Below are 115,343 nucleotides of genomic sequence, written 5' to 3'. Positions count from 1 at the left end.
CTTCAAAACTGACCAGCAGCCCCGGGCACAGAACGGCCTTGGCCTTGAGCACATGCTTGAGGCGGCTGATGGAGAATTTCGGTGAATCGAAGTACTTCGGGTCCGGCGCAAAGAACACGCTGGTGCCGGTGTTGCGCTTGCCGACGGTGCCGACCACTTCCAGCTCGGTTTTCTTGTAACCGTCGCCGAACGTCATCTGGTATTCGTTGCCGTCGCGCTTCACGCGCACCCGGACTTCGGTCGACAAGGCGTTGACCACGGAAATACCCACCCCGTGCAGACCGCCGGAGAACTGGTAGTTCTTGTTGGAAAACTTGCCGCCCGCGTGGAGTTTGGTGAGGATCAGCTCGACGCCGGACACACCCTCTTCCGGGTGGATATCCACCGGCATGCCTCGGCCGTCATCGCTGACTTCCAGGGAGTGGTCGGCGTGCAGGATGACCTGCACCGACGTCGCGTGCCCGGCCAAGGCTTCGTCGACGCTGTTGTCGATGACTTCCTGGGCGAGGTGGTTCGGCCGACTGGTGTCGGTGTACATGCCGGGGCGTTTACGCACCGGGTCGAGGCCCGAGAGGACTTCGATGGCGTCTGCGTTATAAGAGCTAGCGCTGGGAGTGGCCATGGGGTCTCGTCGTCCGCCTGTAAAAAGAGTGTTCGGTGAAATAGAGGTGAAGGATCACAGTGCTGTGAAATCGATCGCCTGATACAAATCTGCGCCGATGCCGGCAAAACTCAGCATTGCCGGCAATCGCCCGGCAAAACCCTGGAAACTATGGTCGCCGCCGGCCTGGATGCGCAAGGCACAGGCCCGGTAATACTGCTGGGCGAGGCGATAATCCAGCGTTTCGTCGCCGGTCTGCAACCACACCTGATACCGCTGCGGATCCCGGGGCGCCGGCACTTCCAGCTCGGCCAGGGCCGTCACGTGGTCGTGGGTCAATTCCCAGGCCTCATCGGTATACAGGTTTTTCTGCGTCCCCAGGAACCCGTCGAACATCCGGTGCGGACTGACGGCCGGGTTGATCAACAGGGCCTTGAGGCCATGGCGCTCGGCCAGGTGAGTCGCATAGTAGCCGCCGAGTGAGCTGCCGACCAGCAGTGGCCGCCCAAGCTCGGCAATCGCCTGTTCGAGCTGACCGATGGCCTCGCGCGGATGGTGATGCAAGGCCGGAACGCGCAGGTGATCGCTCAAGCCCAGACGCTCCATCACCTGCATCAACTGAGTGGCCTTTTTAGATGCAGGCGCGCTGTTGAAACCGTGGATATAAAGGATCGAACCGGACATTTGAACTCCCTGTGCGTCGGGTAAAGAAGGCGGAGTTTACAGGGAGTTGGGGTGTCTGTGCGGACGCCTTCGCGAGCAAGCCCGCTCCCACATTCGAATGAGTTCCTTCAGGGAGAATGCATTTGAATGCGGGAGCGGGCTTGCTCGCGAAAGTCGCGCCTCGGTCTTACTGAGTAACAATAAAGTCAGTAGCCGTTGGAACCGTAGTCGACTTTGAAGTCGAATCCAGTGACGCGCTCCACGCCGGTTTCAATCTGACCATCAGGCAACAGCCGCAACCACCGATACCCCGGCGCCTGCTCCCCCACCTTGAAATCCTCGCTCCCCGGTTCGAACTGAATGCAGGTCGATGGCGAGGCCATCAGGCGCACACCGTTGCGATGCTGATCAATTTCCTGATGCACGTGCCCCCACAAGACAGCGCGCACCTGCGGAAACCGATCCAGCACGGCAAACAGCGCGTCTGGATTGCGCAATCCGATCGGCTCCATCCACGCACACCCGATCGACACTGGATGATGGTGGAAACACACCAGATGATGCCGCTCCGGCGCTTCACTCAATGAGCGAGCCAGCAGCTGCAACTGCTCATCCAGCAAAAACCCCGGCACCGACCCCGGCACAGCCGAGTCGAGCAAGGTAATGCGCCAGTTCCCGACGTCCACCACTGGTTCCAGCAGCGCGCTCTGTACCGCGGCTTCGGCCATGACCTGTGGTTCATCGTGATTACCCGGAATCCAGCGCGCCGGTGCATCGAGCTGTCGCGTCAGGTCACGAAACTGCTGATACGACTCCAGCGTCCCGTCCTGGGAAAGATCGCCACTGGCAATGATCAGATCGATCTGCGGCTGTTGCAGCCTGACCAGCTCGATGACCTTTTGCAGGCTGTCGCGGGTATTCATGCCCAGCAAAGTACCGTCCGCTTCGGCAAACAGATGGCTGTCGGACAGTTGCACCAGCAACACCGGATCGGCGGCGGTCAATGTGGATACGCTCGGCAAGGCGTTCTCCCAAGGCTGAATCACGGGATGAGTGGAGTGCCACAATTATGCTGGGGGATGATCAAAAGAGGAAACGCGCGAACCTGACGCAGTTCACAACTGTGCCCTGTCTTCCCAATATGCTCTTTTTTTGGTGAGTGGTCGTTGTTGTCAGGCAAGGCGCCGCGACGACTCATAGCTCGCTATGGGGAGGAGCGGCAACGCAGCATGACGACAATGAACACCGCCAAAAATGAGCATATTGGGAAGACAGGGCACTCAGCGCACGACTTCGTACTCATGCCCCAACGCCAGGCAATGACTCAGCCACTCCCCCAGAAACATGTTCAGCTGGGCCTTTTCGTCCGGCTGATGCATCGCGGCATTCGGGTAAGGATAGATGCCGCGAAAGCGTCGCGCATGTTCGGCGCTGACCACTTCGGCCATGCAGGCGTCGTGATAGACCTGAACTTCCAGTTGCGGCACTGGCAGCCACGGCAGGCTGTGTTCCTGGCGCACTTGCAGGGTGGTGGTGTACGGACAGACCTGCAGCACTTCAAGGGCCAGCACGCCGAGCATCTGTTCACCGTGGGTCACGGCAATGCGCCGTGCCGCCGGTTCGTTGCGCATGTCCGGCAACAGTCGCATCAGGCGCGCGTAGTTGGCCTCGCAAGAGGCTTGCAGCCCTACGAGGTCGACCCTGTAACGATCGCGCAACTTGTTTACGACCATAACCCCCTCACTTCAACGCGGTTCAATGCCAGCCATTGCAAGGCAATGATACTGGCCGCGTTGGCAATTCGTCCGTCGCGTACGGCTTGCAGCGCGTCTTCGAACGCCCAGACCGTAACGCGGATATCTTCTGCTTCTTCCTCCAGCCCATGCAGGCCGCCGACCCCGGTTGTCTCGCAACGCCCCAGGTACAAATGCACGAATTCATTGCTGCCGCCCGGCGATGGAAAATATTTGGTCATCGGCCACAGCGCCCCGAATACAAGCCCAGCTTCCTCCTGCGCTTCGCGGTGAGCAACCTCTTCCGGCACTTCATCCTTGTCGATCAGACCGGCGACCAGTTCGATCAGCCACGGGTTATCGGTCTTGCCCATGGCGCCGACGCGAAACTGCTCGATCAGCACCACTTCGTCGCGCTGCGGATCGTAAGGCAGTACGCAGACGGCATCGTGGCGAACAAACACTTCACGATTGATTTCGCGGCTCATGCCACCGGCGAACAATTCGTGGCGCAAGTGCACACGATCAAGCTTGTAAAAGCCCTCGTAGCACTTTTCGCGCCGCACGATATCGACGGCGGTCGGAATGGCGTTGGCAAAATCAGTCATGACTATCCTCGTATGTGCAGCGAGGCTCCTGCCTCGACTTCGCGCCATCCTAACGCGCCCGTGACGTTTGATGCAGCCCCTTTCCGGTCAGCGGGATGGACGGTGAGGGCTAAACCAACTCTAATTAGCTTAGTGGCGAACTGACTGCTTCGTTGAGAGTCGAAGCGGTTAACTTTTCGCCTTTCCCTGTTTTATGAAGGACGCCCATGTCGCTTTTTAAAATCGCCTCCGTGACCGCAATCGCCCTGACCCTGGGCGCTTGCCAGAGTCTGTTCCAGCCCAACTACCGGGCGCCGCTGGAAACTACCCGCGACGCGACCGAAACGCTGAAACCAGGCTGCACCACACCCGAGTGCCCGCTGGTGAACATCGATACGCTGCGTTTTCCCGCCGAACCCCAGCTTGACGGCATCGTCGAAAAACGCCTGCTGCAAATGACCCGCACCTCGCCTGAGGCTCCTGCCGCGCCTACGCTGGCGGCGTATCGCGATGAATTCTTGCGCACCGCCGGCCCGCGCTACAGCAGTTACCTGCAAGCGAAAGTACGCGAGCAGCATGACGGCTTGGTGATCGTTGAATTTTCCAGCTACCTGGACACCGGCGGCGCGCATGGCACGCCGGGCCGCAGCTTCATCAACTATTCGCGCCAGCAGCATAAAGTGCTGACCTTGTCGGACATGTTGGTGCCGGGGCAGGAAGAGGCGTTCTGGAAAGCGGCGCAGGTTGCACACAACAGCTGGCTGATCAGCACCAAGCTCGATCAGGAACCGGAATTCGTGAAGCAGTGGCCGTTCCAGAAAACCCAGAACGTGGCGCTGACCTACGGCGGGGTGATCCTCAAGTACGAAGTGAGCACCATCGCGCCTTACGCGCTGGGCCACGTCGAACTGAAGATCCCCTACCCACGCCTGAACGGCATTCTCAAGCCCGAGCTGTTTCCCGGCCGTAACTGAAGGCCCGACCCAGCACCAGCTGAAGCAGCCCTGCCAGAATCAACGACGGCAGGGTTGCGCCGATGTCCGGATACAGATTGGCCAGCAAGTGATACGTGCTCACCCCGCCCAACCAGGCGAGCAACGCCGGCCAGCGCAATGCGGCTGACGCCACTTGAGCCGAGCGCTTGCGCAAGATGAAGTGATCCACCAGCACCACGCCGAACAGCGGCGCAAACACCGAGCCGATCAATAACAGGAAGTTCTGGTACTGAGCCAATGGTGCCAGCAAGGCGATCAGGGTGCAGACCACGCCGATGGCCAACGCCAGGTGCTCGACTTTCAAGCGCAACAGAATCCCGCTGGAAACGGCCGCCGAGTGAATGTCGGCAAAGGCATTTTCCGACTCATCGAGCAGAATCAGCAGCAGCGGAATCCCCAGGCCCGCGCCCGCCAAGGCCAGCAGCAAGGCATTCACTTCACCGCTCGGCGCGAACGCCAGGGTGTAGGCCACGCCCAGGCTCATCAGCCAGAAATTACCGATAAAGAAACCAATCGCCGTGCCGCCGAAGACATTCTTCGCACGCTTGCCGAAACGCGAGTAGTCGGCAATCAGCGGCAGCCACGACAACGGCATCGCGATAGCAATGTCGAAGCCCACGGCGAACGGCATCGAACCGTCACCGGCCTGCGCCCACAACACAGCCAGATCGGCTTTGGCGAACAGGTTCCAGGTCAGCCAGATGCACGCCGCCAGCAACAGCCAGATGCCCCACTTGCGCAGGATCTGCCGTACGAACGTCAGCGGACCGCTGACGGCCAGCAAGGTTGCCAATGCACCGAAGAACAGGGTCCAGAGCAGCGGACTGGAGAACAGACTGCCTTCGCTGAACGCACGGGCGCCGAGCAGGCTGGCCGCGTCGCGCATGACGATGATTTCGAACGAGCCCCACCCGATCAGTTGCAGCAGGTTCAGCACCGCCGGAAGGCTCGCGCCTTTCGCACCGAGGCTGAGCTTGAGTGCGGCCATCGATGACAGGCCGGTGTCGCTGCCAATCACGCCGACCGCGGCCAGCAGCAGAACGCCGACCAGCGTGCCGAGGAAGATCGCCAGCAAGGAGCCGGACAGGCCCAGGCCCGGTGCGAGCAATGCGCCGGTCTGCAAAACCATCAGGCCGATGCCGAGGGAGAACCACAGGGAAAACAGATCGCGGCCGCCGAAGACGCGTTTGTCGGTCGGCACCGCGATATCGGGGGAATAAGTGCTGGGTTGAATGCTCAAGGGTGTTATCTCAGAGGGATAAGTGTGTCATTGAGATTTTCGGTGCCTGGCCTGGCGTCTTCGCGAGCAAGCCCGCTCCCACAGTTGACCGAGTTGTCCGGGCGGACGCGGTCTAATGTGGGAGCGGGCTTGCTCGCGAAGACGCCAGCACAGGCGCCGTCAATCGCAGGTCAGATCAAACCTTCTTGTACAGCTGACTGCCTTCCTGCTTGAACCGCTCCGCCTGTTCCGCCAGTCCCTTGGCGACTTCGGCGTCGATCGTTTCGATCCGCTGGTTGGCCGCGTATTCACGCACTTCCTGGGTGATTTTCATCGAGCAGAATTTCGGCCCGCACATGGAGCAGAAATGCGCGACCTTGGCCGAATCCTTCGGCAGGGTTTCATCGTGATACGAACGCGCGGTGTCCGGATCAAGGCCGAGGTTGAACTGGTCTTCCCAACGGAATTCGAACCGCGCCTTGCTCAAGGCATTGTCGCGGATCTGTGCACCCGGATGCCCCTTCGCCAGATCGGCGGCATGCGCGGCGATCTTGTAGGTGATGATCCCGGTCTTCACGTCATCCTTGTTCGGCAGGCCCAAGTGTTCCTTCGGCGTCACGTAGCAAAGCATCGCGCAGCCGAACCAGCCGATCATCGCCGCCCCGATACCGGAGGTGATGTGGTCGTAGCCCGGCGCGATGTCGGTAGTCAGCGGGCCGAGGGTGTAGAACGGTGCCTCGTCGCAGCACTCGAGCTGCTTGTCCATGTTCTCTTTGATCAGCTGCATCGGCACGTGGCCAGGGCCTTCGATCATGGTTTGCACGTCGTGTTTCCAGGCGATCTTGGTCAGCTCGCCAAGCGTTTCCAGCTCACCGAACTGCGCGGCATCGTTGGCGTCGGCAATCGAACCCGGACGCAAGCCATCGCCCAGCGAGAAGCTGACGTCGTAGGCCTTCATGATTTCGCAGATCTCTTCGAAATGCGTGTAGGCGAAGTTTTCCTTGTGGTGCGCCAGGCACCACTTGGCCATGATCGAACCGCCACGGGAAACGATGCCGGTCACGCGCTTGGCGGTCAGCGGCACATAGCGCAGCAATACGCCGGCGTGGATGGTGAAGTAGTCGACGCCCTGCTCGGCCTGTTCGATCAGCGTGTCGCGGAACAGCTCCCAGGTCAGGTCTTCGGCGGCACCGCCGACTTTCTCCAGCGCCTGGTAAATCGGCACGGTACCGATCGGCACCGGCGAGTTGCGGATGATCCACTCGCGGGTTTCGTGAATGTGCTTGCCGGTGGACAAGTCCATGATGTTGTCCGCGCCCCAGCGAATGCCCCAGGTCAGTTTCGCCACTTCTTCTTCGATGGACGAACCCAAAGCGCTGTTGCCGATGTTGCCGTTGATCTTCACCAGGAAGTTACGGCCGATGATCATCGGTTCCAGTTCGGTGTGGTTGATGTTGGCCGGAATGATCGCGCGACCGCGGGCGATCTCTTCACGGACAAATTCAGGGGTGATGATTTTCGGCACGCTGGCGCCGAAGCTGTGCCCGGCGTGCTGCTGATCCAGCAGGCCGGCGGCGCGAGCCACTTCGAGCTTCATGTTTTCGCGGATGGCAACGAATTCCATCTCGGGCGTAATGATGCCCTGGCGCGCGTAGTGCATCTGGGTGACATTGCCGCCGGCCTTGGCGCGACGCGGGTTGTTCACATGGGCGAAGCGCAGCTTGGTCAGCTCCGGATCGGCAAGGCGCTCCTTGCCGAAGTTCGAGCTCAAGCCTGGCAGGCGCTCGGTGTCGCCACGGGCTTCGATCCACGGCGAACGCACATCAGCGAGGCCTTTGCGTACGTCAATGATGACGTTGGGATCGGTGTACGGGCCCGAGGTGTCGTACACGACGACCGGAGCGTTGATCTCGCCGCCAAAGTCGGTCGGCGTCACATCGAGGCTGATTTCGCGCATCGGCACGAGGATGTCCGGACGAGAGCCCTGGACATAGATTTTTTGCGAACGGGTAAACGGCTGAACCGATTGTTGATCGACTTGGGCCGAATCACTCAGGTTCGTAGTGTTTTTTAGTTTTATCGTCATCACGGGCTCTCCAGACAGCATCCAGGCAGTGGAATTTTGTCGGAGCGAACCTGTAACGAATGGACGCGACCAATCAGCCATGACAACGCTGTTGGTGCTGTGCTCAGTGCTCGAGGGGTGTTCGATTGTCGAACAACATCCCGGACGAAGCACAAGAGGACTCGCCGGGTGACGAGAAATCTTGTTCCCTACGCAGGCGCTAACCTGATCAGGTTCAACGGGATCCGAAATTATTCGATCTCAGCCTCATAGCAAGGCACCCCGACAAGAACCCGGCCAGTCTAGACACAACTGGCAAAGAACGCCAACACCGCGGTAAACACCATGATGAATGGCGCAATTACAGGATTGTTGCGGATCGAGCGTGCAACTACACTCGCATCGGCCATGCTGCACATTGACGCTACATGGCCTGCGCCGTACCTTTGGCGCTCAAATTATCAGCGTAATTTTTAGGGATGGCCGCATGCTGCGCAAACTTTCACTGGCCCTTGCCGTGTCTTGTGCTTCCAATGGAATGGCCTGGGCAGCAGAAGCGCCCTTATCGACCAAGACCGATCTGGTCAGCGTCTACCAGGAAGCGGTGGACAACAACGCCGACCTGGCCGCTGCCCGCGCCCAGTACGGCGCGCAGAAAGAAGTCGTGCCCCAGGCCCGCGCCGGCCTGCTGCCGAATATCTCGGGCGGCGCCCAGGTGGCCAATGTGCGCACCGACATCGATCAACCGGCGGCCATTGCCAACCGCAGCGCCAATTCCTATCAGGCAACATTGGCTCAGCCGCTGTTTCGCGCTGATCGCTGGTTCCAGTACCAGGCCGCCAAGGACGTCAATGAACAGGCCGCGCTGCAACTCTCCGCGACCGAGCAAAACCTGATTCTGCAAACCGCTGAAAACTACTTCAACGTTCTGCGCAGCCAGGACAACCTGGCCTCGACCAAGGCTGAGGAAGCGGCGTTCAAACGCCAACTCGATCAATCCAATGAACGCTTCGACGTCGGCCTGTCGGACAAGACCGACGTGCTGCAATCCCAGGCCAGTTACGACACGGCACGGGCCAACCGGATCGTTGCCCAGCGCCAGGTCGATGATGCGTTTGAAGCGTTGATCACCCTGACCAACCGTCAGTACAACTCGATTCAGGGCATCGTCCACACCTTGCCGATCCTGCCGCCGGCCCCCAACGATGCCAAGGCCTGGGTCGACACCGCCGCCAAACAGAACCTGAATCTGCTGGCCAGCAACTACGCGGTCAGCGCCGCCGAAGAAACGCTCAAGCAGCGCAAGGCCGGTCACGCGCCGACGGTGGATGCGGTGGCCAAGTATGAGAAAGGCGACAACGACGCTTTTGGTTTCAGTAACCCGAATGCCTTCGGTCAGTCTTATGGTGGCCCTGTCGAGCAAACGACGCTGGCCTTGCAGTTGAACATCCCGATCTACAGCGGTGGGCTGACCAGTTCGCAGGTCCGCCAGTCGTACTCGCAACTCGACCAGACCGAACAACAGCGTGAGAGCCTTCGTCGGCAAGTGGTGGAAAACACCCGCAACCTGCACCGCGCGGTGAACACCGATGTGGAACAGGTGCAGGCCCGCAAGCAGTCGATCATCTCCAACCAGAGCGCGGTGGAAGCCACCGAAATCGGTTATCAGGTCGGCACGCGCAACATCGTCGATGTGCTGGATGCCCAACGTCAGCTGTACACCTCGGTGCGCAACTACAACAACACCCGCTACGACTACATCCTCGACAACCTGCGCCTGAAGCAGGCCGCCGGCACGTTGAACCCGGGGGACTTGCAGGATCTGAAGCGCTACCTCAAGGCCGACTACAACCCGGACAAGGACTTCCTGCCGCCGGATCTGGCCAAGGCTGCGGCAGAGCAGCTCAAAGCCCGGCCTTGACGCAAAACCTGTAGGAGCACGGCTTGCCGGCGAAGGCGATCTCACTGACGCCTCCGCCGGCAAGCCTGGCTCCTACGGATTACAGGGACGTTCGAAATCAAAGGTCCCCACTGGTTACCGGTCGATCAACCGCCCCAACCCATCCAGCAACCGCTGCAACGCCCCCTGATTGCTGCGCATCACCTTCAACCCCGCCTCCGCCATCCGCTGTGCATCGCGCGGTAATTCGAACAGTCGCTGTACCGCCAGCGCCAGACCTTCGGCGTCCTCCACTTCCTGCAACGCTCCGGCACTGCGCAATTGCGCGGCGATTTCCAGAAAGTTGAACAGGTGCGGCCCACTCAGCACCGGTTTTGCCAGCGCTGCAGGTTCCAGCAGGTTATGGCCACCGTTCGGCACCAGGCTGCCGCCGACAAAAGCGCTGTCGGCCAGGGCGTACAGAAACAGCAGCTCGCCCATGGTGTCGCCGAACAACACCGAAGTCCCGGCGGTCACCGGCTCGCCGGTGGAACGACGGACCGTGGCGAAGCCCTGTTGCTTGCACAGGTCGAACACCGAATTGAAACGCTCCGGATGACGCGGCACCAGAATCAGCAACGCATCGGGATGACCGGCGAGCAACTGACGGTGCGCCGCCAACACCACTTCATCTTCACCGTCGTGCGTACTGGCGGCGATCCACACCGGACGCTCCTGAGCCTGCCATTGCCCGCGCAACTCGGCGGCACGCTGGAGCAGTTGCGGGTCGATGGTCAGGTCGAACTTGATCGAACCGGTCACCTCAACGGTTTCTGCACGGGCGCCCAAATCACGGAAGCGCTGGGCCTCGGCTTCGGTCTGCACCGCGAACAGACTCATCTCGGCGAGCATCGGCTGGGTCAGCTTGCCGAAACGGCCATAGCCTTTGGCCGAACGTTCGGACAGTCGCGCGTTGGCCAGTGCCACGGGAATCCCGCGTTTGGCGCATTGGTGGATATGGTTGGGCCAGAGTTCGGTTTCCATGATCACCGCCAGTGTCGGCTGGACCCGATCAAGAAACCGCGCTGCTGCGCACGGCAAGTCATAAGGCAGATAACAGTGCTGGATGCGCGGCTCGTTGGCGAACAAGGCCTGGATGCGTTCGGACCCGGTCGGGGTCATGCAAGTCACGGTGATCGGCAGCGCCGGATAGCGTTGCAGCAACGCGCGAATCATCGGCGCTGCCGCAATGCTTTCGCCCACGGACACCGCGTGCACCCAGATGCCGCCCGGCTTCATCACCGGCAGCCCGAAGGAGAAACGCTCGCCGATGCGTTTGGCATACGCCGGCGCCTTGCGCGAGCGCAGCCATAGCCTGATCGCTACCAGTGGCAGTCCGAGGTAAAACAGTGCGGTGTAGAGAGTTCTATTCATGGCGGCGGAGTTTATCGGCTTTTCTCGCCGATCGCCTGCAAGTGCACGGCAAAACGTTCCGCGAGCCAACGGGCGGCCGGGCCAAGGGGCTCGTCGCGGCGCCACACCAATTCCACTACTAGCGCCGGTGGCGTCCATTCGCTGACCAGTTCGATCATCTGCCCCTGATACGCCGGGTACTGCACCACGTGCCGTGGCAGCCAGGCCCAGCCGAGACCGCGGATTAGCCATTCGGCCATCACATAGAAACTGTCGGCCCGCCAGACCTGCGGGCTGGCCGGCTCGCTGCCAGGGTAGACGCTGGACTGCGTGGACATCAGCAGCTGTCGATGCTGCGCCAGTTCCTGACAGTTCACCGCCGCCTTCGTCGCCAACGGATGCCCGACGCCACAGACAGTGACCATTTCAACGCTGCCCAGCACGCGCCGCTCAAGCGCTTCGGGAATCTGATCGTGATAAAACAGCAAACCCAGATCGGCCCGACGCTCCACCAGTTTGCGCGCCACATCACCCTGGGCCGCGCTGGTCAATTGCACTTCGAGGCTGGGGAATTGCTCGGCAAGCGCTTCGAAACTTTCGATGATCGGCTGGTAGGGCATCGCCTCATCCTGAGCCACACGCAGTCGAGCCTCTTGCCCGCGCATCATCGCCAGCGCCCGGCCGTTGAGGCGCTCGCACTGGCGCAGCACCTCCCGCGCCTCCTCCAGCAAGGCGTTACCCGCCTCGGTGAGTTTCGGCTGACGGCCGCTGCTGCGGTCGAACAGGCTCACACCCAAGTCCTCCTCCAGCAACGCAATCGAGCTGCTGACCGCCGACTGCGCCTTGCGCTGATCCCGTGCGACGGCGGAAAACGAGCGCTGCTCCGCGACACTGACAAACAAGCGCAGCTGTTCCAGATTCCATTGCATGTTCATGGGCAAACCCATCTTCAGGACAGATAGGTAATGACTTTACCGCATCTGAGGAATCACTAGAATGCCGACCTCAGAAAGCAGCACTTCACACGAGGATGCAACCATGACCGCTTACTACTACCTGGCCATTGCCATCTGCGCCGAAGTGATCGCGACTGTTTCGATGAAAGCGGTCAAAGGCTTCAGCACGCCGCTGCCGCTGATTCTGGTGATCGTCGGCTACGGCATCGCCTTCTGGATGCTCACACTGGTAGTGCGCAGCGTGCCGGTGGGTGTGGCTTACGCGGTGTGGGCTGGCATGGGGATCGTAATGGTCAGCGTTGCCGCGCTGTTTATTTACGGGCAGAAGCTGGATGTGCCGGCGATGCTGGGGATGGCGCTGATTGTGCTGGGGGTTGTAGTGATCCAGCTTTTCTCGAAAACCGCCGGGCACTGAAGCCGAAACACGATTCATTGTGGGAGCGGGCTTGCTCGCGAAGAGGCCGTGTCAGTCGACATCTTTGTGGCCTGACACACCGCTTTCGCGAGCAAGCCCGCTCCCACAGGTTTTGCGTACACCCTGATTGATCCAACAAATCCCCTCTTCTTCGAGTCTGTATACTGCGCCCTCGTCTTGAACACTGAGGTCGCCGAATGCCATCCGTTATTTCCACCGACGTTCTGATTGTCGGCGCTGGTGTCGCCGGCCTCTGGCTGAATGCGCGCCTGCGCCGCCAGGGTTTTTCGACCGTGCTGGTGGAAAGCGCCACGCTCGGTGGCGGGCAGAGTGTGAAATCCCAGGGGATCATCCATGGCGGCGCCAAGTACGCGCTGCATGGCGCCCTGACCGGCGCTTCGGAAGCCATCGCCGACATGCCGCGGCGCTGGCGTGAAGCCCTGGCCGGCGACGGCGAGCTGGACCTGTCCGGCGTGCGCCTGTTGTCCGAAGCCCACTACCTCTGGTCGCCCGGCACGATCGCCGGCAACCTCACCAGTTTCTTCGCCAGCAAAGCCGTGCGTGGCCGCGTCGACCAGGTCAAGGGCGATCAATTACCGCCGGCCCTGCAAGACAAGCGCTTCAAGGGCAAGGTCTATCGCCTGGCGGAACTGGTGATCGACGTGCCGAGCCTGATCCAGCGCCTGGCCGATCTGGCGGGTGATGGCCTGCTCGCCGGTCAGAACATCGAACCGCTGCTCGACGGTGGCATTCTGGTGGGCCTGAAGGTCGACGGGCGCGAGATCCGCGCCCAGCGCATCGTCTTGAGCGCCGGCGGCGGCACGGCGGCGCTGCTTGAAGCGCTGGGCCTGAGCCAGCCTGCGATGCAACGCCGACCGCTGCACATGATCATCGCCAAGGGCCCGAGCCTCAAACCGCTGTACGCCCACTGCCTGGGCGGCGGCACCAAACCGCGCATCACCGTCACCACGCACCCGGCCGCCGATGGCCAATGGGTCTGGTACCTGGGTGGCGACATCGCCGAAGCCGAAGGGGTTGCCCGCGAACCCGCCGAGCAGATTGCCACCGCGCAGAAAGAACTCGGTCAGTTGCTGCCATGGATCGACCTGAGCACCGTGCAATGGGCGACTTTGCGCGTGGACCGCGCAGAGCCGCTGCAATCGGGCCTGACTCGTCCGGATAATGCCTTCCTTGCCGAAGAAGGCCGTTTGCTGGTCGGCTGGCCCACCAAACTGGCGCTGGCGCCGGACTTTGCCGACCGCGTGATCAATGCCCTGCAACGTGACGGCATCCAGCCGGGCCACCCGGCGCCATTGCCCGAATTGCCAAAACCGCCCATGGGCGTCCCGGCCTGGGAGCAACTGCTGCCATGAGCCAACCCACCCTGCACGATTTGCATCGCCCATTGGGCAGCACTGGCCTGATGGTTTCGCCGCTGGGCCTGGGCACGGTCAAGCTCGGCCGCGATCAAGGGGTGAAGTACCCCAATGGCTTCCAGATTCCCGGCGATGACGAAGCGCGCATGCTGCTCAAACTCGCGCGCGACCTGGGCATCAACCTGATCGACACCGCCCCGGCCTATGGCCGCAGTGAAGAACGCCTCGGCCCGTTGCTGAGGGGGCAGCGCCAGGATTGGGTGATCGTCAGCAAGGTCGGCGAAGAGTTTGCCGACGGGTTGTCTCGCCATGATTTCAGTGCCGCGCATACTCGCCTGTCAGTGGAACGCAGTCTGCAGCGTCTGGAAACGGATTTTATCGATCTGGTGCTGGTGCATTCCGACGGCAACGACCTGGCGATCCTCAACGACAGCGAGGTCTACGCGACCCTCGCCGCGCTCAAGGCCGAAGGCAAGATTCGCGGCTATGGTTTCTCCGGTAAAACCGTCGAAGGTGGCTTGAGGGCTCTGGAGCAAGGTGATTGCGCGATGGTCACCTACAATCTGAACGAGCAGAACGAGAAGCCGGTCATTGACTATGCTGCTGCTCACGGCAAAGCCATCCTGGTCAAGAAAGCCCTGGCCAGCGGTCATGTCTGCCTGAGCCCGGGTGTGGACCCGGTGCGCGCCAGCTTCGAGTTGTTGTTTGAACACCCGGGTGTGGCCAGTGCTATTGTCGGGACCATTAATCCGCTGCACCTCGCCCACAACGTCGCGACCGTTGCCCAGGTCCTACGTAGCAACTGATGCCGCCCCACGCGGCCTTAAGCAGGAGCCGACATGCCGCGTACGCTCATTAGAAAGAACCCGAGCAACTTCAAGACCCTGCCGTTATTCGTCGAAGCGACTCCCGAAGGCTTGAGTTATCAGAGCGTCGGGATGCCGCTCAATTTTTCCCAGACCCTGCAACGTCGCCGCCCGGTGGCGGTGGCTGACAACGAGCGGTTCGCGCTGGAGCTGGCCAACCTCGGGGTTTCGGTGCGCCTGACCCTGCATTGGCAGAATCGCGATTACTGGGTGCTGGTACGCCAGCGTCGCCAGGACCGTGGCGACGTGGTGCTCAAACTGATCTCCGGTTACGTGCCCGCCCACGAGCTCAACCTGCCGCTGCACACGGCGATTCAGGAGATAGCCGAAGAGTGCCTGCTGGAAACCCCTGAAGGCTGGCTCGGTGGACGTTTCAACGAGACCTGGCTGCCAGCGCCCTACTCGTCAGCGCTGCACTATCGCGAGGCCTTGCCGTTTCGCCTCTCCCCGCTTTCCGGTTCGGCGCGCCCGGTGCGTTGCGCCAACATGCAACTGATCGAGCGTCCGCGGGCGTACGTGCACCTGCCGACCGCGTCGCTGCAATTGATCTATGACTTGCGCCTGGACGTGCCCAAGGAAGCCAAGTCCCTGAGCCTGTTTCATGTCGACGAACGACTGGAAGGCGATCAACTGGTAGCCCGCCTAGATCGAAAACGCCCGGACCTGTACTTGATGCCTCTGCAAGACGGCGTCCCGCTCCCCGAGTTGTACACGCTCAAGCGCGACAAACTTCTACCCGCCAGCACCCGCGGCCTGTATCTGGCGGAGAGCTTTGCTATCCAGGAAGGCTGGACAGTGCGCGAGGAGCGTATTCGCTGGAAGGACTGGGTGGCACAACAAGGGCTGGAAGCGCCAAAAGCCCCGCGACGGGGACTGAAGAAACTGAGCGTCAAGGCCCTGCGGCTGGTCCGGTTGGTCAGTGGAAGTTTGCGCAAATAGGTCAGGGTCGACCTAACCTCCTCGCTGCTTGTCCATCAAGGTGCGTAGCCGCGCAAAAAAATGGAAATAGCGATTCTCGCGCTTGCCCATGCCGCGTTTGGGGGAGAACGACTCTTCGGCAAAGGCTCCGTTGATACGCACACGCGACGCCTGGGTTTCCAGGGTGCAGACCTTCGCCCCTGCCTGTTGCAGTGCAAACTTGAGCAGCCGCTCGGAGTGCAACTTCCTTCCCGTCACTTTACTGAAATCGAATATGCGCTCGATCCTTTTGCCGTACGCGACGTAGGTGTCGCGACCACAAATGGCAAAACGATCATTCAGCCCGCCCCACCACTGCCAGTCGGGAACGTAAGTATTACGTCGCCGGGCTTCGGCATGCTTGAACACATAAGTGGGTAGCGGTGTGTGAAAGAAAATGTCCGGCCGCACATAGATGACGAAATCGGGATTGAAAGACTCCATCATGGTCGTGACGGTGTGCAGCGAATTGAGTTGATAGATCAGGTTTCTGAGTGAGGCGTAATCATCAGCCCAGGTATCACCCAGCGCTTTCACTTGTTCAAAGTTCCACCGATCCAGCACACCCTCGGTCGAGGTCAGTTGCCCGGTCATGGTTTCGAAGGGCTCGTAGTTGTCAGCCTTCAACTCACCTTGTTCACCCGAGCGCGAATTCTGCACTTCGTCGATTTTATACAGATGGTAAAAGCACTTTACGTTGCTGTCGGAAGGAAGCCGCGCCAGGATGTTTTCTTCAATGGAAGGAAAGCAGATTTGCGAATTTCTCGGGATACCAAAAAAAGCCACCGCAATATTCAACACTACAGCACCCCTTAAAAATAATCGGGCTCATCAGGCGGCGCCCCGCTGGCAACCGCCGATAAGTCATTCGCGACGAAACAGCTTCTGCCACCAACGGCGACCACGCAGAGGTATCACGATGACGTCTGATTTTTGCAACCAGTCCCGCTCGTAATCCCAGGCATGCCCGCCCCAGCGTTTACCCGCCTCGTTGGAAAAGCCTAACGTCATGAGCTGATAGTCATACCCTGCCTGTCCGCGCAGCCAGTCGAACAGCACCAGCGCATTGAAACCGGTGGAGGGTCCGACATAGCGCTTGCCACCCGGGCGATCGACCGGGTAGTTCCACAATGCCGGCAACGGAATACGCTCCCAATAGAGCGCCATCTGCGGCAAGGGGCACATGGCCCCGGTGCATCCCACTAACATCGTGAAACACCGCGCGTCAGCCTGCCTGAAAAGCCGTTGCACTTCAGGTCCATGGGGAAGGCCAAAAAAGTAGGCATCCGGCGAATTGAAACCATGCACGAAGAGATTAACGCTTTGTGGGGAAAGCAGCGGCGCCAGGACACAGTTGTTGAAGCTGACGACGACATCGTCGGCGCCGATGTTCAGCGCCTGGAAATCGTCCCGGCTAATGGCCGGATTGTTGGCAACCAGTAGAACCCGGGCTGCTTTGCGCAGGCACTCCTTCAGCGCTGGCGGCAGCCCGCCCGGAACAGACTGATGACCACCTGGCAGCGCATCCAGTGCCATTGACTCATCGGCTAGAGGCGGTTGATTTTCCATGGCTACCCTGGAACCTGCATACCGTAACGCAACTTTACCCACAGGCGAGTCAACACTGAAGGCGGCTGCCAGGGACGCATTTCACGTTGAATCTCGGCAGCGAGTGTGCGGCCCACACGAGCAAAGGAATACTGGCTCTCGGCGAATGCCTGCCCGTTACTGGCGATACGAGCCGTCAGCACCGGGTCACTTTGCAGCAGCCGGAGTTTTTCCACGGCCTCATCTTCAGAGTGATAGAAAACCGTATTGTGCATATCCCGGAAGCCCAGCAACTGGTCTTCTTCGCCCTGACTCCAGGCCAGTAATACACAGCCACACGCCATCGCTTCAAAGTTCTTGATCATGAACTCATTCATGCCGATATCGGCACTCACGAAAATCTTGATGCGATTGAGCATTTCCAGATACTCAGTGCCCGACTTGGTGCGGCCCACCAACATCCCGGTACGCAGGGACAGGGATTCAAGAAGCGCCCTGCGCTGCGCGTACTCGGTACTTTTCAGACTGCCCAGAAAAGCCACCGGGATGTCCCGAACACTGTTGGTGTTGTGCAGCATTTGTTCGTCATATCCTTTCGAAACGAACACTGCATCAATGTTTTCAGCTCGCATCCGCCGCGCTACGAGAGCGCCGGAAACCAGAACGCGAGAACTTGGCAGACGACTGTATAGACGCGAGTAAACCCGCCGGTATTTACTCTCGGGCATGTAGTTCTGATAAGCGTCATGCTCAAGAAACACCAGGCCCGGAATACACTTCAGGACCCGTAGTTGAGGGACCAGGCGCTTGACCCTGGAGAAGATCACTACCCGATCGAAGTCCTGGTAATTGACGGAGGCGAGAAACGGACCCAGCTTCATTTGCTGCTTTTTGCTCAGGCGATAAACGACACACTCGTCGCAGTTCAGCTGCACGATTTCATACAGCCGATCCAGGATCACGCGTTGCTCGTCCATCACCAGGAGCATGACTTTCATAGATCATTTACCACGAGACAAAGCAGGCAAACGCACCGGGTCATACCCGCCAAAATCCTCGGGGACGCTGATATCCTCACAAAAAAAACCGTTCATACTCCGTATGAAACGGGAATCACTAATGCTCATCAATGGTTTCGAATCTTCTCGACTATTGCTGTTGTCGAGCTGTTTTCCACCAAACCCAGCACTTTCACGGTACCGCCGTACGCCGTCACGATGTCTGCACCGACCACTTGATCGATCCCGTAATCGCCGCCCTTGACCAGCACATCCGGCTTGACCTCGCGCAGCAGGTTTTCAGGAGTGCCTTCAGGGAAGCTGATCACCCAATCCACCGCACCCAGCCCCGCCAGCACGGCCATGCGACGGTCGACGCTGTTGATCGGACGTCCCGGCCCTTTCAGGCGGCTTACCGATGCATCGTCATTGACCGCGACGATCAAACGATCCCCTTGGGCCCGTGCCTGCTCGAGGTAGGTCACATGACCGGCGTGCAGGATGTCGAAACAACCGTTGGTGAAGACGATCTTCTCTTTGTGCGCACGCGCATCGTCGACGGCCAGCAGCAGTTGCTCCAGCCCGAGCACGCCCCGCTCCGAACCTTCTTCACGCTGAATGGCACGCCGCAGCTCCGGAGCGCTGATGGCCGCCGTACCGAGCTTGCCGACCACGATGCCGGCCGCCAGGTTGGCCAGTGCCACCGCGTGGGGCAACTCTTCGCCAGCCGCTATAGCGGCCGCCAGGGTGGAAATCACCGTGTCGCCGGCACCGGTCACGTCGAACACTTCGCGCGCGCGCGCGGGCAGGTGCAGCGCAGGATGATCCGGGCGCAACAGGGTCATGCCATGCTCGCCACGGGTCACCAGCAAAGCGCCCAGGTCCAGGTCGTGCATCAGTTGCGCGCCCTTGCTCACCAGTTCGTGCTCATCGGCGCAACCGCCGACGATGGTTTCGAATTCGCTGAGATTCGGGGTAATCAGGCTCGCGCCCCGGTAGATCGAGAAATCCTTGCCCTTGGGATCGGCCAGCACCGGAATACCACGGGCACGGGCAGCCTGGATCAGTACCTGATGATTTTTCAGCGCGCCTTTGCCGTAGTCGGACAGCACCAGCACTTTGATGCCTTCAAGCAACTCGTCAACTTGCTCGCCCAGCGCCAGGGCGTCGGTGGCGAAGGGTTCTTCAAAATCGATACGCAGCAACTGCTGGTGACGACTCATGACCCGCAACTTGACGATGGTCGGCTGGTGCGCAATACGCTGGAACAATGCGCGCACACCAGCACCCTTGAGGCTGTTGGCCAGGCTGTCGGCCGCTTCGTCGTCGCCGGTCACGCCCACCAGCGAGGCCGGTGCGCCGAGCGCGGCAATGTTCAGGGCAACGTTAGCGGCACCGCCTGGGCGGTCCTCGATTTGCTCGACCTTGACCACCGGCACCGGCGCCTCAGGGGAAATCCGTGAGGTACCACCATGCCAGTAACGGTCGAGCATGACATCGCCAACCACCAAGACAGGGGCTTGATCGAATCGCGGCATGGACAACTTCATGGAGCATCCCACATACAAAATGAACAAGGGCGGGATATTAGCACAGGGTTGGCGCAGGGCTTGCGCATGGCATTAATGAGGGCGCCAAAAGCAAAAAAAAACGCAGCCTGTACACGTTCGAAAACGACAGACTGCGATTTTTTTCAATCGTTCATGACAAATGAACGTCGACAGGAATCAGGCGATGTCTTCAGCCGGGGCATCGAGCCCCATGGCGTTCAGGCGGGCGTAATAGCCGTTTTGCGCCAGAAGCTCGGCATGCGTGCCGCGTTCGACGATCCGCCCCTGATCCATGACCAAAATCAGGTCGGCCTTCTCGATGGTCGACAGACGGTGAGCGATCACCAGGGTCGTCCGGCCCTTCATTACCTGGTCCAGAGCCGCCTGGATGTGCCGTTCCGATTCGGTGTCGAGGGCCGAGGTGGCTTCGTCGAGAATCAGCAAAGGTGCATTCTTCAACAGGGCCCGGGCTATCGCCAGACGCTGACGCTGTCCACCGGACAGCAATACGCCGTTCTCGCCGACCTGAGTGTCCAGGCCTTCGGGCAACTGGGCGATGAAGTCCATTGCATAGGCGTCTTTCGCCGCTTTCTCGATGTCTTCACGGGGTGCACCCGCCAGATCGCCATACGCAATGTTGTTGGCCACGGTATCGCTGAACAACGTCACGTGCTGGGTGACCTGGGCGATGTGCTTGCGCAGGTTCAGCAGTTTGTACTGTTCCACCTCGACGCCATCGATCAGGATTTCGCCCTTGTCGTGGTGATAGAAACGCGGAATCAGGTTGGCCAGTGTCGACTTGCCACTGCCCGAACGCCCTACCAGCGCCACCATTTGCCCGGGTTCGACCGAGAAACTGATGTCGTCGAGTACCTGACGCTCGGTGCCAGGGTAGGTGAAGCTCAGATGCCGCACGTCCAGGCGCCCGGTCACGGCATCGCGTTCGACGGTGCCGGTATCGACTTCAGGTTCAACGTCCAGTTGCTCGAAGATACTTTCGGCACCGGCCACGCCTTTTTGAATGGTCGAGCTGACTTCGGACAATTGACGGATCGGCTTGGGCAGCAGGCCTGCCAGGGTGATGTAGGCCACCATGTCACCGGCGGACGCGTCGCCACGCAGGAAAAGGACCAGGAACATCAGCACGGCCATGGCGCTGTAGATCACCAACTGCAGCAGCGGCGTGTAGATAGCGCCGGTACGGGTCATGCGCAATTGCTTGTCGGTGTTGCCCTGGCTGGCATTGAAGAAACGCTTCTCTTCGTAGACTTCGCCGCCGAAGCTGCGCACCACGCGATAACCCTGAATGGTTTCCGACGCCACGTGCGTCACGTCGCCCATGGCCGCCTGGATCTTCTTGCTCTGCTTGCGGAATTTCTTGCTCGCGGTACGGACCATCAACGCGATCAGCGGCAGGATCGCGACCATGACCAGGGTCAGGCGCCAGTTCATGAACAACAGCGAGGCAAACAGGAAGATCACCGTCATGCCTTCACGGATTACGACCTTGATCGCATCTGTGGCCGCCCCCGTGACCATGGTCACGTTAAAGGTGATACGGGAAATCAGGTGACCGGAGTTATGCTTGTCGAAATACCGGTTGGGCAGGACCAGCAGGTTATTGAACAACTGTACCCGCAGGTCGTGGACCAGCCCGAGAGAAACCTTGGCCAGGAAGTAGTTGCCCAGATAAGATCCCAATCCCTGCCAGGCCGCGATCAGGATGATCAGCAACGGTACGGCTTGCAGCAGTTGCAGGTCGCGCAAGTAGGGGACGTTGGGAAACAGCACCGCTTCGGGATTGGACAGGCCATCGACGAAGTACTTGAGGATGTAGCCGAGCATTGGCTGCGTCGAAGCGAAAATCAGAAAACCGACGATGCTGATCAGGAACAGGCCGATGTACGGCCGGACATAACCGAGCAGACGGAAGTAGATTTTCAAGCTCGAGGGGCTTGCGGAGAGACTGGAGTCGGTCATATCACGCGAATGTCGATAAAAAGGACGCTGACTTTAGCACAGCTTCCTCAGGGTTCTGGCAATCGCATAAAGGCTGTTATTGTTAGACGGCGCAAACGGTATCATATAGCCATCACCGGAATGGCCGATCAACTTTCAGGATTGAATTTCTCAGCATGCAACTCAGCGGTTTCAACAGTACGTCCAATCGAGTCTTCGATTTCATTTGCCTGTGGATGCTTCCACTTGGCTATCTATTGCTTCTGTGCTCGCTGTTTTTCCTGCCGGACCGCAGCCTGCTCCACAAGCTCTACTATGGTTTGTTCAGCATTCCAGCGCTGATAGCGCTATGCCTGCGACCGCGGGAGCTCAAAGAGTTGCTGCGCGAGCCCATCGTCATTGCTGTGCTGCTGTTCGCCGGTTGGGCGCTGTTGAGTCTGAGCTGGAGCCCGGGCGATGAAGGATTTTCCGGCAAATTCAAGCCACCGCTCCACACGCTGATGCTGTTCGTCGGTTGCTACCTGCTGGTGCGCTACCGCAGCGATATTGTCCAGCCCCTGCTGTTCAGTGCCGCGATAGTCGGACTGATTGCGTCGATCTACAACCTGTACGTGTTTGCCCACATCTATGAGCCCGGCCGGCGCCTGGTCGGTGGCGGCGCGTTCGACAATCCTTTGTTGAGCTCGCACTTGTTCGGTTTCTTCTGCGCCTATTGGCTGAGCCTGAGCATGACCTGCAAGCGCCCGCAGATACTCTGGTTGAGTATTCCGGCAATGGCGGTCATGTTCGTCGCGGTGATCGCCACGGGCTCCCGGACACCGCTGGTTGCGCTGACAATGGCCGCGTTATGGCTGGGCTTCATCTGCTGGAACCGCCGGTCCATCGTATTGCTGGGCATCCTGCTTGTCGGCGGGGCATCGGTGATTGCGCTGTTCTCCAACATGATTTTCGGACGAGGCGATTCCTATCGTTTCGAAATCTGGCAGATGGTCCTGCAAAAAATCGCCGAACGCCCCTGGATCGGTCATGGCTACGACGCCAGTCTGAACGTCGATCCGGGCGTGGGCTACATGCTGGCAGAACCCCACAGTTTCGCCTTGGGCGTTCTCTACTATGTCGGTATTTTCGGTTTTATCCCGTGGCTGTTTTTCCAGGCCTGGAGCCTGCTGAGCAGCTGGCGCCATCGCGTGCAACCGCTGTTCATCATCGCTTCGACCTGGCTGGTGTTCGGTATCGGTGCGGGCCTGACCGAAGGCGGCGGAATCATTTCACGCCCCAAGGAACACTGGTTCCTGCTGTGGATTCCACTGGCACTGATCGCCGCGCTGAGCATCAACCAGCGCGCCGGTCGCCTGCTGGCCATGCCGATCAAGCAACTGGCGCAGGCAGCCCTGGAAAAACTGACGGCCAACGCCCAGGTGATCGAGGAAGATGGTCTGGGTCCCAAGGTCCTGCGCCTGGTCGATGGCAGTTTCCTCAAGCTGTTCCGCCGTCGCCGCTGGTACACCTCGGGCAGCTTCGATCCGTATTCCGAACGCTTTGCCATCAACAGCGAGCGACTGCGCCGCATGGGCATCCCGACGCCGCCGATTCTGGATCTGTACCGCCTCAAGGACGGCAGCAGCGCCGTGCATTACACGCCTCTGCCAGGCAACACCCTGCGCCAGGTCCTGCAAGCGATCACGGCGCCGGACGTGCGAGAGGCGCTGGTCGAGCGATTCGGCAAATTCATGGCGCAACTGCACGAGCAGGGAGTGTATTTCCGGTCTCTGCATCTGGGTAACGTGCTGGTGCTGGAGGACGGCGAGTTCGGCCTGATCGACGTGGCAGACCTGCGCATCTACCCTTCGTCATTGAGCCTGTCACTGCGTCAGCGCAACCTGCGCCATATGCAGCGCTACACCGTCGATCATCGCTGGTTGTTCGAAGATCATTTCCAGGCACTGCTTCAGGGCTACGCCGTGACGGCATCGAAATCCGCGGTGGATAACCTGCACAGGCAAGTACTGGCGGCCAGCCAGCCCGAGCGGGCTCACGTATGACCGAAATCCTCGCCCGTACGGCTCGTCAACTTTGAGCGATCAGGCGGGCGAACGCTGACGGACATAGGCAAGGAAGCCTTCGATATCATCGCTGCAGAGTTTGTCAGCCAGACTGTGCAACTCGGCTTCCGGCCAGTTCCACCAGGCACTCTGAAGGAGCAGCAAGCGCTGCTCCTCGGGGAAACGCCAACGCAGGAAACGCGCCGGATTGCCACCAACTACCGCGTAGGGCTCGACATCACGAGTCACCAGCGAGCCCGCGGCAACGATTGCGCCATCCCCCACCGTCACACCCGAAAGTATCGTGCTGTTTGAACACAGCCACACATCGTTGCCGATGTTCACATCGCCGTGGGTGCCGCTGTAACCGCTGATATGTGCAGCCTGCGCAACCATGACCGGCAATGGAAATGTCGTGACCCAATCGGCACGATGGTGGCCGCCGAGGAAAATCTGCACGCCTTCAGCAATCGAGCAATACGCACCAATGCTCAGCGTCGAGCCTTCCTTCCAGTCATGGATCTGTGGCAAGCCATAGCTGCCACGGCCAAAGGCGTAGTCCGGATATTGCGCCTTGAAACGCGCCATGCCTCGCTCGAACTTCGGCAGTTTTCTGATCGCTCGTTTCGCGCGTTTTTCCCGAAAGCGTTGAATCCAGCCCATGGTTCAATCTTTCTCCAACGGCAAGAACAAGCGCCCCAGGCCACGCCAGGTCTTCTTGTTCCACGCCTTGAACGGAATCTGCGCCAGCAGCTCACGCGCCAATTTGCGGTCTCGATTGGCGGTCTTCAGGAACATTGAACTGAGAAACTTGTAGCGCACGTGCTCGTACAACGGGTGATCACTGAACAGCGCATAGGTACGCAGGATGTTATCGATCATGAAGCGGTGATTCTTGTAGGAGTTGGTGGCGTGCTTGCGATAGCGCGCCATCAGTACGTTCAGGCCATCGATGAAGTAACCGGCATGGGTCACTTTCAGCTCGATCAGCAGATCTTCCAGCCGAATGTTCGGATCGAACCCGCCGACCTTGTCCAGCGCTTCGCGGCGGATCATCAGCGTCGGTGCCGGCGGATAAGGCTTGCGCTCCAGGAACATGTCATCGAAGTCCAGGCGGCGGAACGGCACATCGCGGCGCTGACGCGACTCCGGGTACGGGTTGCCGTCGGCGTCGATCAGCTCGATGTTGCCGGCGCAGATGCCGACCTCGGGCTTGCCATCCAGGTACGCCACCTGCGTGGCGATGCGCTCGGGAAGCATGATGTCATCGGAACCGAAAGGCACGATCAGACTGCCCTTTGCGCGGGCAATGGCACCGTTGAGGGTATTGGTCAGCCCCTGGTTCTGCTGAACACGGAAGTCAAAGCCGTGTTGCGCCTGCAACGCGTTGATCCGCTCGACGCTGTCATCGCTGGAGCCATCATCGACCACCAGCAACTCGATGTTCGAATAAGTCTGGTTGAGGACGCTGAGAATGCTCTCCTCAATGTAACGACCGTGGTTATACGACGCGATGATGACCGTGACGATGGGTTGTGCGTCGCTCATGATTGTTCCTTGCGGGCCTTGCTCAAGCCGGAGTCGATCAGGTTCAGGTACTCCTGACGGAACACCTCGATGTCGTGTTGTTCCTGGAGATAACGGTAGGCCTGTTCGCCCTTGGCCTTGAGCGCGTCATCCGACAGTCCGAGGTAAGTGTCCAGTGCCGCGACCAGGCTCGGCACATCCTTTGGCGTGATCGCCAGACCGCGAGCACCCTCGATCAGCGGCAGCATCGCCGGCACGTTGGAGGCGATCACCGGAAGATGACCGCTCATGCCTTCGAGCAATGCCAGCCCGAGACCTTCGGCCAGCGAGGGCATGGTCCAGATGTCAAAAGCGCGAACGTACTGCAAGGCGTTTTCCTTGAAACCCAGCAGGTGCGCCCGCCCTTCCAGGCCCAGACGCTCGATCTCGGCGGCCAGGCGCGACTCTTCGCGGCCGGCACCGATGATCGCCAACTGGGTGTTCGGGTATTTGTCCTTGAGTGCCGCAAACGCCTGCAACAGGTAGGTATGCCCCTTGACCGGCACCAACCGGCCCAACGCGCCAATCAACCGCACCGACGGATCAATGCCGAGCAGTTCACGGGCGCGTTCGCGGCTGTGTTGCAAGCCTTCGGCCTGTTCGATGTCGATCGCATTGGTAATGGCATAGGTGTTTTGGTCGGTGAAACCGCAGTCACAGTCCAGCAGGTACTGTTTGACCGCCGGCGACACGCCGACGAAACGCCAGTGACTATCGATCAGGCGCTGGGTCTGGCGACGTCGGTAAAACCGGTCGTATTCACCAAAGCCGTGGGAGATACCGATGCACAATGGCACTTTCAACCAACGGTTGAGCGTCAGCATCATGTTGACCGGCTTGAAGCGGTTGCAGATCACCACGTCGAATTTTTCTTTGCGGCAAAACTGATACAGCCGCCACATGGCGCGCAGACGCATGCCCTTGAGCGACTTGTCGGAAAACTCGAAATAAACGGAACGCGCGGCACGGCTCACGGCCTCGCCCGGCCCGGGCTTGCCGCGCAGAAACGCCGCGGTCACCTCATAGCGATCGCCCGGCAAAGCCTTGACGATCTGCTCCGCCAGGTCGGCGAAATCGTGGGCTTTGACGTTGTAGTCAGGCTGCAATTGCAGAACCTTTGACCGTTGACTCATAACTCTCCCCGGTGAAAACCAGTCGCATCGATGACCCAGGCGGGTTCAGCGGCGAGGCGCAGGACCTCCGCCGGATCGGGTTGAGGCAGCTGTGGCCATTCGTTGCGCTTCCAGCAAACGAAATGAAAATACGGAAACCGGCGATCGCCATCGCGATCATTGGTCAGGTGGCCGTCGCGCCAATACCATTGGTGCGGGAAATTCTCGGTCCCGTCATGCCACTTGATGCAACCACCCGGCGTGCTGAATGCCTCGGTGAATTCGCTGCGGCGGCGCCACGGGTTGAACTTGCCCACCAGCTTGAACAAGGGCTCGGGAAAATTCTTGCGCCAGAGAAAGATGCGACTGAATGCACCTTCGTCGATCGCATGATGCTTCTGATCGGTGAAACGCGCTTCCCAATCCTTGATCTGCCTGAACAACTCACGCTTGCGGGCGGTGTTTCTGATCAGGCAAAGATGGCCTGCCACTCGCCGTTCGTGGGTGGAGTACAGGTCGTAGGAGGCGAGCCGATCCGCAGTGAAGTAGCTGCGCAGGTCGCCGTACACCAGATCGATATCGCCGAAGGCCCAGAAATCATAGCCCTCCAGGCGATCGGCATGAATCAGTCCGAACGCGGGCCTGATGTCGCACAGTTTGTAAGCCTGGGTCGGTGCAAAGTCGATACCCAGCCGCTGGGACACCAGTCCACAGTAATCGCTGAACATCATGCATTCGACGGTCACGTTGGGCGGCAGATTCTCGGGCACGCCGCAGTCGGTGAAGAACAACCAGTCGATGTCCGGATTACGACGGCAGCTCTCCAGAAAAAACGGCATCCAGAAAGGCCAGCGGCCGAAATAAGGCATCAGAAACAAAATACGCGGGCATGGATTAATCACGGATAACTCGCTGTCAATGCTGGGAACGCCGCCATGCTAGGCAGAGTTGTACGTCAGTTCTGCTTCACAGATGTTTCGTCATGCTTCAGAAGCCAGAACAGTTCCTGGCGTCTGACCGCCTTGCGAAAGAATTCATTCTCCCCATAGAGGGGCGGCACTCTACTGGCCAAGAGCCACTGTATCAACCGCCGCAGTCGCCGCTTGAACGGCATCCGAGGTTGCAGATCGTGCATCATTCCCAGCGCCATGGCTTTATCTCGCTGAAGTGCCACGGGAACCGGAAGGCAGTAAGGCTGCATTGGCACCGACGCATCGAAAGCGGGCGGCAGTGCGATGCCATGCCCGGCATCCCCCATGGGCCAGCGATCGTTGTCGTGCAAATGGTTGGCGTAACCGAGCAACGTGGTCGGCTGCCATTCCAGGCCTCGCAGTGCTTCAAAAATCGCTTGTTGGGCGCATATGTGATCCGGGTGCGGATCGAGCGTCGGGTGCGGCAACACGATGACTTCAGGCCGGGCCCGCAGCAGCAACTCGCGCAGATCGGCCAACAGGTTGTTCCAGGTCGGTGCACCATCGGCGTCGCCCGGCAGTGCAAAGGGATTCAACTGGCGGAACACGCGGGTGTCGTCCATCTCCGCTTCCCGCGAACCCACTGGCCGGGACGGTGCTGCCTGCATCGCCGCCAGCTGCAGGCAGAAATAACCCAACTGCACGCAATGGGCTTCGGGCACCCCGGCCCAGCGCGGCACCGCAATACTGTCCCAGGCCCGCAGCCGCCCTTTGAGGCGCGCGGCTTCGACCTTGTTCAGGCCGATCTGCTGATAATGTTCCGCTTCGATTTCGCCGGCGGTGAGGGTGACGATCCAGGCTGCTTCGGCCTGACTGTACAGACTGTAGGCCGCCAGTTCGGCATCGTCGGCATGAGGGGCGATGACCATCACCCGCTGACGGCGGTAATCCGGTTGTTCGAACGCCCAGAGCACGGGTTCGCCCAGCACTCGGCAAAAACGTCCGCGCAGACGCAACTCGCCTCGCGACAGCACTTGCGCCTGACCACTGAGATTGAGGTAGCGCAGCCCGTTGGCGCCACGCTCGAAGGTTTGCCGATCGGGATTATCGCCACCGATCAACTCGACAGCCGGGTCGATAAAGCGTCCCAGCCAGGTGCTTTTGATCCGCAGGGCCAACACCAGCGTAGCGTCGTCCACCAGCATGACGCCGTCATCCAGGCGCAAACGCTCACCGTCCAGGTGAATCTTGGGTTGCGGGGTGTAAGGCGGGAAGCTGTACGCGTAATCGTCCTTGGGCGAATAAAACAAATGGTCGGCGAACCAGGCTTCGTGAGCGATCCAGCCCAGCACCGCCAGCACCAGCGGTAGCCACCAGGCCACCAGCACGCCGATGACGATCAACAGCACCAGGGCGATCAACAGACTGATGCGTTTGTTGCGCCGGTGGCGCTTGAGCAATTGCTGTTTACGACTCATGGGTTCGCTCATACGGTGAAGACCGGCACAGGATTACACCAGCGGTCCTTGTATTCACGGTCGGCGCGACCGAAGGAGAAGCGCAGCGGCTTGTCCAGCGCACGTGCATGCTCCCACGCGCTTTGGGTATTGAGAAAACTCAAGACGCTGCCGGGGCTGAATTCGCGGGTTTCGGGATCGACACCGCCGTTGATGTATTCGACGCTGATCCATTGCGGCGCTTCGACGCGGTACACCAGTTGAATCGCGATCGGCGCATCGTTGAGAAAAATCACCGAGCCGATCAGCAGATCACGCAACAACTCGATGACCTCGGCCATGCGCTCGGCACCGGTCGCCGGAAAACCCCAGCGACGCTGGAACAAGTCGCAATAGATCGCCGCGAGCTCGCCGCTGGAAAACTCGCTGACCGGCCGCACCACGCCGCCCGCCTCTTCCAGCAAACGCAATTCGCGACGCTGGTTATAGCGGAACTTCTTCGACAGCTCTTCGGGGGTGCGGGCCATGGCCAGTTGTTCCGCTTGCAGCCGGATACCGCTGAAGCGGCCTTCATTCAGCGCGGACAAGTAACGGGCACGGTGGCGCAGGGGGGCTTGTGCATCAGCGGCGGCAGGCAGGATGAACTCAGCATTGCCGAGGTCGAACAGGCCTTTTTTGCCGTTGCGCTTGAGCACGTCCTTGGACAAGGCCAGGTCGCGGCCCCAGGTCGGAATCGCAGCCTGGACTTCGCCATTCGGCGCCCAGCCCAGGTAACGCACCGGGATGCCCGCCAACTGTGCCAGTCGCTCGACCACCATCGGATGAGTAGCAACGCTGCCGCCATAACGGTGCCAGGCCTCGGCGTAAGTCGAGGCGTCGATCACCGTCCAGCCACGCTCGCGCCATCCTTGGAATCGGTTGAGCATCAACCCCTCGCCGCCAGTTCGGTGACGCTGGGCAAATGCCAGAAAGCATCGCGCACCGCGCGGTCGGAGAAGCGCTCACGCAAACGCTCGAGCATCAGTTCGGCGCACTGGCGGCGTTGCTGATCATCCATCGCCGCCAGATGTTGCAGCCCTTGAGCCAAGTGTTCGGCATCGCCCAGCGGGAACAGAATGCCTACACCCTCGACCACTTCCTTCGCACCGCCGCACGCCGTCGCGAGCAAAGGCACGCCGGCGGCCATGGCCTCCAGCAGCACCATGCCGAACGGTTCGTGATCGGAGCTCAAGGCAAACACGTCGAAGGCCCGGAAATAACGACGGGCTTCGGGCACCTGACCGAGGAACAGCACGCGGTCGCCGATCCCCAGCTCACGGGCCATGGCCTTGAGATCCTGTTCCAACCGACCGATACCGAGAATCACCAACTGACTGTTAGCCGGCAACCCCGGTAACGCCGCCGCAAAACCGTGCAGCAAGGTGGTCTGGTCCTTGTCCGGATGCAGCCTGCCGACGTTGCCGATAATCCACGCATCCATGGACAAACCCAGGGTTTCGCGAGCTTCGCGAACCGACACGTGACTGTCCTGCAAGGCCTGCACATTGATGCGGTTATAGAGCGTCTGAATCCGCGCCGCCGGCCATCCCGGCAGGCAGCTGCGCATGTCGTCGCGCACGGCATCGGAGACCCCGAGCAGACTTAAACGCTTGCGGAAGAAATTCACGAAGAATTTGCGAGTGCCGCGCTTGTAGTCGTCAAACGCGTGATGCACGCCGATCACTGGCAACGAAGTCCCCAGCAAGGCGATGTAGATCGGCTTGAAGCGGTGAGCAATGCAGAAACTGAAATTGCGCGAGGCGGCGATCTTGCGCAGATCGCCGATGGCGCCCAGCTTCAGGCCACGAATAGCCTTGGAGCTGTATTCCATGAACAGCACTTCATCGGAGGCACAGGCCTCGGCGACTCGGGCATCGGCAACCCCGGTCAGAAAAACCGTGGTCACTCGATAACCGGTCCCCGCGAACAGGCTGGCGTACTGCCGGGCGCAGTCCAGAAACGGACCGTCATAGCCGTGGCAGAACTGCAGCACATGGCGTTCAGCCGAGCGTGTCATATGCGTCCGCGCCCTCTTTGACCACCAGAATGTCTTCCATGATCAGATACTGTAGGTCGGAACCGAAGAACATGTTCAGGGCATCCGTCGGCGAGCAGATCATCGGTTCACCGCGACGGTTGAGCGAGGTGTTGAGCGACACGCCGTTGCCGGTCAGGACTTCCAGCGCCTTCATCATGTCGTAGTAGCGCGGGTTGTATTCACGCTTGAGCACCTGGGCCCGGGACGTACCGTCTTCATGGACGACTTCCGGCACGCGGGTCTTCCACTCTTCCGCCACTTCGAAAGTGAACGTCATGAATGGCGCAGGGTGATCGATCTTGATCATCTGCGGTGCGACGGTGTCGAGCATCGACGGGCAGAAAGGCCTCCAGCGCTCGCGGAACTTGATCTGGTGGTTGATGCGGTCAGCCACGCCGGTCGCGCTCGGGCAACCGATGATCGAACGACCGCCCAAGGCACGCGGACCAAACTCCATACGCCCCTGGAACCAGGCGACCGGGTTGCCATCGACCATGATCTTGGCGATGTTTTCCGGCATGTTCTCAAGTTTTCGCCACACCGGTTTGCTCGGGTGACGGGCGCACGCGGCCAGAACGTCTTCGTTGCTGTACGACGGGCCGAGGTAGACATGTTCCATCTTCTCGACCGGCACGCCACGGGCGTGAGACACATAGGCCGCCGCGCCGACCGCGGTGCCGGCATCGCCGGACGCAGGCTGCACGAACAGCTCCTTGACGTCGTCGCGGGCGATGATTTTCTGGTTCAACTTGACGTTCAACGCACAGCCGCCGGCGAAAGCCAGCTTGCCGGTTTCCTTGAGCACGTCGCCCAGGTAGTGGTCGATCATCTGCAACGAGATCTTTTCGAACAGCGCTTGCATGCTCGCGGCGTAATGGATGTACGGCTCGTCGGCGATGTCGCCTTCGCGCTTCGGACCCAGCCACTCGATCAGCTTCGGCGAGAAGTAGAAACCCTTGCCCTTCTCTTTATAGCGACGCAGGCCGATGACGTTGGCGTAGTCGGTGTTGATTACCAGCTCACCGTTTTCGAACGAGGCCAGACGCGAGAAATCGTACTTGCTGGCATCGCCGTACGGCGCCATGCCCATGACCTTGAACTCGCCGTCGAGCATCTCGAAACCGAGGAACTCGGTGATTGCGCCGTACAGGCCGCCGAGGGAGTCCGGATCGAAGAATTCCTTGATCTTGTGAATCTTGCCGTTTTCGCCGTAGCCGAAGAAGGTCGTGGCGTACTCACCCTTGCCGTCGATCCCGAGGATCGCGGTTTTCTCTTTGAAACCCGAGCAGTGGTAAGCGCTGGAAGCGTGGGCCAGGTGGTGTTCGACCGGCTCGATCTTGATCTTCTTCGGATCGAAGCCCAGTTGCTCCAGGCACCAGACGATCTTGTTGCGGTAGCGCTTGTAGCGGCGATTACCCATCAGGATCGCGTCAAGTGCGCGGTCCGGGGCGTACCAGTAACGCTTGGCGTAGTGCCAGCGCGCCTTGCCGAACAGGCTGATCGGCGCGAACGGAATGGCGACTACGTCAACGTCGGAAGGCTTGATGCCCGCCTGCTCGAGGCAGAACTTCGCCGATTCGTAAGGCATGCGGTTCTTTGCATGTTTATCGCGCACAAAGCGCTCTTCTTCAGCCGCCGCGACCAGCTTGCCGTCGATGTACAAAGCTGCGGAAGGATCATGGCTAAGGGCGCCGGACAGGCCAAGAATCGTCAATGCCACAGGGGTCTAGCCTCTTTAGTCTGCATGCAGGCGCAATGCGCCTCAAAATGAATGTGCCCTCGCAAGAGGGCGAGAGACAGCTAAAGGGCGGGATTATAGCGTAAACATGGCAGGAATGACCCTACGGTTATCAGCGGCGCAATGATGGCCCGCGCGACGATGAAACCGCGGGCTATCCGCGGCTTGCCCGCCAGTAGATCCTGATATTGCCATCCACGCCCTGTCGGTAAATCGTATAGGGCAGGGAAACGGTATCCAGCGCACCGGACAACGCCAGGTCCAGCAGGACCAGCGGGACGAGCACGCCCGTGGGGTCCGGCGGGGCGTTCAACACACAGAAATCGTAAGCCAGACCGCTGTAGATACGCGGGATGGACTGGCAGTAGGTCTTTTGCTTGCGCAGGCCGCGCGCCGCGTCTTCGTCATTTTGCAGGACTGTGACAGCGGTGCCGCAACCGGACAGTGCCAATGAGCATGCGACGAACATGACAGCCGTTTTTATAGTCAAGATCTGCCCTCCGAGGAACGTCAGGCAAACTAGCATCGTGGCTATTCAGGGCCCAGTTCATGGGGTCTGGAGATCATGTAGGACATTTCATAAGAACTTGTCCCTTAATCTCGAGTGGCTGTTCTGACCCCTTCGCGAGCACGCCCGCTCCCACATTAGACCGAGTTGCTGGATAGGAATGCGATCATATGTGGGAGCGGGCTTGCTCGCGAAGGCGATTCAGGCAGCGCTGATGATGTCTTTGGGCAAACGCTGATCGATGACCTGATAAAGCGCACTGCTCTCAGGCCAGTTACGCATGAACCTGGCGCGGTCTCTTGCGTAGGCAGGAGCAAAGCTGCCCGACGAACCATGCTGGCACATCGCATCGAGATCGATCAGCGCCCAGCGATCCTCTTGCCAGAACAGATTGTGACCCTTGAAGTCGCCGTGGCTGATCCGCTCGCGAATCAGCTCCGCAAACAGGTGATCCAGCGCCACCAGCTCGGCTTCGGGCGCTGCGCCGCTGTCAACGTACGGCGCGAACCGTTCGATGATGTCCGGCCCCGGCAAGTGCTCGGTCACCAGATAAGCCCGACTGCGCAACCAGAGAAAACGCTTCTCCAGCACAGCCAACGGTTTCGGCGTGGCGATACCGAGGAATGCCAGTCGATTGCCTTCGCGCCAGGAATGCCAGGCACGGCTCGGGCGCCAGAAGCGTTTGAGCCAGTGGGCGAACCCCTTGATGTTATAGCGCTTGATCACCAGGGTACGACCGGCCACCTCGACCTTGCCGACGCTCGCCGCGCCACCGGTCTTGTACAGATGCCCTTGATCGAGCAAGGCATCAGCCTGCTCCAGCACCGGCAACATCGCGGCCTCTTCTTCGCGGCGAATCGCCCGCAAACCGAAGGCCCCGCGCTGCACACTGAACAGCGTGCATTCGCGGCCGACCTTGATCAGATAGTCCTTGAGGCGCCAACTGCGCACCTTGTCGATCTGCTTCTGCAACGCTTCCATCGGCAAGGCATGTTCGCCATTGCTCAGGAGGTAATACACCAGCAATTCTTCAGTAAACGGCTCCAGCGACTTGGGCAACTGGGCGAAAAACACCCCGAGGTTTTCCAGGACTTTCTGCCGCGATAGCGGTTGGCCAGGGGTTTCACTGCAGATCCCGGCACCATCGATCAAATACAGCCGGCCGCGCTGGCGCAGCAGGTTGTCCAGGTGCAGGTCTTCCTGCCACAGCCCTTTGCGGTGCATCTGGCCGATCGCGCCCAGCGCCTCGGCCAACACGGCCCCTTGCCCATCCGAGAGCACCGGTAAATGCTCGACCTGTTTCCAGGTATCCCCCAGGCTTTCGGCGCCCTCGAGAAAATCGAACAGCAGCCAGCCGCCCTCGCCGTCCTTCAACCCATCAGCCAGCAACTGCGGCGTGGTCAGCCCTTGGGCGGCGAGCAAGCGCACGCCGTCCAGTTCACGCTGGAAATGCCGCGCCGCTTTACTGCCGACCAGCAACTTGGCCAACACCGGCCGGCCACGCCAGACACCGGCGCCGACATAGCGCTGGCCCGGCAATACCCGCAACAGGCTCAACAGCTGCAACTCGGCAGGCCCGGCCGCATCGGCCAGTGAAAGGCTCAGTGGCAAGTCCGGATGACGCCCCGCCTGTTTCAGTTCGGACAACTGCATCAGTTCGACCTCTTGTAACTGCGCCGCGCGGTCAATCGCGCCAGCCAGCTGTCGATCAGCGAACTGTCCTGCGGTTGATCCAGATAGACGGCCAACAACTCGCGCAGTTGCGCATCGCTCCACTGGGGCGACCGCCGCGTCAACGGCTCCAGATCCTTGATCCGGTCACGCTGACCGAACAGCAGCGGCCGGGTCTTTTCCAGGTCAATCAGCTGGGCCATGTAACCGTCGCCGGTAGCCTGGAGAAAAATGTGTTTGGGGTAGAAGCAGCCATGAACCTGACGCGCACCGTGCAGGCGCCGAGCCAACTGCCCACACGCCTGCAAAATGGCCGAGTGCTGCGCCGGGCTCAGATCCGACCAGCGCTGCAACAGCGAATCCAGGTCATCCCAGCCGTCGAGTGCGCGGGTCAGCAACACCGCGCGGACTTCGCCGTCGACCTTGCGCTCACCGAAGAACGCCGCTTTCAGCGCCGGAATGCCGAGCTTTTCATAGCGGCTGATGTTGCGATATTCCCGGGCAAAACTCGGTTCGCCGAAGGGCGCATGCAGGGTGCGCATCTGATAGTTGCTTTGGCGCTTGAGGTAGAAGCCGTGACCTTCAAGATCCAGCCGAAACACGCTGCTCCAGCCACCGCGCGCGGTGTTGGGCTCATCCACAGCCTCAAGCTGCCGGGCCCACAGTGCATCGAAGGTGCCGAGGCCATGACGCTCCAGTAGCGCACGGTCTTCAGCGGCCAGAAAATCAGTCATTCGCGTCCCTCGAAAAATCTCACCACGTGCCGGATCCGTTTTTTATCGGCCGCATTCAGCCGCGTCCGTTGGCGATATTGCAGGTAAAAGCGCAGGCGCTGGGTGGCCGACAGGTGATACTTGGCAACCTTGTCGAGACACGCCAGATCCTTGGTGATGCGGTACTTGAGCCAGAAGCCGCTCCAGAAATCACCGTTGGGGCAGTCGATCAGAAACAGTCGCGCCTCATCGTCGACCAGCAGGTTGCGCCACTTCAAATCGTTATGGGTGAAGCGATTGTCGTGCATGGTCCGGGTGTAAGCGGCCAGTTGGCGACTGATGTGATCGACCCAGGCGCGATCCTTCAGTTTCGGGTCACGCCGCTCGGCCAGGGCATTGAGGTCTTCGGTATTGGGCAGTTCACGGGTGATCATCGCCCCCCGAGCGTAGGCTGCACCGCGCCGCTCCAGACCCCACGCCACCACTTCTGCCGTGGGAATGCCCCACTTGGCGAAGCGCTTGAGGTTTTGCCATTCCATTTTCACCCGCGGCTTGCCGAGGTAGCGGCGCAAGCCCTTTCCTGCACCCGAGTAGCGCTTGACGTAATAGTTGACGCCATTGCGCTGGACGCGGACAACCTCGGACAACGGATCGCGAGTCAACTGCTCACCCTGAAGGGCAAACACCGCCTCAAGGCTGCCGAAATCGTTGGCCAGGTCGCTGTAAGCAGGTTCCAGTCTCCAGCCCGACATCAGAGCGCATCCCCGTATCGCTGTTTACGGTCGTAGAGTTTGCTGGCCTTGCCTTCGAGCCAGGTGAGCAGCCCGGCTTCTTCACCGAGGATCTTACGCAGGGGCTGCTGAAAGTAACCCTTGAGGAAACGCAGCTTGTCGCGCTGAGTCAGGCCGATGTCCAGGGCCGAAAAGTACAGCGCCGCCAGATCCTTGTTGCGCCAGCGCTGGGTGATCGTCGGGCGGGTCTGGGCGCGGTGCAGGTCGATCACCGAGAGCTTGAAATCATCAGCTGTCACCGGTTTGTCGGTATGCAGCAGAAAGTGGCAGATGTAGCAGTCGCGGTGGTTCACCCCGGCGCGGTGCATCATGCCGGTCATGCGTGCGACTTCGGCGATCAGCGCGCGCTTGAGCCTTGGCTCCGGCGGGTTCTTGATCCAGTCGATGCTGAAGTCTTCGAGGCTGACGGTCGGCGCCAGTTCTTCAGTGACGATGAAGGAATGCTGATCCGCCGGGTTACTGCCCTTCTCGCCATACGCCACGGCGGTCATGGTCGGCACGCCGACTTCCTGGAGGCGTTGAATGGCTTTCCACTCCTGGCCCGCGCCGAGTACCGGCAGCTTGGCTGTCAGCAGGTTCTTGAAGATCTCGCCCCAGCCAATGCCACGGTGGATCTTCACGAAAAACCCGTTGCCGTCCACCTCGGTGCGCAACGTGCGGCGGGCTTCCAGCTCGCGGTACACCTCGCCCTGAAGCCCTTCGACCTCGGCGAATGGATCACGTCCAGCCCAAAGGCTCTTGAACGGTTCAGCCAGCATCAACTTCATTAAGCGTGCTCCGCCAGAATCACATCGGCCGCGTGTTGCGGCATGCTGTAGAGGTCGGCCGTCTCGGCGAAGGCCAGGCCGTTGCGGCTCCAGGCCGCCCGTGCATTGGCGTCGTTCAACATGCCGGTCAGGTATTGCGTGAGCTGCGCCTGATCGAAGGGTTCATCCAGCACCAGGCCCGCGTCGGCCTCGGCGATGTAATGGGCATAACCGCAGACCGCGCTCACCAGCACCGGCAACCCGGCCACCAGGGCTTCAAGCAACACAGTCCCGGTGTTTTCGTTGTACGCCGGGTGGATCAACAGATCGGCCCCGAGCAGGAAACGCGGAATATCGCTGCGGCCCTTGAGGAACGTCACGTTGTCGCCGAGCCCCAATGTGGCGCTCTGCATCTGGAACAATTTGGGGTCATCCTGGCCAATTACAAATAGCCGGGTGCGTTTCTTCAGATCAGCGGGCAACGCGGCCAGCGCCTTGAGGCTGCGATCCACGCCTTTGGTCTTGAACCCGGAGCCGATCTGCACCAACAGCAGCTCATCGTCTTCCAGGTTGAACTCTCGGCGGAATTCGGCACGGATCTCGGCGGCATTCGCCGGCGCCCGGCGGTCCTGAGAGATGCCCGGTGGCAGCAAATGGAAGCGTTCCAGCGGCGTGTCGTAATGCTTGATGAATAGCGGCTGCTGGACTTCGGAGATCATCAACACTTCAGTCTTGGCATCCTTGGCGAACACCGCGCGCTCGTACTCGGCGAAGTGCCGATAGCGGCCCCAACGACGGTACAGCGAGTTGCGCAGGTTTTGCGCCTTGTCTTCGAAGCAACCGTCGGCAGCGTAATAGACGTCCAGGCCCGGCATCTTGTTGAAACCGATCAGACGGTCCACCGGACGCTTGGCCAGATCGGCTTCCATCCACTCGCTGAGCTTCTCGTTGCGACGATGATTGAAGAACGCCTTGACCGGCGCCACCAGCACTTCGAAACCCGGCGGAATATCGCCCTCCCAGATCAGCGTGTAGACACGAATCTGATGGCCGCGCTGCTGACATTCCAGGGCAATGCGCATGAAATCGCGCTGCAAGCCCCCGAATGGAAAGTACTTGTACAAGACGAATGCCAATTGCATCAGCGCAGCTCCTCAGCCAGTAACAACGTGCTCAGTCGGGTCGCGACACGCTCGGGATTCAGACGCGTGAAGCACAGCGGCCACTCGCGTTTCAGGTCGAACCGGCGGGCATCTTCGGCCGTCGGTTGATAGGTGCATTTCTTTTGCAGGCATGGGGCGCAGGGGAAATCGCTGGCGATGTGAATCTGCGCCTTGCCGTAGGCGCCGGTCAGGCCCGGGTTGGTCGGGCCGAACAGCGACAGCGTCGGCACGTCCAGTGCAGCGGCCAGGTGACCGAGACCGGTGTCCACCGCCACGCACGCCTGCGCGCCGGCCAGCACTTTGCCGATGCCCGCCAGATTCAGCTTGGGCAGCACTTCGACGTGCCGCATGTCCTTGGCGATGCGCTCGGCCCGGGCTTTCTCCGCCGGATTGCCCCACGCCAGCTTCACGCCGACGCCCAGGTAGCCGACGCGCTCGGCCAGCTCGCGCCAGTAGGCTTCAGGCCAGTGCTTGGTGTCCCAGGTGGTGCCGTGCAGGAACAGCACGTAAGGATTCTTGCGCGGCAATTCCACCAGGCGCTCGACGTTCAGGCCGTAGTCACCCAGGCCTTTGGGCAGGTCGTAGCCCAGGGCGATGGCGAACAACTGACGCACTCGCTCCACCGCGTGCTGGCCACGGGCAACCGCCAGTTTGCGATCATAGAAACGCGCGGCAATCGGCTCCCGGGCCGAGGCTTTATCGAGGCCCGCCACCGGCGCCTTGACGTAGCGGGTCAGCAAGGCGCTTTTCAACAGGCCCTGGGCGTCAATCACCAGATCATATTTCGTGGCACGAAGGCTTTGCTTGAAGCGCTTCCACTCGCCACTCTTGATGGTCTGCCAGATGTTCTTGCGCCAGCGACGGATCGCCACCGGAATCACCTTGCCCACGGCGGGGTGCCAGGTCGGGATCTCGGCGAAACCTTCTTCCACCACCCAGTCGAACGTGATGCCGGGGATTGCCCGGGCCGCGTCGGTCAGCGCTGGCAACGCATGAATCACGTCGCCCAGCGAAGAAGTCTTGATCAGCAGAACCCGCAAACTATTTGACCTCGACCACAGTGCCCTGCAACCGCTGCAAGGCTTCGTTCACCGCTTGCGGCATCAGCTGTCGCAGGCAGTTGTAATGACCGAAACGACACGTGCGATCGAAGCACGGGCTGCATTCGATGCCCAGGCGCACGATCTCGACGTGCTCGGCCAGCGGCGGCGTGAAGCCCGGCGACGTCGAGCCGTACACCGCCACCAACGGGCGATTCAGCGCTGCGGCGACGTGCATCAGGCCGGAGTCGTTGGACACCACCGAATCTGCGCAGGACAGCAAGTCGATGGCCTCGGCCAGGGACGTGCCGCCGCTGAGGTTCACCGACTCTTCACGCAGGCCGGGAATCAAGCGCGCGCGGATGTCTTCGCCCACGGCATGATCGTTTTTCGAACCGAACAGCCAGACCTGCCAGCCTTCGCGAATCTTCGCTTCGGCGACCTTGGCGTAGTGCTCGGACGGCCAGCGCTTGGACTCGCCGAACTCGGCACCGGGGCACAGCGCCAACACCGGACGGTCGAGGGCCAGACCGAATTTGGCCAGCGCCGCTTCGCGGGTCACCGGATCGATCTGCAAGGTCGGGCGCGGATACGGTTTCGGCAGTTCAAGGCCCGGTTCGTAAGCCAGGGCCATGAAGCGCTCGATCATCAGCGGGTAACGTTCTTTGTCCAGCGTGCGCACGTCGTTGAGCAGACCGTAGCGGAATTCTCCACGCCAGCCGGTGCGTTTCGGGATGCCGGCGAAGAACGGCACCAATGCCGACTTCAGGGAATTGGGCAAAAGGATCGCCTGGTCGTACTGGCCGGCCAGGGATTTGCCGATGCGCCGACGCGTCGCCAGCTCCAGGGCGCCGTGGCCGAGCGGAAAGCTCAAGGCCTGGCGAACTTCGGGCATGCGCTCAAGAATCGGCCGGCTCCACTCGGGGGCCAGGACGTCGATTTCGCACTGCGGGTGGCGTTGCTTGAGACACTGAAACAGTGTCTGCGCCATCACCATGTCACCGACCCAACTGGGCCCAACGATCAGAATTTTCATGTGGTTTCCAAAAACGAACCGGGGAGGCATACGCCTCCCCGCCTCGAGAATCACTGCGGGAGCGGAGCTGCTTGCGATGGGTCATCACCTTCAACATTACTGTCGACTGTCACTCCGCTATCGCGGGCAAGCCCGCTCCCACATTGGGATTTGGTGTACATCAATCTGCGAAACTATGCAGATCTACTGTGGGAGCGGGCTTGCTCGCGAAGGGGCAATCACATCCAACATCAACGTCGACTGGCACTACGCCTTCGCGAGCAAGCCCGCTCCCACATTGGGATTTGGTGTACATCGATCTGCGAAACTATGCAGATCTACTGTGGGAGCGGGCTTGCTCGCGAAGGGGCAATCACATCCAACATCAACGTCGACTGGCACTACGCCTTCGCGAGCAAGCCCGCTCCCACATTTGAATCTTGTCGCTTCGACTACCGGGTTTCACCTCAGCCCCAACTCTTTCCAGATCCGCAATACTTGCCGTCGCTCGTCCACGAACTGGTCGCCCGGTATCACCCCGGGGTCCTTCTGCAAGGCCTGCCGGTGCGCAGCGGAGCGGTAGGCTTTATAGGCCTCGCGCAACAGGCTGGCGTCTTCGGCGGGCATCAGCCCTTCGTGTTCCAGCTCTTCCAGAATGCGGATATTGTCGGTCCAGCGCAGCAATGGCGGGTGTGTTTCGGACCACGCCAAGGCCGCGTATTGCACCATAAATTCAATATCGACGATACCTCCGGCGTCCTGCTTGAGATCGAACGGCGCCGTGGCCTCGAAGGCATTCGCCCCGGTGCCGGCTGCGGTGCTCTTGCTGCCGAGGTTGTCGCGCATCTTGGCGCGCATCTCGCTGACCTCCTGACGCAAGGTCGGCAAATCCCGGGGCTTGCCCAATATCGCTGCGCGAACCTTCTCGAACGCCTGGCCGACGTCCTGACTGCCCACCAATACCCGCGCCCGTACCAGCGCCTGATGTTCCCAGGTCCAGGCCTCGTTTTCCTGATAACGCGCAAACGCGCCGAGCGAACTCACCAGCAGACCGGACGCACCGGACGGTCGCAGGCGCATGTCCACTTCATACAGCTGACCGGAGTTGGTCTGGGCCGTGAGTAAATGAATGATCCGCTGCCCGAGCCGGGTGAAGAATTGCGCGCCATCAATCGGTTTCGTGCCATCGGTTTCCGCCTGCGGATCGCCGTCGTGAATGAACACCAGGTCCAGGTCCGAACCATGCCCCAATTCCAGGCCGCCGACTTTCCCGTAACCGACAATGATAAAGCCCGGATCGCACAACGTACCGTCACTGCGCAGCGGCGTGCCGTATTTGGCCACGGTCTGGCGCCAGGCCAGGGCCAGCACTTGCTCGAGAATCGCTTCGGCAAGCCACGTCAGGTAGTCGCTGACTTTCATCAACGGCAGGCTGCCGGCGATTTCCGACGCGGCGACGCGAAGGCGGTGCGCCAGTTTGAAATGGCGCAGGGCTTCCATTTGTTGTTCGAGGTCGTCCTCGGGGATTCGCGTCAGACGCTCGCGCAACTCGGCGGCCAGTTCCGGCGCCAACGGCGGCTTGAACAACCGGCCTTCGTTGAGCAATTCGTCGAGCAGCAACGGGAAGCGGGTGATCTGTTCGGCGATCCACGGGCTCGCGGCGCACAAGGTCAGCAAGCGGCGCAGCGCGCCGGGGTTTTCGGTCAGCAGCACCAGGTAGGCGGAACGCCGGGCCACCGCTTCAACCAGCGGCAGCACGCGTTCCAGCACCAGATCCGGATTGGCGTGTTCGACCGCCTGTGCCAGTAAGCGTGGAATAAAGGCATCAAGGCGTTCGCGCCCCAAACGCTGCATTGCGCGCAATTGCGGGCTGCTGCGCAGGCTGGCCAAGGCTTTCAGGGCTTTGGTGGCATCGACGAAACCGCCCTCTTCCAACTGGCGACACGCGGCCTCTTCGTCCTGCGCCTCTTCCCACAACGGCAACCATTCACCGCCGACCACCACTTCGCTTTCAGTCCCCTCTTCTTCGTCGGGATCGGCAATCACCTGGCCGAAGTGCCACGCAATACGACCGCGCCAATACATCAGCTGCTCATGAAAGGCCGCCCAATCGGCGAAGCCCAACATAAAGGCAATGCGCGCCTGGTCCTGTGCGCCATCCGGCAACATCTGGGTCTGGCGGTCGGCAATCGCCTGAATGGCGTGCTCCGTGTACCGCAGGAATTCGTAGCCTTCGCGCAGCTCGCTGATCACCGCTGGCGGCAGGTAACCCTGACCTTCCAGGGTGCTCAGTACTTTTAACAGCGGACGTTGCTGCAGGCTCAGATCGCGACCGCCGTGAATCAGCTGGAACGCCTGGGCGATAAACTCGACTTCGCGGATGCCGCCGGAGCCGAGCTTGATGTTATCGGCCATGCCCTTGCGCCGGACTTCCTGCTGGATCAGCTGCTTCATCGTGCGCAGCGCTTCGATGGCGGAGAAGTCCAGGTAACGCCGGTAGACGAACGGCCGCAGCATCTCTTGCAGTTGCGCGCCCGCCACTTGATCGCCAGCGACCACCCGCGACTTGATCATCGCGTAGCGTTCCCAGTCACGACCCTGGTCCTGGTAATACTGTTCCAGTGCGTTGAAGCTCAGCACCAACGCACCGGCCGAACCGTATGGCCGAAGGCGCATGTCGACGCGGAATACGAAGCCGTCGACGGTCATCGGGTCCAGCGCCTTGATCAGCCGCTGGCCGAGACGGATGAAAAATTCCTGATTATCCAGCGAGCGTTTCATGCCGACGGTTTCGCCGCCTTCGGGGTAGGCGAAGATCAGGTCGATGTCCGACGACAGGTTCAGCTCGACGGCGCCGAGCTTGCCCATGCCAAGGATGACCATCTGCTGCGGCTCGCCGCTGCGCCGACCGGTCGGCACACCGAACTGCTGGCAATGGCGCGAGTACAACCACTGATAGGCTTGATCGATGCTGGCATCGGCCATGTCCGAGAGGTCGCGGCAGGTCTGGACCAGATCGGCCTGGCGGGTCAGGTCACGCCAGATGATTCGCACTTGATGGCGGGTGCGCTGGCGACGCAGGACGCGGCCGAGTTCGTCTTCGGTTTCCGCCGCATTCACCGCCACCGCAATCTGCGCACACAACTCGCCGGGGGCAAACCCGCGATCCAGTTCGCCGGACTGCACCAGCGCGAGCAACATCAAAGGGTCACGAACGCTCTGTTCAATCACGAAGTCGCTGGCGGCGGTGACGCGGGCGAATTGCGCCCAGCGCTCAGGCGTCCAGCCGGACAGGCCATGATCATCATCGAGCGCCTCGACGGCCGTACGGAACGACTGCTCGGCACGGGTGACAAACGGCAGGAGAATGCCGGGCAGTTCGGCAAGCGAAGGAAGGCTCATGGTCTATCCTTGATCGGCGTGTAGAGGGCTGCATGTAGTGAATTTTCAAATCGCACTACGTGATCGACTGTCGAACAAAGGTTAGAAATAGCTGAAATTTCTTTATATTTGGCAGACAGCATCAAGCTTTCACCTTTTTCGGTTGGCAAAAGACCAACCTTAACGATTATTCTCACAACGCAGCTGGAGGCCACAAGCCGCTCATCTGTAGTTTTACTACTCGTATATACATTCGGATAGCTGAAATGCCCGATGATTTGTAGTAAAACTACACGCCGCCGGAACCTACCTCTCGGCAATCCAAGAATTTATATCGTCTGCCCACAAGGCCAGTCGCAAACTCAGGCAACCGATTCTGGAAGCCTTTCCGCCCTGGAGCAAGCCATGCAAGACCTCGATCCCGTCGAAACCCAGGAATGGCTGGACGCCCTGGAATCGGTTCTCGACAAAGAAGGCGAAGACCGCGCTCACTATCTGATGACCCGTATGGGCGAACTCGCAACCCGCAGCGGTTCGCAATTGCCTTACGCCATCACCACGCCATACCGCAACACCATTCCCGTTACCCACGAAGCACGCATGCCTGGCGACCTGTTCATGGAACGCCGCATTCGCTCGCTGGTACGCTGGAACGCGATGGCCATGGTGATGCGTACGAACCTGAAAGATTCTGACCTGGGCGGTCACATCTCCAGCTTCGCCTCCAGCGCAACCCTGTACGACATCGGCTTCAACTATTTCTTCCAGGCCCCGACCGACGAACACGGCGGCGACCTGATCTACTTCCAGGGCCACACCTCGCCAGGCGTTTACGCCCGTGCGTTCATGGAAGGCCGCATCACCGAAGACCAGATGAACAACTTCCGCCAGGAAGTGGACGGTCAGGGCCTGTCGTCCTACCCGCACCCTTGGCTGATGCCTGATTTCTGGCAGTTCCCGACTGTTTCCATGGGTCTGGGCCCGATCCAGGCGATCTACCAGGCACGCTTCATGAAGTACCTGGAAGCCCGTGGCTTCATTCCGGAAGGCAAGCAGAAAGTCTGGTGCTTCCTGGGCGACGGCGAGTGCGACGAGCCGGAATCCCTGGGCGCGATCTCGCTGGCTGGCCGCGAGAAGCTCGACAACCTGATCTTCGTCATCAACTGCAACCTGCAGCGCCTCGACGGCCCGGTTCGCGGCAACGGCAAGATCATCCAGGAACTCGAAGGCGTGTTCCGCGGTGCTCAGTGGAACGTGACCAAAGTCATCTGGGGCCGTTTCTGGGACCCGCTGCTGGCCAAAGACGTCGACGGCATCCTGCAACGTCGCATGGACGAAGTCATCGACGGCGAGTACCAGAACTACAAAGCCAAAGACGGCGCGTTCGTACGTGAACACTTCTTCAACACGCCTGAACTCAAGGCGATGGTTGAAGACTTGTCCGACGACGAGATCTGGAAACTCAACCGTGGCGGCCACGACCCGTACAAGGTCTACGCGGCGTACCACGAAGCGGTCAACCACAAAGAACAACCGACCGTCATCCTGGCCAAGACCATCAAGGGTTATGGCACCGGTGCCGGCGAAGCGAAAAACACCGCGCACAACACCAAGAAGGTTGATGTTGAAAGCCTGAAGCTGTTCCGCGATCGTTTCGACATCCCGGTGCGCGACGAAGAGCTGGAAAACCTGCCGTTCTTCAAGCCTGAACCAAACAGCGCCGAAGCCCGCTACCTGAGCGAGCGCCGCACTGCACTGGGCGGTTTCGTGCCACAGCGCCGCGCGCAGAGCTTCAGCGTGCCGACTCCGTCCCTCGATACCCTCAAGGCCATTCTTGATGGTTCGGGCGACCGTGAAATTTCCACCACCATGGCCTTCGTGCGGATCCTCGCGCAGCTGGTCAAGGACAAGGAAATCGGCCCGCGCATCGTTCCGATCATCCCGGACGAAGCCCGTACCTTCGGTATGGAAGGCATGTTCCGTCAGTTGGGCATCTACTCGTCCGTCGGCCAGCTCTACGAGCCAGTCGATAAAGACCAGGTGATGTTCTACAAGGAAGACAAGAAGGGCCAGATCCTCGAAGAAGGCATCAACGAAGCGGGCGCCATGAGCTCCTTCATCGCTGCCGGTACTTCGTACTCCAGCCACAACCAGCCAATGCTGCCGTTCTACATCTTCTACTCGATGTTCGGTTTCCAGCGTATCGGCGACCTGGCCTGGGCTGCCGGCGACAGCCGTACCCGTGGCTTCCTGATCGGCGGCACCGCCGGCCGGACCACGCTGAACGGCGAAGGCCTGCAACACGAAGACGGTCACAGCCACATCCTGGCGGCCACCATCCCGAACTGCCGCACCTTTGATCCAACCTACGGCTACGAGCTGGCGGTGATCATTCAGGACGGCATGAAGAAGATGACCGAAGAGCAACAGGACGTTTTCTACTACATCACCGTGATGAACGAGTCCTACCAGCAGCCAGCCATGCCGGCCGGTGTCGAGGAAGGCATCATCAAGGGCATGTACCTGCTCGAGGAAGACACCCGCGAAGCGGCGCACCACGTTCAGCTGATGGGCTCCGGCACCATCCTGCGTGAAGTCCGTGAAGCGGCGAAGATCCTGCGTGAACAGTTCAACGTCGGCGCCGACGTGTGGAGCGTTACCAGCTTCAACGAACTGCGTCGCGATGGCCTGGCCGTCGAGCGCACCAACCGTCTGCACCCTGGCCAGAAGCCTAAGCTGAGCTACGTCGAAGAGTGCCTGAACGGCCGTAAAGGTCCGGTCATCGCGTCTACCGACTACATGAAACTGTTCGCAGAGCAAATTCGTCAGTGGGTACCGTCCAAGGAATTCAAAGTCCTGGGCACCGACGGTTTCGGCCGCAGTGACAGCCGCAAGAAGCTGCGTCACTTCTTCGAAGTCGATCGTCATTTCGTGGTGTTGGCAGCCCTGGAAGCATTGGCTGACCGTGGCGACATCGAACCTAAAGTGGTGGCTGAAGCCATCGCCAAGTTCGGTATCGACCCGGAAAAACGCAACCCACTGGACTGCTGAGGAGACACTCTGTGAGCGAACTCATTCGCGTACCTGACATCGGCAGCGGTGAAGGTGAAGTAATTGAACTGTTTGTGAAGGTCGGCGACCGTATCGAAGCCGACCAGAGCATCCTGACGCTGGAATCGGACAAGGCGAGCATGGAAGTGCCTGCGCCGAAGGCCGGTATCATCAAGAGCCTGAAAGTGAAGCTGGGCGATCGCCTGAAAGAAGGCGACGAGTTGCTGGAGTTGGAAGTCGAAGGTGCCGCTGCTGCGGCCCCTGCGCCTGCCGCTGCGGCACCGGCCGCCAAGGCTGAAGCGAAACCGGCTGCTGCACCTGCCGCCGCTCCTGCTCCGGCTGCCGCGCCTGCTGCCGCTTCGGTTCAGCAAGTGCACGTGCCGGACATCGGTTCGGCAGGCAAGGCCCAGATCATCGAGATCCAGGTCAAGGTCGGTGACACCGTCGAGGCCGATCAGTCGCTGATCACCCTGGAATCCGACAAGGCGAGCATGGAAATTCCATCGCCAGCCGCTGGCGTGGTCAAGAGCATCAGCGTCAAGCTCAACGACGAAGTCGGCACTGGCGACCTGATCCTGGACCTGGAAGTGGCGGGTGCTGCGGCACCGGCTGCTGCCGCGCCAGCTCAGGCGGCTGCACCTGCTGCCGCTGCTCCGGCACCGGCCGCTGCGGCACCGGCTGCACCGGTTGCCGACAGCGTTCAGGACATTCACGTCCCGGACATCGGTTCGTCGGGCAAGGCCAAGATCATCGAAGTGCTGGTCAAGGCCGGCGACACCGTCACCGCCGACCAGTCGCTGATCACCCTGGAATCCGACAAGGCGAGCATGGAAATTCCATCGCCGGCCGCTGGCGTGGTGGAAAGCGTTTCCATCAAGCTGGATGACGAAGTCGGTACCGGCGACCTGATCCTGAAGCTGAAAGTCAAAGGCGCTGCGCCTGCTGCGGCCCCGGCGACCGCCGCTGCTGCACCGAGCGCTGCTGCCCCTGCTCCGGCCGCCGCGGCACCCGCTGCTCCGGCACCGGCCGCACCGGCTGCTGCACCGGCCAAGTCTGGCGCCAAGGTTCACGCTGGCCCGGCCGTACGGCAACTGGCACGCGAGTTCGGTGTCGAGCTGAGCGCGGTCAGCCCAAGCGGTCCGCACGGTCGTGTGCTGAAAGAAGACGTTCAGGTTTACGTCAAAGCCATGATGCAGAAGGCCAAGGAAGCACCGGCCGCTGGCGGCGCAACCGGTGGCGCGGGCATCCCGCCGATTCCGGTCGTGGACTTCAGCCGCTTCGGTGAAACCGAAGAAGTGCCGATGACTCGCCTGATGCAGATCGGCGCGTCGAGCCTGCACCGCAGTTGGCTGAACATTCCGCACGTGACTCAGTTCGATTCGGCTGATATCACCGAGCTGGAAGCGTTCCGTATCGCTCAGAAAGCCGTTGCAGAGAAGGCCGGCGTCAAGCTGACCATCCTGCCGCTGCTGCTCAAGTCCTGCGCGCACCTGCTCAAAGAACTGCCGGACTTCAACAGTTCGCTGGCCCCAAGCGGCAAGGCAATCATCCGCAAGAAGTACGTGAACATCGGCTTCGCGGTCGACACCCCTGAAGGCCTGCTGGTACCGGTCATCAAGAACGTCGATCAGAAGAGCCTGTTGCAACTGGCAGCCGAAGCCGCTGCGCTGGCCGCCAAGGCCCGCGACAAGAAGCTCACCGCTGACGACATGCAAGGCGCCTGCTTCACCATTTCCAGCCTCGGCCACATTGGCGGCACCGGCTTCACGCCGATCGTCAACGCGCCGGAAGTGGCGATCCTCGGTGTTTCCAAGGCAACCATCCAGCCAGTCTGGGACGGCAAAGCCTTCCAGCCGAAACTGATGCTGCCACTGTCGCTGTCCTACGATCACCGTGTGATCAACGGCGCCGCTGCTGCACGCTTCACCAAGCGTCTGAGCGACCTGCTGGCAGACATCCGCACCATCTTGCTGTAACACCGGCCGGCCCTCCTTCACCGGAGGGCCTGTCGCGTTCCACGTTTTCCGAGCGCCACGCTCGTACCTCAACCCCGCCAATTTGGCGGGGCTTTTTTTGCCTTGAAGAAAGTCTCTTTCCTACATTCGTGGCTGAGTTCGCCCACAACTCAAATCCACTTCGGCACGATATTTTTTGCCGGCTGCCCACTAGGCTTAGTTGCACAGATGACGGACGCAAAGTTTAGTCAATTTACTTGCTTAGTTAGTTACTTCGAATGGATTCGAACATGTTCAAACCTACAGTCGGCCCGATTATTGGCCACACGACAACTCATCACGCCCGTATCTTTTTCCGTGGCGAATTACAAAAAGACGCGTTGGTATTTGGTGGCGTTCGTCATCGACGCAGCGGTGACACGCCCTGGTCCAAAGGCACTTTCATACAACTGACAAGCGCGCGTGACATGAGCGACGTCTTTGCCCTCAATGACCTCGCCGCCGATACGGAGTATGAATACCAGGCAGGCTGGTTCAGCCCCATGAGCCCGGTCCACACCGTGGAGACGATTCAGGAACTGCCGCTGCAATGGCCTCGGGATGTCTACTCTTTCAGCACCCAGTCCAGTACTCCCTCGGCGCCACGGGCTTACATCGTCGGCTCGTGCCGTTACCTGCGGATGACGTTCGGTGAGCCTTCGCTCCCGCAACTGGGCGACCGGATCTTCGCCTCCATCACACACCTGGCGCAGCGCGCCGAAACGCCCATCAGCGCTCTGTTGATGACCGGCGACCAAGTCTATATCGACGATTTGAACATCATCGCGCCGGATCGGGAATACAAGGAAATACTCCGCAAGTACCGCATGGCTTTTTCCCAGCCTCATATTAAAAAGTTAATGTCCAGCACGCCGACCTACATGATCCTCGACGACCATGAAATCGAAGATAACTGGCCTGCCAATAAAAACAAAAAAGATGACCTTCTCTATAACAACGCCATCGCCGCTTATGAGTTATATCAAGCCAGCCACAGCCCGACCCATCAGTTACTTGAAGATGGAAGCATCGATCGGAACCTGGAGCGTTATTGGTATCAATCCACCCACGGTGATATCGAGTGGTTTGTCACCGACAGCCGGACCCGGCGCAATCTGTCGGCCGGCGACCGGCGCATCCTCGACGAACAGCAGGAAACCGCCTTGTGCAATTGGCTGATCCACAGTCCGGCGCGGGTCAAATTCGTCGTCACCAGCGTCATGTTCTACCCCGACCGCAAACGCTTGGGCGACGACGCCTGGAAAGCCTTTCCGGAGCAACGTCTACGGCTGCTGGAGACAATTCGCACACATCGCCTCAAGAACGTCTTCTTCGTGTCCGGCGACGTGCACGGCTCCCTCACCAGCCGGCTGAGACACAGCGAAGACCCGGACTTCGAGGTTCACACCATCGTCTCCTCGCCGCTGTGCAACAGCAAACTGCTGCCCTACGCCAAGGCCTCCACCTTCATCCTCGATCAGCCACTGGCGCGGACTGCGGCGGGAGATTATCGGCATGAACTGACCAGCGAGGTGATCAGCCAGGACAACTTTGCCCATCTGGTTGTCGGGCCAGAGCAGATTCGTGTCAGTTATCACGACAGGGAAGGCCAGCCGCTGCAAACGGTGGACATAACGTTGCGTTAAGCGCGGGAAGGTCAAATGCATTGATTTTGAGCGCTGACTGAAGAAATCTTCGCCTCTGCCGACATATTCTTATAGCACTTGGCCTTCATGTCTCTTGTCAGTCGGTGTCGCAATGATGCAACCTTGCCGCAGGCAACAGTAAAGAGGGCGAGAGCCCGGCGCGATCAGCACATTCGAAGCGAGTTTCCCTCCATGAAAAGCCAACCCGATGCCGCCAGCCGTATGGTGGCCGAGGTAGTGACGCAGTTGCCTGTGCCCTCGCGGCTCGGCATGCTGCGTTTCGAACGGCTGAATGAACCAAGCTGGGCGCTGCTGTTTCTCGATCCCAATTGCGAGCGACAGTTCGGCCTGCCGGCGGTGGAGCTCTGTGCCCTGGTCGGCTCGCCCTATGCCAGTCTGATGGAGCCCGAAGCGCGCTATCAGCTGCATGACGCCGTGCAGCAGCAACTCACCGAAAGCCCGCATTACCTGATCCGCTACACGTTGCACACCGCCGCAGGCACCTTGAGCCTGCTGGAAGTCGGCGAAGCCTACAAACAACACAATCGACACCTGCTGCGCGGCTACCTGCTGGTGGTCGACGGTCTGTTCGAGGGCGAACCGCTGCTCCCGGCGCTGGACCTGGAAACCCAGAACTCGCGCCTGCAGATCGCTCTCGAACTCAATCAGCGCGCCCAACAGGAACAGCTTCTGCACCTGGACCGCGTGCGCGCCCAGCAAGACCTGATCCTGCTGCTGACCCGCCAACGCTACAGCACCGGCAATTCCCTGCAGGAAGCCGCTGAACTGATCACCCGCAGTGCCTGTGACATCTACGAAATCGACTGCGCCAGCCTGTGGAACCTCGACGGTTCGACGCTGGTGCCGATCTCGGCGTATCACCGCGCGACCCAGGAATACGCGCTGCCGGAGCCGATCGACGTCAGCGGTTTCCCCGATTACATGGATGCGCTGCACGGCAGTCGTGCGATCGATGCCCACAATGCGATTCGTGATCCGCGCACCCGGGAAATGGCCGAGAGCCTGCGCCCGCGCGACGTGAACGCGATGCTCGACGCCAGCATTCGTGTCGATGGCCAGGTGGTCGGCGTGCTGTGCCTCGAACAAACGGGCGCGACCCGCGCCTGGCAATCCGATGAAATCGCCTTCGCCGGCGAGCTGGCCGACCAATTCGCCCAGGTCATCAACAACCACAACCGCCGCACCGCCACCAGCGCCCTACACCTGTTCCAGCGTGCGGTCGAGCAAAGTGCCAACGCCTTTTTGCTGGTCAATTGCGACGGCGTGGTGGAATACGTCAACCCGAGCTTCACCGCGATCACCCAGTACAGCACCGAAGAAGTCCACGGCCAGCGGCTGTCGGAACTGCCGGCCCTGGAAAACCTCAGCGAACTGCTGTTCGACGCGCCCTCGGCGCTGGCCAAGAGCAACAGCTGGCAGGGCGAATTCAAAAGCCGGCGCAAAAACCTCGAACCCTACTGGGGCCAGTTGTCGATCTCCAAGGTTTACGGCGACAACCGCGAGTTGACGCATTACATCGGCATCTACGAAGACATCACCCAGACCAAGCTCGCGCAGCAGCGCATCGAGCGTCTGGCTTACACCGACAACCTGACCAACCTCGGCAATCGACCGGCGTTCATTCGCAACCTCGATGAACGCTTCGCCCGAGACAGCGATACCCCGATCAGCCTGCTGCTGGTGGACATCGACAACTTCAAGCGGATCAACGACAGCCTTGGCCACCAGACCGGTGACAAACTGCTGATCAGCCTCGCTCGGCGCCTGCGCAACAGCCTGATCCCGAGCGGCAGCCTGGCGCGTTTCGCCAGTAACGAATTCGCCGTGCTGCTGGACGACACCGACCTCGCGGTGGGCCAGCAAGTCGCCAACCAACTGCTGGCGACCCTCGACAAACCGATGTTCGTCGACAACCAGCTGATCAGCGTCACCGGCTCCGTCGGCCTGGCTTGCGCGCCACTGCACGGCCGCGATCCGCAAACCCTGATGCGTAACGCCGGGCTCGCGCTGCACAAGGCCAAGGCCAACGGCAAGCACCAGGTCCAGGTGTTCACCGAAGCGCTGAATGCCGAAGCCAGCTACAAACTGTTCGTCGAGAACAACCTGCGCCGCGCCTTGACCCAGAACGAACTGGACGTGTTCTACCAGCCCAAGCTCTGTCTGCGCAGCGGTCGCCTGCTTGGCATGGAAGCGCTGCTGCGCTGGAATCATCCGGAAAAAGGCATGATCCGCCCGGACCAGTTCATCAGCGTCGCCGAAGAAACCGGCCTGATCATTCCGATCGGCAAATGGATCGCCCGCCAGGCGTGCCGCATGAGCAAAGACCTGACGGCCGCCGGCCTGGGCAATCTGCAGGTGGCGATCAACCTGTCACCCAAGCAGTTTTCCGACCCGGACCTAGTGTCGTCGATCGCCAACATCCTCAAGGAAGAAGCGCTGCCGGCCAACCTGCTGGAGCTGGAGCTGACCGAAGGCCTGCTGCTGGAAGCCACCGAAGACACCCACTTGCAGCTCGACCAGCTCAAACGCCTGGGCCTGACCCTGGCCATGGATGACTTCGGTACCGGTTACTCGTCGCTCAGTTACTTGAAAAAATTCCCGATCGACATCATTAAGATCGATCGAAGCTTCATTCACGAAATCCCGGACAACCAGGACGACATGGAAATCACCTCCGCGGTGATCGCCATGGCCCACAACCTGAAAATCAAGGTCGTGGCTGAAGGCATCGAGACGGCCGAGCAGTTGACTTTCCTGCGCCGCCACCGCTGCGACGTCGGCCAGGGCTACCTGTTCGACCGACCGATCCCGGGCTCCGAGCTGATCGAAAAGCTCAAGCGCTACCCGCGTGGCCCGCTCGCCTGACAGCACACCTGTGGGAGCGGGCTTGCTCGCGAATGCGGTGTATCAGTCACCAACAGTGCCATCTGACACACCGCATTCGCGAGCAAGCCCGCTCCCACATTGGGTAGTGCGTATCTGGGCGGCATTGGGCAAACTGCATGTCTGACAATTTACATTCAACCTGACTGAGAGGACTGATGATGGTCTTGCGCTCGGAAATCCTGGTGAACAAAAACGTGCTCCCTACTAAAGAACAAGCTCTGCCTGGCCGCGAAACCCCGATGACCGTGCCGGAAAAACACTTCGTCCACGACGCCCCGCTGCTGGGCCCGTTTGCCATGGACGTGGATTTCGCGATCTTCGGCCTGGGTTGCTTCTGGGGTGCGGAGCGCAAGTTCTGGCAGCGCGAGGGTGTGGTCAGCACGGCGGTGGGTTACGCCGGCGGCTTCACGCCGAACCCGACGTATGAAGAAGTCTGCTCGGGCCTGACCGGCCACAGCGAAGTCGTGCTCGTGGTCTACGAGCCGGCAAAAGTCAGCTACGAAGAGCTGCTGAAGATGTTCTGGGAACTGCACAACCCGACTCAGGGCATGCGTCAGGGCAATGACATCGGCACTCAGTACCGCTCGGTAATCTACGCCACTAATCCGACCCAACTGGATGCAGCCAAGCACAGCGAGCAAGTATTCCAGGCCGAACTGACCAAGGCCGGCAAAGGCACGATCACGACTGAAATCGAAGAAGCGCCGACGTTCTACTTCGCCGAAACCTATCACCAGCAGTACCTGGCGAAGAACCCTGAAGGGTATTGCGGGATTGGCGGTACGGGCGTGACCTGCCCGATCTGATTTTCAGGCCCTGAAAGCATCGCGGGCAAGCCCGCTCCCACAAGGTTATTTGTCTAACCACTCTATCGTGATCGACATAAATCCCTGTGGGAGCGGGCTTGCCCGCGATGGCGTCCGATCAGACGCCACCAATGCAACAGATCAACTCTCGGCTATCAACCAATCCATCTGCCACCCACCCTGGGTCTGCCCAAGCTTCTTGGACAACCACGGCAGCAACTCACGCAATTCCTCTTCCAGCCCCCACGGCGGATTCGCAATCGCCAACCCGGAACCGTTCAAACTGTTCGGCGTGTCCAGTGGATGCACAAGCAACTCCACCCGCAACAACTTCGGCGCGCCCGACCCCGCCAGATCCTGATAGAAACGCCGCAACATGCGCTGGTCCTTCACCGGGTACCAGATCGCCGCCACCGTCTGGCGCATCCGGCCCACCGCCTCTTTCAGCGCCGCCGCACAGCGCTGCATTTCATCCAGCTGTTCAAACGGCGGATCGATCAACATCACCGCCCGCTTCTCCTGCACCGGCAACATCGCCCGCGGCACATGCCAGCCCTCGCCCAGGTGAACCTTCACCCGACGGTCGCCGGCCATATTGTCCTTGAGCAACACACCGTCTTCCGGATGCTTCTCGTTGAGCATCACCCGGTCCTGCGGCCGCGTCAGACGCCGCGCCAACTCCGGTGAACCCGGGTAATAGCGCAACTGGCCATCCGGGTTCATGTCATGCAGCACCTTCATGTAATCGGCGGTCAACGCCGGCAGGTCCGGCTGATCCCACAACCGCGCGATGCCTTCCAGGTACTCCCCGGTGCGGCTCGCCTGATCACCTTGCAGGTCATACAGACCGATGCCGGCGTGAGTGTCGAGATAGGCAAACGGCTGCTCCTTGCGCGACATCAGGGCGATGAGGCGGGTCAAGGTCAGGTGTTTGAACACATCGGCGTGATTGCCGGCATGGAAGGCGTGACGATAATTCATGATTGCTCCTGCGAAGGCCGGGAAGTTTACCTTGTACCGAGGCGAACGTCAGGGCTTCGCAGCCGAGCGGACAACGACACCACACAACCCCCTCGCCACAACAACGTCCGCCGCTACTCCGAACGCTGTACTTTCAACTGCCGCCCCAGCACATCCAGCACATCCAGCACATCACACCCATCGCGCAACGGAATGGCGCAGAGCAATGCAAAGTCGCTGAGGATGAAAGACTGACATTCGATCGAGCCACGCATCGACAGGTTTTCCATCACTTGGGTGACGGCGCGGATTCGAAAACTGGCCGCGTCGTATAAAACGTCGAGTGGTGCGAGGGTATCGACGAACAAGGTGGGCATGTCGTCGCAGTTGCTGGTCAGTGCCATGAAACGGCTTTTGGGTGGAGGGGCTGGTTTTTCGTAGGGGGGATCGGGGTGAAGATTTGTCATCAGTCTGATTCCTAACGTATGAATTGGAACCGCCAACAATCACTTCCACATAATGGGTGGCGGCTGTACGCAGGTGTGGAAGACCGAGACGTTAGGCACTCGGCGCACTCGAAAGCGCCCCGCGCACAGCCACCATAAAACACAGACGATAAAAAACGCCGAACTGGTGGCGCTTGACGCGCCTAACGATAGAAGGGCTTCCACACCCTGTCACTGAATTTGCAGTGACCACCCAAGACTATCGATGCGGCTCGATGCGCACCAGTTCATGAAAACCGATAGAAATTGAAGGAAACTTCCGACGACTTTGCCCAGAAATTTCGTTGCCTGTAAGACCGCCTTCGCGGGCAAGCCTCGCTCCCACAGGACCGAGTCAGACCACCAAAACCGGGAACGCCTTCAATCCTGTGGGAGCGTGGCTTGCCCGCGAATTGAGCGCGAAGCGCTCATAAAATCTATCTGAGTCAGAGATCGCAAGCCTTACCAAGTTGATTGATCTTCGAGGCTGGCCTTATGGAGGTCTTCCTCCCACTCAATTGTCGCCAAGCGAAAGATGTCTTCGAAAAAGGACCGTGGACAACTCATCTCGTCCCAACCATCGGGGAGAGACGAATACTCTTCAGGATCATGCTCAAGCAATGCCTGAAAGTCATAATCCCTATCCTGAAGACTTTCCTCCAAACACTTATAAAGAAGAAACCTGTGACGATACGATCTATTCCGAGACAAGCAATATTTGAGTATTAACTCTTCGCGATCAGCGGGATTGTTAGGGTCGTATTTCTCCAGCTCCTCTCCGAGCGTTTCTTCACGATCATAAATATCGAAACAACCCAAAAAGTATGCAGGTGTTGGAATGTATGGTTGTTCAGTTCCAGGATCAATAAGCATCGCATTTCCTACTTTATTGGATACAGTGTGAAAGGGACGCCGAACTCGTCAAATTTCATTTCGAAGCCATTTAGCTCAACATGCTTGGGGTTTTGTTTGGACTTTTTATTTGGCTTATACCCTTCGCCCGCACCGGGTAGCTCCATCCGAACAATGTCATTATCTCGGCTGTCCTTGCCTGTAAAACGAGGCAATCCATGCTCTGTTCTAGTGGTTCCTAGGATATAAGCCTTATGCATCAACTCCCAGCTGTAAAAGCGGGAGCTTGGATTGCCTACTTTATTCTTGGGCGTTCGACCAGTTATGGGATCCGCTCCATCAATTGCCCGTCGTTTGAAAGCAGCATCATTCAGTTCTGGATCATGTTTTCCAACCATATGCATACCTTGATCATCATTCAGCTTTTTAACCTTTTCCTTGAAAACCTCTTCAGCACTTAATTTGGGCTTCGGTAATGACGGCTCACCCTCATCAACCTTCGCGCCAGTCGTATCATCCGGCGCCTTACACCCAGGCATATCCGACTGCGGACAATTCCCGCTCAACCCCAACGGATCAACCCACCCCGTCGGATTCAGCGCGTAGCGGTACTGATTCAGTCCACCCGCCAGCTTCACCGGATCCGGCGTCAGATACCGCCCTACCCCCGGATCATAGTACCGATGCCGGTTGTAATGCAGGCCGCTCTCGGCGTCGAAGTACTGCCCCTGAAACCGTAACGGTTGCTCGAGTTGCTCTCCCTCGCCAAACGCCAAATGCGTGACTTTTCCGTAGGCGTTGTACTTCGCCGACCAGACAATCTCGCCACCAAAATCCGTAAGCTCCTGCGGCGTACCAAGGTGATCGAGCTGGTAGTAAAACGGACAAGCCTTACGCGGGCCTTTGCCGTCGAGCATGGCCAATGGGCGGAATGTGCCCGGTTCGTAGACGTAACTGCGGTAATGCTCGTGACTGCTTTCCGCGACGAGGTTGTCGCCCTGCCAGAAGAATTCAATGGTGTGGCCGTCGATGGTTTTGGCGATGCGGCGGCCGAAGGCGTCGTAGCGGTAGCTCGCGCAACGTCCATCCGGTGTGGTGACACCAATCAACCGATGCTGGCAGTCATAACGGTATTCGGTGACGAGTTTTTGCCCAGTACCGCGCCGCTCGCGGATGAGGTTGCCGAAAGCGTCGTAGTCGTAATGCCGGTCACCCTGCATCAGCAGGCGATTACCTTTAACGGTCACCACGCCTGGCCGATCCTGCATCAGCAGATTTCCAGCCGGGTCGTGGGCGAAGGTTTCCGGTGGGTCGTCGCGGGTATGGCGGACGCGGGTCAGACGGTTGAGCGCGTCGTAGTAATAGCTGCGCTGGCCGTGGCGGCTGTCGGCGATGTTCGCCAGGTTGCCGTTGACCGCGTAGCTGTAGTGGCGCAGGTACAGCGGTCGGGTTGGCTGGTTGATCGCGTGAGCTTGCAACCGGCCCTGTTCGTCGTAGTGATAGTGGCTGGTGAGTTGACCTTGTTGGCGTTGCTGCTCGCGGCCGAAGGCGAATTGGTGGGTGGTAAGCCGCGCGCCGTTGAGGTCGATGGCGGTCAGCGCGCCGCCCTTTTCGTGGTGGTAGTCGAGTTTGCTGCCGTCCGGCAGGCGCATGCGGTTGAGCTGGCCGCAGGCGTTGTAGCCATAGCGCAGCGTGCCCCAGCCCTGGTGTTCGGTGATCAGCCGATCCTGTTGGTCATACTCGAATTCCAGCGGGCGATCGTGGCCGTCATCGACGCCGATCAGTCGGCCGAGGCTGTCGTAGCGGTACTCGACCTTGACGCCATCGGGCAGCGTCTTGACCAGCAACCGCCCTGCTGAATCCCGTTCATAAGCGGTGACGAGTTGCGAACCGTCATCGCCGAACTCGGTTTTCTCCAGCAGATGGCCATTGAGGTCGTAGGCATACGCCGTACGTTGGCCGTCGAATCCGGTTTCCTGTCGGATCAATCCGCCGGGCGTGTAGTCCAGCCGATATTGTTCACCGGATTCGTTTTCGATTTCCGTGAGCAACAGCTGCGCGTTGTCGTAGCGATACTTCAGCTGCGAACCGTCGGCATTGATCCGGCGGCTGACCAGGTGCAAATCGTCGAGGTATTCGTAGCGCGTGACACGACCCAGTTCGTCGCGCTCGGCGGTGATTTTTCCGTAGGCGTTGTAGCTGAAGGCGCGAGTGGCACCTGTGGGAAGCGTGGTCTGGAGCAGTCGTCCGACGGCATCCCACTCGTAACGGGTGACGGCGCCGTGTTCATCCTGACCGGTAATCCGCCGCCCAAACGCATCAAAGGAAAACCGCCGCTGACCACCGTCCGGCAAGGTCTCTTCAACCAGTTGGCCCAAACCGTTCCAGCCGAATACATGGCGGCTGGTATCCGGGTAACGGATCGACAGCAACTGACCTTTATCGTCGTAGTGATAATGGGTGACATGGCCGTCAGGATCGGTCGCCTCGGTGACATCGCCCTGGGCGTTGCGCCGATACGTCCACACGGCTTTGCCGCGGTACTGCGCATGCAGGAAACCGTCGCGATACTCGTAGGAGGTGGGTTCGTCTCCCGGTGGAATCAGCGCGACCAGCCGTCCGACTTCGTCGTAGTGAAATTCGGTGACGGCGCCGAGCGGGTCCTGCTCGGCAATCAACCTACCGTTGTCGTCGTACGCCTTGAGGTGTTCTCCGCCATCGAGACCGACCTTGCGTACCAGCCGCGCCCGATCATCGTGCTGGTAAACCTCTTCGCTGCCGTCAATGTTTTGGACCGTGACGCTGCCCTCGTCATCCCAGACATACCGCGCCTCCATCTGCGCAAACGACGCCCAATGTCGGACGCATCGTGCAGCCTTGCCGGACCGTTCCCACTCCCAAAAGAAACTCGCCCCACCGGCCAGTTGCCGCTGCAGGATGACGTGCTGATCGTCGTAGTCGTAACGCTCGCTTTCGCCGACAGCGTTGGTCGCTTCGATCAATTGCCGGCGTTCGTTGTAGCGGTAACTGATCAGCGTCTGTTCCGTGTGCCAACCCTCATCGAGGGTCTGGGCCGGAACAAAAACCTGATAATCAACGGCGACCAGATGGTGGCGTTCATAGCGCAACAGCAAGGCTCGTCCGGCGCCGTTATCGAGGCGTTTGATGCGTTCCTGGCGATCGCGTGTGATGCGCAGTCGGTTGTCGTAACCGTCGCTTATCGTTGTCAGTAAACCGTTGATGAAGTGATAGAAACGCACGTCATCACCGGCCTGGGCGAGGATCAATTCTTCGGGTTCGTCACCCAGAAAAATCGCAGCACGAGAGAGGCTGTTGTGGATGGCCGGGCGTTCGATAGTCGGTAGTGGAAAGGTGGTGCGGCGGTTTTCGTGGTCGGTCCAGATGACCTTGTCGCCCTCGATTTCCAGTCGATGCGCGAGGCTGTGACTCCAGCCGAAACCGAGTCCGACATCGATCTCGACCGCGCTGGTGCGATAGAGGCGGGTGAAGTCGAACGGCAGGATGCCGTCCAGCGAACCGTCAGCGAGGGTCAGCAGCTCTTCGCCGGTGACCATCGACACCGGGCATTTGTTGGTGGCTGTTTTGTCTGCGGAATCGGCGCTGTCGCCGTTGGGGTTGGTGGCTTGTTTCGAGGCGTCGTCGTAGTGTTCGTTTTGCTTGATCGTGGTGTTGCCTTTGGCATCCCAGCGCAGTTGCATCTGTCCCTTTTTCATACCGCCCGCAACACCACGCGCGGCGACCTTTTTGTAACGGTCGACGTAGTTCATGAAGTTATCGATGAGGGTGAAGATCGCTTTGACGAACCCCTGCATCGCGCTGACAAAGCGGGCGCCGTAGTGGGCAAAACGCATCCCTAGATAAGCAATGCCCGCCCCCGCACCAGCGAAGGTCAGGACAATCCCGATCAGAATGTCGATGAGCAACTGCACGACGATGGTTGATACAGCTTCGGCAGTTTTGCCGGCGATCTCGCTGGGCGGCAGCATCTCCAACCAGAGGCTGGCGGTGCGCAGCAACAAACAAAGTGCCGCTTCATCACTCGCCAGCAGTTGGACTTTTGCCATCGTTGCTGGAAACTTTTCCGCCAGTTCGGCCAGTTTCCTGGCACCACTACCCAGTCGTTCAACGAACTCGCCGGGATCCTTGAGAATGTCCGAGAGCAAGTTGAGGCTGTCCCACACACCAATGATTGCGGCCCAACTCCCCGCAAGCATCCCGTTACCCGCCGCGGCAAAAGCCGACTGCGACCATTGCGGTTTGAACTCTTTCCACTCGTTGCGCAGCCAATCTTCCAGCTGTTTCGCCAAGGCGTCATAAGAAGAGAAAAGCTCATCAACTTGCTCGGGGGTAACCTTGCTCTGGACATGAACCCGGTAGAACTTTCCGGGCTTGCCTCTGAAACGCCCCTTACCGTTTTCATCGAGCATGACCGACGTCGTTTCACCGCCATCAGCAGCAATGACATCAACCTGAATATTCCCCAACGGAATGTCATAAACCGACTCGAACTTGCTTTCGATCTCCAGAATCCCGCTCGCCGGGCACTGCGCAACACTGGAGAAAAAATCATCATCGCCACTGCTCACCGCCGTAGTGGTATCGCCTAGTTTGACGACCCGATCCATGCCCACCAGCGAGGGCATGTCCGTGGCGCGACTGACCTTGTCAGCCGCTTGGTTGAACCATCGACCAAGCTGATCCCGATACAGGGAAAGGCTGTCCTTGAAACCGTCGAGTTCCTGCTCGATGCGTACGATCTGATCCATCAGTCCAGCTCCGCCATCAGGTAATCCACCAGGGCAGATTTCGGTGCGGGCGGCAGACTTGGGTCCGCTAGAAAGATCGCCACCTTGTGCCGCAAAACACTCTCGGAAAACGCCTCGAAAAGATCCGGGCGGTCCTCGCTCAGCCACTTGAGCAAGTTGTTCACCCGAGTGGTGTTTGACTGTTCAGCGAGATGTTCCAGCAGCGTTGCGGAGACTTCCCACCATGGAAAAACCCTGGTGGTTTTCAGAGCAGTGCCACCGATATCGAGCGGTTGGCCATTGATCAGGCAGCGCCCCATCACGGGCAGCAATTGAGCGACGTCGACCTCGACAGATTGCAAAATCGGCAACACATGACGCCCATCCCAGAAGCGGAAAAACACCGCATTGCCATTGGGTAAAAGAACCTGCGTAAGACTGCGCAAATGCTCGACCAGCACGTCTTGAGGCGAAGAAGAAACCGCCAGCCAACCCCAATCGCGAGACTCGGTCGTCGAGACCCACTCCAGAAACTCACTGCCCGCCGCGACGATTCCGACATAGGGCATGACCGGTTCCCACTCGGCGTAAACGGTGTCTGCCCAGACAGGGCTCGGGGCATGCAACGGGCTAGCGCATTGCCAGGCTTTAAGCGGCTCAGCGGAACTGGCATTGCCGAAGATCGCGAACAACTGCTCGGAAGAATCGAGCGGTTGACGCGTCAGCCAATCGAGGGGAGACATGCGCTCAGGCTGCACAGATGCCCTCCTTGCAACGCTCGCATTCTTCGCAGAACGGCGCGTCGCTTTTCAGGGTCAGAATCTGTGCCGCGCTGAGTGCCATAAGCGTTCGTTGAGCGGTCGCGGCGCCCATTGCGGGCATCGGTGCACCACCGAGCTCAATCGGGACGCTGCTGAAGATTCCCTCGGGGCCAATGTTGATCCAGTGCCCACCCGCCTGAATCGTGGCACTGGCACCGCCGTCGATGACGACCTGCTGGCCGGCGCTGACGTGGAATTGCCCGCTGGCCTTGAGGGTCTGGCTGTTGACGCGGATGGATCGATCACCGTGAACGTGCAGGTTGTCGTTTGCACTGATGACCGCACTGCGCCGGTTTCCGACCTGGAGGTGCAGGTCGTTCAACACATGCTGCGTCCAGTTTCGCTGGGCCCGCAGAGAAATTTCCTCGGCGCCTTGGCGATCCTCGATGCGCAATTCGTTGTATCCGCCGCCACCGGGACTGCTTTGGCTGCGGAAAATGCTGCGGGTCTTGTCCGCTGGCAGGTCGAGTGGTAGCGGGGTCGCGGCGTTCGGCAGGCAAGCCATCACCAGTGGCTTATCTGCATCCGCATCGATGAACCCCACCAGCACTTCCATGCCGACCCGCGGAATCAGTACGCTACCGTAACGGTCATGCGCCCAACCGGTGGCGACGCGCAACCAGCAACTGGAATGCTCGTTGGGCTGACTCTCGCGATCCCACAACAGCCGAACCTTGACCCGCCCGAACGCGTCGCAGTGGATTTCGCTGTCAGTTGGGCCAGTGACGACGGCAGGCTGATAACCGGGGACGTGGGGCTTTTCAATCAACGGTGGGCGAAACGAAACATCCCACGGCGTTGCCAGAAAGGTATTGCGATAACCCTGGAAATCATCGCCAGCATCGCTGCCAGCCATCTCTTCCAGCACTTGCGGCTGACGACCACGGTGTTCGATCTCGGTGATCAGCCACAGGTCATTCCATTCCTGACGCGGATGCTCATCGAGCTGTAGGAAATGCCCGCTCATTAACGCGGATTGATCACTGTTGCCTTCGGCCTGACGATAATCGGCGCCGTGACGCTCCAAGGCCCGTTGCGCGAGATGCCTGCCAGTCTCGCGATCGGCAAATTGGCCGGGAAACCGGTAATCCTCCAGCGCCGGCTGTTGCTCGCTGTCGCTACGGCTTTCAAGTAACAGGTGCGGTTTGTGGAAGTCGTAATCGCGACGGGTTACGGCAGTGGTACGGGTTTCCAAACGTACGTTGAAGCGCTTGATCGCCGGCGCATCCGCCGCCATGCCGCTGCCAGGCTGATAGGGCGTCAGCTCGGACAAAAGAGGAAAAATTGTCTGATCATCACCAAACACCAGCAAATGCCCGTCAATGCTGTGCTGGAAGTGGTAGTGAATGCCAATTTCGGCACACAGCCGCTGGATGAACGCCAGATCGCTTTCCGCGTATTGCACGCAGTACTCGCGCTCGGGGTAGTCACTGCCAAGCCGAAACTCGAAGGCATCGCGCTGGATGCCATGATCCTTGAGCACCTGCGCAATGATCGTCGGCACACTTTTGTGCTGGAAGATCCGCTGATTGATGCGCTGGCCGAGGTAGGCCAGACGCGGCACCAGGCTGATCTGATAGCGCGTCAGACGCTCACCGGAATCACCTTGGCCCACGCGATAAATCTGACCGTGGATGCCGCAACCTTGTGCATCGAAATACAGAAAAGCCTGACGGTGCAGGAGGCTTTCAAGATCGAGGTCCGGCCGTTCGCTGACCAGCTCCAGGTCAAAACGGTAGGACTGGCTGATGGCTTCCTTGCCGGTGAACTCAAGCACCTTGAGCTCATTCTGGTTACCGTCGACGGTCAGCGTGAAGCGCGGTTGATTGGCGAGAGCGAACATCCGATGTGTCTCTGCAGAATGAAGGCGTGCGATTCTGCATGAGCGACAAGGGGTGTTGATGAAGGGACAGGAAACTCAGATTTGTCGTGTTTTCTTAAAGATTTTTCCTTCGTAAATCGGGACATCTGACTACAGACATCTCTCTCAAACCATCACCGGCCAATGTGGGAGCGGGCTTGCTCGCGAATGGGGAGTGTCAGTCAACATTCATGCCGAATGACCCACCGCATTCGCGAGCAAGCCCGCTCCCACATTGGAACTTCGATGCCACAAGATCCGCCATAAAAAAACGGCCCGCCTCCAAAGGAAGCGGGCCGTTTTCATGTTCGGCGAAAGGTCAGAGCCTCAGCTCATCCCGATCACTTGTTCAGGCGGAAATCTGCCTCGGCAGCCGCGAAGCGCTGCAGCATGCCGTGAGTCGGCGTGCCCAGTTTGCTGACGATGTAGATCGCCAGGCTGGCGAAGATGAAACCAGGGATGATTTCGTACAGACCCAGCAGCTCGAAGTGTTTCCACACGATCACAGTGATCGCGCCAACCAGAATGCCGGCCAGTGCGCCGTTGCGAGTCATGTCTTTCCAGATCACGGAGATCAGGACGACCGGACCGAACGCAGCACCGAAGCCAGCCCAGGCGTAGCTGACCAGACCCAGTACGCGGTTTTCCGGGTTAGCCGCCAGAGCGATAGCGATCAGGGCAACCAGCAGCACCATGGCGCGACCGACCCAGACCAGTTCAACCTGGGAAGCGGTTTTGCGCAGGAAGGTTTTGTAGAAGTCTTCGGTCAGGGCGCTCGAGCACACCAGCAGTTGGCAGCTCAGGGTGCTCATTACGGCAGCCAGAATGGCCGACAGCAGTACACCGGCGATCCATGGGTTGAAGAGGATTTTGGCCAGTTCGATGAACACGCGCTCGTGGTTTTCGGTCACAGGACCGGCCACCTCAGGGTGCGCCGAGAAGTAAGCGATACCGAAGAAACCAACAGCCACGGTGCCGCCCAGGCACAGGATCATCCAGGTCATGGAGATGCGGCGAGCGTTGGCGATCGACTTGACCGAATCCGCGGCCATGAAACGCGCCAGGATGTGCGGTTGGCCGAAGTAACCCAGGCCCCAGCCCATCAGCGAGATGATGCCGATGAAGGTGGTGTTTTTCAGCATGTCGAAGTTGCTTGGATCTTGCGCTTCGATGGCCAGGAACGTGGTGTCGACGCCGCCGGTGGCCAGCAGCACGATGATCGGCGTCAGCAACAGGGCGAAGATCATCAGCGTGGCTTGTACGGTGTCTGTCCAGCTTACTGCCAGGAAACCGCCGACGAATGTGTAGGCAATCGTCGCCGCAGCACCGGCCCACAGCGCTGTCTCGTAGGACATGCCGAAGGTGCTTTCGAACAGACGGGCGCCGGCCACGATGCCGGATGCGCAGTAGATGGTGAAGAACACCAGAATCACGACAGCGGAGATGATCCGCAGCAGGCCGCTTTTGTCTTCGAAACGGCTGGAGAAGTAGTCCGGCAGGGTCAGCGCATCGCCGTTGTGCTCGGTCTGCACGCGCAGACGGCCAGCGACGAACAACCAGTTCAGGTAAGCACCGATGATCAGGCCGATGGCGATCCAGCTTTCGGAAAGACCGGACATGTAGATGGCGCCCGGCAGGCCCATCAACAACCAGCCGCTCATGTCGGAGGCGCCGGCGGACAATGCAGTCACGACGCTGCCCAGGCTGCGACCGCCCAGAATGTAGTCAGAAAGGTTGTTGGTGGAGCGATAGGCCATGAAGCCGATCAGCACCATTGCTGCGATGTAGATCACGAACGTGATCAGGGTTGGATTGCTTACGCTCATTAAGTTACGCCCTGGCTTTGTTTTTATGTAGCGGCGGTTTTTGTAAACCGCTCGCAAACGACGACGTTTGACAGACGATTGTGGATCCCGCGCATTTATGACTGATGTTTCCCCAGGAAAGCCATCAGCCGGATGCACCTGTCTTCTGACCGGTTGCACCTTGGCCGCGAATGCTATTCAACAAAGCAAATAAGGTGCAACCCATTTCTTGAGAATAAGTTGCACCTAGTCGGATTTACTCGAAAAAAGGCGGTTTTTGCTCCCTTTTAGCGCAGTAAACGAGTTTCCCTAGAATTAAAAGCACCAAGCAGGAGCGGTACGTTCGTACCGGAATTTAATTCCTGACGAGCTGCTTATTATTCCGACAAAAAAAGGGTTGCACCCGGTTGCACCTCGAACAGCGCACAGCTAATCTTGCGGCCAGCTGATGCCACGCGGTCGTGGCAAACATGAGGATAAAAATATGGCTACCACCACCCTTGGGGTCAAACTTGATGACCCGACCCGCGAGCGCCTCAAGGCCGCCGCGACCTCGATTGATCGCACGCCGCACTGGCTGATCAAGCAGGCAATTTTCAATTACCTGGAAAAACTCGAGGGTGGTGCAACCCTGACCGAGCTGAACGGCCTGACCGCCAAAGAGGCTGACGACAGTGGCGAGGTCCATGTCGACCACGCGCACCAGTGCTTCCTCGAGTTCGCCGAAAGCATCCTGCCGCAATCGGTGCTGCGCGCTTCGATCACCGCCGCTTACCGTCGCCCAGAGCCGGAAGTGGTGCCGATGCTGATCGAACAGGCTCGCCTGCCGGTCGCCATGGCGGAAGCCACCAACAAGCTGGCTGCCTCGATTGCCGAGAAACTGCGCAATCAGAAGAGCGCCGGCGGCCGTGCCGGGATTGTTCAGGGCCTGTTGCAGGAATTTTCCCTGTCGTCCCAGGAAGGCGTGGCACTGATGTGCCTGGCCGAAGCGCTGCTGCGCATCCCGGACAAAGGCACTCGCGACGCACTGATTCGCGACAAGATCAGCACCGGCAACTGGCACCCGCATTTGGGCAACAGCCCGTCGCTGTTCGTCAACGCCGCCACCTGGGGTCTGCTGCTGACCGGCAAACTGGTCGCCACCCACAACGAAGCCGGCCTGACCTCTTCGCTGAGCCGCATCATCGGCAAGAGCGGTGAGCCGATGATCCGCAAGGGCGTCGACATGGCCATGCGCCTGATGGGCGAGCAGTTCGTCACCGGCGAAACCATCGCCGAAGCCCTGGCCAACGCCAGCAAGTTCGAAGCCAAGGGCTTCCGTTATTCCTACGACATGCTGGGTGAAGCCGCGCTCACCGAGCACGACGCCCAGAAGTACCTGGCGTCGTACGAACAAGCCATCCACTCGATCGGCAAAGCGTCCCACGGTCGTGGGATTTATGAAGGCCCAGGCATTTCCATCAAGCTCTCGGCACTGCACCCGCGTTACAGCCGTGCGCAGTACGAGCGTGTGATGGATGAGTTGTACCCGCGCCTGTTGTCGCTGACCCTGCTGGCCAAGCAATACGACATCGGCCTGAACATCGACGCCGAAGAAGCTGACCGTCTGGAGCTGTCGCTGGATCTGCTGGAGCGTCTGTGCTTCGAGCCGCAACTGACTGGCTGGAACGGCATCGGTTTCGTGATCCAGGCTTACCAGAAGCGTTGCCCGTACGTGATCGACTACGTGATCGACCTGGCTCGCCGCAGCCGTCATCGCCTGATGATCCGCCTGGTAAAAGGTGCGTACTGGGACAGCGAAATCAAGCGCGCCCAGGTCGAAGGCCTGGAAGGCTATCCGGTCTACACCCGCAAGGTGTACACCGACGTTTCCTACATCGCCTGCGCCCGCAAACTGCTGTCGGTGCCGGAAGTCATTTACCCGCAGTTCGCCACGCACAACGCCCACACCCTGTCGGCCATTTACCACATCGCGGGTCAGAACTATTACCCGGGTCAGTACGAGTTCCAGTGCCTGCACGGCATGGGTGAACCGCTGTACGAACAGGTTGTAGGCAAAGTTTCCGAAGGCAAGCTGAACCGTCCGTGCCGCGTGTACGCTCCGGTCGGCACTCACGAAACCCTGCTGGCGTACCTGGTACGTCGCCTGCTGGAAAACGGCGCGAACACCTCGTTCGTCAACCGTATCGCCGACCAGTCCATTTCGATTCAGGAGCTGGTGGCCGATCCAGTGGCCAGCATCGAGCAGATGGCGACGCTGGAAGGCGGCTTCGGCCTGCCGCACCCGCGTATCCCGCTGCCGCGTGATCTTTATGGTGCCGAGCGCGCCAACTCCAGCGGCATCGACATGGCCAACGAACATCGTCTGGCTTCCCTGTCCTGCGCCCTGCTGGCCACCGCTCACAACAGCTGGAAAGCCGCGCCGATGCTCGGTTGCGTCTCCAGCACTGAAACGCCTGCACCGGTATTGAACCCGTCGGATCTGCGCGATGTGGTCGGTCACGTGCAGGAAGCGACCGTCGAAGACGTCGACAACGCGATCCAGTGCGCCCTGAACGCTGCACCGATCTGGCAGGCCACTCCGCCCGCCGAACGCGCCGCGATTCTGGAACGTGCCGCCGATTTGATGGAAGGCGAGATCCAGCCGCTGATGGGCCTGCTGGCTCGCGAAGCCGGCAAGACCTTTGCCAACGCCATCGCCGAAGTGCGTGAAGCCGTGGACTTCCTGCGCTACTACGCGGTGCAGGCACGCAACGATTTCACCAACGACGCCCACCGTCCGCTGGGTCCGGTGGTGTGCATCAGCCCGTGGAACTTCCCGCTGGCCATCTTCAGTGGCCAGGTCGCTGCGGCCTTGGCCGCCGGCAACCCGGTACTGGCCAAGCCTGCGGAACAAACCCCGCTGGTCGCCGCCCAGGCCGTGCGACTGTTGCTCGAAGCCGGGATTCCGGAAGGCGTGCTGCAACTGCTGCCGGGCCGTGGCGAAACCGTCGGCGCCCGTCTGGTCGGTGACGATCGGGTCAAAGGCGTGATGTTCACCGGCTCCACCGAAGTCGCTCGTTTGCTGCAACGCAACGTTGCCGGTCGCCTGGATGCACAAGGCCGTCCGATTCCGCTGATCGCCGAAACCGGTGGCCAGAACGCGATGATCGTCGACTCCTCGGCACTGACCGAACAGGTTGTGATCGACGTGGTGTCGTCGGCCTTCGACAGCGCCGGTCAACGTTGCTCGGCCCTGCGTGTACTTTGCTTGCAGGAAGATTCCGCTGACCGTGTCATCGAAATGCTCAAGGGCGCCATGGCTGAATGCCGTCTCGGCAACCCGGAGCGGCTGTCCGTGGACATCGGCCCGGTGATCGACGCCGAAGCCAAGGCAGGCATCGAGAAACACATCCAGGCCATGCGCGACAAAGGTCGCAGTGTGTACCAGGTGGCTATTGCCGATGCTGAAGAAGTCAAACGCGGCACCTTCGTGATGCCGACGCTGATCGAACTGGAGAGCTTCGACGAACTGCAACGCGAGATCTTCGGTCCGGTGCTGCACGTGGTTCGCTACAAGCGCAAGGACATCGACCAGTTGATCGGCCAGATCAACGCTTCCGGCTACGGCCTGACGCTGGGCGTGCACACCCGCATCGACGAGACCATCGCCAAGGTGATCGACAACGTCAATGCCGGTAACGTCTACGTGAACCGCAACATCGTCGGCGCGGTGGTCGGCGTGCAACCGTTCGGTGGCGAAGGCCTGTCGGGTACTGGCCCGAAAGCCGGCGGTCCGTTGTACCTGTACCGTCTGCTGTCGACCCGTCCTACCGATGCAATCGAACAATCCTTCGCTCGCGGCGACGCTGTCACCGCACCGGACGTTCGTCTGCGTGATGCCATGAGCAAACCGCTGACCGCGCTGCAAGCCTGGGCCGACAGCAACAAGTTTGCCGACCTGAGCACCCTGTGCACGCAGTTCGCGGCGCAATCGCAAAGCGGGATCACCCGTGTTCTGGCGGGCCCGACCGGCGAGCGCAACAGCTATGCCATCCTGCCGCGCGAACACGTGCTGAACCTGGCGGAAGTCGAAGGCGATCTGCTGACTCAACTGGCGGCGGTGTTGGCTGTCGGTGGTTCGGCGGTGTGGCCGGAAGCTGACTTGACCAAGGCATTGTTCGCACGTCTGCCGAAGGAAGTTCAGGCGCGCATCAAGTTGGTTTCCGACTGGAACAAGGACGAAGTGGTGTTTGATGCGGTTCTGCATCACGGCCATTCCGATCAGTTGCGTGCGGTTTGCCAGCAAGTGGCCAAGCGTGCCGGTGCGATTGTCGGGGTTCACGGCTTGTCCCAGGGCGAGACCAACATTGCGCTGGAGCGCCTGGTGATTGAGCGGGCGTTGAGTGTTAACACCGCTGCGGCGGGTGGTAATGCCAGCCTGATGACCATCGGTTAACCCCGACGATCCGGGCACCTGCAACAGGTGCCTGGCTTGGCGATATTCCCTGTGGGAGCGGGCTTGCCCGCGATAGCGATGTGTCAGTCACTATCAATGTGACTGGTCTGTCGCTATCGCGGGCAAGCCCGCTCCCACAGTGGTTTGTGGTGTTTGCTAAGTTTCTGCGCGGCTCCACCATCACGCTTATCAATCATCCTGTTCAGCCTCTATTCCCACGCCTAGACTCGGTCCATTCCAAAAAAAGGTAGGCCGCCATGTCCGAGACGTTGCTCAGTTCCCGCAATCTGGCTTTCGAGCTGTATGAAGTCCTCGATGCCGAAGGCCTGACCCAGCGTGAGCGTTTCGCCGAGCACAACCGCGAAACCTTCGATGCCGCCATCGGCACCGCCCGCAGCATTGCCGAGAAGTTCTTCGCCCCGCACAACCGCAAGGGCGACGAGAACGAACCGCGTTATGAGGACGGTCAGGCGATTCTGATTCCGGAAGTGAAACCCGCGGTGGATGCTTTCCTCGAAGCCGGTTTCCTCAACGCCGCGCGCAGTTTCGACGCCGGTGGCATGCAACTGCCTACGCTGTTGTCCCAGGCCTGTTTCGCGCACTTTCAGTCGGCCAACGCGGCATCGACGTCATACCCGTTCCTGACCATGGGCGCGGCGAACCTGATCGAAAGCTTCGGCACCGACGAGCAAAAGCAGCGTTTCCTGCAACCGATGATCGACGGTCGCTTTTTCGGCACCATGGCCCTGACCGAGCCGCATGCCGGTTCGTCGCTGTCGGATATTCGTACCCGCGCCGAGCCTGCGTCTGACGGCACCTATCGACTCAAGGGCAACAAGATTTTTATCTCCGGCGGCGATCACCCGCTGTCGGAAAACATCGTGCACATGGTGCTGGCCAAACTGCCGGATGCACCGGCCGGGGTGAAGGGAATTTCGCTGTTTATCGTGCCCAAGTTTCTTGTCAACGATGACGGCAGCCTGGGCAAGCGCAATGACGTGCTACTCGCCGGCCTGTTCCACAAGATGGGCTGGCGCGGCACCACGTCCACGGCGCTGAACTTCGGCGACAACGGTGAGTGCGTCGGTTATCTGGTGGGCAAGCCGCACCACGGTTTGAGCTACATGTTCCAGATGATGAACGAAGCCCGGATCGGCGTCGGCATGGGCGCGGTGATGCTCGGCTACGCCGGCTATCTGTACTCGCTGGAATACGCTCGGGAACGTCCGCAAGGTCGTGTGCCGGACAGCAAAGACCCGAACACCGCGCCAGTGGCGATCATTCAACATGCTGACGTCAAACGCATGTTGCTGACGCAAAAAGCCTACGTCGAAGGCTCGTTCGACCTCGGGTTGTATGCGGCGCGATTGTTCGATGACACCACGACGCTTGAGACCGAAGCCGAGCGCAAACAGGCGCACGAGCTGCTGGATTTGCTGACGCCGATCGTCAAATCCTGGCCGTCGGAGTTTTGCCTGAAGGCCAACGAACTGGCGATCCAGATTCTCGGTGGCCACGGTTACACCCGTGAATACCCGGTCGAGCAGTATTACCGCGACAACCGTTTGAACCCGATTCATGAAGGCACCCACGGCATTCAGTCGCTGGACTTGCTGGGGCGCAAACTGGCGCAGAACGGTGGTGCGGGGCTCAAGCAATTGATCCGTCTGATCGCCAACACTGCCGAGCGCGCTCATGCATACGAATCGTTGACCCCGTTGCGTGACCCCCTGGAGAAACTGGTGGCGCGCCTGCAAACAGTGACTATTGGCCTGCTGACGGATCTGGCTCAGGGCAAGGTCAACAGCAGTCTGGCGAATTCGGCGCTGTACCTGAAAGTGTTCGGGCACACGGTGATTGGCTGGCGCTGGCTGGAACAGGCGATTCGTGCCGAAGAAGGGTTGGCCAAAGGGAATGCAGCGGATGTGAGCTTCTATAAAGGCAAGCTGCAGGCGGCGCGGTATTTCCTGACGTGGGAAGTGCCGGGTTGCCACCATGAACTGGCGATTCTTGAAGCTCGGGATGATGTATGCCTGGGGATGCAGGATGAGTGGTTTTAATTAAAGCCTTGTTTTGCTGCTGAAATCCAATCGCGGGCAAGCCCGCTCCCACAGGGATCTCTGTCGGTCACAGATAATGTGATCCCACCCAAATCCTGTGGGAGCGGGCTTGCCCGCGATGGCGTCAGCACAACCAACACATCACTTCAGCTTGAAACTACCCATCTGCCGCGCCAGATCATCCGCCAACCGCTGCAACGTCTGACAATCCTCACGACAAGCCCTGACCTCACCCGCTGTCGCCCGGGCCAGATCGGAAATCCCCTGCACGTTTCGATTGATCTCCTCGGTCACCGCCGACTGCTCTTCGGTCGCCGTCGCCACCTGGTGGTTCATGTCGCTGATACGCTCGACCTGCCCCGTGATCGCCGTCAACGACGCCCCCGTCCGCTGGCTTGACTCAACCCCGGTGCCAGTCGCTGCCTGCCCCGTGTGCATCGACGACACCGCATTCTCCGCGCCCTGCTTGAGGCTGCCGATCATCTGCTGAATCTCATCGGTGGATGACTGTGTGCGTCGAGCCAAGGTCCGGACTTCATCGGCCACCACCGCAAATCCACGGCCCATGTCCCCGGCCCGCGCCGCTTCGATAGCCGCGTTAAGCGCCAGCAAGTTGGTCTGCTCGGATATCCCGCGAATCACCGCCAACACCTGATCGATGGATGCCACCTGATTGGCCAGCTCGCCAACGGCACCCGCCGCGAGGCCGATCTCTTCGGACATGCTTTCGATATGCCGGATCGAACCACCGACCACCTCCCGCGCCTGCATCGCTTCATCGCGAGCATTCTGCGAAGCGACCGCCGCGTTGCCGGCATTCTGCGCAATTTCCTGTACGGTCAGGCCCATTTCGTGGACGGCGGTGGCGACCATGTCGGTCATTTCCTGCTGACGGCCGGAGCGCTCGGCGGTGTTGTCCACCACCCGCGCCACTTGGCCGACGGCCGTACGCAAGCGCTCGCTGGTGGTCAGCACTTCGCCGATCATCTCGCGCTGACTGTCGAGGAATCGATTGAAGCCGCGCGCCAAATCTCCCAGCTCATCGGCGCGGCTGGAATCTAACCTGTGGGTCAAATCTCCACCACCGCTACCGATGGCTACCAGCGCCGCTGTTACCTGACGAATCGGACGCACCAGGCCACGGGCCAGCAATACCACCAGCAGCAGGCACACCAGCGCTACCGCCAAGCCAATTCCACTGCTCATCCACATGGCCCGGCGGGCCTCGGCGTAGATCTGCGACTGTGGCACTTCGGCCACCAGGGTCCAGCCCAGATCCCGCAGCGGCAGGCTCAACGCCAGATAATCTTCGCCATCGCGTACAAAGCTGCTGTTGGTGGCGACTTTTTGACCCATCACTGCTTGCGCTGCCGGAGCACCGATCTGCTCGGCCAAGGTGCGCTTGCCGCTGAATTGCGCGTCGGGGTGAACCTGGATCAAACCGTCGGAACGCACGAGATAGACCTTGCCGCGCTCACCGAAGTTGAAATTGTGGATCAGCTCCGACAGCTCTTTCATGCTCAGGCCCAGCCCGGCAACGCCCACGACTTTGCCGGCCTGTTCGACCTTGAGGTCGATGAACAGCGCCAATTCTCCGGTCGCGGTGTCATTGTCGATATTGAGGGTGCGCGGCTGGTTGCTGTCGAGGAACGAGTAGAACCAGGCGTCTTTGGGGTTGGAACGGCTGAGGGTCCGGTCCAGGCCTTTTTCAGTGAAATAGTGATTTGAAGCGGTGCCGACGATCAGCGCGGTAAAGGCTTTGTGTTCGGCGCGGATGCCTTCCAGATACTCGACGAACGCGGCGGTCCGGGCAGGGTTTTCGCCGTCTGCCAGCCAGTCACGCACCATGCTGTTGCTGGCGATGTCCTTGGCGGCGGTGAGGGGTTGAACGAGGATGCGCTCGATGTCGTTGCGCATCGCTTCGATGCTCGACGGCAGTGCTTGTTCCACCAGATAGCGCTGGGCGAGGCGGTTGACCACGAGGGTATAAATGCCAACCACGATCAGAATACTGACCAGCAGGGCGGTGCCCATACTGAGGATCAACTGCCATTGAATACTGCGACGCCAGAACTGCATGGAGCACCCCCAAAGAATAAGAGGCTGAAACACTGCAACAGCCGTGCCGATTGTATACAACGCAAACGACAATTTATTCTTTGGTTGTGCGCAAAGCCGATCAGGCCTGATTGATCGTCTTGGAGATCACTTCAACCGTGGCGCTGACTTGCTCTTGGTAACGGTCGAGTTCGAGCTTGTGCTGCTTTTGCATTTCGATCTGCTGCGAGCACAGATTCATGGCTGCCAGCACCAGCAGGCGGTCACCGATCAGCGTCGGGTACTTTCTTTTGGTGTCGGCCAAAGCGGCTTTCAACATCATTGCGGCGTCCAGCAGGGTTTGCTCTTCCCCGGCCGGCGCCTTGATCGAATAGTCCTCCCCCAGGATCGAGACGACTTTTACCCCTGCGGCGCCGTAACTCATGCGCTGACCGGGCCGGCGCTGACGCGTTCAACCAGGGCCTGGATGCGAGCGGCGGTGGCGCCTTGTTTTTCTTCCTGTTCCATCAGGCTCAGTTGCAGGCTTTCGTTTTCATCCTTGGCCTGGGCCAGTTCGGCGCTCAGGGTCTGGTTGGTGCCGAGCAGGTTCTGGTTCTGTTGAACGAGGTCGCTGACCAGCTGTTCCAATTGGCTTAGGGATGCTTCCAACATTTTGATTTTCCAGGCATTTTCAAAGGGCGCGTACGATAAAGAAAAGTCACCACGGATGCCAGGGTTATGGGGGCGCAAGGCCTTGATTTTCCTGGCGGGTGACCTTCCTCGCGAACTTTAAAGACTGTGATTGGCGGATCTGGTTCCTGCACTTCGTCGCCATAGGTCAAAACCAGCGTGCCTCCCCCTGTAGGAGCGAAGCTTGCTCGCGAAGGACGTTAACGATAACGCGTTCTGTCTGAATGAACCCGGTGCCTGGACGTCCTTCGCGAGCAAGCTTCGCTCCTACAGATAGAGGTCTGCATGCGACAAATACGCACAGGCACTCAAGACTTTAGTCGTATGACCGATAAGTCACTCATACGTCAGTCCCAGCGCCGCACGGCTGCGCTCTTTTTGGTAAACACCATGTCCCTTCGTAATATGAATATCGCGCCGCGGGCGTTCCTCGGCTTCGCTCTGATTGGCGGTTTGATGCTGGTTCTGGGGGTATTTGCCTTGAACCAGATGAGCAAGATTCGCGGTGCCGCCGAGGAGATCACCTTGAGCAGCGTGCCGAGTATCAAAAGCCTCGACGAGTTCACTCAACTCACCTTGCGCCTGCGGGTTTTGTCTTACCGTTTGCTGGTGAACCGCGAACCCGACGTTCAGCAGAAAACCGTTGACCTGCTGGACACGCGCAATCAACAGATTCGCACGGCTCAGGCGACCTACGAAAAGCTGATCGCCAGCCCGCAGGAACGAGCAGCCTACGATCAATACGTGCAGTTGCTGGGGCAGTACCGCCAGATCGAAGACCGGATGAAGACCCTGTCGCGCAATAACCAGGTCGATGAACTGCGCACCTTGCTCAACACCGATCTGCTGACCAACTCCGAAGCGGTCAACGCGGTGCTCAATCGCTTGCTGGAGATCAACACCCAGCAGACCCTCGACACCAATCAGCGCGCCGCCGATCAATATTCCTCGGCCTTCAACCTGGTGATCACCCTGCTGGTCATCGCCACCGGCCTGACCGTGCTGTTTGCCTGGTTGCTGACCAACAGCATCACCAGGCCGATCGCTAACGCCTTGAGCGCCGCCGAGGAAATCGCTGAAGGCAACCTGACCCGCCCGATCACCGTTGATGGCGAAGACGAAGCCGGTCGCTTGCTGCTGGCCATGTCGAAGATGCAGGACAAGCTGCGTGACACCCTGCAGCGGATTTCCGGCTCGGCCACGCAACTGGCCTCCGCCGCCGAAGAGCTCAACAGTGTCACCGACGAAAGCGCCCGTGGCCTGACCCAACAGAACAACGAAATCGAGCAGGCCGCCACCGCCGTCAACGAAATGACCAGCGCCGTGGAAGAAGTAGCGCGCAACGCGGTGAGCACGTCCGAAGCGTCGAAAAACGCCACCACATCTGCGGGCGATGGCCGTGATCTGGTTCAGGAAACCGTCAGCGCCATCGAACGCATGAGCGCCGATGTGCAGAGCACTGCCACGTTGATTGGCGATCTGGCGAATGAATCCCGAGATATCGGCAAGGTGCTGGATGTGATCCGTGGCCTGGCAGACCAGACCAACCTGTTGGCGTTGAACGCAGCGATCGAAGCCGCTCGTGCGGGTGAAGCCGGGCGTGGTTTTGCGGTGGTGGCGGATGAGGTTCGCGCCCTGGCGCATCGCACCCAGCAATCGACCAGTGAAATCGAACGCATGATCGGCAGCATTCAGAGCGGCACCGAACACGCCGTGGATTCGATGCGCAACAGCACCGAGCGTGCCGAGTCGACGCTGAACATCGCTCGCGGTGCGGGGATGTCGCTGGACACCATCAACAGCGCCATCGTCGAAATCAACGAACGCAACCTGGTCATCGCCAGCGCTGCCGAAGAGCAGGCGCAAGTGGCGCGGGAAGTGGATCGCAACCTGGTTAACATTCGTGATTTGTCGGTGCAATCGGCGACCGGGGCCAATCAGACGAGCGCGGCGAGCAATGAGTTGTCGCGGTTGGCGCTGGACCTGAACAACATGGTTGGGCGGTTCAGCCTCTAAAGAGCACCGCGAACTCTGTGGCGAGGGGATTTATCCCCGTTCGGCGGCGCAGCCGCCGTAAACCCATTGTTCCCGGTACACCTGATCAAACTCGTCTGAGGGTTTGGGGGTAGCTTCGCTACCCAACGGGGATAAATCCCCTCGCCACAATGATCGAGCTCAACCCGGCGACGTTGTCGTTGCTGCAAAACCTTTTTGACAGCATCACATTTCAACAGGTTAGAATCGCTGGCACGCAGACTGCATGGTCAGTTTGTGCCCGCCTTTCAGCTTTCTGGAGTACTGCCTTTGAATGCGACGACCATCAACAGCCTGTTCTTGATCGGCGCGTTGCTGGTAGGTGCGAGCATTCTGGTGAGCTCACTTTCGTCCCGCCTCGGCATCCCGATTCTGGTGATTATCCTGGCCGTGGGCATGGCGGCCGGCGTCGATGGCGGCGGCATTATTTTCGATAACTACCCAACGGCCTATCTGGTCGGCAACCTCGCGTTGGCGGTGATCCTGCTCGACGGTGGTTTGCGAACCCGGGTGTCGAGTTTCCGCGTGGCGTTATGGCCGGCGTTGTCGCTGGCCACGGTCGGGGTGCTGATCACCACCGGACTGACCGGCATGGCCGCGGCATGGCTGTTCAATTTGAACCTGATCCAGGGCTTGCTGATCGGCGCCATCGTCGGTTCCACGGATGCCGCGGCGGTGTTCTCGCTGCTCGGCGGCAAGGGCCTGAACGAACGGGTCACCGCCAGCCTCGAGATCGAATCCGGCAGCAACGACCCGATGGCGGTGTTCCTCACCGTCACCCTGATCGACATGCTCGCCAGCGGCGAGACCGGTCTGCACTGGAACCTGCTGGGGCATCTGGTGCGCGAGTTCGGCATCGGCGGCGTGATCGGCCTGGGTGGCGGCTGGCTGATGCTGCAACTGGTCAATCGCATCAACCTGGCCACCGGCCTCTATCCGATCCTGGTGATTGCCGGCGGTCTGGTGGTGTTCGCCCTGACCAACGCCCTGCACGGCAGTGGCTTCCTTGCGGTTTACCTGTGCGGCCTGGTGATCGGCAACCGTCCGGTGCGCAGCCGCCACGGCATCCTGCACATGCTCGACGGCATGGCCTGGCTGGCGCAGATCGGCATGTTCCTGGTGCTGGGCCTGCTGGTGACGCCACACGACTTGCTGCCGATCGCCCTGCCCGCGCTGGGCCTGGCGTTGTGGATGATTCTGTTTGCGCGGCCGCTGTCGGTGATGGTTGGCCTGCTGCCGTTCAAGGCTTTCCATGGCCGCGAAAAAGCCTTTATTTCCTGGGTTGGCCTGCGCGGCGCGGTCCCGATCATTCTGGCGGTGTTCCCGCTGATGGCGGGGCTGCCCAACGCCCAGCTGTATTTCAATCTCGCGTTCTTTATCGTGCTGGTCTCGCTGCTGGTGCAGGGCACAAGCCTGCCGTGGGTGGCGAAGCTGTTGAAGGTGACCGTTCCGCCGGAGCCAGCACCGATCTCCCGCGCCGCGCTGGAAGTGCATGTCACCAGCGAGTGGGAGCTGTTCGTTTATCGCCTCGGCGCTGAAAAATGGTGCATCGGTTCGCCCCTGCGCGAACTGAAAATGCCCGAAGGCACGCGCATCGCGGCACTGTTTCGGGGCCAGCAACTGCTCCATCCGTCGGGTAGTACGGTACTCGAAGTCGATGATTTGCTGTGTGTTATCGGCCATGAACACAACCTGCCGGCCCTCGGAAAACTGTTCAGCCAGGCACCGCAACGGGGTCTGGATTTGCGCTTCTTCGGCGACTTCGTACTCGAAGGAGATGCCCAGCTGGCTGCGGTTGCTGCCCTGTACGGGTTGAAAGTCGAAGGCATCGATCCGGACATGACCCTGGCCCGCTTCATTGCCCACAAAGTGGGCGGTGCACCGGTCGTGGGTGACCAGGTGGAATGGAACAACACGATCTGGACCGTTGCGGTCATGGAAGGGAACAAGATCGGCAAAGTGGGCGTCAGATTCCCCGAAGGAAGTCGCCCGGGTCCGGGACTCTTCCTCTAAACTCCACACTTCGTCTCGTTTTCGATCGGTCTCTATGTCAACCCTGCGCACCTTTTTCATCATGGCCCTGCTGGGCTTGAGTCTTTCTGTCGGTACGTTGCAAGCGGCCGAACCGCCGTCCAGCGAAGCCGTGCAGGCCAACCTGGACAAGATCGCCGAGCGCAAACTGCCGGAAGCCGATCAAAAGGCCCTGCAGACCCTCCTGCAGAACACGCTGACCCAGCTCGACAATAAGCGTGACTACGAACAGAAACTGACCAGTCTCAAGCAGCAACTCGCCACCGCGCCGAAGCAGAACATCGAGAACCAGCGCGAGCTGACTCGCCTCAAGGCCACCAACGTGACACCGGTGGCGCAACGCTATAGCAAAGAGTCCATTCAGCAGCTGGAACAGATGCTCACCGAGCGTTCGACCCAGCAAAGCGACATGCAAAAAGCCCTCGCCGAAGCGAACAGCCTGGTCATTACCGCCCAGACCCGGCCCGAGCGCGCCCAGGCAGAAATCTCCACCAGCCAGACGCGCATCCAGCAGATCAACAACATCCTCAAGGCCGGCAAGGACAACGGCAAGACCCTGAGCGGCGAACAGCGTGACCTGCTCAATGCCGAGCTGGCAGCCCTGAACGCACTGATCCCGCTGCGCCGCCAGGAACTGGCCGGCAACAGCCAGTTGCAGGACCTGGGCAACAGCCAGCATGACTTGCTGACGGAAAAAACCGATCGCCTGGACCGGGAAATCCAGGAGCTGCAAACCCTGATCAACCAGAAGCGCCTGGCCCAATCTCAGGAAACCGTGACACAGCAGTCCATCGAAGCGCAGAAGTCCGGCAGCAGCGCCCTGCTCGCCACCGAAAGCGCGGCCAACCTGAAGCTGTCCGACTACCTGCTCAAAAGCACTGACCGCTTGAATGTCGTCACCCAGCAGAACCTGCAAACCAAACAGCAGCTGGACAACGTGACCCAGAGCGATTCGGCCCTGGACGAGCAAATCAACGTGCTCAAGGGCAGCCTGCTACTGTCGAAGATTCTCTACAAACAGAAACAGGGCCTGCCGCGCCTCAAGCTTGACCGTGACCTGGCCGACCAGATCGCCGACATCCGCCTCTATCAATTCGAAGTCAGCCAGCAGCGGGAATTGCTCAGCAACCCGGCGGCCTACGTCGACAACCTGCTCTCGACCCAGCCTCCCGAGCAAGTCACCCCGCAATTGCGCAAAAGCCTGCTGGAGCTGGCCACGACCCGCGCCGACCTGCTGGAGCGACTGAACCGCGAACTCAGCGCGGTGCTTAACGAATCGATCACGCTGCAACTCAATCAGAAACAGCTGCTCAGCACCGCGCAAAGCCTGCGGGCGACCCTCGACGAGCAGATGTTCTGGATTCCGAGCAACAAGCCCCTCGATCTGGAATGGATGCGCGGCGTGCCGGAGCGTCTGCAACGCCAGGTGGCGACCCTGCCGCTGGCGTCGAGCGTGAGCGAATTGATTGACGGCCTGACTCAACGGCCGCTGCTGTTTCTACCGTTGGTGCTGCTAATCGGCGCCCTGCTGTGGCGCCGCAAAAGCCTGTATGCCCGACTGAACAAGGTTCACCAGGACATCGGCCACTTCAAGCGTGACAGCCAGTTGCACACACCGCAGGCGATTCTGATCAATATTCTGTTGGCCATGCCGGTTGCGCTGGGCCTGGCCCTGTGCGGCCTGGCCTTGCAGATCGACGCTCGCGGACAGAACGCCAACATGGGCTCGGCCCTGTTGCAAATGGCTCAGGCCTGGCTGGTGTTCTACACCGCTTACCGGATCCTCGCGCCGGGCGGCGTGGCCGAACTGCATTTCCGCTGGGAAAAACCCCAGGTCGAATTCCTCCAGGGCTGGGTCCGTCGATTGGGTCTGGTAGTGATGGCGCTGGTCGCCGTGGTGGCGGTTGCCGAGCTGCAACCGGCGGCCCTGGCCGATGATGTGCTCGGCATGCCAGTGGTACTGACCTGCTACGCGCTGATGGCCTGGTTGCTCAGCCGCCTGCTGATCAGCAGCCCGACGCACCAGAATGCCTCACTGTTCCGCAAGGCGGTGGGCATCATGTTCACCGCGTTGCCGATCGCGTTGTTCGTCGCCGTGTGCTTTGGCTATTACTACACCGCGCTGAAACTCAGCGACCGCTTGATCAACACCCTTTACCTGCTGATGTTCTGGCTGGTGATCGAAGCTACCTTCGTCCGAGGCCTCAGTGTCGCCGCGCGGCGTCTGGCCTATCAGCGAGCGCTGGCCAAGCGTCAGGCGGCCAAAGAGGCCGGCGACGGCGAAGCCGTGATCGAAGAACCGACGCTGGACATCGAAAAGGTCAACGAACAGTCCCTGCGCCTGATTCGGCTGGCGCTGCTGGGCGGGTTCATGGCGGCGTTGTACTGGGTCTGGTCGGACCTGATCTCGGTGTTCTCGTACCTGGACAACATCACCCTCTACGAATACACCAGCGGCACCGGCGCCAACATGAGCATGGTGCCGATCAGCATCGGCGACATGCTCGGCGCGCTGATCATTATCGGCATCACCTTCGCCCTCGCGCGCAACTTGCCGGGGTTGCTGGAAGTCCTGGTGTTGTCGAAGCTGAACCTGGCCCAGGGCAGTGCCTATGCCACCACGACGTTGCTGTCCTACGTGATCGCCGGCATCGGTTTCGTCTCGACCCTGTCGACGCTCGGCGTGAGCTGGGACAAGTTGCAATGGCTGGTGGCGGCGCTCTCGGTGGGTCTCGGTTTCGGGATGCAGGAGATCTTCGCGAACTTCATCTCCGGCATCATGATCCTGTTCGAACGCCCGGTGCGGATCGGCGACACCATCACCATCGGCAACCTGTCGGGCACGGTCAGCAAGATTCGCATCCGCGCCACGACCATCACCGACTTCGACCGCAAGGACATCATTGTCCCGAACAAGACGTTCATCACCGGGCAACTGATCAACTGGTCCCTGACCGACACCATCACCCGGGTGACCCTGAAGCTCGGCGTCGATTACGGCTCGGACCTGGACCTGGTGAAAGAACTGCTGTTGAAGGCTGCCCGGGACAATCCGCGCGTCCTGAAAGACCCTGAACCCCACGTGTACTTCCTGAACTTCGGCGAAAGTACTCTCGACCACGAGCTACGCATGCATGTGCGCGACCTCGGCGACCGTAACCCGGTGCTCGATGAGGTCAACCGCTTCATCAACCGCGAGTTCAAGAAGCAGCACATCAACATCTCGTTCCGGCAGATGGAGGTTTACCTGAAGAACCTTCACGGCCAGGAATACAAAATGGTGCCGATCGAACCGGAAAACAAAACCATCGTGCCGCTGGCCGATGGCAAACCGCTGCAAGAGCCGCCGGCCGCCAAGCTCGACTAACCGCCCAGTCCCTAGCAGAATGCTCGGACATTCTGCTGGAGATGGCCGGTGAAAGCCCTCGACGAACTGACCTTCGATAATCGCTTCGATCGCTTGGGCGATACGTTTTCCGCCCACGTACTGCCCGAGCCCATCGACAACCCGCGCCTGGTGGTGGCCAGCCCCGCCGCCATGGCGTTGCTCGATCTCGACCCGGCCGTGGCCGAAACCCCGGAATTCGCCGAGCTGTTCAGCGGCCACAAGCTCTGGGCGGATGCGGTGCCTCGGGCGATGGTCTATTCCGGGCATCAGTTCGGTTCCTACAACCCGCAGTTGGGCGATGGGCGCGGCCTGTTGCTGGGCGAGGTCTACAACGAGGCCGGCGAGCACTGGGACCTGCACCTCAAAGGCGCCGGCCAGACGCCTTTCTCGCGCATGGGCGATGGACGTGCGGTGCTGCGATCGTCAATCCGCGAGTTTCTCGCCTCCGAAGCGTTGCATGCGCTGAACATCCCGACCACTCGCGCGCTGTGCGTGATCGGCTCCGACACGCCGGTGTGGCGCGAAAAGCAAGAGCGCGCCGCCATGGTCCTGCGCCTGGCGCCGAGCCACGTGCGCTTCGGGCATTTCGAATATTTCTACTACACCAAACGCCCCGAGAAGCAGAAAGAACTCGGCGAACATGTACTGGCCATGCACTTCCCCGAATGCCTCGAACAGCCCGAGCCCTATCTGGCGATGTTCCGCGAAATCGTCGAGCGCAACGCCGAGCTCATCGCCAAATGGCAGGCCTATGGTTTCTGCCACGGCGTGATGAACACCGACAACATGTCGATCCTCGGCATCACCTTCGATTTCGGCCCGTTCGCGTTCCTCGACGATTTCGACGCCAATTTCATCTGCAACCACTCCGATGACCAGGGCCGTTATTCCTTCAGCAACCAGGTGCCGATCGGCCAGTGGAACCTCAGCGCTTTGGCGCAGGCCCTGACGCCGTTCATCAGCGTCGAGGCCCTGCGCGAAACCCTGGGTCTGTACCTGCCGCTGTTCCAGGCTCATTACCTGGACCTGATGCGCCGTCGCCTCGGCTTCACCACCGCCGAAGACGACGACCAGAAACTGCTGGAGCAACTGCTGCAATTGATGCAGAACAGCGGCGTCGACTACACCCTGTTCTTCCGCCGCCTGGGCGATGAATCACCGGAACCGGCCGTTGCCCGATTGCGCGACGACTTCGTCGACATCAAGGGCTTCGATGCCTGGGCAGAGCGCTATATCGCCCGTGTTGCTCGCGAAGGTGAAGTTGATCAGGAACAGCGCCGCCAACGGATGCACGCGGTCAATCCGCTGTACATCCTGCGCAACTACCTTGCGCAAAAAGCCATCGATGCGGCGGAAAGCGGTGACTACTCAGAGGTTCGCCGGCTGCACGCGGTGCTGAGCAAGCCATTCGAGGAGCAGCCGGGGATGGAGAGTTACGCCGAACGGCCGCCGGAGTGGGGCAAGCATTTGGAGATCAGTTGTTCGTCTTGATTGGCCTGCGGGTTTCACCTTGATAACTACCGACTTTGACTCCAGATCAGTGTCATGGATTGCCCATTTATTCAGAGCCCGATTATGACCGACCCACTCCTGATCCCCTGCCCCCACTGCAACGGCCTCAACCGCATCCCCGCCGAGCGCCTCAGCGACCAGCCGAAATGCGGTCGCTGCAAAGCTGAGGTCCTGCTGAGCAAACCGTTCGAGCTGAAACAAGGTGATTACGCCAGTCAGATCAAGGGTGATCTGCCGTTGCTGGTGGATGTGTGGGCGGACTGGTGCGGGCCGTGCAAGTCGTTTGCGCCGGTGTTCGAGCAGGCGGCGGGACAACTGGCGGGCAAGTGCCGGCTGGCCAAGCTGGACAGCGAGGCCAACCAGCAGTTGTCGGCGCAGTTGGGGATTCGCTCGATTCCGAGCCTGATTCTGTTCAAGAACGGCCGGGAAGTGGCGCGCCAGAGCGGGGCCTTTCCGTTGCCGCAGTTGATGAGCTGGTTGCGAAGCCACGGGATTTGAAGTCACCGCGGATCAAATGTGGGAGCGGGCTTGCCCGCGAAAGCGGTTTGTCAGTCGACATTAATTTTGACTGACACTCCGCTTTCGCGAGCAAGCCCGCTCCCACAGGGGTTCGGTGTTGTTTGCGGGAATCAGGCGCTTTCGAGCAGGTTATGCAACTCGACGAACTGCTGGGTCAATTTGTGCCGTGGATCAAGGTGGATCAACGGTGTGTTGGCCTGATGCGATTCGCGCATGCGCACCGAACTGCCCAGATACACCGGCAACACCGGCAGACCTTCGGCAATCAACTCATCGAGGATTTGCTGCGGCAGGCTGGCGCGGGCCTGGAACTGGTTGACGACAATGCCTTCGACTTCCAGCCCTTCATTGTGGTCATCCTTCAGCTCTTCGATTTCCGCCAACAGGCCGTACAGCGCCTGACGCGAGAAGCTGTCGCAGTCGAAGGGAATCAGCACCCGATCAGCGGCAATCAACGCTGAAACCGCATAAAAGTTCAGCGCCGGCGGGGTATCGAGGTAAATCCGGTCGTAGTCGCCGTCCAACTCCTCGAGCAGTTTGCGCAGCTTGTTGATCTTGTGTTTCGCCTCGAGCTTGGGCTGCAAGTCGGCCAGCTCGGCGGTAGCGGTGATGACGTGGAGGTTTTCGAACGGGGTTTCGTAGATATCGACCTGGTTTTTCTTCGAGAACGGCCCAGAAGACAGTGTCTGCTTGAAGAAGTCGGCAATACCCATCGGAATGTCATTACCGGTGAGCCCGGTGAGGTACTGGGTCGAATTGGCCTGAGCGTCGAGATCCACCAGAAGGGTCCGATAGCCCTCGCTGGCACTGACCGCCGCCAGATTGCAGGCAATGCTGGATTTGCCTACGCCGCCTTTCTGATTGAATACCACGCGCCGCATGTCAAAACCTCCGTGTATCAAAGAATGACCGAGTGTAGTAGTCCACGGCGTCGCTTAGCTACCTCGCCGGCACAAGGACTACACAGTCAGGTGCAAACGCTCACTGAAAAAGCCGCCATCTCGCCCAGAAAAAGGCGCCCCGAGCCGACAGACATACGAGACTCGATGTGGATAATGGCCAAACGACATATATTCACGGACCAATCGGTACATTTCGTTGTGCAAAATGTAACCAGCATTTGCTACACGCCCGCCGCACCGGGATAATGCGCGCCACTCGACGCTAAGCGTCACGTAAGGTGAGTCGCAGTTTTTGCGCCTCGTCGCGTCAAGAAAGCCCGCAGGGGCGGGATGAATGCCTGTGATCAACTTCAACATCGCCCAATGGCGCGCGTGGGCCCCTGGGCTCGAAAGCGTGGACGATTGGCAGGCCTGGAGCCGACAACCGGTCGCGCTGCCAAGCTGCGATGCCGCCCCCGACGTTTCGTTTCTGCCGGCCATGCAGCGGCGGCGGCTCAGCCGTCTTGCGCGGATGGCGTTCAGTGTCGGCTGGCCGTTGGCCGATGGTCGCCCTGACCTACCGTTGGTCTTTATTTCCCGTCACGGCGAAACCCCGCGCACCTTCGATATCCTCAGCGATCTGGCCGCCGATCAGCCTCTGTCGCCGACCCAGTTCAGCCTGTCTGTGCATAACGCGGTCATTGGCCTGTGGTCGATCATGCGCGGCGAAACCAGCGAAATGACCGCCCTGGCGGCGGCCGGCGATGGCCTTGAACACGGCATGCTAGAGGCAGCGGCGCTGCTTGCCGAAGGGGCGCCCGCGGTCCTGCTGGTGGTCACCGAAGAACAGCCACCCGAAGCCTATTCCGACTGGATCGATGACGTACCCTTCCCTTACGCCGTAGGTTTGTTGCTGACCCCCGGCAACGACTGGCAGCTGTCCCTGAACAGCACTTCGGATGCGTTGTCCAAAGCCCACTGGCCCCATGCCCTGAATCTCTTGCGTACCCTGCTCGGCCAGCACACCACCTGCCAACATGCCTGGAAAAATCGTGTATGGACCTGGCAACGCAATCTGTAAGCGAAAAAAACCGCGACGCCTATTACTGGCGTTTGCTGGCCACCGCCGCAAGCTTCACCCTCTTCGGACTGGGCGGGCTGTGCCTGCGCCTGGTCGTTTTCCCGGTACTGAGCTGCCTGCCCGGCAATGCGCAGACGCATCGCCTGCGGGCGCGGCAAACCGTCAGCCGCTGTTTCTGGTTTTTCGTGCGGTTCATGGCCCGCACCGGCGTGTTGACCTACGACATCGAAGGCGCGGAAAAGCTGGGTCGACCCGGGCAGATGATCATCGCCAATCACCCGTCGCTGATCGATGTGGTGTTCCTGATCGGCCTGGTGCGCCATTCCAACTGCGTGGTCAAAAGCAGCCTCTGGGAAAACCCGTTCACCCGTGGCCCGCTTCGCCGCACCGAATACATCAGCAATGACGGCAGCATGGACATGCTCGATGCCGCGGCGGACGCGCTGAAAAGCGGCCAGACCTTGATCATCTTTCCGGAGGGCACCCGCACCCAGCCTGGCCAGGCGCCCTCCTTTCATCGGGGTGCGGCGTCGATCGCACTGCGCGGTGCGAAGATCCTCACCCCGGTGATCATCAAGGTCAGCCCGACTACGTTGACCAAGGCCGAACCCTGGTATCGGATCCCCAAACGCCGCGTGCACTTCAGTTTCCGGGTCGGGGCCGATATAGATCCACAGGCCTTCGCCGCGCAGGGCCCTGCTCCTCAAGCCTCGCGCAAGCTCAATGATTACCTGCATCACTACTTTATTAAGGAGCTCGCCGAAGATGAGCGATCTACACCGTGAAATCAAAGAACTGATCATCGAAGCCCTGGGCCTCGAAGACATCAGTGCGCAAGACATCGGCGACGACCAGACGCTGTTCGGTGAAGGCCTGGGACTGGACTCCGTCGACGCCCTGGAGCTCGGCCTGGCGATCCAGAAAAAGTACGGCATCAAAATCGACGCCGATGCCAAGGACACCCGTAATCACTTCAGCAACGTGGCGAGCCTTGCGGCGTTCGTCACCGCAAAACAGGCAGCTTGAGACCGGACCATGCAAACTCGTGATGACATTTTCAACACCCTGCGCGATGCCTTGGTCGAACTCTTCGAGCTGGACCCCGAGCGTGTGAGCCTCGATTCCAACCTGTACCAGGACTTGGAAATCGACAGCATTGACGCGGTCGACCTGATCGACCACATCAAGCGCCAGACCGGCAAAAAAATCGCCGCTGAAGAATTCAAGACGGTGCGTACCGTCAGCGACGTCGTCGAGGCGGTCTACCGTCTGGTTCAACCCGCCGCATGAGCCGACTGATCGGCCTTGGCCTGCTGCTGGCGGGCCTGCTGTACCCCTTCGCGGTGTATTTCGGCATGGAACATTTTGCCCCGTGGCAGTTCGGCCTGCTGCTGGGCAGCCTGTGGCTGGCCCGGGCACTGACGGGTATACGCCGGCCAGGAAGCCTGTGGATGGCCAGCGTTGCCATCGTGTTTTGCCTGTTGCTGGCCCTGTTCGACAGCCCCGCCATGCTGCGCTGGTATCCGGTGCTGATCAGCGGCTTCATGCTGGTGCTGTTCGGGTTGAGCCTGAAATACGGCCCGCCGATGATCGAACGGCTGGCCCGCCTGCGTGAACCACGCTTGCCGGCCAAGGCGATTCGCTATACCCGCCAGGTCACCATTGCCTGGTGTGTGTTTTTTCTCTGCAACGGTTTGTGCGCCGCGGCCCTGACCCTCTGGGCGCCGCTGAGTTGGTGGATGTTGTACACCGGCCTGATCTCCTACGGATTGATCGGCCTGATGTTTGCCATTGAATGGCTTATACGACAACGGGTACGAGGCCACCCATGAATTGGATAAAACTTGAGCAATTGTTGCTCAAGGCTCAACCGGAACGCGCTGTGACGGCCGATCCGGTGCTGAATCACGCACAACTGTGCGAACAGGCCCTGAGCCTGGCCGCCGGCCTGCAAGCGCAGGGCGTGCAGTGCATTGCCGTGCACCTTGAAGACGCCGCCGACCTGGCAATTGCGCTGCTGGGCGCCTGGCGTGCCGAAGTCAGCGTGCTGCTGCCTGCCGACCTGCAACCGCAAACGCGCCAGCGCTGGTCGGGCGAAGTCGACCTGTGGCTGACGGATCAGGCCGACGACGCGCACCTGAGCGACTATCGCCACGCGCCGCTGGCGGCTGCCGCGCTGGACCTGGATCGCACCACGCTGAGCCTGTGCACCTCCGGTTCCAGCGGCGAGCCCAAGCGCATCGACAAAACCCTGCGCCAACTGGCCAACGAAGTTGAAGCACTGGAGCAACTCTGGGGCGCCGATCTGGCGGACGCCTGCATCATTGGCAGCGTCGCTACCCAGCACATCTACGGTCTGCTGTTTCGCGTGTTGTGGCCGCTGTGCGCCGGGCGCTCGTTCGGGCGCAAGCAACTGGCCTTTCCGGAAGATTTGCAGCGCGCCAGCCGCGAACACCCGGCCTTTGCCTGGGTTGCCAGCCCGGCGCTGCTCAAGCGCATGGGCGACAACCTTGACTGGCCGGCGCTGAGCGCGGTTCGCCGGGTGTTTTCCTCTGGCGGTGCATTGCCGGCCGAGGCGGCGCTAAGCCTGCAGCAACGGCTGCAACAGTGGCCGACGGAGATCCTCGGCAGTTCAGAAACCGGTGGCATTGCCTGGCGTCAGGGCAATGATCCTTGGCAAGCCTTTGCCGGCGTCGAATTGAGCCAGGACAGCGATGGCGCGCTGCTCATTGCATCGCCGTACTTACCGCCCGGCCACGTCGAACACACCGCGGATGCGGCGCTCATCGCCGCCGACGGCCGCTTCGAATTGCTCGGGCGGCTGGACCGGATCGTCAAACTGGAAGAAAAACGTATCTCGCTGCCCATGCTGGAACAGGCGCTGATGGCCCACGACTGGGTCTGCGAAGCACGCCTCGGCGTGGTCCAGGAAAATCGCGCTTCGCTGGGTGCGTTGCTGGTGCTGAGCGACTCGGGTTTGCATGCCTTGCGCAATCAGGGTCGACGCACCCTCACTCAGGAACTGCGCCAACACCTCAGCCAGCATTGTGAAGCCCTTGCACTGCCGCGACGCTGGCGCCTGTTGCGACAACTGCCGCTCAACACCCAAGGCAAACTGCCTCAGGCCGACGTGGAAGCCTTGCTGCTGGCGCCGCGCCCGAAAGCACCGGAAGTCCTTGAACAACTCGAAGCCGATGGCGAGTGGAGCCTGCAACTGGCAATTCCACCGGACCTCGCCTACTTCAGCGGCCACTTCCCCCAGGCGCCGGTTCTGCCCGGCGTAGTGCAGGTGGAATGGGCCCTGAACCTTGGCCAGCAATTGATGAACCTGCCGGAAAAATTCGCTGGCATGGAAGTGCTGAAATTCCAGCAGCTGGTGCGCCCCGGCGATGAAATCCAATTGCACCTGCGCTTCGATCCGGTGCGCAGCAAACTGTATTTCGCCTATCGCAACGAGACCGCCACCTGCTCCAGCGGGCGGATTTTGCTGGAGGCTACAGGCAATGCTTAACCTTGGTGAGTGCTGCGCACTCAATCGCGAGCAAGCCCGCTCCCACACTAGATCGCGCCCAGACGAACGATCTGTGCACGACACGAATCCAATGTGGGAGCGGGCTTGCTCGCGATGCAGGCGCCTCGGTCTTACGGACGAAACCCAAGATGCATAACCCCTGCGCAATCATTCCGGTCTACAACCACGAAACCGCGATCACTACCGTGGTCGACGCAGTGATCGCAAGCAACTTGCCGTGCATTCTGGTGGATGACGCCAGTGATCAATCCTGCGCGGCGGTGCTCGATCAACTGGCCCGGCGCGAGATGGTTTACCTGATCCGCCTCGCCGCCAATCAGGGCAAGGGCGGCGCGGTCATGACCGGCCTGCGTGAAGCCTCGCGCCTGGGTTTCAGCCATGCCCTGCAGGTCGATGCAGACGGTCAGCACGACCTGCAAGACGTCGCGACGTTCATCGAACAATCACGCGCCCACCCGCGTGCGGTGATTTGCGGCTATCCGCAGTACGACGCCAGCGTGCCGAAAGGTCGCCTGTACGCCCGCTACCTGACGCACGTGATGGTCTGGATCAACACGTTGTCACTGCAGATTCGCGACTCCATGTGCGGCTTCCGCGTCTATCCATTGCCGCCGACCCTGGCGTTGATCGACTCGGCGAAGATCGGCAAGCGCATGGATTTCGACTCGGACATTCTGGTGCGCCTGGCCTGGCGCAATCAGCCGATGGAGTGGCTGCCCACCAAGGTGCATTACCCGCTGGACGGCGTCTCACACTTCCGCATGTTCCACGACAATGTGCTGATTTCGAGCATGCACACCCGGCTGTTCTTCGGCATGTTGCTGCGGGCCCCGGTGATCCTCTGGCGACGGTGGCGAGCATGAGCAGCAACGCAGACAAAGAACACTGGGCCGACCGCCAGGAGCGCGGCAGTTTCTGGCTGATGAAGCTCACCGCGTTCGGTGCCAAAGTACTCGGCCGCCGACTGTTGAGTCCGCTGCTGTACGGCATCGTGTTGTACTTTTTCCTGTTCGGCCGCAGCGCCCGCAAAAGCGCCTGGCAATACCAGCAACGTCTCGCTGACTGGAGCGCTCGCAGCGAATTGCGCCCGAGCCACTGGCGGGTGTTCGGCCAGTTCATGGCCTTCGCCGACTCCATGCTCGACAAGCTCGACGTATGGAACGGCAAACTGAGCATCGAACAGATCGAAATCATCGACCCGGCGTTGCTGCGCAATCAGCTGCGTGGCAGCCGCGGGCAATTGCTGGTGGGCGCCCACCTGGGCAACCTCGAAGTCTGCCGTGCGCTGGCGGAGATCGGCGAAAAGGTCACCATGAACGTGCTGGTGCACACCAAGCACGCCGAGCAGTTCAACCGTTTGCTCGGTGAAGCCGGTGCGACCAATCTGCGGCTGATTCAGGTCAGCGAACTGGACCCGGTGATCATGCTGCAACTGCACGAGCGCCTGGAACGCGGCGAGTGGCTGGCGATCGCCGGTGACCGCGTGCCGTTGCACGGCGGGCGCAGCGTGACCGTGGATTTCCTTGGCCATCCGGCGAAGTTTCCGCAAGGGCCATGGCTGCTGGCAGGGCTGTTGAAATGCCCGGTCAACCTGCTGCTGTGCCTGAAGAAGCCCGACGGCGATTACCGACTGACCCTCGAGCCCTTCGCCGATGCGATCACCTGGAAGCGCAGCGACCGCGAACAGGTCATTCATCAGTGGGCTTCCCGCTACGCCGAACGCTTGGGTCACTATTGCCTTGAAGCCCCTCAACAATGGTTCAACTTTTACCCTTTCTGGAAGACCGATGACGACGCCAACGCTTGAGCCGGTAACCTTCGGCGAACTCCCTTTGCGCATCGAAGACGTGCTGGCCCTGGCCAACCGTCAGGTGCCGACGCAGTTGCAGGATGACCCTGCGTACCGCGAGCGTATCGCCAAGGGCGCGCGATTCCTCGATTCCCTGTTGGACAAGGAAGGCGTGATTTATGGCGTGACCACCGGTTACGGCGATTCCTGCGTGGTCGCGGTGCCGCTGCATCACGTTGAGGCGTTGCCGCGTCATCTGTATACGTTCCACGGTTGCGGGCTGGGCAAACTGCTCGACGCCCAGGCCACGCGAGCGGTGCTCGCGGCGCGTTTGCAGTCGCTGTGCCACGGCGTTTCCGGGGTGCGCGTGGAATTGCTGGAACGCCTGCAAGCGTTCCTCGAACACGACATCCTGCCGCTGATCCCGGAAGAGGGCTCGGTGGGCGCCAGCGGTGATCTGACGCCCCTGTCCTATGTCGCCGCAACCTTGTCCGGCGAGCGTGAAGTGATGTTCCGTGGCGAACGCCGCCAGGCTGCCGACGTGCACCGCGAGCTCGGCTGGGAGCCGCTGGTTCTGCGTCCGAAAGAAGCGCTGGCACTGATGAACGGCACCGCCGTGATGACTGGCCTCGCCTGCCTGGCCTACGCCCGCGCCGATTACCTGCTGCAACTGGCGACCCGCATCACCGCGCTGAACGTGGTCGCGCTGCAAGGCAACCCGGAACACTTCGACGAACGCCTGTTCGCCGCCAAACCGCATCCGGGGCAAATGCAAGTCGCCGCGTGGCTGCGCAAGGATCTGGCGATCGACGCGCCGACCGCGCCACTGCATCGTCTGCAGGATCGCTATTCCCTGCGTTGCGCCCCCCACGTCCTCGGCGTGTTGGCCGACAGCCTGAACTGGCTGCGTTCGTTCATCGAGATCGAACTCAACAGCGCCAACGACAACCCGATCATCGACGCCGAAGCCGAGCGAGTGCTGCACGGTGGGCATTTCTACGGCGGCCACATCGCGTTCGCCATGGACAGCCTGAAAAACCTGGTGGCCAACGTCGCCGACCTGCTCGATCGTCAGCTCGCACTGCTGGTGGACGAGCGTTACAACCATGGCTTGCCGAGCAATCTGTCCGGCGCCACGGCGGATCGCGCCATGCTCAACCACGGCTTCAAAGCCGTGCAGATCGGCACCAGCGCCTGGACCGCCGAAGCGCTGAAAAACACCATGCCGGCCAGCGTGTTCTCGCGCTCCACCGAATGCCACAACCAGGACAAGGTGAGCATGGGCACCATCGCCGCCCGCGATGCGATTCGTGTGCTGGAGCTGACCGAACAGGTCGCCGCCGCCACGCTGCTCGCCGCCAATCAGGGCGTGTGGCTGCGTAGCAAAGCCGAGGACGCCCGCCCTTTGCCACCGGCCCTCGCCACCATGCACCAAGAGCTGGCCAAGGACTTCCCGCCGGTCATCGAAGACCGCGCACTGGAAGGTGAATTGCGCCTGTGCCTGAAACGGATTGCCGAACAACACTGGAGGCTGCATGCGTAGCAAGGGAGTGCTTCACACCGATACGGAAATCCTCGTGCCGTTCTTTGACGTCGACACCATGAACGTCGTCTGGCACGGCCATTACGTCAAATACCTGGAAATCGCTCGTTGCGCGCTGCTGGACAAGCTCGGCCACAACTACGACGCCATGGTCGCGTCGGGTTACGCCTGGCCGGTGATCGACCTGCAATTGCGCTACGTGCGCGGCGCCGTGTTCGGCCAGAAGCTGAACGTGCGGGCGAATCTGGTGGAGTGGGAGAACCGGTTGAAGATCAATTACCTGATCAGCGATCTGGAAACCGGTGAACGTTTGACCCGGGCCAGTTCCGTACAGGTCGCCGTCGACATGAGCAGCCGTGAGATGCAACTGGCCTCGCCCAAGATCTTCACCGATGCCGTCGAGAGGGCCTTGCCATGATTTTCTGCCCCCGCCGTTCCCCTGTGGGAGTGGGCTTGCCCGCGATGGTCGTTAACGATAACGCTGGGCACCTGAAACCCCGCGGCGCTCTCAGGCTTTTCGCGAGCAAGCTCGCTCCTACAGTGTTCTGCGTGTTATTGGGCATTCCAGGGCTGGCCAACGCCTTCGATCTGCAACAACTCAGCGATCAACTGGCCAGACCCGATGTGATCCACGGCCACTTCATCCAGGAAAAACACCTGCGCGCCCTGCCCCAGCCGCTGACCAGCAAGGGCACCTTCGTTCTTGCGAAAAACCACGGCCTGCTCTGGCTGCTGAAAACGCCGCTGCAACAGGATTACCGCATCACCGCCAAAGGCATTGCGCGGCGTGACGCCAGCGGGTGGCAGATGTTGCCAAGCAAGAGTGCCGGTGCCGAGCAGAACCGCTTGTTCCTCGCCGTGCTGCAAGGTGACAGCAGCGGCCTGCAACGGGACTTCGAACTGTCCCTGAGCGGCGATGCACAGAACTGGAAACTGACCTTGATCCCGCGCTCGCTGCTGCTCAAGCAGGTGTTCAATCAGATCAACATTGCCGGCGGCGAACTGGTGCACAGCATCGAGTTGCTGGAAACCCAGGGCGACAGCACCCTGTTGCACATGCAGGACAGCACCAGCACCCAACCCTTGAGCGACGCGGAGCAACATGACTTTGCCGAGTGAACGCGCGCTTCCACGCCTGTTTTTGATCCTGCTGCTGGCCGTGCTTGCGCTCGCCGGTTGGCAATGGCGCGACGGCGCACCGCTGTCGGCCAACCTGATGGAACTGGTGCCGGGCACGGCACCGGACGCGCTGGAACTGCGCGCCGAACAACGCATGCAAGAACCGCTGAACCGCGAAATGCTGGTGCTGGTCGGTCACCAGGATCGTCAGCAAGCCGTCGCCATGGCGCAGAAACTGGGCGAGCAGTGGCAAGCCAGCGGTTTGTTCGAAAAAGTCCAATGGACCCTGCAAGCCGACTTGCCAGCGCTGCGCACGCAATTGCTGCAAGGTCGCCTGGCGATGCTTTCGGCAACGGACCGACAGCAACTGATCGAGCACCCCGACGCGTTCATTCAGCAACGGGTGCAAGCGCTGTTCGACCCGTTCACCGGTTTCAGCCTGGTGCCGAGCCAGGACGACTGGCTGGGCCTGACCGGGCGCATTCAGAACAGCCAGCCGCAACACGGCTCGGTACAACTGGATATCGGCAGCGGCGCGCTGGTCGCCGATGCCGACGGCAAGAGCTGGGTGTTGCTGCGGGCGCGCACCACCGGCAATGCCTTTGACATGAACCTGCCGCTGCAAGTGGCCGAACTGCTCAAGCACAGCCGCGAAGAAGCGGCCCAGAGCGATGTGCAACTGCTGGCCGCCAGCGGTTTGCTCTACGCAGCCGCCGGTCAACAACAAGCCACCCGGGAAATGACCTGGGTGGGCGGCGGCGCCACCGTCGGCATTCTGTTGCTGTTGCTGCTGGCCTTCCGTCGGTTGCGGGTGTTGCTGGCGTTTGTCCCGGTGCTGGTGGGCATGCTGTTCGGCGCGGTGGCGTGTGTGGCGCTGTTCGGCCATATGCATGTGATGACACTGGTGCTCGGCTCCAGCCTGATCGGCGTCGCGGTCGATTACCCGCTGCACTATTTGTCCAAGAGCTGGAGCCTGAAACCCTGGCACAGCTGGCCGGCGTTGCGCCTGACATTGCCGGGCCTGACGCTGAGCCTGATCACCAGTTGCATCGGTTACCTCGCGCTGGCCTGGACGCCGTTCCCGGCCCTGACCCAGATCGCCGTGTTCTCCGCCGCCGGCCTGCTCGGCGCGTACCTGTCCGCCGTGTGCCTGCTGCCCGCGCTGCTCAAGGGTGTGGATTTGCGCCCGGCGCAGTGGCCTCTGCGGGTGTCCGAATATTTGCTGGATCGTCGTGAAGCACTGCTCAGGATTACGCGAACGCCGGTGCTACTGGCGCTGCTGATCGCCTTTTGCGTGGGTGGCCTGTTGCAGCTCGACAGCAAAAACGACATTCGCCAATGGGTCGGCGCGCCGCAGCAACTGACTGACGAAGCCCAGACCATCGCACGCATCACCGGCTACCAACCCACCAGCCAGTTCTTCCTGGTGCGGGCCGCCAATCAGCAAGAACTGCTCGAACGCCAAACCGCGCTGAGCGAGCGGCTGGATCAGTTGGTCAACCTGGACAAACTCCAGGGCTACCTGTCGCTCAATCAACTGGTTAGTCAGCCCCGCGAGCAAGATCAGGTACGCGAAGCGCTGAACAAGTTGCCGCCATTCTGGCAACCGCTACTCGACGTCGGCGTGCCGCTTGAAGCACTGAAAGCCGAGCTGGCGAAGTTGCAGGCATTGCCTGTTGAAGACATCGACAGCGCGCTGACCGGTCCGTTGGCCGAGCCCTATCGCACACTGTGGCTGGGCCCGACCGAGGACGGCGTGGCGGCGGTGGTCAGTCTGCAAGGCCTGAACAACCCCGCGCTGCTTCGGGTGCAAGCGCTGGATTTGCCGGGCGTGGAACTGGTGGATCGCCTGGGTGAATTGAACAAGGTTTTCGCCGAGACGCAGATCAGCGCCGCTGAACTGAAACTCGCCTCCTGCGTGCTGATCGTGCTGGTGTTGATTCTGCCGTTCAGCCTCGGCGGCGCGCTGCGAATCGTCTCGCTGCCGCTGCTGGCGGCGGTGTGCAGCCTTGCCAGTCTCGGCTGGCTCGGACAGCCGCTGACGTTGTTCAGCCTGTTCGGCCTGCTGCTGGTGACGGCGATCAGCGTCGATTACGCGATCCTCATGCGCGAACAGGTCGGCGGTGCCGCCGTGAGCCTGCTGGGCACCTTGCTGGCGGCGCTGACCACCTGGCTGTCGTTCGGTTTGCTGGCGGTGTCCAGTACACCGGCGGTGAGCAACTTCGGATTGTCGGTGAGCCTGGGCCTGGCGTTCAGCTTCCTGCTCGCGCCGTGGGCCGGGCGACAAGTCCATGCGACCCGCGTCGCGGAGTCGGCAGCGTGATGGTCGTCCTGTTCTGGGTGATGGCCCTGGCGCTGTTCGCCGTGGCCACGCGGGTCGGTCGTCATTTCGGCATGATCCCGATCGTCAGCCAGCTACTGCTGGCCACCGTCGTTCTGCCACTGCTGATGTACTTCTGGATCGAACCCCACTGGCAGTTGAGCGGCGCAACGCTGGTCGCACCGATCTGGCTGAAAAACCTCTACAGCCTGAGTTTCGCGCTATTGCTGGGCTACATCCTCAGCGACGTGATCGATCTGCGACTCGATCGCCAGAGCCTGAAAATCGCCCTGCCGAGTTTCTGCGTGCCGTTTGCCTGCGGCCTCGCCACCGCGATCTGGTGGCTGCCGCCACAGCCATGGATCAGTTCGCTGGCGGTGGGCTTGCTGTTCGCCATCACCGCGATCCCGGTGTTGTATCTGTACTTACGGCATATCGGTTACCCGTCCAGCGCCACCCGGCGACTGGTGCAGACCGCGATCCTGATCGATCTCATCTGCTGGACGCTGTTCGCCATTGCCCAAGGCAGCCTGCACCTGAGCAGTCTGCTGCTGCCCCTGGCCTGCGCGTGTGTGCCCTTGCTGCTGCGGGTTCTCGGCCTGCGCCAGCCTCGACTGTACAGCGGTTGTTTCTTCGCGCTGCTGGTGGTGGCCGAGCACTACAAACTCAATGCGCTGATTGTCGGCATCGGTTATCTGCTGTGCATGGCCGCGCTAAAGGTGCCGCTGGTGTTGCCGGTGCCGGCGATCTGGATGAATCGCTTGCAGACCTGGATCGCGATCCCGCTGATCCTCACGTTCGGTATCGTGCAGATCAATGTCCACAGCGCCATGGACAGCCTTGGCTGGGCGCAACTGGCCGCACTGTTGCTGTTGCCGATTGCCAGCAAACTGCTGGGCAACTGGCTGGGTCTCGGCTGGGCCGGCGCCTCGTTCGCCGGCGCCAGTCGCTGGCGCGAAAGTGTGCTGCTGAATATTCGCGGCTTGAGTGAGATCGTCTTTCTCAACCTGCTGCTGCAACAACAGCTCATCAGCCCGCCGCTGTACTTCGCGTTGATGTTGATGGGCCTGATCGCGACACTGCTGCCGGCATTGGTCGGCATGCATCGAATCCCCTTGAAAGCTGCCGTCCCGGCAAGGAGCCCCCATGCCAATCGTTGAAATGGAACGTCGTCAGGTAGTAATCATCGGCGCCGGCCCGTCGGGCGCCATTGCCGCCGCGCTGCTCAAGCGCAAAGGACATGACGTCCTGGTGATTGAGCGCCAGCATTTCCCAAGGTTTTCCATCGGCGAAAGCCTGCTGTCGCACTGCCTGGATTTCGTCGAGGAAGCGGGCATGCTCGATGCCGTCAACGCAGCCGGTTTCCAGATGAAGAACGGTGCCGCATTTGCCTGGGGCGAGCGCTATAGCGCTTTCGATTTCGGCGACACGTTCAGCCACGGCAAGCCGACCACCTTCCAGGTCCAGCGCGCCGACTTCGACAAGCTGCTGGCCGATCAGGCCGCGTTGCAGGGCGTCGAAATCCGCTACGGCGAAGCCATCATCAGCGTCGATGTCGACCGGGCGAAACCGCAGCTCGGCGTGCGCCGTGAAGACGGCAGCGAGTACGCTATCGAAGCTGACTTCATGCTCGATGCCAGCGGTTACGGTCGTGTCCTGCCCCGCTTGCTCGACCTTGAAGCACCGTCGAACTTTCCCGTACGCCAAGCCGTGTTCACGCACATCGAAGACCATATCGACAGCCCGACATTCGAACGGGAAAAGATCCTCATCACCACCCACCCGACCCAGCGCGATATCTGGTTCTGGACCATTCCGTTCAGCAACGGCCGTTGCTCGGTGGGTGTTGTCGCGGCAGCCGAACACTATGAAGGCCGCGTGGACAATCTGGACGCGTGCCTGCGTGGGTTCATCGCTGAAACCCCAAGCCTGTCCGGCGTGCTGAAAAACGCCGTGTGGGATACGCCGGCGCGCACCATCGGCGGCTACTCGGCCAACGTCAAAACCCTGCACGGCCCTGGTTTTGCACTGCTCGGCAACGCCGCGGAATTCCTCGACCCGGTGTTTTCCTCCGGCGTGACCATCGCCATGCGCTCGGCGAGCATGGCCGCCGGTGTTCTGCACCGTCAGTTGCAGGGGGAGAGCGTCGACTGGCAGACCGAGTTCGCCGAACCGCTCAAGCGTGGCGTCGATACGTTCCGTTGCTATGTCGAAGGCTGGTACGCCGGGACCTTCCAGGATGTGATTTATCACGAGGGCGGTTCTGAGGATATTCGCCGGATGATCAGCTCGATCCTGGCCGGTTATGCGTGGGACGAGCGTAATCCGTTCGTCAGCGAAGCCAAGCGCCGGTTGCGCATGCTCTCGGAAATTTGCGCGAGTGCTGCCTCTTGAGCTACTTGAGCGAAAACTACGTCGAAGAGACCCGGTTCGGTTTCTGGTTCCTGCGCAGTCACACCTGGCAGCACCATGTGTTGCGCGTCGCGATCAATGACCTGCGCGGCCTGTTCAGCGAACCGTTGCCAGGCAACCCGGTATTGCTTGATGCCGGATGCGGTCAGGGCAAGTCGTTCCAGTACCTGCGCGAGACCTTTGCGCCACAGCGCCTGATCGGCGTGGACGCCGACCCGCACAGCCTCGAGTTGAGCGGTGAAGAAGCCGCGCGCCAAGGCATGGACGTGGAGTTGATCGGCAGCGACTGCGCCACGCTTGCCGTGCCGGATGCCAGTGTCGATCTGTTGTTCTGTCACCAGACCTTCCACCATCTGGTGGAACAGGAAAAGGCACTGGCCGAGTTCTACCGTGTGCTCAAGCCCGGTGGTTATCTGCTGTTCGCCGAATCCACCGAGGCTTACATTGATACCTGGGTGATTCGCTGGTTGTTCCGCCATCCGATGCACGTGCAAAAGAGCGCCGCCGAGTACCTTGAAATGATTCGTCGCCAAGGGTTCGAATTCAGCGCGCAAAATGTGTCTTATCCATACTTGTGGTGGAGTCGCGCCAAGGATTTCGGCCTGCTTGAACGCTTTGGTCTGCGCCAGCCAAAACCTGTTGGCCAACGGGAAGAAACCCTGGTCAATGTGGTGGCGCGCAAACCGCTTGAAGGTGCTGTGTAATGTTTAGTGCAACTCAAACTTGTGGGAGCGGGCTTGCTCGCGAAAGCGGTGGGTCAGCCAACATAAATGTTGAATGCAAGGCCGCCTTCGCGAGCAAGCCCGTTCCCACAAGGTCTGCGGTGATGCTGAGACTTTTGCTGCTCGGCGCGGTCCTGCTACTGACCGCCTGCACCAGCCACGCGCCGTTGCCCGAGCAAACCCCGAACCTGCCGTTGCCACAGCAACTGCACATCCAACGTTTGCTGGACGGCCAGCGTCAGGATTGGGTATTGGTGATTGCCCGTGAAGGCCCGGGTATTCGCTGGTCGATGATGGACTTGCTGGGCATTCCACAGGCACGCCAGAAACTGATCGACGGCAAATGGCAGGCCGACGGCTTGCTGCCACCGAATCCGGAAGCCCGTGAATTGTTCGCCGCGTTGCTGTTTGCGCTCACACCCAAAGATGAATTGCAGGGCAACTATCCCGGAGCCTGGCAGCATGGCGCACAACGCTTCCTGCCGTCGCACTGGGAAGTCCGTTACTCACAACCGTTGAGCTTTGAATTGAACCTGCCCAAAGGTCCGAAGTATCTAGTCACGCCCCTGTCCGGTGAGACGCCATGACCGCTTACCTCAATGCCCTCGGGGTGATCTGCGCCTTGGGCCGTAACAAGCAGGAAGTCGCGCGCAATCTGTTTGCCGGTGACTGCTCTGGCATGCGCAGCGAAGCCGGCTGGGTGCCGGAGCGCTCGTTGCCGGTAGCCGCGGTGCGCGGCGAACTGGCGCCGATCCCGGCGCAACTGGCGAAGCAAAGCAGCCGCAACAACCAATTGCTGCTGGAAGCGGCGCTGCAAATTCACGACGACATCGATCAAGCGATCCAGACGTACGGCCGCGACCGCATCGGCGTGATCCTCGGCACCAGCACGTCCGGCATCGATGAAGCCAGTCGCGGGCTGGCTCATTACATCCGCGAGCATCAGTTTCCGGCCGAATACGACTATCAGCAACAGGAACTCGGCGCGCCGGCGAATTTTCTCGCCGACTGGCTGCAACTCAGTGGCCCGGCCTATGTGATTTCCACCGCCTGCACCTCCAGCGCCCGGGCGCTGATGAGTGCCCAACGCCTGCTGGATCTGGGCTTGTGCGACGCGGTGCTGTGCGGCGGCGTCGACACGTTGTGCAAACTGACCCTCAACGGTTTCTCGGCGCTGGAAGCCGTCAGCGAACAACGCTGCAACCCGTTCTCGGTGAATCGCAACGGCATCAACATCGGCGAAGCCGCCGTGCTGTTCCTGATGACTAAAGTGGCTGGCGACAAACCGTCGATTGCTCTGTTGAGCAGTGGGGCCAGCTCCGATGCGCACCACATTTCCGCTCCGGAACCGACCGGCCGTGGCGCCCTGCAGGCGATGCGCAAAGCCTTGGTCCGGGCGAACCTGCAATCTGAACAGGTCGGTTACCTGAACCTGCACGGCACCGCCACCCAGCACAACGACGCCATGGAAAGCCTGGCGGTGTCGGCATTGTTCCCGGCCGGCGTACCCTGCTCATCGACCAAACCGATGACCGGTCACACCCTCGGTGCGGCCGGCGCGCTGGAGGCGGCGTTCTGCTGGTTGAGCCTGAGCGCTGACAATCAACACCATGCGTTGCCGCCACATGTCTGGGACGGCCAGCCCGACCCCGGACTGCCGGCCCTGAATTGGGTGACCCCGGCCGATCGCCTGGCGTCCATTGCACCTCGCTACCTGATGAGCAATTCCTTTGCCTTCGGGGGCAACAACGTCAGCCTGATTATCGGAGACGCCCCATGATTGACTGGCCGCTCGCCGAACTGCTGCCGCACGCTGGCGACATGATCCTGATCGATCAGATCCTGGCGTTCGATGACGAGCAGATTCACACCCGCCTCACCGTCAAGCCCGATGGCCTGTTCAACCGGCCCGATGGCAGCCTGCCGGCGTGGGTCGGCATCGAATTGATGGCGCAGAGCGTGGCCGCCTTCGCCGGTTGCCATGCGCGCCAGCGGGGTGATGCGGTTGAGCTGGGCTTCCTGCTCGGCACCCGTAAATTTGAATGCAATGTCGAACATTTTCCCGTCGGCACCGAGCTGACCATCCACGGGCTGCGTTCGCTGGAAGACGACAACGGCATGGGCGTGTTCGAATGCCACATCAACGCCCCCGGCATTCACGCTACCGCTCGTCTGAACGTGTTCCGCCCGCCTCAGGCCGCTCAATACCTTCATGAATCCCAAGGAGCCAGCCATGACTGAATCCGTACTGGTCACCGGTTCCAGCCGTGGCATCGGCCGCGCTATTGCGTTGCGTCTGGCCCAGGCCGGGCATGACATCGTGCTGCACTGCCGCAGCGGGCTTGCGGAGGCAGAGGCCGTGAAGGTCGAGGTCGAAGCCTTGGGCCGCACCGCGCGCATCCTGCAATTCGATGTGTCCGACCGCGCCAGTTGCAAGGCCATTCTCGAAGCCGACGTGGAAAGCCACGGCGCCTATTACGGCGTGGTGCTGAACGCCGGCCTCACCCGCGACGGTGCTTTTCCTGCGCTGAGCGAGGATGATTGGGATGTGGTGATGCGCACCAACCTCGACGGTTTCTACAACGTGCTGCACCCGGTAATGATGCCGATGATCCGTCGCCGCGCAGCCGGGCGAATTGTCTGTATCACTTCGGTTTCGGGGTTGATCGGCAATCGCGGACAGGTCAATTACAGCGCCTCCAAGGCCGGTTTGATCGGTGCGGCGAAGGCGTTGGCGATCGAACTGGGCAAGCGCAAAATCACCGTCAACTGTGTCGCACCCGGCCTGATCGACACAGCCATGCTCGACGAAAACGTACCGGTGGAAGAACTGATGAAAATGATTCCCGCACAACGCATGGGCACCCCGGAAGAGGTGGCCGGCGCGGTGAATTTCCTGATGTCGGCGGAAGCGTCGTACATCACCCGGCAGGTTCTGGCCGTCAACGGAGGCCTGTGCTGATGAAGCGCGTCGTCGTCACCGGCATGGCCGGCATCACCTCATTGGGCAGCGACTGGAAAACCATCGCCGCCAACTTCGCGGCCAACCGCAGCGGCATCCGCCGGATGGACGAGTGGGATCGCTTTACCGAACTCAACACGCGCCTGGCCGGGCCCATCGATGACTTCAAGGTGCCGAGCCACTGGACCCGCAAGCAACTGCGCAGCATGGGCCGGGTTTCGCGCCTGGCCGTCGGCGCGGCGGAGCAGGCCTTGGCCGATGCGGGTTTGCTCGGTGACGAGTCGATCAAGGACGGCCGCATGGGTGTCGCCTGCGGTTCCTCCACGGGCAGCACCGACGAGATCAAGGCGTTTGGCAACATGCTGCTCAACTCCGTGGCCGAAGGCCTGAACGCCAACTCCTACGTGCGCATGATGCCGCACACCACGGCGGCGAACATCAGCATCTTCTTCGGCCTCACCGGCCGGCTGATCCCGACCTCCAGCGCCTGCACCAGCGGCAGTCAGGGCATCGGTTATGCCTACGAATCGATCAAGTTCGGCCGTCTGCCCTTGATGCTTGCCGGCGGCGCCGAAGAGCTGTGCCCCACCGAAGCCATGGTCTTCGACGCGCTATACGCCACCAGCCTGAAAAACGACGCGCCGCAGACGTCCCCACGCCCCTACGACAGCGGTCGCGATGGGCTGGTGATCGGTGAAGGCGGCGGCATGCTGGTGCTTGAAGAGCTGGAACACGCGCTGGCTCGCGGCGCGCATATTCACGCTGAACTGGTCGGTTTCGGCAGCAACGCCGACGGCCAGCACACCACGCGTCCGGAACAAGCCACCATGCGCCGGGCCATGGAACTGGCGTTGGAAGACGCCGGGTTGCAGCCGTCGGACATTGGCTACGTCAATGGTCACGGCACGGCGACCGAACAGGGCGACATCGCCGAAACACTGGCGACCAGCAGTTTGTTTGGCGAACACATGCCGATCAGTTCGCAGAAGAGTTTTCTCGGCCACACCCTTGGTGCGTGCGGTGCACTGGAGTCCTGGTTCAGCATCGAAATGATGAACAGCGACCTGTACGCGCACACCTTCAATCTTGATGAGGTTGATCCGCATTGCGGCAAGCTTGATTACCTGCGCGGTGAGTTTCGGCAGATGAGTAATCAGTATGTGATGAACAATAATTTTGCGTTTGGTGGGGTTAATACTTCGCTGATTTTCAAGCGTTGGTCGTAATCGAAGCAATGCACGCCAGCGAGTAACCTGTGGCGAGGGAGCAAGCTCCCTCGCCACAATAGCGCCGTCTCAAACAGGTCGGTTTGGCATTGCCCGTCCCGCTATGGCGTCGGTAACTGCACACGTTTTTGGTGAACTTGCGGACGCTTTCGCGGGCAAGCCCGCTCCCACAGGGTTCGGTAGTGTCCTGGAGATTGTGTTAACACCGCAGAAACTGTGGGAGCGGGCTTGCCCGCGATTGACTGCTACGCAGTCACGCTTTCAGCGGCTCAACCTTACGCGTCAACAACTCCACAAACGCCTTGGCCATCGGCGATTTCTGATCCTTGCGCTGCACCAGCCACACAGCCGATACCGCCTCAGGATCGAGCAGCGGCCGATAGACCACGCCATCAATCCGCATCCGCTGATAAGACGCCGGCAACACCGACACCCCCAACCCCGCCGCCACCAGACCGATGATCGTCATGGCCTCACCCGCCTCTTGCGCAAAATGCGGGCTGAAACCGGCGTCCCGCGCCAGGCTCAACAACTGCGCGTACAAACCACTGCCATAACTGCGCGGGAAAAACACGAAGGGTTCGAGGGCCAATGCCCACAGAAACAATCCCGCCTCACTGTCCTGCACCAATGGATGCTTGGAACTGAGCACCGCCACCAGCGGTTCGCGCATCAGCTCCACCACGCTGAGCGAGTCCGGTAACCCCAACGGCCGCATGATCCCGACTTCAATCGACTCGTCCACCAGCGCCTCGGCCACTTGGGTGCTGCTCATTTCCCGCAGGTTCAAATGCACCGCTGGGAAACGCTGGCGAAACGAAAAAATCGCCTGAGGAATGGTCGAGTTGAACGGTGCCGACGAAGTGAAGCCAATCTTCAATTCACCCAGCTCACCCAGCTGCGCCCTTCGCGCCACATCGGCCGCTTTGTCGACCTGCGCCAGCACCAGACGCGCCTCCTCCAGAAACAGCCGGCCGGCCTCGCTCAGCTCGACCCGACGATTGGTTCGCTCGAACAACCGCGCGCCGACCTCCTGCTCCAGCGCCTGAATCTGCTGACTCAGCGGCGGTTGCGAGATGCCCAGCATCTGAGCGGCACGGCCGAAATGCAGTTCTTCGGCGACGGCGATGAAGTAGCGCAGGTGGCGCAATTCCATGAAAACTCCATTAGGTCGTAAAACATCTTAAACAGGTCGAACAATATATTGGATTGAATCATTAGGCAGCTATATGCTTTTTTCATTGCCTGACCGGCTGCCTGCCCCGAGGTCCGAAGTGAAAACTGCTGTCGCCCCACTCGCCCATGAAGTTCCGCCCGCCGCGCTGGACGATGCCGTTGCCGAGCTCAAGGAAATCTACATCGAAAAAGGCACGCCGATGTTCATGCGCACGGTGCTGGCCTTGTTCTCCGGCGGCTTCGCGACCTTCGCGCTGCTCTACTGCGTGCAACCGATGATGCCGCTGCTGTCCCACGAATATTCCATTAACGCGGCGCAGAGCAGTCTGATTCTTTCAGTGGCCACTGGCATGCTCGCCATTGGTTTGCTGATCACCGGCCCGATCTCCGACCGTATCGGGCGCAAACCGGTGATGGTGGCGGCGCTGTTTGCCGCAGCGCTGTGCACCATCGCCAGTTCGATGATGCCGAGCTGGCACGGTGTGTTGCTGATGCGTGCGCTGATCGGTTTGTCGTTGAGCGGCCTGGCGGCGGTCGCGATGACGTACCTGAGCGAAGAGATCCATCCACAACACATCGGCTTGGCGATGGGCCTGTACATCGGCGGCAACGCGATCGGCGGGATGAGCGGACGCTTGATCACCGGGGTGTTGATCGACTTCGTCAGCTGGCACACCGCGATGCTGGTGATCGGCGGCCTGGCGCTGATCGCGGCGGCGGTGTTCTGGAAGATCCTTCCCGAATCGCGCAACTTCCGCGCCCGCTCGCTGCACCCGCGCAGCCTGCTCGACGGCTTCACCATGCATTTTCGCGATGCTGGCCTGCCGTTGTTGTTTCTCGAAGCCTTTGTACTGATGGGCGCGTTTGTCACGCTGTTCAACTACATCGGTTATCGCTTGCTCGCCGACCCGTATGACATGGACCAGGCCTTCGTCGGGCTGCTCTCGGTGGTGTACCTGTCGGGTATCTACAGCTCGGCGAAAATCGGTGCATTGGCGGACAAGCTTGGCCGACGCCAGGTGCTCTGGGCCACCATCGTGCTGATGCTCGCCGGCCTGGCCCTGACGATGTTCACGCCGCTGCCCATGGTGATCATCGGCATGCTGATTTTCACCTTCGGCTTCTTCGGCGCCCACTCGGTGGCGAGCAGCTGGATCGGCCGCCGCGCCACCAAAGCCAAGGGGCAGGCATCGTCGCTGTATTTGTTCAGCTACTACGCCGGGTCGAGCATTGCCGGCACGGCGGGTGGGGTGTTCTGGCATTTGGGCGGGTGGAACGGGATCGGGTTGTTTATTGGCGTGTTGCTGGTGGTGGCGTTGTTGATTGCGTTGAAGCTGGCGAAGTTGCCGCTGTTGCCGGGGGGTGCGTCGGTTTAGGTTGGACGGGGTACATATCCGTTTCTGTGGTAACGGCGGTTATTGGTTCCGCTTTTACAGCGGGTTACTTGGAAAAGCGCCAAGTAACCAAGCGCCAAGCGCCCCTGACGTACGGTGGCTCGCCTGGGCTCGCCATTCCCTTGCTCCGGTCCTGCGCTCGGCCTTCCGACGGGGCAGATCAAGATCAAAAACCAAGGCGAGGCTGCCTGATAGCCGGCCTGTTTTCCGTCAAAGTCATCGGCGGCGAACACCAATCTCATGCCCACCAAAAATCCCCTGTGGGAGCGGCTTGCTCGCGAATGCGGATTGGCATTCAGCATTGATGTCGACTGACACGGCCTCATTCGCGAGCAAGCCCGCTCCCACATTTAATCGGGGGTTGCTCAAGAGGGGGGGAACGATCAAGTCAGCGAAGCGCGCCCGCTTGACGCCCAGGTCGGCCCGAAGGCCGCCTCGCGGTGCTGTGGCGGTGGTCGCCACCTCGAGAGGCCGAGTGGAGGTTCTGCGCAGTGGGCAACCCGGCCATGGATGGCCGAGGACGGCGGGCCCACGTAGCAGGACCGGAAGGAGGGCATGCCGAGCCTAGGCGAGGCACCGAACGAAAGGGGCAAAAGCGCTTGGTTACTTGGTGCTTCTCCAAGTGACCCGCCGTAAGGGCGGAACCAATAGCCGCCGTTACCGAAGAAATGGATATGTACACCAACCAAACAACCGCAACTACCTGAACACCACCCTCGCCTCAAGCCGCGCATCACGCTTCTCCAACATCAGCGACTGCACCAAAGCCCCATCACGCTCGACACGATCCAGCCACTGCAGCAACACCTTCGCATCACCACTGAGGGTCAAACGCAACAGATCGCTGTCAGCATCCATCTGACGCATTTCGAGCCCCGTCGCCGCCACGCTTTCGCTGATACGCAACGACAAAGGCTGGTCAGTGACAACCGCAACAGTACCTCGGGGTTGCGCCTGTTGCAGCTGCGCCGCCAAAGCCAATTGCTGTTGATACTGACGCTCGACAACTCCCAGCCGCTGACGGCTCGGTTGCCAGATCAGACTGAACCCCGCGACGACCAGCAAAAATACACCCACAGCCAAAAGCAACCGTTGCTCACGAATAGACAAACGTTGCCAGAACATTTTCATGTGTTGTCCTCCACAACCAATGTCGCCTGCACGCGATTGCCCTCTTTGCTCGCACTGTCGAGCCTGACCGGTACACCTTGCTGCCGCCCGCGTTCACGCAATTGCTCAAGCTCGGCAAAGCTGTTGGCGGTCAACTGGACTTTCCAGCCATCGCCTGCACGAAACTCCATACGCCTGACCTCAACATGACTCGCCCCGATCACCTGCTCGACCAGATCCACCAAACCGGTGATACGTGTCTTCTCCGGTTCGGCGGTCTGGCTCTGCAGCACCTTGAGTTGCGTCGCCAGGTCCACGATGCGGCTCTGGTCCGGGTAAAGCGCCTTGAAGCGCTGCTCGTTCTGGCTGTACAGCCGACGGGTTTCGCCCTCGATAAAATGGATTCGCGCAGCACTGGCGCCCCAGGTCAGCAGCAACAACATCAGTAACGCCAACCCTCCGACATGCCAGGGCAGACGTTTGCCGCGCGGGGCGAATGTTCCTTGCATAAGGTTGATGGCCCGGGAGTGGCGAAAGGTCAGGCACTGGTCGACATCGACCGCGTCGTGACGCTCATCGATCCACTGGATATCCAGGGGCAAGGCCGCTCTGAGCGAGGCCAGCCCCTCATCCGACACCGCCACGCGAGCCGGCATTCCGCCGCCGAGCAACCATCGATCGAACCACCGTACGACGATCGCCTGAGCCCCGGGCAACACGTCCGCATCGACAAAGACAGAACGGACGCCAACACCCGTTTCGGCCAGCAGCGCAAGCACTGCGGCAATTCGCTCTCGACCGATCACCATGACCGGATAACGCCCTTCCCGGTCGCGAGCACCAATGCCCAGGTGCAATTTCTCCAGCGCATCACTCAGTTGATCTTCGACGGCAAACGCGATGGCTTGTACGCCGGGCCGACGCCTGGAAGGCCACGGTTCGCTGCGGACCCAACTGCATAATTCCATGGGCAACAGCAGATCGACCGCTTGCCCGTTCAGTGCCTGCGCGGCTTGACTCATTGGCATAAGCTGGCGTTGGCCGGTCGAAGACCACAGGCAGCATGGCCAGTCGATCGACGGTTCGGCCAGGCCCTCGGCGGTCAGGTAAAGCCAGGTGTTCATCGCGGCATCTCATGGGTACTCGAAGGAAGAAGACGTCGTTGCAGGATCTTGAATTGGTGCGTCTCGGGGTCTCGCTCGACATCCGTGGCGAGCCGCAATCGGCTTTGGCCCTGAATGACCTGCACCGTGATCCGGAACCAGCGGCTGCCGGTTCCCAGCCCATGACTGCTCACGCCTGCGCCGGAGAGCAGCGGGTCTTGAGTGAAGGCCTGAACACTCGCCCATGCAGTCGCCGACCGCTGACGGAGCAACGCGTCAGCTGTCGTCGCCTCCACGCCATCGAGCATCCTCAATACCAGCGCCGGCGCAGTGTTGATGTTCAGCGCGGCGTCTGCGGGAAGCACCGCGACCCAGGGTTCCAGTTGACGCAACAGCTGGCCGTCGACACCGGGAAGCAGGCGCAACTGGCTCAGTTCCTGTAACGCGCCGACCTGACTCAATGGCAGCGGCGCAAGATCGAGCAGCTCGAGCAAGCGCTCCCAACGATCAAGGGTGACCTGATCTACCTGCCCCTGGGTCAACAATGAATTGAGATTGAATCGCCCGGCGAGGTCTTCGATATCGACGCGCAGTTGTGCGCCCTCAGTATCGAAGTCGGGGGTCATCCGCGCCCAGTCCTGGGTCAGATCGACGGTTTTTTGCGAAGCACGTGCGGCGTCCTGTAGCTGCAAAAGCGCCCAGGTTTCCCCGGCACCCGCGAGTTGCCGCAAGTGAATGTGATGCACCGCTTGCCCGCTGCTTTGCAACGACAGCCGATGACTGCGCAGCATGCCACTGGTAATCAACAACGCCAGGCTCATCACCAGCAACACACTGATCAGCGCGATGCCTCGTTGACGCCCGCTCATGGCAACGCGCCCGGCAACAGCAGCACCCGACGGATCGCCTCGAAGCGGCCTGCCGACAGTTGCAGCTCCATTGCCAGCGGCGCGTTCGCGTCTCGCCCGGACGGCCATTCGTTGCGCCATCCGGAGTGCCGATCAAACAAGCGCCAGCTCACGTCCCGCACCTCGTCGAGCAGTTTCTGCCGTTGCAGGATAGGCGTGCCTTCGCCCTGGCTTTCACGCCACAGCACACCGTTGTCGAGTCGGTACGTCAGTGTCTGTCGCTCGCTGCGGGGCTGGTCCAACGGATTGCGCCAGTGGCTGCGCTGCAATTGCAGCCCCGTTGGCTGGAGCACGACAGGCGCTTCGGTGGACTGCAGCAAGTCCCGCTCAATCATCGCCACCGCCCGTTGCAGGCGTCGAAACTCACGTTCGTGGGCCGTCGTGCCCTGCTGCGCGCGCACGACGCCATCGAACAAGCCCCAGCTGGCCAGGCCGAGCAACGCGAATATCGCCATGGCGATCACCAGCTCCAGCAACGTGAAACCGGATTGCCTATTCATGACGATCGGGTATCCAGCCACTGGCGCGGTGCAGGCTTTGCTCACGACCGGAAAGGCTGACGTCTACGTCGACCTTGAGCAGGCGCGGGTCAGTCGATGCGCCGATGTACTGGCGCAGCAGCCAGTCGCGGCGATCCATGTGCACCACGCGTTGCTGTTGGCCGAGGGTCAACCCGGGTTGCAAGCGCAGTTCATTCAAATGGTTATCGGCCAACCAGGTGGCGAAGAGTCGTTCCTCGACTGCGCTGGTCTGCTTCAGCACGTATTGGCTCGCCGACAGCACGGCCGCCGCCAGCGTCGAGAAGACCGCCAGGGCCACCATGATTTCCAGCAGCGTGAACCCACGCGTTCGTGCCCGTGACAGCGCCTTAACCATCAATCACTGCCTCACCCAGCCCATCGCTCGAAAGGCTCAGGAGCGTGCTGTCCCGGACAGAAAACGTCAGCGTGAAGGCGCTGGTCTCATCGCTGCTGAGCATCAGCAATTGCGGCGGTCCTTCATCGGCACCCAGCATCAGGGAATGCCCATCCTGCTCAAGGTGCAGCCGCAGGATTTCGGGCCACGTGTAAAACGCCGCCACCGGCTCCCAGCCTCGGGCATCGAGGCGCATCGCGCGGTAACCGCCGTCACTGAGTCGCAGGCCGTATTCCTCGCCATCCAGCACCGCCCGTTCACGCAGCTGTTGAATCAAGCCTGCCATTGCGTGCGCTTCGTGCCGCGCCTGACGCACCGGATTCGGCCCGACGACCAGACTCACCATGCACAGCAGCACGCCGATAACAACGATCACGATCATCAACTCGAGCAAGGTAAACCCGCGGCAACGTTGGCGCATGAATCACTCGCCCCGATTGCCGATATCGGCCGCATGCCCTTCGCCGCCCACCACGCCATCGGAGCCCAGGGAATACAAGTCATAGCTGCCGTCGATCGATTGCACACCGGGATTGAGAAACTGATAGGGCGTGCCCCACGGGTCCACCGGCAGGCTTTTCAGGTAACCCTGAGGGTTCCAGTTTCTCACCGCCGGCAGGCCCGAAGGACGTTTGCTCAAGGCTTCCAGCCCTTGTTGCGTCGAGGGGTAGTGGAAGTTGTCGAGGCGGTACATTTCCAGGGCGGTGGCGATGGCCTGGATATCGATTTTTGCCGCCGTGACTTTGGCCTGATCGGGCCGGCTCATGAACTGCGGCACCACGATGGCCCCCAGCACGCCGATGATCACGACCACCACCATGATTTCGATCAGGGTAAAACCGCGTTGCGCGCGGCGCGGGTTGCTGCGTAGAGGTTGCATGGATCAATTCACCAATTGGTTGAGGCTGAGTATCGGTAGAAGAATGGCCATGACGATCAGCAGCACGACGCCGCCCATCAGCACCAGCATGGCCGGTTCAAAGAGGCTCACGACCAGCGCGATGCGCGCCGCCAGGCTGTTTTCCTGCTGCTCGGCGGCCCGTACCAGCATGTGATCGAGTTCGCCCGCGCGCTCGCCGCTGGCGATCATGTGCAGCATCATCGGCGGGATGTCGCCGCTGAGTTCCAGGCCCCGGGTCAGGGTTCCGCCTTCACGTACGGAGCGGGCGACATCAACCATGCGCGCACGAATGGTCAGATTGCCGATGACAGCGGCAGCGATCTCCAGCGCGTCCACCAGCGGCACGGCACTTTTGCCGAGGATCGCCAGGGTGCTGGCAAACCGTGCCGCTTCCATCGCCCGCACCACCTCGCCAACTACCGGCAGCTTCAAGGCCAGACGATGCCAGCGCAGGCGCCAGAGCGGCTGACGCAGACTCCAGCGCCAGAGACCGAGCAACGTCGCCAGCACGCCCATCAATGCCAGGAAATGGTTGCGCAGACCGTCGCTCAACCCGATCAGCGCCTGGGTCAGCCAAGGCAACGGCTGGCCGCTGTCGACAAAGATTTTCACCACGTCCGGCACCACGTAACCCAGCAGGAAACCCACGATCGCCACGCTGGCCAGCATGAGGATCATCGGGTAGACCAAGGCCATCTGGATTTTCTGTCGCGAGGCCTGACGCGCCTGGGTGTAAGCCGCCAGTTGCTCGAGCACGTGCCCCAAGTGCCCGGAACGCTCACCGGCCGCGACGGTGGCGCGGAACAACTCGGGGAATGCCTTGGGAAACAGACCCAATGCGGTTGAAAGGGCATGACCTTCCATCACCCGGCTGCGGACCGCCGACAACAGGCCGGCAACCTTGCGTTTGGCACTCTGTTTGGTCACCGCTTCCAGCGCTTCTTCCAGGGGCAGACCCGCCTGAACAAGCGTGGATAACTGCAGCGTCAACAGCGCCAGTTCAGCCGCGCCCAGACGCCCGCTGCGCGGCTGCGCACCAGCGGCGCCTCCCGTGCTGACCTCATTCACGTCACGCGGCCACAAGCCGCGCTCGCGCATCAGTTGTCGGGCATGACGCGGACTGTCGGCTTCCAGTCGACCGTTACAGCGTCGGCCCTGCGCATCGTCAGCCCGGTAATCGAACGTCGGCACTCGCTAGTCCTCCTGGGTCACGCGCAGTAACTCGTCGAGGCTGGTCACGCCGTCGAGTACACGTTGCCGACCGTCCTGAAACAGGCTGCGGGAGACCTTGCGCGTCTCATCGATCAACGCCTGCTCACTGGCGCCTTGATGAATCAGCGCCGACACCGCCGGCGTGACGCTGATCAGTTCGTAGATCCCGATCCGCCCGCGATAACCGTGCTGGCACTGATCACAGCCCACGGCGCTGAACAGTTGCGGTGGCGCCGCCGCATCGAGCCCGAGACGCTGACACATGGCCGCATCGGCGCGGTGTGACACCTTGCAATGCGGACACAACGTACGCAGCAGGCGCTGGGCCAGAATGCCCACCAGCGACGACGCCAGCAGGTAGGCATCAACCCCCATGTCCACCAGCCGCGTCACCGCGCCCACGGCGCTGTTGGTGTGCAACGTCGAGAGCACCAGGTGCCCGGTCAGCGAGGCCTGGACAGCGATCTCCGCCGTTTCGCGATCACGGATTTCGCCGACCATCACCACGTCCGGGTCCTGACGCAGAATCGCCCGCAAGCCTCGGGCAAAGGTCATGTCGACTTTCGGATTGACCGGCATCTGCCCTACACCCGGCAGGTGATATTCGATGGGGTCTTCGACTGTGAGGATGTTGCGCGTCTGATCGTTCAGGCTGCTCAACGCGGCATACAGACTGGTGGTCTTGCCGGAACCGGTGGGCCCGGTGACCAGCAGAATGCCGTGGGGTTTTCCGAGCAACTGACGCAACGCCGCGAGGGTGTCGGAAGGCATGCCAAGTCGCTGCAACTCCAGGCGCCCGGCCTGTTTATCGAGCAGTCGCAGCACCACCCGTTCACCGTGTGCCGACGGCAACGTCGAGACCCGCACATCGACCTCATGCCCGGCCAGTCGCAGGGCCATTCGACCGTCCTGCGGAATACGTTTTTCAGCGATGTCCAGGCGCGCCATGACCTTGATCCGCGACACTAGCAGCGTCGCCAATTCACGCCGGGGCCTGAGCATTTCGCGTAATTGCCCGTCGACCCGCATGCGCACCGACAGAGCATGTTCAAAGGTTTCAAGGTGCACGTCCGAGGCCTGCTCGCGCACGGCTTCACTGAGCAGGGCATTGATCAGCCGGATGATTGGTGCGTCGCCCTGCTGTTCCAGTAAGTCAGCAGTTTGCGGAACCTGATCGACCAGGCTGAGCAGATCCAGTTCGTCATCCAGCCCTTGGGCCACCTGCTCCGCCGCACTCTGACCGTCACGGTAAGCGGCGGCCAGACGCGCGGCAAACGCATCGACATCGAGCACCCGGATGGGTAGATTCCGCCCGCACACCCGACGCGCTTCCGACAGGGCCGTCAGCGGCGTATCGGCTCGCAGCAAAAGGCTTGAATCGGGCCCCTCGCACTCCAGCAGAACGCCGAAACGCCGAGCGAAACCGAAGGGTAGCTGGTCGATTTTTTCGCTCATGGTGAAACCGGGGTCTGCTTGCGTAAATCAAACACCGGCGCATCGAGGGCCGGGTCGAACAACTGCCGCGATTCTGCCGGCAGCAACAACGAGTTGTTCCCCTGCGCGCCTTGCTGGCTCAACTGTCGCAGCGCGTTGTAACGCTGCTGGCTCACGTCGGCCAGATCCTCCTTGCTACGCACGATGGTGGGCCGCAAAAAGACCATCAGGTTGCTTTTGGTTTGCGTATCCCGGGTCCAGCGAAACAGCGCGCCCAGGTAAGGAATGTCGCGCAGCAGCGGCACGCCGCTTTGCTGGGTGCGAACGTTGTCGCGGATCAAACCGCCGATCACGATGATCTCGCCATCGTCGGCCAGGATGGTGCTCTTGAGGGCACGCTTGTTGGTGATCAGGTCGGAAGAATCGATGCCGGACACCGACGGCGCAATGTCCGACACTTCCTGTTCCACCTCCAGGCGCAACGTCGAACCTTCGTTGATGTACGGCTTGATTTTCAGGCTGATGCCGACGTCCTTGCGCTCGACCGTGGTAAACGGATTGTCCGCACCGCTGCTGTTGGTGGCGTAGGAGCCCGTCTTGAACGGCACGTTTTGACCGACGATGATTTCCGCTTCCTGATTGTCCAGGGTCAGCAGGCTCGGCGTGGAAAGCAGATTGCTGTGGGTGTTGCTGGCCAACGCCGAAATCAACGCGCCGAAACGGTCATTGCCCAGTTGCAGGAGCGCACCCTCCGGACCCGATTTTTTCTCGTCGAAGGTCAGCCCGCCGATGATCGGAATGTCGGTGCCGGGGAAGTTGATAAAGCCCTTCGCGTCGCCGCTGCTGATGCCCCACTGGACACCTACGGCTTCGGCAATGTCCCCGGAAATTTCGACGATGGCGGCATGGATCAGCACTTGGGCCCGGGGCTGGTCCAACTGGCGCACGATGTTTTCGATGGTACGGATTTGCGCCGGCTCGGCGATCAACACCAGCGCATTCTGACTCTCGTCGGCCTTGATCATGAATGTAGCGCTGGAGGCGTTTTCCTTCACACCGCCAAGGTTCGATGCCTGTTTCCGGACCTGCCCCATGGTTTCGAGCACTTCGGCCAATTGCTTGGCATCGCTGTGGCGCAGACGAATGACCCGGGCATTGTCGAGGGACGCGGTGGCGGGCGTGTCCAGGCCACGCGCCAGATCGAGCAAGCGCTGGCGAACCGCCGGCGG

At 60.6% G+C, this 115,343-nt stretch carries 93 protein-coding genes, 2 pseudogenes and 1 riboswitch (2 of these 96 only partly in view); of the genes and pseudogenes, 41 read left to right on the top strand and 54 right to left on the bottom strand.

The window, feature by feature from the left end:
* From parE to J2Y86_RS20400, 5 genes are all read right to left on the bottom strand, one after another.
* Positions 1 to 622: the 5' end (the start) of a DNA topoisomerase IV subunit B gene (parE, locus tag J2Y86_RS20420; RefSeq protein WP_253435498.1), read on the bottom strand. It extends 1,283 nt beyond the left edge of the window; only the first 622 of its 1,905 coding nucleotides appear in the window; the start codon lies at positions 620 to 622; the stop codon falls past the left edge of the window.
* 54 nt (positions 623 to 676) lie between these two features.
* Positions 677 to 1,285 carry a YqiA/YcfP family alpha/beta fold hydrolase gene (locus J2Y86_RS20415; RefSeq protein ID WP_253435495.1) on the bottom strand — a complete coding sequence of 203 codons (609 nt, stop codon included), beginning with the start codon at positions 1,283 to 1,285 and terminating at the stop codon, positions 677 to 679.
* Between the two features lie 185 nt (positions 1,286 to 1,470).
* Entirely contained in the window at positions 1,471 to 2,286 is an 816-nt protein-coding gene (gene cpdA / locus J2Y86_RS20410; protein WP_253435492.1) for a 3',5'-cyclic-AMP phosphodiesterase, read from the bottom strand.
* Between the two features lie 258 nt (positions 2,287 to 2,544).
* Entirely contained in the window at positions 2,545 to 2,997 is a 453-nt protein-coding gene (locus tag J2Y86_RS20405; RefSeq protein WP_017336229.1) for a DUF1249 domain-containing protein, read from the bottom strand.
* On the bottom strand, positions 2,988 to 3,605 hold the full coding sequence (locus tag J2Y86_RS20400; protein ID WP_007902590.1) for an NUDIX domain-containing protein: 618 nt from the start codon (positions 3,603 to 3,605) through the stop codon (positions 2,988 to 2,990). Before J2Y86_RS20400 ends, J2Y86_RS20405 begins: the two co-directional genes overlap by 10 nt.
* Before the next feature lie 206 nt (positions 3,606 to 3,811).
* Between J2Y86_RS20400 and J2Y86_RS20395 the strand changes: the two genes are divergently transcribed.
* Entirely contained in the window at positions 3,812 to 4,558 is a 747-nt protein-coding gene (locus tag J2Y86_RS20395; RefSeq protein ID WP_253435490.1) for an RsiV family protein, read from the top strand.
* On the opposite strand, the gene cytX is transcribed toward J2Y86_RS20395, so the two are convergent.
* Positions 4,527 to 5,819 carry a putative hydroxymethylpyrimidine transporter CytX gene (gene cytX, locus J2Y86_RS20390; protein ID WP_253435487.1) on the bottom strand — a complete coding sequence of 431 codons (1,293 nt, stop codon included), beginning with the start codon at positions 5,817 to 5,819 and terminating at the stop codon, positions 4,527 to 4,529. The two genes, J2Y86_RS20395 and cytX, sit on opposite strands and share 32 nt — an antisense overlap.
* Before the next feature lie 175 nt (positions 5,820 to 5,994).
* Positions 5,995 to 7,884 (bottom strand): phosphomethylpyrimidine synthase ThiC, encoded by a 1,890-nt coding sequence (gene thiC, locus J2Y86_RS20385; protein WP_253435484.1) that lies wholly within the window; start codon positions 7,882 to 7,884, stop codon positions 5,995 to 5,997.
* Between the two features lie 168 nt (positions 7,885 to 8,052).
* Positions 8,053 to 8,158: riboswitch (TPP riboswitch) on the bottom strand.
* 192 nt (positions 8,159 to 8,350) lie between these two features.
* Here thiC and J2Y86_RS20380 point away from each other — a divergent pair.
* Complete coding sequence (locus J2Y86_RS20380) at positions 8,351 to 9,784, top strand: TolC family outer membrane protein (protein WP_253435481.1); 1,434 nt, start codon at positions 8,351 to 8,353, stop codon at positions 9,782 to 9,784.
* A gap of 114 nt (positions 9,785 to 9,898) precedes the next feature.
* Here J2Y86_RS20380 and waaA read toward each other — a convergent pair whose 3' ends face one another.
* Both waaA and J2Y86_RS20370 read right to left on the bottom strand, forming a co-directional pair.
* A complete protein-coding gene (gene waaA / locus J2Y86_RS20375; RefSeq protein WP_253435477.1) occupies positions 9,899 to 11,176 on the bottom strand; it encodes a lipid IV(A) 3-deoxy-D-manno-octulosonic acid transferase in 1,278 nt (425 codons plus the stop codon).
* 11 nt (positions 11,177 to 11,187) lie between these two features.
* Entirely contained in the window at positions 11,188 to 12,090 is a 903-nt protein-coding gene (locus tag J2Y86_RS20370) for a LysR family transcriptional regulator (RefSeq protein ID WP_253435474.1), read from the bottom strand.
* Between the two features lie 103 nt (positions 12,091 to 12,193).
* Between J2Y86_RS20370 and J2Y86_RS20365 the strand changes: the two genes are divergently transcribed.
* From J2Y86_RS20365 to J2Y86_RS20350, 4 genes are all read left to right on the top strand, one after another.
* Positions 12,194 to 12,526, top strand: coding sequence for a DMT family transporter (locus J2Y86_RS20365; RefSeq protein WP_008027887.1), 333 nt, complete (start codon positions 12,194 to 12,196; stop codon positions 12,524 to 12,526).
* 197 nt (positions 12,527 to 12,723) lie between these two features.
* Positions 12,724 to 13,899 (top strand): NAD(P)/FAD-dependent oxidoreductase, encoded by a 1,176-nt coding sequence (locus J2Y86_RS20360; protein WP_253435471.1) that lies wholly within the window; start codon positions 12,724 to 12,726, stop codon positions 13,897 to 13,899.
* Complete coding sequence (locus tag J2Y86_RS20355) at positions 13,896 to 14,708, top strand: aldo/keto reductase (protein ID WP_253435468.1); 813 nt, start codon at positions 13,896 to 13,898, stop codon at positions 14,706 to 14,708. The genes J2Y86_RS20360 and J2Y86_RS20355 overlap by 4 nt, the downstream gene beginning before the upstream one ends.
* A 33-nt stretch (positions 14,709 to 14,741) precedes the next feature.
* Positions 14,742 to 15,707: a metal ABC transporter ATPase gene (locus J2Y86_RS20350; protein ID WP_253435466.1), complete on the top strand. Its 966-nt coding sequence runs from the start codon at positions 14,742 to 14,744 to the stop codon at positions 15,705 to 15,707.
* A gap of 12 nt (positions 15,708 to 15,719) precedes the next feature.
* On the opposite strand, the gene J2Y86_RS20345 is transcribed toward J2Y86_RS20350, so the two are convergent.
* From J2Y86_RS20345 to msbA, 5 genes are all read right to left on the bottom strand, one after another.
* Positions 15,720 to 16,526 carry a hypothetical protein gene (locus J2Y86_RS20345; RefSeq protein WP_253435463.1) on the bottom strand — a complete coding sequence of 269 codons (807 nt, stop codon included), beginning with the start codon at positions 16,524 to 16,526 and terminating at the stop codon, positions 15,720 to 15,722.
* A gap of 63 nt (positions 16,527 to 16,589) precedes the next feature.
* Positions 16,590 to 17,294, bottom strand: a complete 705-nt coding sequence (locus J2Y86_RS20340; protein WP_253435460.1) for a hypothetical protein — start codon at positions 17,292 to 17,294, stop codon at positions 16,590 to 16,592.
* 2 nt (positions 17,295 to 17,296) lie between these two features.
* On the bottom strand, positions 17,297 to 18,271 hold the full coding sequence (locus J2Y86_RS20335) for a glycosyltransferase (protein ID WP_253435457.1): 975 nt from the start codon (positions 18,269 to 18,271) through the stop codon (positions 17,297 to 17,299).
* 128 nt (positions 18,272 to 18,399) lie between these two features.
* Positions 18,400 to 19,821 (bottom strand): bifunctional D-glycero-beta-D-manno-heptose-7-phosphate kinase/D-glycero-beta-D-manno-heptose 1-phosphate adenylyltransferase HldE, encoded by a 1,422-nt coding sequence (gene hldE / locus J2Y86_RS20330; protein ID WP_253435453.1) that lies wholly within the window; start codon positions 19,819 to 19,821, stop codon positions 18,400 to 18,402.
* Positions 19,822 to 19,998: 177 nt separating this feature from the next.
* Positions 19,999 to 21,801, bottom strand: a complete 1,803-nt coding sequence (gene msbA, locus J2Y86_RS20325) for a lipid A export permease/ATP-binding protein MsbA (RefSeq protein ID WP_253435450.1) — start codon at positions 21,799 to 21,801, stop codon at positions 19,999 to 20,001.
* Between the two features lie 155 nt (positions 21,802 to 21,956).
* Between msbA and J2Y86_RS20320 the strand changes: the two genes are divergently transcribed.
* A complete protein-coding gene (locus tag J2Y86_RS20320; RefSeq protein WP_253435447.1) occupies positions 21,957 to 23,822 on the top strand; it encodes a bifunctional O-antigen ligase/aminoglycoside phosphotransferase family protein in 1,866 nt (621 codons plus the stop codon).
* A 39-nt stretch (positions 23,823 to 23,861) separates the two neighbouring features.
* Here the strand turns inward: J2Y86_RS20320 and J2Y86_RS20315 are convergent, their stop codons facing one another.
* The 17 genes from J2Y86_RS20315 to glnE form a co-directional block, all read right to left on the bottom strand.
* Positions 23,862 to 24,485: a CatB-related O-acetyltransferase gene (locus J2Y86_RS20315; protein WP_253435444.1), complete on the bottom strand. Its 624-nt coding sequence runs from the start codon at positions 24,483 to 24,485 to the stop codon at positions 23,862 to 23,864.
* A 3-nt stretch (positions 24,486 to 24,488) separates the two neighbouring features.
* A complete protein-coding gene (locus J2Y86_RS20310) occupies positions 24,489 to 25,370 on the bottom strand; it encodes a glycosyltransferase (protein WP_253435441.1) in 882 nt (293 codons plus the stop codon).
* Entirely contained in the window at positions 25,367 to 26,521 is a 1,155-nt protein-coding gene (locus tag J2Y86_RS20305) for a glycosyltransferase (RefSeq protein WP_253435438.1), read from the bottom strand. Before J2Y86_RS20305 ends, J2Y86_RS20310 begins: the two co-directional genes overlap by 4 nt.
* Positions 26,518 to 27,402: a DUF6625 family protein gene (locus tag J2Y86_RS20300; protein WP_253435435.1), complete on the bottom strand. Its 885-nt coding sequence runs from the start codon at positions 27,400 to 27,402 to the stop codon at positions 26,518 to 26,520. The genes J2Y86_RS20305 and J2Y86_RS20300 overlap by 4 nt, the downstream gene beginning before the upstream one ends.
* A gap of 53 nt (positions 27,403 to 27,455) precedes the next feature.
* Complete coding sequence (locus J2Y86_RS20295) at positions 27,456 to 28,889, bottom strand: PIG-L family deacetylase (protein WP_253435432.1); 1,434 nt, start codon at positions 28,887 to 28,889, stop codon at positions 27,456 to 27,458.
* Between the two features lie 8 nt (positions 28,890 to 28,897).
* Positions 28,898 to 29,794 carry an antimicrobial resistance protein Mig-14 gene (locus J2Y86_RS20290; RefSeq protein ID WP_253435429.1) on the bottom strand — a complete coding sequence of 299 codons (897 nt, stop codon included), beginning with the start codon at positions 29,792 to 29,794 and terminating at the stop codon, positions 28,898 to 28,900.
* On the bottom strand, positions 29,794 to 30,924 hold the full coding sequence (locus J2Y86_RS20285; RefSeq protein WP_253435425.1) for a glycosyltransferase: 1,131 nt from the start codon (positions 30,922 to 30,924) through the stop codon (positions 29,794 to 29,796). The genes J2Y86_RS20290 and J2Y86_RS20285 overlap by 1 nt, the downstream gene beginning before the upstream one ends.
* On the bottom strand, positions 30,908 to 32,665 hold the full coding sequence (locus J2Y86_RS20280; protein ID WP_017336206.1) for a carbamoyltransferase family protein: 1,758 nt from the start codon (positions 32,663 to 32,665) through the stop codon (positions 30,908 to 30,910). Before J2Y86_RS20280 ends, J2Y86_RS20285 begins: the two co-directional genes overlap by 17 nt.
* A 172-nt stretch (positions 32,666 to 32,837) precedes the next feature.
* Positions 32,838 to 33,173, bottom strand: a complete 336-nt coding sequence (locus J2Y86_RS20275) for a YceK/YidQ family lipoprotein (protein WP_253435422.1) — start codon at positions 33,171 to 33,173, stop codon at positions 32,838 to 32,840.
* A 219-nt stretch (positions 33,174 to 33,392) separates the two neighbouring features.
* Positions 33,393 to 34,844, bottom strand: a complete 1,452-nt coding sequence (locus J2Y86_RS20270) for a lipopolysaccharide kinase InaA family protein (RefSeq protein WP_253435418.1) — start codon at positions 34,842 to 34,844, stop codon at positions 33,393 to 33,395.
* Positions 34,844 to 35,596, bottom strand: a complete 753-nt coding sequence (locus tag J2Y86_RS20265; protein ID WP_253435413.1) for a lipopolysaccharide kinase InaA family protein — start codon at positions 35,594 to 35,596, stop codon at positions 34,844 to 34,846. Before J2Y86_RS20265 ends, J2Y86_RS20270 begins: the two co-directional genes overlap by 1 nt.
* Complete coding sequence (locus J2Y86_RS20260) at positions 35,593 to 36,327, bottom strand: lipopolysaccharide kinase InaA family protein (protein WP_253435410.1); 735 nt, start codon at positions 36,325 to 36,327, stop codon at positions 35,593 to 35,595. The genes J2Y86_RS20265 and J2Y86_RS20260 overlap by 4 nt, the downstream gene beginning before the upstream one ends.
* Positions 36,327 to 37,133, bottom strand: a complete 807-nt coding sequence (gene rfaP / locus J2Y86_RS20255) for a lipopolysaccharide core heptose(I) kinase RfaP (RefSeq protein ID WP_253435408.1) — start codon at positions 37,131 to 37,133, stop codon at positions 36,327 to 36,329. The genes J2Y86_RS20260 and rfaP overlap by 1 nt, the downstream gene beginning before the upstream one ends.
* Positions 37,133 to 38,254 carry a glycosyltransferase family 4 protein gene (locus tag J2Y86_RS20250; RefSeq protein WP_253435406.1) on the bottom strand — a complete coding sequence of 374 codons (1,122 nt, stop codon included), beginning with the start codon at positions 38,252 to 38,254 and terminating at the stop codon, positions 37,133 to 37,135. Before J2Y86_RS20250 ends, rfaP begins: the two co-directional genes overlap by 1 nt.
* A complete protein-coding gene (waaC, locus tag J2Y86_RS20245; RefSeq protein WP_253435403.1) occupies positions 38,254 to 39,315 on the bottom strand; it encodes a lipopolysaccharide heptosyltransferase I in 1,062 nt (353 codons plus the stop codon). The genes J2Y86_RS20250 and waaC overlap by 1 nt, the downstream gene beginning before the upstream one ends.
* Before the next feature lies 1 nt (position 39,316).
* The gene (gene waaF / locus J2Y86_RS20240; RefSeq protein ID WP_253435400.1) at positions 39,317 to 40,351 is read right to left on the bottom strand and encodes a lipopolysaccharide heptosyltransferase II; all 1,035 of its coding nucleotides are present in this window, start codon (positions 40,349 to 40,351) and stop codon (positions 39,317 to 39,319) included.
* 441 nt (positions 40,352 to 40,792) lie between these two features.
* The gene (gene glnE, locus J2Y86_RS20235; protein WP_253435397.1) at positions 40,793 to 43,732 is read right to left on the bottom strand and encodes a bifunctional [glutamate--ammonia ligase]-adenylyl-L-tyrosine phosphorylase/[glutamate--ammonia-ligase] adenylyltransferase; all 2,940 of its coding nucleotides are present in this window, start codon (positions 43,730 to 43,732) and stop codon (positions 40,793 to 40,795) included.
* A 384-nt stretch (positions 43,733 to 44,116) separates the two neighbouring features.
* On the opposite strand from glnE, the gene aceE reads away from it, so the two are divergent.
* From aceE to msrA, 5 genes are all read left to right on the top strand, one after another.
* The gene (gene aceE / locus J2Y86_RS20230; protein ID WP_253435394.1) at positions 44,117 to 46,762 is read left to right on the top strand and encodes a pyruvate dehydrogenase (acetyl-transferring), homodimeric type; all 2,646 of its coding nucleotides are present in this window, start codon (positions 44,117 to 44,119) and stop codon (positions 46,760 to 46,762) included.
* Positions 46,763 to 46,773: 11 nt separating this feature from the next.
* Positions 46,774 to 48,738 carry a dihydrolipoyllysine-residue acetyltransferase gene (gene aceF / locus J2Y86_RS20225; RefSeq protein ID WP_253435390.1) on the top strand — a complete coding sequence of 655 codons (1,965 nt, stop codon included), beginning with the start codon at positions 46,774 to 46,776 and terminating at the stop codon, positions 48,736 to 48,738.
* 269 nt (positions 48,739 to 49,007) lie between these two features.
* Positions 49,008 to 50,402 (top strand): alkaline phosphatase D family protein, encoded by a 1,395-nt coding sequence (locus J2Y86_RS20220; RefSeq protein WP_253440387.1) that lies wholly within the window; start codon positions 49,008 to 49,010, stop codon positions 50,400 to 50,402.
* Positions 50,403 to 50,594: 192 nt separating this feature from the next.
* Positions 50,595 to 53,288, top strand: coding sequence for a putative bifunctional diguanylate cyclase/phosphodiesterase (locus J2Y86_RS20215; RefSeq protein ID WP_253435387.1), 2,694 nt, complete (start codon positions 50,595 to 50,597; stop codon positions 53,286 to 53,288).
* A gap of 179 nt (positions 53,289 to 53,467) precedes the next feature.
* Positions 53,468 to 54,115 carry a peptide-methionine (S)-S-oxide reductase MsrA gene (gene msrA, locus J2Y86_RS20210; RefSeq protein WP_253440384.1) on the top strand — a complete coding sequence of 216 codons (648 nt, stop codon included), beginning with the start codon at positions 53,468 to 53,470 and terminating at the stop codon, positions 54,113 to 54,115.
* A gap of 141 nt (positions 54,116 to 54,256) precedes the next feature.
* Here the strand turns inward: msrA and J2Y86_RS20205 are convergent, their stop codons facing one another.
* The 7 genes from J2Y86_RS20205 to putP form a co-directional block, all read right to left on the bottom strand.
* Positions 54,257 to 55,096 carry a 23S rRNA (adenine(2030)-N(6))-methyltransferase RlmJ gene (locus J2Y86_RS20205; RefSeq protein WP_145314312.1) on the bottom strand — a complete coding sequence of 280 codons (840 nt, stop codon included), beginning with the start codon at positions 55,094 to 55,096 and terminating at the stop codon, positions 54,257 to 54,259.
* Between the two features lie 113 nt (positions 55,097 to 55,209).
* Positions 55,210 to 55,542, bottom strand: a complete 333-nt coding sequence (locus J2Y86_RS20200; RefSeq protein ID WP_253435384.1) for a hypothetical protein — start codon at positions 55,540 to 55,542, stop codon at positions 55,210 to 55,212.
* Between the two features lie 480 nt (positions 55,543 to 56,022).
* On the bottom strand, positions 56,023 to 56,433 hold the full coding sequence (locus tag J2Y86_RS20195) for a hypothetical protein (protein WP_253435381.1): 411 nt from the start codon (positions 56,431 to 56,433) through the stop codon (positions 56,023 to 56,025).
* 8 nt (positions 56,434 to 56,441) lie between these two features.
* Complete coding sequence (locus tag J2Y86_RS20190; protein ID WP_253435378.1) at positions 56,442 to 61,199, bottom strand: RHS repeat-associated core domain-containing protein; 4,758 nt, start codon at positions 61,197 to 61,199, stop codon at positions 56,442 to 56,444.
* On the bottom strand, positions 61,199 to 61,936 hold the full coding sequence (locus J2Y86_RS20185; RefSeq protein ID WP_253435375.1) for a DUF4123 domain-containing protein: 738 nt from the start codon (positions 61,934 to 61,936) through the stop codon (positions 61,199 to 61,201). The genes J2Y86_RS20190 and J2Y86_RS20185 overlap by 1 nt, the downstream gene beginning before the upstream one ends.
* The gene (locus J2Y86_RS20180; protein ID WP_253435372.1) at positions 61,926 to 63,842 is read right to left on the bottom strand and encodes a type VI secretion system Vgr family protein; all 1,917 of its coding nucleotides are present in this window, start codon (positions 63,840 to 63,842) and stop codon (positions 61,926 to 61,928) included. Before J2Y86_RS20180 ends, J2Y86_RS20185 begins: the two co-directional genes overlap by 11 nt.
* A gap of 359 nt (positions 63,843 to 64,201) precedes the next feature.
* Positions 64,202 to 65,686, bottom strand: coding sequence for a sodium/proline symporter PutP (gene putP, locus J2Y86_RS20175; RefSeq protein WP_253435370.1), 1,485 nt, complete (start codon positions 65,684 to 65,686; stop codon positions 64,202 to 64,204).
* A 463-nt stretch (positions 65,687 to 66,149) separates the two neighbouring features.
* On the opposite strand from putP, the gene putA reads away from it, so the two are divergent.
* Entirely contained in the window at positions 66,150 to 70,103 is a 3,954-nt protein-coding gene (gene putA, locus J2Y86_RS20170; RefSeq protein WP_253435367.1) for a trifunctional transcriptional regulator/proline dehydrogenase/L-glutamate gamma-semialdehyde dehydrogenase, read from the top strand.
* 257 nt (positions 70,104 to 70,360) lie between these two features.
* Positions 70,361 to 72,163 (top strand): acyl-CoA dehydrogenase, encoded by a 1,803-nt coding sequence (locus tag J2Y86_RS20165; RefSeq protein ID WP_253435364.1) that lies wholly within the window; start codon positions 70,361 to 70,363, stop codon positions 72,161 to 72,163.
* Between the two features lie 141 nt (positions 72,164 to 72,304).
* On the opposite strand, the gene J2Y86_RS30510 is transcribed toward J2Y86_RS20165, so the two are convergent.
* The 4 genes and pseudogenes from J2Y86_RS30510 to J2Y86_RS20150 form a co-directional block, all read right to left on the bottom strand.
* Positions 72,305 to 73,036 (bottom strand): methyl-accepting chemotaxis protein, encoded by a 732-nt coding sequence (locus tag J2Y86_RS30510; RefSeq protein WP_437180690.1) that lies wholly within the window; start codon positions 73,034 to 73,036, stop codon positions 72,305 to 72,307.
* A 132-nt stretch (positions 73,037 to 73,168) separates the two neighbouring features.
* Positions 73,169 to 74,197: pseudogene (locus tag J2Y86_RS30505) on the bottom strand (HAMP domain-containing protein); the annotation flags it as partial.
* Between the two features lie 145 nt (positions 74,198 to 74,342).
* Positions 74,343 to 74,645 carry a cell division protein ZapA gene (locus J2Y86_RS20155; RefSeq protein ID WP_084320977.1) on the bottom strand — a complete coding sequence of 101 codons (303 nt, stop codon included), beginning with the start codon at positions 74,643 to 74,645 and terminating at the stop codon, positions 74,343 to 74,345.
* On the bottom strand, positions 74,642 to 74,872 hold the full coding sequence (locus tag J2Y86_RS20150) for a hypothetical protein (RefSeq protein ID WP_017336178.1): 231 nt from the start codon (positions 74,870 to 74,872) through the stop codon (positions 74,642 to 74,644). The genes J2Y86_RS20155 and J2Y86_RS20150 overlap by 4 nt, the downstream gene beginning before the upstream one ends.
* A gap of 303 nt (positions 74,873 to 75,175) precedes the next feature.
* Here J2Y86_RS20150 and J2Y86_RS30500 point away from each other — a divergent pair.
* From J2Y86_RS30500 to trxC, 6 genes and pseudogenes are all read left to right on the top strand, one after another.
* Positions 75,176 to 76,051 (top strand): annotated as a pseudogene (locus tag J2Y86_RS30500) (MCP four helix bundle domain-containing protein); the annotation flags it as partial.
* Positions 76,034 to 76,906: a methyl-accepting chemotaxis protein gene (locus J2Y86_RS30495; protein ID WP_371925560.1), complete on the top strand. Its 873-nt coding sequence runs from the start codon at positions 76,034 to 76,036 to the stop codon at positions 76,904 to 76,906. The pseudogene J2Y86_RS30500 and the gene J2Y86_RS30495, both read left to right, overlap by 18 nt.
* Positions 76,907 to 77,194: 288 nt before the next feature.
* Entirely contained in the window at positions 77,195 to 78,937 is a 1,743-nt protein-coding gene (locus tag J2Y86_RS20140) for a potassium/proton antiporter (protein WP_253435355.1), read from the top strand.
* A 34-nt stretch (positions 78,938 to 78,971) separates the two neighbouring features.
* Entirely contained in the window at positions 78,972 to 82,322 is a 3,351-nt protein-coding gene (gene mscK / locus J2Y86_RS20135) for a mechanosensitive channel MscK (RefSeq protein ID WP_253435352.1), read from the top strand.
* A gap of 48 nt (positions 82,323 to 82,370) precedes the next feature.
* Positions 82,371 to 83,834, top strand: coding sequence for a protein adenylyltransferase SelO (gene selO, locus J2Y86_RS20130; RefSeq protein ID WP_253435349.1), 1,464 nt, complete (start codon positions 82,371 to 82,373; stop codon positions 83,832 to 83,834).
* A gap of 84 nt (positions 83,835 to 83,918) precedes the next feature.
* Positions 83,919 to 84,353 (top strand): thioredoxin TrxC, encoded by a 435-nt coding sequence (trxC, locus tag J2Y86_RS20125; protein ID WP_253435347.1) that lies wholly within the window; start codon positions 83,919 to 83,921, stop codon positions 84,351 to 84,353.
* A gap of 131 nt (positions 84,354 to 84,484) precedes the next feature.
* Here the strand turns inward: trxC and J2Y86_RS20120 are convergent, their stop codons facing one another.
* Positions 84,485 to 85,255: a ParA family protein gene (locus J2Y86_RS20120; RefSeq protein WP_253435344.1), complete on the bottom strand. Its 771-nt coding sequence runs from the start codon at positions 85,253 to 85,255 to the stop codon at positions 84,485 to 84,487.
* Positions 85,256 to 85,610: 355 nt separating this feature from the next.
* On the opposite strand from J2Y86_RS20120, the gene J2Y86_RS20115 reads away from it, so the two are divergent.
* From J2Y86_RS20115 to J2Y86_RS20020, 20 genes are all read left to right on the top strand, one after another.
* Complete coding sequence (locus J2Y86_RS20115; RefSeq protein WP_253435341.1) at positions 85,611 to 86,336, top strand: beta-ketoacyl synthase chain length factor; 726 nt, start codon at positions 85,611 to 85,613, stop codon at positions 86,334 to 86,336.
* Positions 86,312 to 87,121: a lysophospholipid acyltransferase family protein gene (locus J2Y86_RS20110; protein WP_253435337.1), complete on the top strand. Its 810-nt coding sequence runs from the start codon at positions 86,312 to 86,314 to the stop codon at positions 87,119 to 87,121. Before J2Y86_RS20115 ends, J2Y86_RS20110 begins: the two co-directional genes overlap by 25 nt.
* On the top strand, positions 87,102 to 87,362 hold the full coding sequence (locus J2Y86_RS20105; protein ID WP_134100976.1) for a phosphopantetheine-binding protein: 261 nt from the start codon (positions 87,102 to 87,104) through the stop codon (positions 87,360 to 87,362). The genes J2Y86_RS20110 and J2Y86_RS20105 overlap by 20 nt, the downstream gene beginning before the upstream one ends.
* A gap of 9 nt (positions 87,363 to 87,371) precedes the next feature.
* The gene (locus J2Y86_RS20100; protein ID WP_084320988.1) at positions 87,372 to 87,626 is read left to right on the top strand and encodes an acyl carrier protein; all 255 of its coding nucleotides are present in this window, start codon (positions 87,372 to 87,374) and stop codon (positions 87,624 to 87,626) included.
* A complete protein-coding gene (locus J2Y86_RS20095) occupies positions 87,623 to 88,168 on the top strand; it encodes a hypothetical protein (RefSeq protein ID WP_253435334.1) in 546 nt (181 codons plus the stop codon). Before J2Y86_RS20100 ends, J2Y86_RS20095 begins: the two co-directional genes overlap by 4 nt.
* Positions 88,165 to 89,847 carry an acyl-CoA synthetase family protein gene (locus tag J2Y86_RS20090; protein WP_253435330.1) on the top strand — a complete coding sequence of 561 codons (1,683 nt, stop codon included), beginning with the start codon at positions 88,165 to 88,167 and terminating at the stop codon, positions 89,845 to 89,847. The genes J2Y86_RS20095 and J2Y86_RS20090 overlap by 4 nt, the downstream gene beginning before the upstream one ends.
* A gap of 149 nt (positions 89,848 to 89,996) precedes the next feature.
* Positions 89,997 to 90,731 carry a glycosyltransferase family 2 protein gene (locus J2Y86_RS20085; RefSeq protein ID WP_253435327.1) on the top strand — a complete coding sequence of 245 codons (735 nt, stop codon included), beginning with the start codon at positions 89,997 to 89,999 and terminating at the stop codon, positions 90,729 to 90,731.
* Positions 90,728 to 91,675, top strand: coding sequence for an LpxL/LpxP family acyltransferase (locus J2Y86_RS20080; protein ID WP_253435324.1), 948 nt, complete (start codon positions 90,728 to 90,730; stop codon positions 91,673 to 91,675). Before J2Y86_RS20085 ends, J2Y86_RS20080 begins: the two co-directional genes overlap by 4 nt.
* The gene (locus tag J2Y86_RS20075; RefSeq protein ID WP_253435321.1) at positions 91,656 to 93,200 is read left to right on the top strand and encodes an HAL/PAL/TAL family ammonia-lyase; all 1,545 of its coding nucleotides are present in this window, start codon (positions 91,656 to 91,658) and stop codon (positions 93,198 to 93,200) included. Before J2Y86_RS20080 ends, J2Y86_RS20075 begins: the two co-directional genes overlap by 20 nt.
* Entirely contained in the window at positions 93,193 to 93,618 is a 426-nt protein-coding gene (locus J2Y86_RS20070) for an acyl-CoA thioesterase (protein WP_253435319.1), read from the top strand. The genes J2Y86_RS20075 and J2Y86_RS20070 overlap by 8 nt, the downstream gene beginning before the upstream one ends.
* Positions 93,615 to 94,319, top strand: coding sequence for an outer membrane lipoprotein carrier protein LolA (locus J2Y86_RS20065; protein WP_253435316.1), 705 nt, complete (start codon positions 93,615 to 93,617; stop codon positions 94,317 to 94,319). The genes J2Y86_RS20070 and J2Y86_RS20065 overlap by 4 nt, the downstream gene beginning before the upstream one ends.
* Positions 94,303 to 96,642, top strand: a complete 2,340-nt coding sequence (locus J2Y86_RS20060) for an MMPL family transporter (protein ID WP_253435312.1) — start codon at positions 94,303 to 94,305, stop codon at positions 96,640 to 96,642. Before J2Y86_RS20065 ends, J2Y86_RS20060 begins: the two co-directional genes overlap by 17 nt.
* Positions 96,642 to 97,799 (top strand): sodium:proton antiporter, encoded by a 1,158-nt coding sequence (locus J2Y86_RS20055; protein WP_253440381.1) that lies wholly within the window; start codon positions 96,642 to 96,644, stop codon positions 97,797 to 97,799. Before J2Y86_RS20060 ends, J2Y86_RS20055 begins: the two co-directional genes overlap by 1 nt.
* Positions 97,786 to 99,033 (top strand): NAD(P)/FAD-dependent oxidoreductase, encoded by a 1,248-nt coding sequence (locus J2Y86_RS20050; RefSeq protein WP_253435310.1) that lies wholly within the window; start codon positions 97,786 to 97,788, stop codon positions 99,031 to 99,033. Before J2Y86_RS20055 ends, J2Y86_RS20050 begins: the two co-directional genes overlap by 14 nt.
* Positions 99,030 to 99,755 carry a class I SAM-dependent methyltransferase gene (locus tag J2Y86_RS20045; protein ID WP_253435308.1) on the top strand — a complete coding sequence of 242 codons (726 nt, stop codon included), beginning with the start codon at positions 99,030 to 99,032 and terminating at the stop codon, positions 99,753 to 99,755. The genes J2Y86_RS20050 and J2Y86_RS20045 overlap by 4 nt, the downstream gene beginning before the upstream one ends.
* On the top strand, positions 99,755 to 100,360 hold the full coding sequence (locus J2Y86_RS20040) for a hypothetical protein (RefSeq protein WP_253435305.1): 606 nt from the start codon (positions 99,755 to 99,757) through the stop codon (positions 100,358 to 100,360). The genes J2Y86_RS20045 and J2Y86_RS20040 overlap by 1 nt, the downstream gene beginning before the upstream one ends.
* Positions 100,357 to 101,553, top strand: coding sequence for a beta-ketoacyl-[acyl-carrier-protein] synthase family protein (locus J2Y86_RS20035; protein WP_253435303.1), 1,197 nt, complete (start codon positions 100,357 to 100,359; stop codon positions 101,551 to 101,553). Before J2Y86_RS20040 ends, J2Y86_RS20035 begins: the two co-directional genes overlap by 4 nt.
* Positions 101,550 to 102,014, top strand: a complete 465-nt coding sequence (locus J2Y86_RS20030) for a hotdog family protein (RefSeq protein ID WP_253435301.1) — start codon at positions 101,550 to 101,552, stop codon at positions 102,012 to 102,014. The genes J2Y86_RS20035 and J2Y86_RS20030 overlap by 4 nt, the downstream gene beginning before the upstream one ends.
* Positions 102,007 to 102,735 carry a 3-oxoacyl-ACP reductase FabG gene (gene fabG / locus J2Y86_RS20025; RefSeq protein WP_253435298.1) on the top strand — a complete coding sequence of 243 codons (729 nt, stop codon included), beginning with the start codon at positions 102,007 to 102,009 and terminating at the stop codon, positions 102,733 to 102,735. Before J2Y86_RS20030 ends, fabG begins: the two co-directional genes overlap by 8 nt.
* On the top strand, positions 102,735 to 103,961 hold the full coding sequence (locus J2Y86_RS20020) for a beta-ketoacyl-ACP synthase (RefSeq protein ID WP_253435295.1): 1,227 nt from the start codon (positions 102,735 to 102,737) through the stop codon (positions 103,959 to 103,961). Before fabG ends, J2Y86_RS20020 begins: the two co-directional genes overlap by 1 nt.
* A 253-nt stretch (positions 103,962 to 104,214) precedes the next feature.
* Here J2Y86_RS20020 and J2Y86_RS20015 read toward each other — a convergent pair whose 3' ends face one another.
* Positions 104,215 to 105,117: a LysR family transcriptional regulator gene (locus J2Y86_RS20015; RefSeq protein WP_253435293.1), complete on the bottom strand. Its 903-nt coding sequence runs from the start codon at positions 105,115 to 105,117 to the stop codon at positions 104,215 to 104,217.
* A gap of 166 nt (positions 105,118 to 105,283) precedes the next feature.
* Here J2Y86_RS20015 and J2Y86_RS20010 point away from each other — a divergent pair, with 166 nt between their 5' ends.
* Positions 105,284 to 106,513 carry an MFS transporter gene (locus tag J2Y86_RS20010; protein ID WP_437180689.1) on the top strand — a complete coding sequence of 410 codons (1,230 nt, stop codon included), beginning with the start codon at positions 105,284 to 105,286 and terminating at the stop codon, positions 106,511 to 106,513.
* 717 nt (positions 106,514 to 107,230) lie between these two features.
* Here J2Y86_RS20010 and gspM read toward each other — a convergent pair.
* The 10 genes in view from gspM to gspD are tightly spaced (at most 3 nt apart) and all read right to left on the bottom strand, a layout consistent with a single transcriptional unit that may run on beyond the window.
* Positions 107,231 to 107,662, bottom strand: coding sequence for a type II secretion system protein GspM (gene gspM / locus J2Y86_RS20005; protein ID WP_253435288.1), 432 nt, complete (start codon positions 107,660 to 107,662; stop codon positions 107,231 to 107,233).
* Entirely contained in the window at positions 107,659 to 108,765 is a 1,107-nt protein-coding gene (gene gspL, locus J2Y86_RS20000; RefSeq protein ID WP_253435286.1) for a type II secretion system protein GspL, read from the bottom strand. Before gspL ends, gspM begins: the two co-directional genes overlap by 4 nt.
* Positions 108,762 to 109,613 carry a type II secretion system protein GspK gene (locus J2Y86_RS19995; RefSeq protein WP_253435283.1) on the bottom strand — a complete coding sequence of 284 codons (852 nt, stop codon included), beginning with the start codon at positions 109,611 to 109,613 and terminating at the stop codon, positions 108,762 to 108,764. Before J2Y86_RS19995 ends, gspL begins: the two co-directional genes overlap by 4 nt.
* The gene (locus tag J2Y86_RS19990) at positions 109,610 to 110,152 is read right to left on the bottom strand and encodes a type II secretion system protein GspJ (protein WP_253435281.1); all 543 of its coding nucleotides are present in this window, start codon (positions 110,150 to 110,152) and stop codon (positions 109,610 to 109,612) included. The genes J2Y86_RS19995 and J2Y86_RS19990 overlap by 4 nt, the downstream gene beginning before the upstream one ends.
* A complete protein-coding gene (gspI, locus tag J2Y86_RS19985; protein ID WP_253435279.1) occupies positions 110,145 to 110,528 on the bottom strand; it encodes a type II secretion system minor pseudopilin GspI in 384 nt (127 codons plus the stop codon). The genes J2Y86_RS19990 and gspI overlap by 8 nt, the downstream gene beginning before the upstream one ends.
* Positions 110,521 to 110,988, bottom strand: a complete 468-nt coding sequence (gspH, locus tag J2Y86_RS19980) for a type II secretion system minor pseudopilin GspH (protein ID WP_253435277.1) — start codon at positions 110,986 to 110,988, stop codon at positions 110,521 to 110,523. The genes gspI and gspH overlap by 8 nt, the downstream gene beginning before the upstream one ends.
* A 3-nt stretch (positions 110,989 to 110,991) precedes the next feature.
* The gene (gspG, locus tag J2Y86_RS19975) at positions 110,992 to 111,447 is read right to left on the bottom strand and encodes a type II secretion system major pseudopilin GspG (RefSeq protein WP_253435275.1); all 456 of its coding nucleotides are present in this window, start codon (positions 111,445 to 111,447) and stop codon (positions 110,992 to 110,994) included.
* A gap of 3 nt (positions 111,448 to 111,450) precedes the next feature.
* Positions 111,451 to 112,659: a type II secretion system inner membrane protein GspF gene (gene gspF, locus J2Y86_RS19970; protein WP_253435272.1), complete on the bottom strand. Its 1,209-nt coding sequence runs from the start codon at positions 112,657 to 112,659 to the stop codon at positions 111,451 to 111,453.
* Positions 112,660 to 112,662: 3 nt separating this feature from the next.
* Positions 112,663 to 114,135 carry a type II secretion system ATPase GspE gene (gene gspE / locus J2Y86_RS19965; RefSeq protein WP_253435270.1) on the bottom strand — a complete coding sequence of 491 codons (1,473 nt, stop codon included), beginning with the start codon at positions 114,133 to 114,135 and terminating at the stop codon, positions 112,663 to 112,665.
* Positions 114,132 to 115,343, bottom strand: the 3' portion of a protein-coding gene (gspD, locus tag J2Y86_RS19960; RefSeq protein WP_253435268.1) for a type II secretion system secretin GspD. 717 nt of this gene lie beyond the right edge of the window; the window shows 1,212 of its 1,929 coding nt (coding positions 718-1,929); its start codon lies off the right edge, out of view — the gene reads right to left on this strand; it ends in the stop codon at positions 114,132 to 114,134. Before gspD ends, gspE begins: the two co-directional genes overlap by 4 nt.

Origin of the sequence: Pseudomonas migulae (assembly GCF_024169315.1) — a bacterium.
Lineage (GTDB): Bacteria > Pseudomonadota > Gammaproteobacteria > Pseudomonadales > Pseudomonadaceae > Aquipseudomonas > Aquipseudomonas migulae_B.
The sequence above is the reverse complement of the archived record's forward strand: the minus strand, read 5'-3'. Positions and strand labels throughout refer to the sequence as shown.

Bases quoted from the DNA above. Each gene is read 5' to 3' on its own strand.
- J2Y86_RS20310 (WP_253435441.1), bottom strand. From the start codon at position 25,370: ATGAGCGACGCACAACCCATCGTCACGGTCATCATCGCGTCGTATAAC.
- J2Y86_RS20015 (WP_253435293.1), bottom strand. From the start codon at position 105,117: ATGGAATTGCGCCACCTGCGCTACTTCATCGCCGTCGCCGAAGAACTG.
- waaA (WP_253435477.1), bottom strand. From the start codon at position 11,176: ATGAATAGAACTCTCTACACCGCACTGTTTTACCTCGGACTGCCACTG.
- J2Y86_RS20100 (WP_084320988.1), top strand. From the start codon at position 87,372: ATGCAAACTCGTGATGACATTTTCAACACCCTGCGCGATGCCTTGGTC.
- waaF (WP_253435400.1), bottom strand. From the start codon at position 40,351: ATGAAAATTCTGATCGTTGGGCCCAGTTGGGTCGGTGACATGGTGATG.
- gspG (WP_253435275.1), bottom strand. From the start codon at position 111,447: ATGCAACCTCTACGCAGCAACCCGCGCCGCGCGCAACGCGGTTTTACC.
- J2Y86_RS20060 (WP_253435312.1), top strand. From the start codon at position 94,303: ATGACTTTGCCGAGTGAACGCGCGCTTCCACGCCTGTTTTTGATCCTG.
- gspI (WP_253435279.1), bottom strand. From the start codon at position 110,528: ATGGTTAAGGCGCTGTCACGGGCACGAACGCGTGGGTTCACGCTGCTG.
- J2Y86_RS20315 (WP_253435444.1), bottom strand. From the start codon at position 24,485: ATGGGCTGGATTCAACGCTTTCGGGAAAAACGCGCGAAACGAGCGATC.
- msrA (WP_253440384.1), top strand. From the start codon at position 53,468: ATGGTCTTGCGCTCGGAAATCCTGGTGAACAAAAACGTGCTCCCTACT.
- J2Y86_RS20190 (WP_253435378.1), bottom strand. From the start codon at position 61,199: ATGGATCAGATCGTACGCATCGAGCAGGAACTCGACGGTTTCAAGGAC.
- J2Y86_RS20370 (WP_253435474.1), bottom strand. From the start codon at position 12,090: ATGAACATGCAATGGAATCTGGAACAGCTGCGCTTGTTTGTCAGTGTC.
- J2Y86_RS20220 (WP_253440387.1), top strand. From the start codon at position 49,008: ATGTTCAAACCTACAGTCGGCCCGATTATTGGCCACACGACAACTCAT.
- gspL (WP_253435286.1), bottom strand. From the start codon at position 108,765: ATGAACACCTGGCTTTACCTGACCGCCGAGGGCCTGGCCGAACCGTCG.
- J2Y86_RS20075 (WP_253435321.1), top strand. From the start codon at position 91,656: ATGACGACGCCAACGCTTGAGCCGGTAACCTTCGGCGAACTCCCTTTG.
- J2Y86_RS30495 (WP_371925560.1), top strand. From the start codon at position 76,034: ATGTCGAAGATGCAGGACAAGCTGCGTGACACCCTGCAGCGGATTTCC.
- J2Y86_RS20285 (WP_253435425.1), bottom strand. From the start codon at position 30,924: ATGACACGCTCGGCTGAACGCCATGTGCTGCAGTTCTGCCACGGCTAT.
- J2Y86_RS19995 (WP_253435283.1), bottom strand. From the start codon at position 109,613: ATGAGCGGGCGTCAACGAGGCATCGCGCTGATCAGTGTGTTGCTGGTG.
- glnE (WP_253435397.1), bottom strand. From the start codon at position 43,732: ATGAGCCTTCCTTCGCTTGCCGAACTGCCCGGCATTCTCCTGCCGTTT.
- fabG (WP_253435298.1), top strand. From the start codon at position 102,007: ATGACTGAATCCGTACTGGTCACCGGTTCCAGCCGTGGCATCGGCCGC.
- gspH (WP_253435277.1), bottom strand. From the start codon at position 110,988: ATGCGCCAACGTTGCCGCGGGTTTACCTTGCTCGAGTTGATGATCGTG.
- thiC (WP_253435484.1), bottom strand. From the start codon at position 7,884: ATGACGATAAAACTAAAAAACACTACGAACCTGAGTGATTCGGCCCAA.
- J2Y86_RS20085 (WP_253435327.1), top strand. From the start codon at position 89,997: ATGCATAACCCCTGCGCAATCATTCCGGTCTACAACCACGAAACCGCG.
- J2Y86_RS20180 (WP_253435372.1), bottom strand. From the start codon at position 63,842: ATGTTCGCTCTCGCCAATCAACCGCGCTTCACGCTGACCGTCGACGGT.
- hldE (WP_253435453.1), bottom strand. From the start codon at position 19,821: ATGAAGTTGTCCATGCCGCGATTCGATCAAGCCCCTGTCTTGGTGGTT.
- J2Y86_RS20415 (WP_253435495.1), bottom strand. From the start codon at position 1,285: ATGTCCGGTTCGATCCTTTATATCCACGGTTTCAACAGCGCGCCTGCA.
- J2Y86_RS20120 (WP_253435344.1), bottom strand. From the start codon at position 85,255: ATGCGGCGCGTGGTATTCAATCAGAAAGGCGGCGTAGGCAAATCCAGC.
- J2Y86_RS20395 (WP_253435490.1), top strand. From the start codon at position 3,812: ATGTCGCTTTTTAAAATCGCCTCCGTGACCGCAATCGCCCTGACCCTG.
- J2Y86_RS20360 (WP_253435471.1), top strand. From the start codon at position 12,724: ATGCCATCCGTTATTTCCACCGACGTTCTGATTGTCGGCGCTGGTGTC.
- J2Y86_RS30510 (WP_437180690.1), bottom strand. From the start codon at position 73,036: ATGGTCGCCACCGCCGTCCACGAAATGGGCCTGACCGTACAGGAAATT.
- J2Y86_RS20335 (WP_253435457.1), bottom strand. From the start codon at position 18,271: ATGAAAGTCATGCTCCTGGTGATGGACGAGCAACGCGTGATCCTGGAT.
- J2Y86_RS20040 (WP_253435305.1), top strand. From the start codon at position 99,755: ATGTTTAGTGCAACTCAAACTTGTGGGAGCGGGCTTGCTCGCGAAAGC.
- J2Y86_RS20365 (WP_008027887.1), top strand. From the start codon at position 12,194: ATGACCGCTTACTACTACCTGGCCATTGCCATCTGCGCCGAAGTGATC.
- J2Y86_RS20105 (WP_134100976.1), top strand. From the start codon at position 87,102: ATGAGCGATCTACACCGTGAAATCAAAGAACTGATCATCGAAGCCCTG.
- rfaP (WP_253435408.1), bottom strand. From the start codon at position 37,133: ATGAAGTTGATGCTGGCTGAACCGTTCAAGAGCCTTTGGGCTGGACGT.
- J2Y86_RS20400 (WP_007902590.1), bottom strand. From the start codon at position 3,605: ATGACTGATTTTGCCAACGCCATTCCGACCGCCGTCGATATCGTGCGG.
- J2Y86_RS20265 (WP_253435413.1), bottom strand. From the start codon at position 35,596: ATGACTGATTTTCTGGCCGCTGAAGACCGTGCGCTACTGGAGCGTCAT.
- mscK (WP_253435352.1), top strand. From the start codon at position 78,972: ATGTCAACCCTGCGCACCTTTTTCATCATGGCCCTGCTGGGCTTGAGT.
- J2Y86_RS20055 (WP_253440381.1), top strand. From the start codon at position 96,642: ATGGTCGTCCTGTTCTGGGTGATGGCCCTGGCGCTGTTCGCCGTGGCC.
- J2Y86_RS20340 (WP_253435460.1), bottom strand. From the start codon at position 17,294: ATGGAAAATCAACCGCCTCTAGCCGATGAGTCAATGGCACTGGATGCG.
- J2Y86_RS20295 (WP_253435432.1), bottom strand. From the start codon at position 28,889: ATGAGTCGTAAACAGCAATTGCTCAAGCGCCACCGGCGCAACAAACGC.
- msbA (WP_253435450.1), bottom strand. From the start codon at position 21,801: ATGACCGACTCCAGTCTCTCCGCAAGCCCCTCGAGCTTGAAAATCTAC.
- J2Y86_RS20250 (WP_253435406.1), bottom strand. From the start codon at position 38,254: ATGCAATTGGCATTCGTCTTGTACAAGTACTTTCCATTCGGGGGCTTG.
- J2Y86_RS20065 (WP_253435316.1), top strand. From the start codon at position 93,615: ATGATTTTCTGCCCCCGCCGTTCCCCTGTGGGAGTGGGCTTGCCCGCG.
- J2Y86_RS20035 (WP_253435303.1), top strand. From the start codon at position 100,357: ATGACCGCTTACCTCAATGCCCTCGGGGTGATCTGCGCCTTGGGCCGT.
- J2Y86_RS20355 (WP_253435468.1), top strand. From the start codon at position 13,896: ATGAGCCAACCCACCCTGCACGATTTGCATCGCCCATTGGGCAGCACT.
- trxC (WP_253435347.1), top strand. From the start codon at position 83,919: ATGACCGACCCACTCCTGATCCCCTGCCCCCACTGCAACGGCCTCAAC.
- J2Y86_RS20030 (WP_253435301.1), top strand. From the start codon at position 101,550: ATGATTGACTGGCCGCTCGCCGAACTGCTGCCGCACGCTGGCGACATG.
- J2Y86_RS20090 (WP_253435330.1), top strand. From the start codon at position 88,165: ATGAATTGGATAAAACTTGAGCAATTGTTGCTCAAGGCTCAACCGGAA.
- J2Y86_RS19990 (WP_253435281.1), bottom strand. From the start codon at position 110,152: ATGAATAGGCAATCCGGTTTCACGTTGCTGGAGCTGGTGATCGCCATG.
- J2Y86_RS20095 (WP_253435334.1), top strand. From the start codon at position 87,623: ATGAGCCGACTGATCGGCCTTGGCCTGCTGCTGGCGGGCCTGCTGTAC.
- gspE (WP_253435270.1), bottom strand. From the start codon at position 114,135: ATGAGCGAAAAAATCGACCAGCTACCCTTCGGTTTCGCTCGGCGTTTC.
- J2Y86_RS20305 (WP_253435438.1), bottom strand. From the start codon at position 26,521: ATGAGTCAACGGTCAAAGGTTCTGCAATTGCAGCCTGACTACAACGTC.
- J2Y86_RS20050 (WP_253435310.1), top strand. From the start codon at position 97,786: ATGCCAATCGTTGAAATGGAACGTCGTCAGGTAGTAATCATCGGCGCC.
- J2Y86_RS20155 (WP_084320977.1), bottom strand. From the start codon at position 74,645: ATGAGTTACGGCGCCGCAGGGGTAAAAGTCGTCTCGATCCTGGGGGAG.
- putP (WP_253435370.1), bottom strand. From the start codon at position 65,686: ATGAGCGTAAGCAATCCAACCCTGATCACGTTCGTGATCTACATCGCA.
- J2Y86_RS20215 (WP_253435387.1), top strand. From the start codon at position 50,595: ATGAAAAGCCAACCCGATGCCGCCAGCCGTATGGTGGCCGAGGTAGTG.
- J2Y86_RS20270 (WP_253435418.1), bottom strand. From the start codon at position 34,844: ATGCAGTTGTCCGAACTGAAACAGGCGGGGCGTCATCCGGACTTGCCA.
- J2Y86_RS20070 (WP_253435319.1), top strand. From the start codon at position 93,193: ATGCGTAGCAAGGGAGTGCTTCACACCGATACGGAAATCCTCGTGCCG.
- J2Y86_RS20380 (WP_253435481.1), top strand. From the start codon at position 8,351: ATGCTGCGCAAACTTTCACTGGCCCTTGCCGTGTCTTGTGCTTCCAAT.
- aceE (WP_253435394.1), top strand. From the start codon at position 44,117: ATGCAAGACCTCGATCCCGTCGAAACCCAGGAATGGCTGGACGCCCTG.
- J2Y86_RS20405 (WP_017336229.1), bottom strand. From the start codon at position 2,997: ATGGTCGTAAACAAGTTGCGCGATCGTTACAGGGTCGACCTCGTAGGG.
- J2Y86_RS20200 (WP_253435384.1), bottom strand. From the start codon at position 55,542: ATGACAAATCTTCACCCCGATCCCCCCTACGAAAAACCAGCCCCTCCA.
- J2Y86_RS20205 (WP_145314312.1), bottom strand. From the start codon at position 55,096: ATGAATTATCGTCACGCCTTCCATGCCGGCAATCACGCCGATGTGTTC.
- J2Y86_RS20165 (WP_253435364.1), top strand. From the start codon at position 70,361: ATGTCCGAGACGTTGCTCAGTTCCCGCAATCTGGCTTTCGAGCTGTAT.
- J2Y86_RS20115 (WP_253435341.1), top strand. From the start codon at position 85,611: ATGCCTGTGATCAACTTCAACATCGCCCAATGGCGCGCGTGGGCCCCT.
- J2Y86_RS20290 (WP_253435429.1), bottom strand. From the start codon at position 29,794: ATGCTCAACCGATTCCAAGGATGGCGCGAGCGTGGCTGGACGGTGATC.
- J2Y86_RS20110 (WP_253435337.1), top strand. From the start codon at position 86,312: ATGGACCTGGCAACGCAATCTGTAAGCGAAAAAAACCGCGACGCCTAT.
- J2Y86_RS20195 (WP_253435381.1), bottom strand. From the start codon at position 56,433: ATGCTTATTGATCCTGGAACTGAACAACCATACATTCCAACACCTGCA.
- J2Y86_RS20260 (WP_253435410.1), bottom strand. From the start codon at position 36,327: ATGTCGGGCTGGAGACTGGAACCTGCTTACAGCGACCTGGCCAACGAT.
- J2Y86_RS20150 (WP_017336178.1), bottom strand. From the start codon at position 74,872: ATGTTGGAAGCATCCCTAAGCCAATTGGAACAGCTGGTCAGCGACCTC.
- putA (WP_253435367.1), top strand. From the start codon at position 66,150: ATGGCTACCACCACCCTTGGGGTCAAACTTGATGACCCGACCCGCGAG.
- J2Y86_RS20320 (WP_253435447.1), top strand. From the start codon at position 21,957: ATGCAACTCAGCGGTTTCAACAGTACGTCCAATCGAGTCTTCGATTTC.
- J2Y86_RS20020 (WP_253435295.1), top strand. From the start codon at position 102,735: ATGAAGCGCGTCGTCGTCACCGGCATGGCCGGCATCACCTCATTGGGC.
- J2Y86_RS20080 (WP_253435324.1), top strand. From the start codon at position 90,728: ATGAGCAGCAACGCAGACAAAGAACACTGGGCCGACCGCCAGGAGCGC.
- gspM (WP_253435288.1), bottom strand. From the start codon at position 107,662: ATGAAAATGTTCTGGCAACGTTTGTCTATTCGTGAGCAACGGTTGCTT.
- J2Y86_RS20350 (WP_253435466.1), top strand. From the start codon at position 14,742: ATGCCGCGTACGCTCATTAGAAAGAACCCGAGCAACTTCAAGACCCTG.